Consider the following 114368-nt stretch of genomic DNA (forward strand, 5'->3'; position numbering starts at 1 on the left):
CGAGCTCGGCGACCGACACCGGCTCACTGGTGCGCGCCAGGATCGCGCGCTGCTCGGGCAGGAGGTTCTGCTCGCCCGACCCGTCGACCCGGCTCACCACGAAGGCGACCAGGTCGAAGGCCCCGACCGCCGGCTTGGCCCGGCCGCCCGTCACGGCGTACGGGCGCACCACCGGGCCGGCGTCCGAGTCCATCCAGTCGTGATCACCCGGTGGCATCGTCGGGGACGCCCGGTCGCGACGGCGCGGTGAGGTACTGCCCGACCCTGGTCACCAGCATCGCCATCTCGTAGGCGATCACGCCGATGTCCGAGTCGGCGGCGCTGAGCACCGCGAGGCAGGCGCCCTGCCCGGCGGCGGTGACGAACAGGAACGAGTTGTCCATCTCCACGATGGTCTGGCGGACCGAGCCGCCGTTGAACTGCCGCCCGGCGCTGCGGGCCAGGCTCTGGAAGCCGGACGCGACGGCCGAGAGGTGCTCGGCGTCGTCGCGCTCGAGCCCGCTGGACGCGCCCATGAGCAGCCCGTCGGCGGAGAGCACCACGGCGTGCTGCGCCGACTCGACCCGCTCGACGAGATCGTCGAGGAGCCAGTCGAGCTTGCCGGTGCGGCTCGTCGAGTGCGTCACCTATGCGTCCCTTTCCGGAGAATTCGTGTCGGCATCCCGATCGGGCTCGATCTGCCCGGCGTCGCGCCGCCCCTTGGTGAAGCCGGCCTGCAGCGAGGTCATCATCGCGCGGGTCTGCTCGGGTGAGCGCCCGCCGACCGCGGTGGTCGCGAACTCGGCCGCCGGGATGCCGTCGACGGTCCGCTCCTCCTCCGGCCGCTCCTTGAGCTGCGGGGCGATGCTGGCCTGGCGTCGGCGCCGGGGCAGCCCGTCATCGGTGAGCTCGAGGTCCTCGTGCCGCACCACTTCACGAGCCTGCTCCGGTACCGGCTGAGGTTTCTCGGCCGCCGCCACCACATATTCCACCGAGGAAGGACCGACCTCCTCGATCGTGGGGCGGATGGCGTCGGCGGGCTCGAGTTCCAGCACGGCCTCGGCGGCGGCCTGGCGCTCCTCGGCCGGCGTCGGCGCGGTCAGCTCGTGGGTCGCCCCGGAGATCAGGTGCGGCGGGATGAGCACGACCGCGGTGATGCCGCCGTAGGCCGACGAGCGCAGCGTGACCCGCACCCCGTGCCGCGCGGCCAGCAGCGCCACCACGAACAGGCCGAGCCGGGCCGAGTTGGCCGGGTCGAAGTCCGGCGGCTGGGCGAGGCGCAGGTTGGCCTCCTCGATCGCCTCCGGGGCCATGCCCAGGCCGCGGTCCTCGATCTCGACCGCGTACCCGTTCGGCACCAGCTGCCCGCTGATCTGCACGCGGGTGTGCGGCGGCGAGTACGCGGTGGCGTTCTCGATCACCTCGGCCAGCAGGTGGATGACGTCGGCCACGGCCCGCCCGACCAGCGCGGCCTCGGGCAGGGCCAGGAACCCGACCCGGGCGTAGTCCTCGACCTCGGAGACGGCGCCGCGGATCACGTCGACCATCGGCACCGGGTTGCGCCAGCCCCGGCCGGGCGCGGCGCCGGCCAGGATGACCAGGTCCTCGGCGTGGCGGCGCATGCGGGTGGCGAGGTGGTCGACCCGGAAGAGGTCCTCGAGCTCCTCCGGGTCGGTGCTGCGCCGCTCCATCCGGTCCAGCAGCCCGAGCTGGCGGTGCAGCAGGGTCTGGCTGCGCCGGGCGATGTTGAGGAAGACCTCGTTGAGCCCCTGCCGCAGCTGGGCCTCGTGCACCGCGGACTGCACGGCGGTGCGCTGCACGGCGCTGAAGGCGTTGCCCACCTTGCCGATCTCGTCCGCGCCGTACTCCAGCGGCGGCGCCGCGGCCACCACGTCGATCTTCTCGCCGTGCCGCAGCCGGGCGACGAGCGCGGGCAGCCGCACGTCGGCGAGGTCCTGGGCGTCCTGGCGCAGGCCGACGAGGCGCCGGATCAGCGAGCGGCCGATCCGGATCGACAGCAGGATGGAGATCACCACGGCGATGAGGCCGAGCACGCCGGCGCCGATGGTCCGCAGCACGATCGCGGTGCCGACCGGGCCCGCGTCGGCCACGATGACCTCGCCGAAGCGCAGGTCGAAGTCGCGCAGCTGGGCCACCAGCTTGTCGTACGCGTCGCGCCAGACGTTGATGTCGATCGGCAGCAGGCCGCCCGGGCGCGCGTCCGACATGATCTTGTTCTCGAGGTCCTGCACCTGCTTGTAGGAGGCGCTGGCCGCGATCGGGTCCCACAGCGCGCGGCCGCTGTCGGGCAGGCCGTACGTCGCGTCGGCGTACACGTTGCGCTTGGCCCCGATCACCGCGACCAGGTCCGAGCTCTCGTTCTTCTGGAACTTCCCGGCCGCCGCGACGCCGCTGACGATCGCGTCTTCGCGGGCCAGCTGCTCGCGGCCGCGGCTGGTCGCGATCACGATGAGCGCGTTGCGGGTGAGGTTGGCGTCGCTGATCCCGGGCAGCGAGTCGTACCAGTGGTAGACCGCGTCGATCGGCCGGTTGTAGACGTTCAGCGCCTCGGCCCGGTCGATCTGGCCGAGAGAAATGCCCGTCCGGCCGGCCGTGAGCGCGTCGAACTCCTTGATGATGTCGCGCAGCCGGCCGCGGGCCACCTCGGGGATCGCGTCCTGCAGGTCCCCGTCGGCGGCGCGGCGGCGGAAGTCGTCGAGCGCCTCGTCGACCTTCTTGCGCTGCTCGTTGAGCGCGGCGGTCTCGGGCTTGCCCTCCTGGCGGCCCGTCGCGAGGTACACCTGGGTCAGCTGCCGCTCGCGCTGCAGCTCCACGATCACGTTCTCGGAGGGCTTGCCGGACAGCGCGTAGTAGGTCTGGCTGTTGAACAGCTCGGCCGTGTCACCGGCGGTCAGCGAGGTGGCGAACACCCACATCACCACGAGCGACGCCAGGGGCGGCACCAGCAGCGTGATGATCTTCGCGCGGATCGACCAGGTACGGATTCTCCACGAAGAGCTCTTCATACGGTCGGTTCCTCGCTGGCTCGCGGGGCGATGGGAGGGATGGCGCCTCGGGCATGATACGGACAGGTGGGGCCGGAAGTCACCAGCGAGGTTGTCAGGGGCATATAGCGGTCTCGCCCCTTTTTCCGCCCTTCGCCCGGTGTACCCCGGACGTCCCGGGGCAGCCCGGCGCCATGCGACGTGGACGCTGGGTGGTGGCCGTCGGGGCCTGGGTGCTGTGTGCGGCCGGGCTGATCGCCCTGGCCTTCAACGCCGCCGCGGCGGGGCGGGCCGCCCTGCTGAAGGCGGCGAAACCGGCCCCGGGCGCGCCCAGCACGCCCTCGCCCTCCCCGTCGCCGGACGCGCCGCGGATCCTGCGCACGCCGGGCGGGAACGTCGTCGCCGGCTGTGACGGGACCCAGGTGCGGGTGCGCTACCTGAGCCCCGCCGCGGGCTTCCACATCGCGAGCGCGGACCGGGCGCCCGGGCCGCAGTCCCGGGTCGTCTTCAAGTCCGACGGCGGCAAGGAGGTCCGGGTGGTCGTGCGCTGCGCGGCCGACGGCCCCCACGCGGACGTGGAGTAACGGGTCGGGGAGGGCAGCGGCGCGCATCGACCGCAATTTATATCACTGGTCAGATCATATTTATATGACCGGTCGATGCACGTTTCTGTGACGGCGCGGCCGCCGCTCAGCCGACCCGCTGGATCACGCCGAACTGCTCGGGCACGACCGCGGTGCCGACGCCACGGATCGCCATCGAGGCGCAACGCTGCGCGACCCCCGCCGCCTCCGCGAGGTCGGCCCCGGCCAGCCGCCCGAGCACGAACCCGGCCAGGTAGGCCCCGCCCGCCCCGGCCGCGTGCGCGACGGGCGCCGGCGGCGCGGCGGTCGTGAGCGTCTCCCCGTCGAGGCTGAGCACGGCCGAGCCCTCGGCGTCCAGGGTGACCGCCACGACGGCCGCCCCGGTGCGCCGCAGCAGCTGGCCCCGGTCCCGGTCGCGGTCGAACTCCCCCGGCTGGTGCCCGAGCACCCGCGCGGCCTCGCCCCGGTTCGGGGTGACCAGGTCCGGGCCGGTGGGCGCCCACGGGGCCAGGTCGTGCGCGTCGATCGCGAACATGGGCAGGTCGAGGCGGCGGGCCGCGAGCAGCGCGCGGATCTGCGGGCCGAGCGTGCCGTTGCCGTGGTCGCAGACGACGACCGCGTCCGGGCGCGGCTCGGCGCTGAGCGTCTCGTCGAGCCGGCGCACCAGGGTCTCGGCCACCACCGGGCTGAGCGGGCCGGTGTCGCCGTCGTCGAAGCGGACCAGGACGTAGCCGTCGGCCACCACCCGCCGCTTGGTGACCGTGCGCCGCCCGACCGCGGTGACGAGCCGGTCGGCCACCCCGGCGTCCCACACGCACGTGCGCAGCCGCGCCCCCGCGTCGTCGTCCCCGACGGTGCCCACAAGGGTGGTCCGGGCCCCGAGGGCGGCGAAGTTGGCCGCGGTGTTGGCCGCGCCGCCGCACACCTCGCGGGTGTCCTCCAGGGCGACCACGGGCACGGGGGCCTCCCGGCTGAGCCGCACCGGGCGCCCGCACAGCCACCCGTCGAGCAGCGCGTCGCCGACGACGAGCACCGAGGCGTCCCGCCAGCCCTCGGCCAGCACGGCGAAATTGCCTGAACTTTCCATCGGCCGCCGGTACCCCGGCCGGGCCGGTTCATTCCCTGCGCCACGCCCGCCTCGCCTGCGACAATCGGGTCATCGAACGCGCAGACGTGGCGATCATTGGCGGGGGCGTCGCCGGCCTGGCCCTCGCCGCCGAGCTCGCCGAGCTGGATGGCCGGTTGACCGAACAGGCGGACCTGCCGCGCCCGCAGCTGCGGATCGTGCTGCTCGAGCGGGAGAACCAGTTCGCGTACCACTCGACGGGCCGCTCGATCGCCGCGCTGTCGGAGACGCTGGGCTCACCCGAGCAGCGCGCCCTCACCCGGGCCTCGCGCACCATCCTCGACGCGCTCGGGGCCGAGTCGGGCATCCCGCTGCTGCGGACCCGCCCGGTCGTCTGGGTCGCCGACGAGGACAACCTGGGCGCCCTCAACGCGCTGCTGACCGCGAGCCCGGCCCTGCGCGGGGTCGACCCGGCCGCCGCGCAGACCCTCTGCCCGGCCCTGCGCCCGGAGGCGACGGCGCGGGCGGCGGTGGAGCGCACCGCCCAGGACGTGGACGTGGAGGCGCTGCACCAGCAGTACCGCGACCGGGCCACGGCCGCCGGGGTCACGCTGCGCACCGCGATCGGCCTGGAGTCCGGCTCCTGGGACGACGCCCGCGGGGAGTGGACGCTCACCACCGACCGCGGCGAGCTCGTCGCCCACCGGGTCGTGAACGCCGCCGGGGCGTGGGCCGACGCGGTCGCCGCCCGCCTGGAGGTGGCGCCGGCCGGCCTGATCAACCTGCGCCGCACGGTCGCGATCGCCGCCGCGGAGGGCGTGGGCGCGGCCTGGCCGCTGGTCATCGACGTGGGCGGGCGCTTCTACTTCCGCCCGGAGCGCGGCGGGCTGCTGGTCTCCCCGGCCGACGAGACCCCGTCGCCGCCGACCGACGCGGTCGCCGCCCAGCAGGACATCAGCGTGGCGGTCGAGCGGGTGAACGCCGCGACGTCGCTGCGCCTCGACCGGGTCCGCACGAGCTGGGCCGGGCTGCGCACGTTCGCGCCCGACCGCAACCCGATCGTCGGGCCCGACCCGAAGCAGGTGGGCTTCTTCTGGTTCGCGGGGCTGGGCGGCACGGGCATCCAGACCGCCCCGGCGCTCGCCCGGCTGGCGGCGGCGCAGTTGTGCAGCCGGCCGTACGAGATCCCGGGCCTGAACCCCGACGCGCTGCTACCCCGCTAGGCGGCCGGCCTCCGGGGCCCGCGCCGCGGGGACGGCGGCGAGCGCGCCAGGCGTGCGCAGCAGGGCGCGGTCGGCGTCGTCCACGAAGGACAGGTCGGCCTCCACGTGCCGGGTGGCCGCCGAGAGCAGCAGCGCCACCACCGGGTCCTCCGCCTTGCGCCGCAGGCCGTCGAGGTTGCGCAGCTCCCGCATGAGGTAGGTGCGCTGCTGCGACAGCACCGTCTTGACCGTGCCCGCGTCGCCGGAACGGGCGGCCGCCGTCACCTTGAGGAAGAAGTCGTCGCGGAACCCGCCGCTGCGCGGGGAGGCCTCGGCCAGCCAGCGCCCGAGCTCGGCGCGGCCACCCTCCGTGATCTCGTACACCACGCGGTCCGGCTTCACCGCCTGCGCGTGCCGCTGCGAGACCACCATGCCGTCGCGGGAGAGCCGGTCCAGGATCTGGTACAGGTGGCCGATGTTGAGCGGGCCCCACTGCGGCCCGACCGCCGTCTCGAAGGCCCCCTTGAGCTCGTATCCGTAGCTCGGGCCGTGCGACAACAGCGACAGCACCGCGTGATGGATCGGCATGACCGCAGATCGTACCCCTTGCATTGTCACAATGCATTGCGACAGAGTAGGCGCGTGATCCCATTCATCTGGGCGCATCTACGGGGGCGCGCGGCGAGGTCGGTGGCACTCCTGCTGGGGGTCCTGGTGGCCACGACCGGCTTCACCGTGCTCACGGGCGCCACGGACACCGCGCGGCTGGAGGTCACCGGCGGCGTCGACCGCGCCGCCGGGGCGGCCGCCTACCAGGTGCTGATCCGGCCCAAGGGCACCCGCACCAAGCTGGAGGACGAGCGGCAGAAGGTGCGCCCGAACTCGCTCAGCGGGATCTACGGCGGGATCACCATGGACCAGGTCCGCCAGATCGCCGGCACCGAGGGCGTCGACGTGGCCGCGCCGATCGCGATGGTCGGCTACGCCAACCAGACCCGCGTCGCGTCGGTCGACGTCACCGCGCTGGTCGACCGCTCGCTGGACCGGCAGCTGATCCGCATCGACCCGACGTACCTGGCCGATCACGGGCTCAGCAGCGCCAAGGGCCGGGCGCAGTACGTCTACGTCACCAAGCACCCCCTCGTCTGGCCCAAGATCCTCGGCGCCAGCACGGCCCGCGTCGAGTTCAGCGACGGCTCGGTGCGCCGGGGCGGGGACCTGTGCGGCGACACGCTGCCGGTGCTCGAGGACGGCAAGCCGGTCTGCACCTGGCTGGACCAGACCGAGTCGGGCCTGATGAACGACCTGCAGGGCGTCGTCGTCACGCCCTACCAGCTCATGCCCGACGGCCGCTTCCAGCACGGCATGGAGGGCGAGAACGCCGACCAGGTCCTCACCGGGGACACCGCGACCGCCCCGATGAGCTGGCACATCCCGATGCTGCTGGCGGCGATCGACCCGGCGGCCGAGGCGCGGCTGGTCGGGCTGGACGGCGCGGTCACCGCCGGGCACTACCTCGGCCCGGCGGACCGGGTCGAGCGGAAGTACCCGCCGCTCAACGAGCCGTTCCTGCCGGTGCTGACGGTCGAGCAGCCGTACCCGGACAACGCCGTCAGCATCGGCCTGAGCCGGGTGTCGCTGAGCGCCCCGCCGCCCGGCGACACTCCCGACGCCGCCCTGGCCGCGCTCGAGACGATGACCGGCCCGAAGCTCGGGACCCGGTCGGTCCAGCCGCAGGCCCAGAAGCTCGGCGGCGGCCAGCTCCTCCAGCCGTTCATGCGGACCGGCGGGGTCGACTACACCGAGAATCCGGACGGCTCGCTCGCCGCCGTCCCGGTCGACAGCGACCCGGACGCCTGGCGCACGCCGAACTTCTTCGGCCTGCGCCTGCCGTGGCAGATCTACGACACCTCCTACCGCTCGATCGACCAGGGCAGCGCCCTCGGCAACACCGAGATCGTCGGGCTCTACGACCCGGGCAAGGTGCAGGCGTTCGACCCGCTGAGCAAGGTGCCGATGGAGACCTACCAGGCCCCCACGGCCACCGGCGGCGACCGGCGCACCCAGGACCTCCTCGGCGGCGGCGCGCTGCTGCCCAGCGGCAACCCGGCCGGCTACCTGGCCACCCCGCCGACCCTGCTGACCAGCCTGGACCTGCTCGATCAGCTCTACGAGACGCTCGGGCTCAGCACGGCGCGCGCCGATCCGGTCTCGGCGGTGCGCGTGCGCGTGGCCGGGGTGCACGGCTTCGACGACGCCGCGCGGGAGCGGGTCCGGGTGGTGGCCGAGCGGATCGCCGCCGCGACCGGGCTGGACGTCGACATCACGTACGGCTCCTCGCCCGAGCCGCAGGCCGTGGACGTCTCCGCGGGCCAGTTCGGCCGGCCGGCGCTGCGGCTGTCGGAGCTGTGGACCCGCAAGGGGGTGGCGGCGGCGATCGTGAGCGCCGTGGACCGCAAGAGCGTCGTGCTCTTCGTGTTGGTACTGGTGGTCTGCGCGCTCTTCCTCGCCAACGCCGTCGCCGCCGGGGTCCGCGACCGGCGCACCGAGCTCGCGACGCTCACCGCGCTCGGCTGGCCGGCCCGCCGGGTGTTCGCGGTCGTGCTCGGCGAGGTGGCGGCGATCGGGCTGGTCGCCGGGGCCGGCACGATGCTGCTCGCGGCCCCGCTGGGGTGGCTGCTGGACGTGCGCGTGCCGTGGGAGCGGGGGCTGCTGGCGGTACCGATGGCGCTGCTTCTGGCTCTTCTGGCCGGACTGGCCCCGGCGCTGTCGGCCGCGCGGGCGCGCCCCGCCAAGGGCCTGCGCCCGGTGGCACTGCGACCGCGCCGGGCCGGGCGTCCGCGCGGACCGATCGGGCTGGGCCTGCGCAACCTGCTGCGCGTGCCCGGGCGCACCCTGCTCGGGGCCTGCGCGCTGGCGATCGGCATCACCGCGGCCACGCTGCTCGGCGCGATCACCTTCGCCTTCCACGGCGCGATCGTCGGCACGCTGCTCGGCGACGCGGTGTCACTGCAGGTCCGCTCGGTCGACACGATCGCGGTGGCGGCCACGGTACTGCTGGGCGCCCTCGCCGTCGCCGACGTGCTCTACCTCAACATCCGCGACCGCTCGGCCGAGCTCGCGACGCTGCGCGCCACCGGCTGGACCGCGGGCGCGCTGGGCCGCCTGGTCGCGGCCGAGGGCTTCGGCATCGGCGTGCTCGGCGGCCTGCTCGGCGCCGGGGCCGGGCTCGGCGGCGCGGCCTGGCTCGTCGGCACGGTCACCACCGGGCTGATCTGGACCGCGGTGGCCGCCCTCGCCGCCGGCGCGCTGGTCGCCACGGTGGCCGCGATCGTCCCCGCGCTGCTGCTGCAGCGCCTGCCCACCGCCCGCCTGCTGGCCGAGGAGTGAACCGGATGCTGTCCATACAGGGTCTTTCGAAGCGGTTCCAGGACATCGTGGCCGCCGACGACCTGTCGCTGGAGGTCGCGGCCGGCAGCTTCACGGGCGTCACCGGGCCGAGCGGCTCCGGGAAGTCCACGCTGCTGCACCTGGTCGGCGCGATCGAGACGGCGGACGCGGGCACGATCACCGTCGACGGCGTGGAGGTGACCGGGCTGCGGCGGCGGCGCCTCAGCGAGTACCGGCGCGGCATCGGCTTTGTCTTTCAGCGCTATCACCTGCTGCCGGCGCTCAGTGCGCTCGACAACGTCATCGCCCCCGTCCTGCCGTTCAAGGTCGGGTTCGACAAGCGCGCCCGCGCGCGGGAGCTGCTCGACGCGGTCGGGCTGGCCGGGCGGGAGAAGGCGCTGCCGGCCCAGCTCTCCGGCGGGCAGCAGCAGCGGGTCGCCATCGCCCGGGCGCTGATCGGCGCGCCGAAGCTGCTGCTGGCCGACGAGCCGACCGGCAACCTCGACTCGGCCAACGGCGCGCAGATCCTCGACCTGCTGCTCGAACTGCGCGAGGAGCGCGGGATGACGGTGCTGCTGGCCACCCACGAGCAGCACATCGCGGCGCGCTGCGACCGGCTGATCCGCCTCGCCGACGGCCGGATCGAGGAGGACATCGACCTCACATCCGGCGAGCCGCCCGAGTCGACACTCGCTCGGGCTACGCAGCTGCGGCTTTAGCCGGGATTTGCCCCATTTCGCAGGTACGATCAGCGGTACGTGCTTGCGGGTTGGGGGTGGTATGCCGCAACTCGATACCGGCGTACTCACGCAGCCCGAACGACTCCGTGCCCTGCGCCGCGCACAGCTGCTCCTGAACTCCTCCTCGGCCCCGGTCGACGGCCTCGTCCGGCTCGCCGCCCGCTCCGTGGTGGCGCCCGTCGGCCTGCTCACGCTCGTCGACGGGGAGCGGATGCACGTGGTCGGCCGGCACGGCCTGCCGCCGGACCTCGAGCGCGTCCACTCCGAGCCCGCCACCAGCTCGTTCTGCCAGTTCGTGGTGGCCGAGAACGGCCCGCTGGTGGTCCGCGACGCGCGCGAGGACCCGGTGCTGCGGGAGCTCGGCGTCATGCACGGCCGGCACATCACGGCGTACCTCGGCCAGCCGGTCCACGACGCGGCCGGCCACACGCTCGGCGCGGTCTGCGTCACCGACTCCGTGCCGCGGCACTGGACCGACGACGACATCGCCGCGATCGCCGAGTGCGCCGGGCTCATCGAGGTCATGCTGGCCGCCGAGGCCTCCCGCGAGGACATCGCGATCGCCGCCGCCGAGACCGACGCCGTGCTGGAGACGGCCCTGGAGGCGTTCGTCGCGATCGAGCTCAACGGCGAGATCACGCGCTGGAACCGCGCGGCCGAGCGCACCTTCGGCTGGACCGCCGAGGAGGCCATCGGCCAGCCCGTGCACGAGCTGATCGTCCCCGAGCGGTTCCGGGCCGCGCACCGCGCCGGGCTCAGCCGGATGGCCCGCGGCGGCGTCCCGCGCGTGCTCGGCCAGCGCCTGCAGCTCTACGCCAACAACCGCGCCGGCGCGGAGTTCCCGATCGAGATCACGCTCAACGTGATCGACGGCCCACTCGGCCGGCACGCGCACGCGTTCATCTACGACATCAGCGAGCGGGTCACCGCCGAGCGGCAGCTGGCCCGCGAGCGGCACTTCCTCACCGCCCTGCTGGACAACCTCGACGTCGGCGTGGTCGCCAGCGACGAGCGCGGCCGGCTGATCCTGTTCAACCGCGCGATGCGGGAGATCACCGGGCACGACGCCGACGGCTCGACCCAGGAGGCCTGGACGTCGCTCCCGGCCACGCCCGGCGGGGAGGCGATCAGCGGCGAGGACATGCCGCTGACCCGCGCCTTCCGCGGCGAGCACATCCGCGAGGCCGAGCTGGTCATCCACCTGCCCGACCGGCCGCGCCGCTCGTTCACGGTCAACGCCCAGCCGATCCGCGACTCCGACGGCACCCGCCTGGGCGCGGTCGCGGCCCTGCACGAGGTCACCGAGCGCCGCCGGGCCCAGCGCCTCATCGAGTGCGAGCTGGCCGTGTCGCGCATTCTGGAGCAGTCCCCGACCATCGAGGACGCCGGCCCCGAGCTGCTGGAGACGGTGGCCCGCACGCTGCACTGGCCGCACGCCGAGCTGTGGCTCGTGGACAAGGTCGGCAACGTGCTGCGCAACGCGGCCATGTGGACCGAGCCCGGGTACGAGATCCCGCCCCCGGACCCGCTGGCCCCCGGCAAGGGCGTCTCCGGCGTGGCGTGGGAGTCCGGGCAGCCCACGTGGATCCCGGACATCTCGGCGAGCACGAGCCGGTTGAACGTGCCGTCGCTGGCCAAGCACGGCCTGCGGGTCGGCCTGGCCATCCCGATCCGCGACGGCCTCGGCGTCACCGGCACCCTGAGCTTCTTCGGCGACGCCGCGGAGCAGCCCGAGCAGTCGCTGATCGCCCTGCTGTCGGGCATCGCCGCGCACGTGGGCCAGTTCCTGGAGCGGCGGCGGGCCGAGGACCTGGCCAAGCAGCTGGCGCGGACCAAGGACGAGTTCATCGCCCTGGTCGGCCACGAGCTGCGCACGCCGTTGACGTCGATTTCGTCGTACACCGAACTGCTCCTGCACGACGACCAGGAGGACGAGGAGACGCGCGGCGAGTTCCTGGCCGTCATCGCCCGCAACGCCGAGAACCTGCGGGCCATCATCGACGACCTGCTCGACCTGGCCGGCCTGGAGAGCGGCTACGTGACCATGCTCGAGCGGCCGCTGGACTTCGCCGCCGTGGTGCGCGAGGTCGCGGAGGCCAACGCGCGCGCCGCCCAGGAGAAGGACCTGGACGTCTCGGTGGTCCTGCCCGACGGCGCCGCCCCGGTCTCCGGCGACCTCCCCCGCCTGCGCAAGGTCGTCGACCACCTGGTCACGAACGCGGTGAAGTTCACGCCGGCCGGCGGGAAGGTCGAGATCCGCCTGCACGGCGATGTGGCGGGCGTCACGCTGCGGGTCGTGGACACCGGCGTGGGCATCCCGGAGGAGGAGCGGTCGCGGCTGTTCGAGCGCTTCTTCCGCGGGTCCAACATCCGCAACCAGGGCGTGCCGGGAACGGGGCTGGGCCTGGCGATCAGCCGCACCGTGGTCGAGCGCCACGGCGGCACCATCACGGTCACCGACCACGGCGACAAGCCGGGCACCACGTTCGTCGTCCGGTTGCCCGCCTACTGCCCTTAAGGCTCGTCCCGCCCCTCGATCGTTTGCGCGTCCGCGGCGGTCGGGCAAGCTGGTTGCATGCGGTCTCGATGGATGTCGTTGCTGGTGGTGAGCGGGCTGGCACTCAGCGCCTGTTCGGAATCGGAATCCTCGTGGAAGAGCCCTGGCTCCGGTACTTCCGGTGCTCCGGCCCGGCCCGCCAAGAGCATCGCGATCGCGGCGCCCGCCAACGGCGCGACGGACGTCACGACCGCGCTCGACCTGGTCTTCGACGCTCCCGCCACGGCCGCGGTCTCCTTGACGGACGCCTCGGGGGCCGCTGTCACCGGTTCCGCCCTGCCTTCGGGCTCTTCGCCGGGCGTGCACTGGGTGCCGGACAAACAGCTCAAGTGGGGCACCGAGTACACGGCGACGGTGAAGTCGGACGACGCCACCGGCGAGGTGAAGTTCACCACGATGGCCAAGCCGTCCAGCCTGCAGCGGGTCACCAGCCAGGTCGGCGACGACCAGGTCGTGGGCGTCGGCATGCCGATGATCCTGAGCTTCGCCAACGAGATCCCGAAGGAGGCCAGGGCCGGCGTCGAGCGCCGCCTGTTCATGCAGGCGGACCCGCCCCAGGAGGGCTCCTGGAACTGGTTCAGCGCCAAGGAGGTGCACTACCGCCCGAAGGAGTACTGGCAGGCGGGCACCAAACTCAAGCTGCGCGCCGCGGTGGGCGGGGTCTCCCTGGGCGGCAAGTCGTACGCCGAGAGGGACCTCACCGTCGACGCGACCGTCGGCAAGCGGGTCATCATGGACGTCGACAACGCCACCAAGAAGATGACCATCACCGAGGACGGCGTCGTGCTCAAGACGATGCCGGTGAGCCTGGGCAAGCCGAGCAACCCCTCGGACAGCGGCAACTTCATCGTCATGGTGAAGAACGAGTGGGAGTGGTTCGACTCGTCCACCTACGGCGTGCCGGTCGACTCCCCGGACGGCTACCGCACGAAGGTCGAGTTCCCGCAGCGCATCACGTGGAGCGGCCAGTACATCCACGCCGCCCCCTGGTCGGTGGCGGACCAGGGCAGGCGCAACGTCTCCCACGGCTGCGTGAACATCTCCCTGGACCTCGCCAAGTGGCTCTACGGGGTCACCCACATCGGCGACCCGGTGATCGTGAAGGGCACCGAGGAGCGGGTGAAGTACGGCGACGGCTGGACGGACTGGGAACTCCCCTGGGAGCAGTACCGGAAGGGCAGCGCGCTGTACTCCGCGTGAGCCCCGTTTTGGCTGGCCGCGGTCGGACCTGGTAGCCTGATTCATCGCGCTAGGTGACGCGCCGTCGTGCCATGCGCTCTAGGAAACCGGAACCCCGAGCTTTAAGACGAGGCTGTCGCGTGGCGAACATCAAGTCCCAGATCAAGCGCAACCGGCAGAACGAGAAGCGCCGCCTGCGCAACAAGTCGGTCAAGTCGTCCCTCAAGACGGCCATCCGCAAGTTCCACGAGGCGACCGCCGCCGGTGACAACGACACCGCCGCCGCGCTGCTGCGTGACGCTTCCCGCAAGCTGGACAAGGCCGCCAGCAAGGGCGTGATCCACAAGAACCAGGCGGCCAACCGCAAGTCGGCCATCACCAAGAAGCTGGCCGGCATTAGCGCCGCCTGATATTTCGCAGTACCGCGAAAAGCGCCGCCCACCTGGTGGAGCGGCGCTTTCGCTGTGCTCTTTTGCGCTTCTTACGCCGCGGCGTCTCGGCGCTCGGCTCCCCGCGGACCCGGCGTTCTCGGCACTCCCGGCGCTCGGCTCCCCGCGGACCCGGCACTCCCAGCGCTCCCGGCACTCCCGGCGCTCGGCTCCCCGCGGACCCGGCGTTCTCGGCACTCCCGGCGCTCGGCTCCCCGCGGACCCGGCACTCCCAGCGCTCCCGGCACTCCCGGCGCTCGGCTCCCCGCGGACCCGGCGTTCTCGGCACTCCCGGCGCTCGGCTCCCCGCGGTCCCGCCGCTCCCAGCGCTCCCGGGCGCTCGGCTCCGGCGGTCCCAGCACTCCCGGCGCTCGGCGTTCCCGGCTCTCTGCCCACGAAAAAGTGGCCTTGGGCGCACGGCGGGCCGGAGCTCGCCGATCGTCCAAGGCCACATCTGCACCGGCACTCACATGCCGGATAAATCGGATTTCCCGGGTGCTGGCCGGCCCGGGTGACGAGCCGGCGGAGCAAAGTCTGATCAGGCGAAGCGCCCCTGGTTGACCCCGCCGGTACGCTGCCGGGCCAGCTCATCCTCCGAGCGCCACCCCCGGTCCGCATGCCGCCCGGTGGTGAAATGCCCCGACGTCACGTTGTCGGTGTCCTCGGACCGCCGCCGCCCGGGGGTCTGCTGCTGCCGCGCATGCCGGCCGGTGTGCTCACGGTTCAGCGGGCGGGTGTCGTGCTGCTCCTGGTCGTACCGCCGGTGCTCGCCCGCCCCATGCACCTCGCCGTAGCCGCCGTGGCCCGGGTTCCCGTAGCCGCCGCCCTGACTGAAGTCGCCGTTGTAGCCGGCGCCGCTCTGCCCAGATTCGCTGTAGCCGGCGCCGCTATGACCGACGCCGTTGTTGCCTGCACCGCTCGGGCTGGAGTCGCCATAGCCCGCACCGTCATAACCGGCGCCGCTCTGGCCGGATTCGCTGTAGGCAGCGCCCCCGTGGCCGGCGCCGCTCTGGCCGGCGTCGCCGTGGCTGGCCGATCCGTAGACGGTCCCATGCCCCGCGGCGTACGAGTCGTCATGCCCAGCCCGGTACGCCTCCCCCCGCGCAGCCAGGTCCCGCGCCGCCTCGGCCGCGGTCTCGCCGGTGTAGTCGGACACGTAGTCGGGCGCCCCGGGCTCCCATTCGCCGTACGAGCCCCAGGAGTTCCGCCGCCCGGCCGAGGACCACGCCGCCTGATCGGCGAACCCGGTCTCATCGTCCCAGTCGGCCGACCCCTGCTGCTGGTGATGCGCACCCCGGGAGGGCTGGTCCCCCCAGGCCGCGCGATCCCCCCAGGCCGTCTCGTCGCCCCAGTTGGCCTGCGCGTTCACGCCCGCCGCGCGCGGGTTCCAGGCTGCCTGGTCGCCCCAGCCGTTCGTCTCGCCGGACCACTCGGCCTGCGCCGGGTCGACCATCTCGCGCACCGGCTCGACCGCCTGCTCCGCCCAAGGGTCCTGAGCCGGGCGATCACTCCACACCGGCTGATCCTGAGCCGCGCGGTCACCCCACCCCGCCTGGTCCTGGGCCGCGCGATCACTCCACCCCGGCGCGCCCTGGGCCGACCGGTCCGTCCAACCCTGCTGATCCTGAGCCGCGCGGTCAGTCCAACCCGGCGCGCCCTGAGCCGACCCGTCCGTCCAACCCTGCTGCTCCTGAGCCGCACGGTCAGTCCAACCCGGCGCGCCCTGAGCCGACCCGTCCGTCCAACCCTGCTGATCCGAGGCCGGGCGATCGGTCCGGCCCGGCTGGTCCTGGCCCGAACGGTCACTCCAGCCCGACGGGTGCAGCGGCCGCGAACGCTGGAAGCCGTGCGAATCGGTGTCCGTCCACTCTTCCTCGATGGCGCCATGCCCGTGCTCCACGGCCGGCGGCGGGGGCGGGGCGTCCTCGGAGGCGGGCGAGATCCCGTACCCGGCGTCGACCACCTCCCGGTTCCCCTCGTCCACCGCATGCCGCGACCCGGCATCCTTGGCCGGCACCGAGATCTTGATGACCCCGACCTTCTTCCGCTGAGCCGGGGGCTCCACAGTCCGCGTACGCACCGTGCCCGTCGTCCCAGCCCCGTTCGAACCACTGCCGTTCGCCCCGGAGCCACCGCCGTTCGAGCCAGCACCGTTCGAGCCAGCACCGTTCGCACCGACGCCGTTCGAACCCGAGCCGCGCGAGCCGCCGCCGGTCGAGCCAGCACCCGCACCAGCACCGTTCGAACCAGCACCCGAACCGCCGCCGTTCAAGCCGGCGCCCGAGCCAGCGCCCGAACCGCCGCCCACACCGGCGCCGTTCGAGCCGCCACCCACACCGGCGCCGTTCGAGCCGGTGCCATGCGAGCCGGAGCCGTTCGACGAGCTGCCCGAGCCGTAGCCGTTCGAGCCGTTCGATGACCCGCCCGAGCCGTAGCTGCCCGAGCCGGAGCCGTTCGATGCGCTGTTCGAGCCGTAGCCCGTCGTGGAACCCGTTGAGCCGGAGCGCGTCCGAGCGGCGCCGCCGGCCCGGGCGATCTCGGCTCGATCGAGCGCGGTCGCGGTCCTCCGGGGTACCGAGGTGGTCTCGTCGGTGCGGTCATCCGAATCCACCCGAGTGGATGACGCTCGATCGGATGAAGCCCGGGCCAGCGCGCGGGCGCGCTTGGAGCCGCCGATGACCATGTCGTTGATCTTGACCATGATCGCCACCACCGCCGGCAGGACGGGCACCGCCCACCAGCTGACCAGTTCGGCCAGGGCCAGCAGGACCCCGGCGGCGATCATGCACTCGAACAGCAGGAAACTCACGAATCCGCCCACGTGCAGGTGCCGAAGCCGCAGCGCCCGCACGTAAAGCGGCGCCTGGTGCGCGAACCCGTTGTTCGTCATCGTCCTATTCCTCCACCGCGCGCAGCGACCACTGCGAACACCGCCCGCTCGAGCGCATAGCCGCGGTCGTCAGATCCACCCTTCACAGCGGCATTGCACTCAGCAGCCGCTCGCATGGCATCAACGAGCGCCTCGGCCGTCCAGCCACGGGCTTGGCGCTGTGCGCGTTCGACCTTCCACGGAGGCATTCCCAAACTACCGGCGAGTTGGTATGCGCCGCCCTTGCCGGCCGCGGCCACCCGGGCCACGGTCCGCACCCCGTCGGCGATGGCATCGGCGATCGGCACCGGGTCCACGCCGACGTGCAGCGCCCACCGCAGCGCCTCGAGCGCCCCGGCCGCGTCGCCGACCATGACGGCATCGGCGACGGTGAACCCGGACACCTCGGCCCGCCCCTTGTAGTACTGCGCGATCGTCTTCACGTCGATCCGCCCACCCGTGTCCGCCACGAGCTGCGAACAGGCCGCCACGATCTCGCGCAGGTCATTGCCCACCGCCGCCAGCAGCGCCTCGGCCGCGTCCTCCCCGACCTTGCCCCCCTGCCGCCGAATCTCGTTCCGCACGAAGTCGACCCGCTCACGGTGCTTACTGATCTTCGCCGCGGTCACCACATCGGCCCCGGCCGCCTTGAACCCGTCGGCCAGCGCCTTCCCCTTCGCCCCGCCGGCGTGGGTAACGACAAGCACGACATCGTCCTCGGGCGACTTGGCATAGGCGGTCAACGCCGCGGCCACGTCCTTCTTGGCGTCCTGCCCGTCGAGCACCACGATCACCCGCCGCCCCCCGAACAGCGAGGGGCTGAGCATCTCGGCCAGCTCGCCTACGACGAGCTCCCCGCCCGCCTTCTGCCGCACCTCGGTGTCGGACTCCTCAGCCCGAGCGGTGGCAACGGTCTCGGCAACGGCACGGGAGACGAGCAGCTCCTCGTCCCCGATCACCAGGCGAAGGCGCGGAAGGCTAGACACGCCAGCCATCGTGTCACGCGCCGACGCGCCCGACCGCGCCCGCGCCGCCGCCCCGCCGAAGTCCGTCACCTCACGCCCCGACCCGCCCGCGTCACACTCCGCCCCTCGCGAACGACCCCGCGCCGTCGCCACGGCAAAGTCCGTCGTGTGACGCCACGACCCGCCCGTGCCGCGGTCGCGGCGAGGCCCGTCGCGTCACACTCCGACCCGCGCAAACGCCCCCGCGCCGCGGCCACGGCGAGGCCCGTCACGACCGGCGGGCCGCGACGGCGAGGCCACCGGAAGCGTCCCGCACGACGGCGACATCCCCCAGCTGATCGGTACGCATCACCCGAGCCCCACCCCGCTCCAGCCGCGCCAGCAACACGGCACTGGGATGCCCATAGTCATTGCCAACCCCAACGCTGACCAGCGCAACCCGCGGCGCGACCTCGGCCAGGAACTCGTCCGACTGGTAAGCCGACCCGTGATGGGCGACCTTCAAAACGTCCGCCCGCAGGGCAAGCGGCAACAGGCTGAGCTGCTCCTCCGTCTCGGCGTCCCCAGTCAACAGCACCCGAATCCCGTTCGCGGTCACCGCCAGCACCAGCGAGTTGTTGTTAGGGTCCGAACGAGTCCCGGTCACCGGCCGCACCGGCCCCAGCACCTCGATCCGCACGTCCCCCACGGTCAGCGCGGACCCCGGCACCGCCGAGGCCGACGGCACCCCGCGCCCCAGCACCGCCGCCCGCGCCGCCGCCGGCTCGGCAAAGGCGGGCACGAGCATGCCGTCCACCTGGCGCCCCCGCAGCACCCCGTCCAGCCCACCCACGTGGTCGACGTGAAAGTGGCTGATGACGAGGAGCGGCACCCGGCGTACGCCCAGCCGCCGCAGGCACCCGTCCACCGGGTCCGGCTCCGGCCCCGCGTCGACGACCACCGCCGAGCCCGGCCCCGCGGAAACCGCGAGCGCGTCCCCCTGCCCCACGTCACAGGCCACCACCAGCCACCCCCGCGGCGGCCAGCCGGCGGCGAGGAAGCGCACCGGCACCGCCCCGAGCACCGCGGCCACGGCGGCCACGAGCACCCACCGGCGTACCACCGGCCACCGAAATCCCGCCAGCAGCGCCGCGACGAGCGCCCCGAGCAGCAGCCCACCCCCGGTCCCGCCGGGCCAGGGCAGCAGTCCGGCCGGCACGTCGGCCCCGTGATGGGCGACGAACACCAGCCAGCGGGCGGGCCACGACGCGATCCAGGCCGCGAATGCCGCGAGCGAGGGCAGCAGCGGCGACAGCACCGCCGACGTGAGCCCCAGAATCGTCGCCGGTGCCACGGCCGGCGCCGCCAGCAGGTTGGCCGGAATCGTCGTCAGGCTGACGCCGGCCGAGATGGCCGCGATCACGGGAGCGCAGGCCGCCTGAGCCGCCGCCGGTACCGCCACCGCCTCCGCCGCCACCCGAGGCCATCCGCGATCCTCGAGGGCCTGGGTCCACCGCGGCGCGATGAGTACCAACCCGCCGGTGGCGAGCACCGACAGCGCGAACCCGGCGTCCACGGCCAGCTCCGGATCGAGGACCACGAGCCCTAGCACTCCCGCCGCGAGCGCCGGCACCGCCGCCCGCGGCCGCCCCAGCGCGAGCGCGACGAGCGCCAGCCCGCCCATGGCCGCGGCGCGCAGCACGCTGGGCGAGGGCCGTACAAGCACCACGAACCCCGCCAGCGCCAGCACGCACACCACCGCCGCCATCCGCGGCCCGGCCCGGCACCACCGCACCATGGCGAGCACCAGCCCGACGACAATTGCGAGATTTGCCCCACTTACGGCGGTTAAGTGGGTAAGTCCTGTCGTCTTGAAGTCGTCCGCAAGGTCCGGATCGAGCCGGCTGGTGTCCCCGACGACCAGCCCCGGCAGCAGCCCACCGGGCTCGGCCGGCAGCCCCACGCAGGCCCGCTGCAGCCCGGCCCGCAGCGTCCCCGCCGCCCGCTGCACCCACGGCGCCGCCCCGACCGGCACCGGCCCGGCGCCGACGGAGAGCAGCGCCGCCCCCAGATCCCCACCGTCAGGCGGCGACAACCGAGCCGAGGCCTCGGCGTGCTGCCCAGGCAGCAGCCCGAGCCACCCCCGGTCGCCGGCCAGCACCAGCACCCGGGCGGAGAGCACGATCCGCTGCTCGCCGGTGTCGATCCAGTCGAGCCGAGCGGGCACGATCACGGTCGCGTCCCGCCCGACATGGGCCCGGCCGAGCCGCGGGTCATCGGTGATCACCAGCCCCACCCGCACCGTGGCGTGCCGCACGGCCAGCCCCCGCAACGGCTCAGCGTCCCGCTCCCCGACGCGCGCCGCCGTGGCCGCCGCGCCGCAGGCCACCCCGGCCGCCGCCGCGGCCACGATCCACCGCGCCCGCCCGAACCGCCACAGCACCGCCACCAGCAGCGCCCCACCGGCCAGGGCCCAGCCCGCCGCCGCGGGCAGGAACAACGCCCCGATCGCCGCGAACCAGCACCCCAGCGCCGCCCCCACCAGCCGCAGGTCGGCACTCACGCCGTCACCCGCCGACCGCCCCGCGCGAACGGCACCGCCCCAGCGGCCGACAACAGCCGCAAGGGCGTCGACCCGACCAGCCGCAGGTCGGCACTCACGCCGTCACCCGCCGACCGCCCCGCGCGAACGGCACCGCCCCAGCGGCCGACAACAGCCGCAAGGGCGTCGACCCCACCAGCCGCAGGTCGGCGGTCATACCGTGACCTTGTCCTTGAGCTGCGCGAACTTCGCGTCGCCGATCCCCTCGACCTGCCGCAGATCAGTGACGGCCCGAAACCCGCCATGCCCGTCGCGGAACTCCACGATCCGCTGCGCCAGCACCTCCCCGATCCCCGGCAGCTTCTGCAGGTCGGCGACGGAGGCCGTATTCAGGTTGATCAGCCCCGAGCCAGGAGCGCCCAAAGCAGGAGCGGCCCCGACCGGCGGCGGCACCCCGACGGCGATCATCTCCCCGTCGACCACCTTGCGCGCCAGGTTCAGCCCCGTGATGTCCGCCCCGGCCACGATCCCGCCCGCCGCGTCGATCGCGTCGGCCACCCGCGAGCCCGAAGGCAGCCGCACCAGCCCCGGCCGGTTCACCTTCCCGGTCACGGAAACGATCAAGACGGCGGGCGAGGCGGGCGCAGCGGCCACCGACGCGGCCGGCGAAGGCGCCGCCGTCACGTGCGGCCGCGAGAACCACACCAGCGCGGCCGACACCAGCACCACGACCCCGGCCACGACGAGCAGGACCCGCAGCCCCCGCCGCCCCGGATCCCAGGTCGGCCCCGGTCTTCGGCGCTGCTTGAAGGCCTCGTCCCAGGGATAGTCGTCGTCGGGAACGTCGGCTGGAAGTTCGGTCACGCGGTCCATGCCAGGGAGGCTAGGCCGATTCGAAACGGCCCGCGGACCCCCTGTGGATAACTCAGTCGACCCTGTGGATAACCACCGCGACCATGCCCGGCCCCACGTGGGCCCCGACGACTGCGCCGACCTCGGTCAGGTACGCCCCGCGCAGCCGCTCCCCGAACCGCTCCTTCACGGTCGTGAGCAGCGCGTCGGCTCGATCCGGGGCGGCCAGGTGATGCACGGCCACGTCCACGTCCGACTCCCCGGCCGACTCCACCGCGATGTCGACCAGCCGGGCCAGCGCGCGGCCGGCCGTGCGGACCTTCTCGCGCACCACGACGCCCTGCTCGGTGGTGTGCAGGATCGGCTTGACCGACAGCGCCGTGCCCAGCAGCGCGGCCGCGGCGCCGATCCGTCCGCCGCGGCGCAGGAACTCGAGGGTGTCGACATAGAACAGCGTCGTCGTACGCCCAACCGCCCCCTCCGCCGCCGCCCGCACCTCCGCCAGCGACGCCCCGGCCGCGGCGGCGTCGGCGGCGGCCAGGGCGGGGAAGCCGAGGCCCATCCCGGTCGACTGGGTGTCGATGACCTCGACCCGCCCGTCGAAGTCGGCGGCGGCCAGGGTCGCGGCGTCGTACGTGCCCGACAGCTGCGCCGACAGGTGCACCGACAGCACGGACTGGGCGCCCTCGTCGAGCAGCTTGCGGTACACCTGGGAGAAGGCCTCGGGCGAAGGCCGCGAGGTGGTGACCGAGACCCGGCGGGCGTTGAGCGCCTCGGCGACGGTCGCCGAGTCGATGTCGACGGTCTCCAGGCCCGGCACGCCGTTGACGACCACGGCGAGCGGCACCACGGTGAGCCCGCCCGCGGCGGTGGCGGGCAACGGCGGCAGATACGCGGTCGAGTCGGTGACCACGGCGACGGCAGGCTGCGGGCGGGTCATGACGGCACGGTAGCCGATCCCCGCGCCCCCAAGAAGGGAGACCGCACCGCAAGAAAAGAGCCCGCGCCCCAAAAAGGGAAACCGCACCGCAAGAACGGAGACCGCGCTGCAAGTAGAGAGACCGCGGCCCCCAAAAAACCGAAAGCGTCAGTTCTCAACCCGAGAGACGCGGAACGGCGTCCCCTGCTGACAGGTGCTCATCATGTCCGGCTCGGGCTTGCCGTACACGGTCACCGTGGACCCGCTCTTCAAGGCCGCCCGATCCCCGCCCAGCAGCAGATAGGTCTTGCTGTCGGTCGCGGAGAGCAGCACGCACCCCGGCTCCACGCCGTCCTTGACCGTCCCCCGGACGGACACCAGCGGCTGCTCCGACCCGAGCGAGAGCGACGGAGCAGCCGAAGGTGCGGAGCCGGTGGTGGGCACGACAGAAGGCGGCGGCGCCGTGACCGGCTCCGACGTCTCCCCACACCCGGCGAGCCCGGCAAACGCGAGCCCACCCACGACGATCAGCGCTACAAGCCTCATGACACCTTCGACGCTAGACCTCGCCAGGAGGTTCCAAAGCAAATCAGGGCACGTTGTGCGCGTCGAGCTGCCAGCCCCGGTGCGGGTCGCGACGCAGGTGGGTGCGGTGACAGTTGTGCATCGGCCCGAACCGCGGCGCGTACTCCATCGGCAGCCCCACCATCGCCACCGTCGCGAACCGCGCCGCGGCCCCGTGCGTGGCGGCCAGGACGACCCCGTCGGGCCCGGCCTTGTCGACCGCCTCATGCAGGGCCGCGAGCATCCGCTTGGCCACCGCGTCGATCTCCTCGACGCCGGCCTCGCCGACCTCGTCGCCGCGCCGCCAGCGCTCGAACGCCTCGGGCCAGCGCGCGATCGCCTCGGGGTGCATGAGCCCCTCCCACTCGCCGAAGCTGCGCTCGCGCAGCCGCGGGTCGAAGGTGGGCTCCATCCCGGTGATCGCGGTCAGGGCGGCGGCCGTGGTGGCGGCCCGCTGCAGGTCGCTGGAGATGAACACCGTCGGCTTCAGCGCGGCCACGCGGGGCGCGCTCTCGGCCGCCTGCTCAAGGCCGACCGGCGACAGCGGCGTGTCGGTCTGCCCCTGAATCCGGTGCGACCTGTTCCACTCCGTCTGCCCATGCCGCCACAGAACGACGAGCGTCATCGATCAGCCCACGGAGAGACGGTCCGCGGAAGGCCGGAGCAAGGGCGAATCATGCCGAAGCAGGAAGGTCGCGATCCACGAACTCGATCTGCGGGCAGTCCTTCCACAGCCGGTCGAGCGAGTAGAACTCGCGCTCCTCGGAGTGCTGCACATGCACCACGATGTCCACGTAGTCCAGCAGCACCCACCGCCCGCCGCGCTCGCCCTCGCGCCGCACCGGCTTCGCCTTCTCCGGCAGCTGCACCAGCCGCTCCTCGATCGCGTCCACGATCGACAGCACCTGGCGCTCGTTGGGCGCCGAGGCGAGCAGGAACGCGTCGGTGATGACCAGCTGGTCGGCCACGTCGAGGATGACGATGTCCTCGGCCTTCTTGTCGGCGGCCGCCTGCGCGGCGGTGAGCGCCAGCTCGCGGGCACGCTCAGTCGCGGGCACCGGGCTCCCTTCGTAAGACCACCCCGGTCACCTTCACCGGGCTCGTTCAAGCCTCTCACGCGGGTACGACATTTTGCTCCTCAGATACTGCCGACTTTTCGGTACAAACCACGCTTTGCGATGTACTGCACCACCCCGTCGGGGACCAGATACCAGACCGGCTTGCCCTCCTCGACCCGCCGGCGGCAGTCGGTGGAGGAGATCGCCATGGCCGGGACCTGCACCTTGCTCACCCGGTCGGCCGGGAGGTGCGAGGCGCTCAGCTCGAATCCGGGCCGGGTCACGCCCACGAAATGCGCCAGTTCGAACAGGTCGGGGGCGTCCTTCCAGGAGAGGATCTTGCCCAGCGCATCCGCACCGGTGATGAAGAACAACTCCGCGCCGGTACCGTAAGCAGCCCGCAAATCCCGCAACGTATCCACGGTGTACGTCGGCCCGCCCCGGTCGATGTCCACCCGGCTCACCGTGAAGCGCGGGTTGGAGGCGGTGGCGATGACGGTCATCAGGTACCGGTCCTCCGCCGGGCTGACCGCGACCTCGCTCTTCTGCCACGGCTCCCCGGTCGGGACGAAGACCACCTGGTCGAGCCCGAACCGGTCGGCCACCTCGCTGGCCGCCACGAGGTGCCCGTGGTGGATCGGATCGAAGGTGCCGCCCATGATGCCCACACGCATTTCCGCATCGTAATGATCGCGAGCGCGAACGGGGGACGTGCGAAGCATCACCGCGGCGGTTGGCGGTACGGTGACGCGCATGACGATGTCCCACCCGAAGGGCGATTTCGACAACTCGCGCGCCGTGTGGCGTTCGGCGCCCGGCGACAGCCACGGCAGCCGCGTCGAGGTGGCGTTCGTCGACGACCTCATCGGCCTGCGCAACGGCGCCGACCCGGACAGCCCGGTCCTCGTCTTCACCCAGGACGAATGGGACGCCTTCGTGGCGGGCGCCAAAGACGGCGAGTTCGACGTCTAAGAGCACCCGCCAAACAGGCCACGGCTAGAGCAGCGACCGCAGGGGCGCCAGCCGCTCCAGCCGCGGCGCGAGCGCGCGCACCCGCAGCATCAGCGAAACAGCCTCGAACACCGCGTCCTCGTCAACGCAAGAGGCGTCCACGCAAGAGGCGTCGACACAAGAAGCGTCGACACAAGAAGCGTCAGCACAAGAAGCGTCAACGCAAGAAGCCGAGCACGAGGCCCAGTCGTACACCGGCCGCGCCCACGACCCGAGCGGCACCAGCTCCGCCGCCCGCCCGCCGCGCTCCCCGATCGTGAACGCCGTCACCAGCGAGTCATCGGCGATCACGGCCGCGATGGCCAGCCCCGCCACATCCAGGTCCCGCACCCCGGACACCACCGCGTCGATCAGCGTCGGCGCCGGCCGGTCAAACGCCACCCAGCCGACCCACCCCCCGTCGCCCGGCGCCAAAACCGGGGAAACCGGCACCACAGGCACGCCACCACGCGACGGCAGCGCCTCCACGCACAGGTCCTGAGCCCGCCCGAACAGCGCATCCGCCGCCGCCTCGGTCAGCTCCCCGGCCACCAGCAGCCGGAACTGCCGCACCCGCATCACGGCCGCCGCCCGCACGCGCGGTGCCGGTGGGTGAACGCGTCGATCCGCCGCGCCACCCGCTCCGCCGCCGCCCCGGGCGGCACGCGCTCCGGAATGCCGAGCCACCCCCGGCACGCCGGGCACTCCAGCCGCAGCCAGCCCCCACCACTGCATTCGTCGTCTCGCACAGGTCCTCCCCCGCCGACGCCGTCCCGCCCCCATCCCCAAGGCAACACCACAAAACGCCGCTTGGGAGGGGCCAGCAACGACCGACCTGCGCTAGCCTGAGGACATGACGCGAAGCACGCGACAGAACAGCTGGCGCGCCCGCTAGGGGCGGCCAGTCTTCGCGTTCGCGACAACCCCCACATCACAGGGCCGCCCGGAATCCGGGTGGCCTTTTCGGTGTGCGCACACCGCCCGGGACCGGCGGCTCCCCCCATCCAGGAGGAAGAGTCCCATGTCCGACCGCCGCATCTCCGGTTTCAAGCCCACCGGCCCCCTGCAGCTCGGCAACTACGCGGGCGCCATCCGCCCGCTCGTGCTGGGCCAGGACCGGCCCACCGTCGCGTTCGTCGCCGATCTGCACGCCCTCACCGTCCCGCACGATCCCGAGCGCCTCCGCGCGCTGACGCTGCAGGTCGCCGGCCTCCTGCTCGCCTCGGGCCTCGACCCGCGGCGCACGATCCTCTACCGGCAGTCCGACCTCGCCGCGCACTACGAGCTGCATTACCTGCTGGAGTGCGCGGCGAGCTACGGCGAGGTGCACCGCATGATCCAGTTCAAAGAAAAGGGCGGCGGCAGCGGTACTCGACTGTCGCTGCTCACCTACCCCGTGCTCATGGCCGCGGACATCCTGTTGCACGACATCGCCGAGGTGCCCGTCGGCCGCGACCAACGGCAGCACGTCGAGCTGACCCGCGACCTGGCGCTGCGGTTCAACGAGCGGCACGGCCCGGTCTTCACGGTTCCGCGGGCCACCCACCCGGCGATCGCGGCCCGCCTCGGCGACCTGGCCGACCCGACGGCCAAGATGGGCAAGACCAACGCCGCCACCAACGGGGTGCTCTTCCTGCTCGACCCGCCGGACGTCCTCCGCCGCAAGATCATGCGGGCCGTCACCGACGCCGGCACCGAGGTCGCGTACGACCCCGAGCGCAAGCCCGGCGTCTCCAACCTGCTCGAACTGCTGGCCACCTGCACGAACGGGCGGCCCGAGCAGCTCGCGCCGGACTACCCGCGCTACGGCGCCCTGAAGACGGCCGTCGCCGACGCGGTGATCGCCCTGCTGGAACCCATCCAGCGCCGCTACCACGAACTCGGCACGGACGACATCGAACAAGCGCTCGCTCAGGGGGCGGAACAGGCCGCCGAACGAGCCGACGCCACCGTGCGGCGAGTGAAAGCCGCAATGGGGCTCACCAGCGGACGGCCCGCTCCTTCAAGTACCCCAGAGACGCCTCGGACGGCTCCAGCACGGCACTGAACCGCGACGGCCGATAGTCGATCTCCTCGACCAGCAGATCGGCCTCGACCAGCAGCGCCCACGGCACGTGGAACACCTTCTCGCCCGGCTCGGACACGCCCACCAGATCCACCACGGGCAGCAGCGCCGGCGTCCCCACGGTCCACAGGGCCGTCGTGAACGCCGAGCCGTCCGGCCGGGCGGCGAGGGTGGCCTCGACGAGGTACGGGTCGCCCAGCGTGCGCCGCTGGTGCTCGGCCACGTCGACCGCGAGCCGCCGCGCCGCCTTGGCCGCCGCCGGATACGCCGGATGCCCCCGATCGGGCAGGAACGGCACGACCCGGCCGTCGTCGTCGGTGGTGTAGGCCATCGGCGAGAGCGGCCGCGGCGTGCGCGCGTACTCGTCGGCCGCGAGGTCGTAGAGCTGCTCGACCAGCCGCGGCTCGTCCGCGCAGACGAGCAGCATCAGCGTGCTGGGCAGGAACGCCACCGCCCGGCCGCCGACCTGCTCGTCGAGCTCGGCGAGCCAGCCCTCCAGCAGGACCCAGGAGACCAGCTGCTCGCCGCCGTAGTCGGGCACGTGCAGTACCGATGGACCGAAAAAACCCGCCGAGGCCGGCAGTTCGGCGCGGGCGAGCGTGCGGTTGTGCGCCGCGGCGAAGATCGCCTCCGCGCTCACCCCCCAGCGCGCCGGGCTCTGGTTGTCCAGCGGCACGTCCCCGGCGAGCACGACCTCGTCGAGGTGCGGCAGGGCGGGGCGGCGCAGCGTGCGGGTCCCGCGGGCGGCGTGGCGCAGGGCGAGCCGCAGCTGCGGCAGCGCCTCGGCGAAGGTCTCGGGCTGCGCGGGCGGGGCGAGGCTGTGCGCGACGAACTCCCGCACGAACTGTTTCCGGTCGCCGGGACTGCGCTGGTACTGCGAGAACGCCTTCGACAGGAAGAGTGTGCTGTACGCGTCCTGGCCGCATTCGCACACGATGGCGAACTGGGTCGGGCGGAATTCGGCGTCGGTGAACCCGCGACGGCGCAGCTCGGCCAGCACCTGGTCGGCGAAGCGCTCCCGTGGTGAACGGGCCGGTCGGGTCAGCCGCTCGAGGATGCCCACCGACCGAACATTAGCCTCAGCCGAGCTCAGACGCGATGGGCTCGGTGGCAATCACGAGTTTTTCGTAGCACAGGCTGAGCGGGCTGTGTACGTACGGCCCATACGGCGGAATCGGTCGGTAACCGGCCGATTCGTACAATCGGATCGACTCCGGCTGCCGCGCGCCCGTTTCGAGTCGTATGAACAGGTAATGCGAGGCCGCCGCGAGGTCCTCGAGCGCCGCGAGCGTGCGCCGCGCGATGCCGTTGCCGCGGTACGCCGGGCGCACGTACATGCGCTTGACCTCGACCGTCTGGTCGTCGATGGGCTGGATCGCCCCGCACCCGGCCCCGATCCCGCCGAGCGTGGCGAGCACGAACTTGGCCCGCGGGTCGAGCGGGAAGCGGCGGGCCCGCGTGTCGCCGTAGCGGGTCGCGGCCTCGTCGGCGGAGAGCGTGACGAGCTCGGCGACGGCCGGGTCGGTGGCCGCCTTGCGCAGCACCACCACCTCGCCGGCGTCGTCGAAGCGCTTCTCGAAGCAGCGGCTGGCCTCGTACTTCACGTATCGCCCGAAGCGCGGGATGGGCCGGTAGCCGGCCCCCAGCACCAGCGAGATGGCCTCGGGCGCGGTCACGCCCGCCTCCAGCCGCAGCACCCGGTGGCCGCGGGAGGCGGCGAGGTCCTCGATCGCGGCGAGCATGCGCCGGCCGAGGCCGCGGTTGCGGTACGCCGGGCGCACGTACAGCCGGGTCACCTCGGCCACGTCCAGGTCCAGGGCGAGCAGCGCGCCGCAGGCCACGGCCTCGCCGCCGACGACCGCGACCAGGTAGCGGGCGGCCGGGTCGACCGCGTACACGTGGCCCTCCCGGCCACCGTCGCGCGTGCGCAGCTCGACCTGCTGGTCGACGACGAGCGCGCTCACCTCCGAGTCGCCCGATGGACGTTGCTCGATCAACATGGAACGACGGTACGCACCCTCGATTTCCCCGATGTTTCCCTGAACGGGCAAATCGCGTTGCGGCGCGCGTTAAAAATCGTCGTCGTCGAGCTCATCCGCGGGTGAAAGTTCCCGCTGCTCGTACGGCACGCGGCGGGCCGCCCGCAGGGCCTTGCGCTCGGCCGCGCCGATCCGCTTGTTGGCGTCCTCGAGGCGGTAGTCGGTGCCCCGGTTGCCGGGCACGAACTCCTCCTCGGCGAACTGGTTCGGCTGCCAGTCGAATTCACGGACGCCAATTCGAACCGGGTCGCCCGGCTCCGCGCCCGCCTTCTTGAGCGCGGACTCGACGCCGAGGCGGGCGAGGCGGTCGGCAAGGTACCCGACGGCCTCGTCGTTGTCGAAGTTGGTCTGGCGCACCCAGCGCTCGGGCGCGCCGCCGCTGACCACGAACACGCCCTCGGCGTCGCGGTCGATGGTGAAGCCGCTGTCGTCGACCGCGACCGGGCGCAGCACGATCCGGGTCCGCTCCGGCGGCGGCGCGGCCAGCCGGTGCTGCTTGACCAGCGCGGCCAGGGCGAACGTGAGCTCGCGCAGGTTCTCGTGGGTCACCGCGCTGACCAGGTGCACGGCGAAGCCGCGGGCCTCCAGCTCGGGCTGCATGATCTCGGCGAGGTCCCGCCCGTCGGGCACGTCGATCTTGTTGAGCACGACGAGCCGCGGCCGGTCCTCCAGGCCGCCGTACGCGGACAGCTCCGCCTCGATCGCGTCGATGTCCGACACCGGGTCGCGCTCGGTCTCCAGCGCCGCGCAGTCCACGACGTGGGCGAGCACCGCGGTGCGCTCGATGTGGCGCAGGAACTCCAGGCCGAGGCCCTTGCCGGTGGCCGCGCCGGGGATGAGCCCGGGCACGTCGGCGACGGTGAAGGTCTCCTCGCCGGCCTGCACGACGCCGAGGTTGGGCACCAGGGTGGTGAACGGGTAGTCGGCGATCTTGGGCCGGGCGGCGGAGATGGCGGCGATCAGCGACGACTTGCCGGCCGAGGGGAACCCGACCAGGCCCACGTCGGCCACGCTCTTGAGCTCCAGCACGACGTCGAGCTGCTCGCCCGGCTCGCCCAGCTCGGCGAAGCCCGGGGCCTTGCGCCGGGTGCTGGCCAGGGAGGCGTTGCCGCGCCCGCCCCGCCCGCCGCGGGCCAGCTCGAACTTGGTGCCGGAGCCCACGAGGTCGGCGAGCACCTCGCCGTCGACGGACTGCACGACGGTGCCGTCGGGAACCCGCAGCTCCAGGGTCTCGCCGTTCGCGCCGTCGCGGTCGTTGCCGGCTCCCCCGGCGCCGTTGCGGGCCTTCTGGTGCGGGTGGAAGTGGAAGTCGAGCAGGGTGTGCACGCCCGGGTCGACGATGAGCGTGACGCTGCCGCCGTGCCCGCCGTCGCCGCCGTCCGGGCCGCCGAACGGCTTGAACTTCTCCCGGTGGATGGACACGCAGCCGTGACCGCCATCGCCGGCCTTCACGTGCAGCACGGCGCGGTCAACGAACGAGGTCACCGCAGAACACCCTTCACTCAACGTCCCAGGAACGCAGCAACGGCGGGCGAGGGACCGTCATGCCCCTGCCCGCCGCGCGCGAAACTTCGAAAATCAGGCCTCGACCGGCGTGATGCTGATCGTCTTGCGGCCGCGCTTGGTGCCGAAGGTCACGTGACCCGGGGCGAGCGCGAAGAGCGTGTCGTCGCCGCCGCGGCCGACCAGGTCGCCCGGGTGGAACTTGGTGCCGCGCTGGCGGATGATGATCTCACCCGCGTTCACCAGCTGGCCACCGAACCGCTTCACGCCGAGCCGCTGGGCGGCGGAGTCGCGCCCGTTCCGCGAGCTGGACGCACCCTTTTTGTGTGCCATCGCGCTTGCCCTACTTCCCGGTGGAGATGCCGGTGACCTTCACCTGGGTCAGCGGCTGACGGTGACCCTGGCGCTTGTGGTAGCCGGTCTTGTTCTTGAACTTGTGGATCCGGATCTTCGGACCCTTGGTGTGCGCGACGACCTCAGCGGTCACCGCGGAACTGGCAAGCTTGGCCGCGTCGGTGATGAGATCCTCGCCGTCGACAAGCAGGACAGCGGAGAGCGTCAGCGCATCGCCCGGCTCGCCCGCGAGCTTCTCGACCTCGATCACATCGCCCTCGGCGACCTTGTACTGCTTGCCGCCGGTCTTGACGATCGCGTACATGGGACGCGGACTCCTGTCGTAGAGCTCTGGCGGGCTGGTCAAGCTGCGCGCCGTTCCAGGCACGCGAAAGACCCCGCGCACGAAAGTGCGCTTTGAAGAGAGTACGCCACCAGGGGCGTACTCCCCAAATCAGGGCCGGGTACGGCGGCGGACGCCACCCCGGCGAGTGCGGCGCCGGGCCCCGTTGCCGGCGCCCTCGTCCTCGTCGTCCTCGACGTTGTCGGGGTCGTCCTCGGAGGCGATCGGCGTGAAGTCGCCCTCCTCCTGGGACGCCTCGACGGCCGGCGACTCCTCGGCGGTCTCCTCCTCGGCGACCGCGGTGGCCCCGCGGCGGCCCCGGCGGCGGCTGCGCGGCGCGGGTGCGTCGGCCTCCTCCACCCCGGTGGTGACGCCCGGCCCGGTCGCGGCCGAGGCGACCTTGGCCACCGCGTGGCTGTGGCCGTTGCCGCCGCCCCCACCGCCGCCGCTGCGCTTCTCCGGGATCGGCTCGGTGTGGATGATCAGGCCGCGGCCCTTGCAGACCTCACAGGTCTCGCTGAAGGCCTCCAGCAGGCCCTGGCCGACCCGCTTGCGGGTCATCTGGACCAGGCCGAGCGAGGTGATCTCGGTGACCTGGTGCTTGGTCCGGTCCCGGCCCAGGCACTCGGTCAGCCGGCGCAGCACCAGCTCGCGGTTGGACTCCAGGACCATGTCGATGAAGTCGATGACGATGATGCCGCCGAGGTCGCGCAGCCGCAGCTGGTGGACGATCTCCTCGGCCGCCTCCAGGTTGTTGCGGGTGACCGTCTCCTCGAGGTTGCCCCCGGCGCCGGTGTACTTGCCGGTGTTCACGTCGATGACGGTCATCGCCTCGGTGCGGTCGATGACCAGGCTGCCGCCGGAGGGCAGGAACACCCGCCGGTCCAGCGCCTTGATCAGCTGCTCGTCGATGCGCAGGTCGGCGAAGACGTCGTTGGTGCCGGTGTAGCGGCGCACCCGGTCGACGAGGTCCGGCGAGACGTGCGACAGGTAGGGCTCGACCGACTCGTAGGCCTCGGTGCCCTGGATCACCAGCTCGCGGAAGTCCTCGTTGAACAGGTCGCGCACGACCCGCACGACCAGCTCGGGCTCCTCGTAGAGCAGGGCCGGCGCGCTGCTGCTGCCGGACTTCTCCTGGATGGCCTCCCACTGCGCCTGCAGCCGCTTGACGTCGCGCTCCAGGTCGTCCTCGGAGGCGCCCTCGGCCGCGGTGCGCACGATCACGCCGGCGCCGTCGGGCACCAGGTTCTTGAGCACGTCCCGCAGGCGCTTGCGCTCGATGTCGGACAGCTTGCGGCTGATGCCGGAGGCGTTGCCGTGCGGCACGTAGACCAGGTGCCGCCCGGACAGCGCGATGTGGCTGGTGAGGCGGGCGCCCTTGGTGCCGATCGGGTCCTTGGTGACCTGCACGAGCACCGAGTCGCCGGACTTGAGGGCCTGCTCGATGGTGCGCGTGCGGCCCTCGAGGCCGGTGGCGTCCCAGTTGACCTCGCCGGCGTAGAGCACGGCGTTGCGGCCCCGGCCGATGTCGACGAACGCGGCCTCCATGCTGGGCAGCACGTTCTGGACGCGGCCGAGGTAGACGTTGCCGACCATCGAGCTCGACGAGGCCCGGGTCACGTAGTGCTCGACGAGCACCTTGTCCTCGAGCACGGCGATCTGGGTCCGGTCGTTCTTCTGCCGGATGACCATGCTGCGGTCCACGGCCTCGCGGCGGGCCAGGAACTCCGACTCGCTCAGGATCGGCGGGCGGGTCCGGCGCTGCTCGCGGCCGTCCCGGCGGCGCTGGCGCTTGGCCTCCAGCCGGGTCGAGCCGGAGACGCCCTGCACCTCGTCGCGGGCGGCCGAGCGCGGCTCGCGGATCTTCACGACCACGTGCGGGTCGTCGGCGGCCTCGGTGTCGGCCGCGCCCTTGCGCCGGCGGCGGCGCCGGCGGCGGGTCAGGCCCTCGCCGTCCTCGTCGCCCTCGTCCTCGGCGGACGCCTCCTCCGCCTCGTCGGCGGCGGCCTCCTCGCCCTCGGCGGTCTCGTCGCCCTCGTCCTCGTCGCCCAGCCCGCCCCGGCCGCGTCCGCGACCGCGCCGGCCCCGGCGGCGCCGGCGGCGGCCGCTGCCCTCGAAGCCGTCCTCGTCCTCGTCCTCGTCGGCCTCGGTGTCGGCCTCGTCGGTCTCGACGGCGGACTCCACCGCCTCGACCGGCGCCTCGGCGACGACCTCCTCGGCCGCGGCCCGGCCCCGGCGGCGCCGGCGGCTGCGGCCGACCGGCTCCTCCTCGGCGAGCTCCTCGTCCTCGGCGCGCTCCACCCGCTCGACCCGCTCGGCGCGGGCCGGCGGTGCCTGCTCGCTGGGCGGCATGAACAGCAGCTGCACGGCGGGGGCGGCCCGGCGGCCCCGGCGGGCCGGCGGCTCGTCCTCCACGACCAGGGGCTCGAGCTCCTCGGGCGTGTCGGAGTCCTGCTCGGCCTCCTCGGCCGCGATCTCGTCGCCGAGCGGCTCCTCCTCCTCGGGGAGCTCCTCGGCGACCGGCAGCGGCTCGGGCTCGGGTTCCGGCTCGGGCACGACCTTGGCCCGGGAGCGCCGGGTCCGGGTCGCCTTCACCGGCGCGGGCGGTTCCTCCAGCGGAAGGGCCTGCTGCCCAGACTCGCCGGATTCGCCCGTTTCGTCGGGTTCGGCGACCTTGCGTCGCCGTCGGGTGGTCCGCGGCGCGGGCTCCTCCTCGGCGGAGGCGGGGGGTGCCGTCTCCTCCGGGGCCGGAGCCTCAGCGGCGGCCTTGGTGGCCCGGCGGCGCGTGCGCCGCACGGGTGCGGTGGTCTCTTCGTCGCTGGCTGCGGCAGCAGCCACCGGCTCCTCGCCGGTGGTCTCGCCGCCGGCCGACTCGTTGTCGAACATGCGGACGTTCTCCAGTTCTGGTGCTCCCGGGCGCGTAGAACGCAGCCACACAGGCACACCCATATATGTTGTGCCGGCGGAGGTATCCGCGACGCGGACGATCCGCCGAAAGTCTGCCAACCTCGCGCCCTGGCGACCGGCATCCCGCCACCTGGCGGTACACCCGTCGACTACGGCGACGAAGTCCCGACGACTGCCGCCGGCCGATCCGCGTCGCCAGACAGGGCGAGCGGATCGACGAGCTCACCCTGCTCGGTCAGCACTCCCTGAGCCAGTCGGGTCGCACGGGGCGGAACCGGCGGCTCCAGGTCGGCCACAACGCGCAGACCGGACAGCACATCGTCGGGTCGAACGGTCGGGGTCACCTGCCGCACGACAAGGTCGAGTATCGCACACGGTATGTCGGTGACCTCGGAAGGTACGTCACTGACCGCAGTATCCGACAGAATTTCAAGATCGGAAGCCTCGAGCCGGACCACCGCGGCACGCGTGTCGAAGGTGCGCCGGCCCTGCTTGGTGAGGCGCTCGACGAGCACTTCGGGCGCGTCGAGGAAGGCCCGGACGGCGACGGCGGCGTCGTGCCCGGAGATGCCCGGAAGCTCGACACGCCAGCTCGACGCGTCGATCCGGTCGGCGAGGCTGCCCCCGCCGGTGAGCGGCGACTCGACCGCCTCCAGCACGTCGAGGCCGGGCGAGAGGGCCCCGTCGAGGGCCCGGCGCAGGTCGGCCGGGTCCACCACGGCCCGCAGGCCGATCTCGAGGTACTCGGCCTCGCTGGCCACCCCCGTCGGCGCGGCGGAGGCGTAGGAGACCTTGGGGTGCGGGGTGAAGCCCTGGGAGTACGCGATGGGGACGTTCGCCCGCAGCAGCGCCCGCTCGAACGCCCGGGCGAAGTCGCGGTGCGAGGTGAAGCGCAACGGGCCCCGCTTGGCGTAGCGGAGCCTGATCCGCTGCACCACGGGGTCCTGGTTGCCCTCCGGCTGCCGCTTAGGCATGCGGCACCCGCAGGCCCGGCACCGGCGTGAGCGGAAGCAGCTTTCGGCCGGTGGGGCCGATCTGGATCTCGGTGTCCTGGCTGGGGCACACGCCGCAGTCGAAGCACGGCGTCCAGCGGCAGTCGTCCTGCTCGTAGCCGGTCAGGGCGTCCTGCCAGTCCTGCCAGAGCCAGTCCTTGTCCAGCCCGGAGTCGAGGTGGTCCCAGGGCAGCACCTCGACCTGCTCGCGCTCCCGGGTGGTGTACCAGGCCAGGTCCACGCCGTAGGCCGGCAGCACCTCGGCCGCCGCCTCGACCCAGCGCTGGAACGAGAAGTGCTCCGACCAGCCGTCGAAGCGCCCGCCGTTCTCCCACACCCGGCGGATGACCGCCCCGACCCGCCGGTCGCCCCGGCTGAGCAGCCCCTCGACCTGCGAGGGCTCCCCGTCGTGGTACCGGTAGCCGATCGCCTTGCCCAGCGAGCGGTCCGAGTTGATGGCGTCCTTGAGCGCCTTGAGCCGCCGGTCGATGACCTCTGGCTCCTCCATCGGCGCCCACTGGAACGGCGTGTGCGGCTTGGGCACGAAGCCGCCGATCGAGACCGTGCAGCGGATGTCCCGCGAGCCGGTCGCCTGGCGCCCGCTGCGGATCACCTCGTGCGCGAGCTTGGCGATCTGCAGCACGTCGTCGTCGGTCTCGGTGGGCAGACCGCACATGAAGTACAGCTTCACCTGCCGCCACCCGTTCGTGTACGCGGTGACGACGGTGCGGATCAGGTCCTCCTCGGTGACCATCTTGTTGATCACCTGGCGGATGCGCTCGGAGCCGCCCTCGGGAGCGAAGGTGAGGCCCGTGCGCCGCCCGTTGCGGGAGAGCTCCTGGGCGAGCGTCACGTTGAACGCGTCCACGCGCGTGGAGGGCAGCGACAGCGACACGTTGGTGCCCTCGTACTGCTGGGCGAGGCCCGAGCACATGTCGCCGATCTCGGAGTGGTCGGCGGAGGAGAGCGAGAGCAGCCCGACCTCGTGGAAGCCGGAGAACTCCAGCCCCTCCTTGACCATCTGCCCCACGGTCGTGATGCTGCGCTCGCGCACGGGGCGGGTGATCATGCCGGCCTGGCAGAAGCGGCACCCGCGCGTGCAGCCGCGGAAGATCTCCACCGCATAGCGCTCGTGCACCGTCTCGGCCAGCGGGACCAGGGGCTTCTTCGGGTACGGCCACGCGTCGAGGTCCATCGTGGTGCGCTTGTGCACCCGGAAGGGCACGTCGGCGCGGTTGGGCACGACCCGCTGGATGCGCCCGTCGGGCAGGTAGTCCACGTCGTAGAAGCGCGGCACGTAGACCGACTCGGTGCGGGCCAGCCGCAGCAGCAGCTCGTCGCGGCCGCCCGGCTCGCCCTCGGCCTTCCACGCGCGGACGATGCCGGTGATCTCGAGGACCGCCTCCTCGCCGTCGCCGAGCACGGCGGCGTCGATGAAGTCGGCGATCGGCTCCGGGTTGAAGGCCGCGTGGCCGCCCGCGATCACGATCGGGTGCCGGCCGTCCCGCTCGCGCGCGTCGAGCGGGATGCCGGCCAGGTCGAGCATGGTGAGCAGGTTCGTGTAGCCCAGCTCGGTCGAGAACGACACGCCGAACAGGTCGAAGGCCGTGACCGGGCGGTGCGCGTCCACGGTGAACTGCGGCACGCCCTCGGAGCGCATGAGCTTCTCCAGGTCGGGCCAGACCGCGTAGGTGCGCTCGGCGAGCACGTCGGGCTGCTCGTTGAGCACCTCGTAGAGGATCTGCACGCCCTGGTTGGGCAGGCCGACCTCGTAGGCGTCCGGGTAGGACAGCACCCAGCGCACGGTGACCGCGTCCCAGTCCTTCACGACCGCGCCCAGCTCACCGCCGACGTACTGGATCGGCTTGCTGATCTGAGGCAGCAGTCGTTCGAGTTGGGGGAAGACGCTCGTCACACTCACGGAATACCAGAGTACCTACCCCGGGACCTGTTCTCCTCGCTGCCGCCGGTGCGGGGCCCGTCCGCGGGGCTGGCGGGGCGCCGGAGTGCCCGGGTGAGGGTCGGGAATGCGCAGCGTAACGGGGGTGCCGGCCTTCACCGAGACGTGCTCGTCGTGGTGGCGCAGGGCGATCTCGCCCTGATCCACGGTGTACGTGGCCTGCTTGTGGTCGATCGCCACCCGCAGGACGTCGCCGTGGATGGTCACCGCGAACTTGAGCTTGTCGATCCGGGACGGCAGCCGGGGCATGAACGTGAGCTCGCCGCCGTAGTCGCGCATGCCGCCGAAGCCCGCCACGATGGCCAGCCAGGTGCCGGCCAGCGAGGCCATGTGCAGCCCGTCGCCCGCGTTGCGCTGCAGGTCGTACAGGTCGACGAAGGCCGCCTCGCCCAGGTAGTCGTAGGCCAGCTCGGTGTGCCCGACCTCGGCCGCCATGACCGCCTGGGTGCACGCCGACAGCGAGGAGTCACGGACCGTGCGCTCGTCGTAGTAGTGGAAGTTGCGGGCCTTCTCCTCGGCCGTGAACGCGTCGCCGCGCCAGTGCATGGCCAGCACGAGGTCGGCCTGCTTGACCACCTGGCGGCGGTACAGGTCGAAGTACGGGTAGTGCAGCAGCAGCGGGTAGTGGTCCGGCGGCGTGTTGGCGAAGTCCCACTCCTGGTGCAGGGTGAAGTTCGCCGACTGCTGGTGCACGCCGAGCTCGCGGTCGTAGGGCAGGTGCACCCGCGCGGCCGCGTCCCGCCACGAGGACACCTCCTCGTCGTCGACCCCGAACTCGCGGGCCTTCTCCGGGTGCCGCTCCGCCGCGTCGGCCGCGTGGCGCAGGTTGTGCTGCGCCATCAGGTTCGTGTAGATGTTGTCGTCCGCGATCGCGGAGTACTCGTCCGGGCCGGTCACCCCGTCGATGTGGAACACGCCGTGGCGGTCGTGGTGGCCCAACGAGCGCCACAGCCGGGCGGTCTCGACGAGCAGCTCGAGCCCGGCCTCCTCCTCGAACTTGAGGTCGCCGGTCGCCTGCACGTAGCGCACGACCGCGGCCGCGATGTCGGCGTTGACGTGGAAGCCCGCGGTGCCGGCCGGCCAGTACGCCGAGCACTCCTGCCCGCGGATGGTGCGCCAGGGGAAGGTGGCGCCCTTGAGGCCCAGCTGGCGGGCGCGCTCCCGGGCCAGGTCCAGCGTGTCGTGCCGCCACCGCAGCCCGTCCCGCGCGACCTGCGGGTGGGTGTAGGTCAGCACCGGCAGCACGAAGCTCTCGGTGTCCCAGAAGACGTGGCCGTCGTACCCGCGGCCGGTGAGCCCCTTGGCCGCGATCGGGCGGGCCTCGGCGCGGGCGCCGGCCTGCATGAGGTGGAACAGCGCGAACCGGACGGCCTGCTGGATCTCGGCGTCGCCGTCGATCTCCACGTCGGCCTGGGCCCAGAACTGGTCCAGGTAGGTCCGCTGGGCCTTCACGAGGCCGTCCCAGCCGCCGAGCTTGGCCCCGGCCACGGCGCCGTGCACCTGGTCGCGGATGGCCTGGCGGGAGCGCTGGCTGGACCAGCCGTACGCGAGGTACTTCACGATCCGCAGCCGCTGGCCGGGCTGCAGCTCGCAGGCGAACGTGGTGCGCGCCCAGTCGTCGGTGGAGTCGGTGTGCGTGCGCACCGGCACGGGCGCCTCGACCTCGTGGTCCATCTCGGCCCCGAGGCGCAGGTGGCTCGCGTTGGTGCGGTGCAGCAGCTGGGCGTCGAGGTCGCGGGCGTAGTGCCCCTCCCCGACCAGCGCGTGGCCGAGGGCGGCGGCGACCCGCGGGTCCTTGCTCGGGGTGGGCACGTCCTCGTTGGCCACCAGCTCGGACTGCACGATGACCCGGGCCGGCTGGTCGACCGGCTCGACCTCGTAGAGGAAGGCGGCCACCGAGCGCTGCTCCAGCGAGACCAGCCGGACCGTGCGGACCTTGATCCGCTGGGCGGCCGGCGAGACCCACTCGACGTCCCGCAGCAGGGTGCCGGCCCGCAGGTCGAGCACCCGCTCGTGGGAGACCAGGTTGCCGTAGCGCACGTCGAACGGCTCGTCGTCGACCAGCAGCCGGAAGACCTTGCCGTTGGTCACGTTGAGGATCGTCTGGCCCTCCTCCGGGAAGCCGTACCCGGCCTCGGCGTAGGGCAGCGGACGCTCCTCGAAGAAGGAGTTCAGGTAGGTGCCGGGCAGGCCGAACGGCTCGCCCTCGTCCAGGTTGCCGCGCAGGCCGATGTGCCCGTTGGCCAGCGAGAACAGCGACTCGGTCTGGGCCAGCGTGTCGACGTCCATACTGGTTTCGCGCAGCGCCCAAGGCTCAACGGGGAAGACGCTCATGCCTGCTCCTCGAGAAGCTCTCCGATGTCCTGTACCACCTTGTCGGCGCCGGAGCGCGCCAGGTCGCCGGCGTGCTTGCCGCCGACCCGGTCGACCCCCACGACGTAGAAGCCCCCGGCGTGACCCGCGGTCACCCCGGCCAGCGCGTCCTCGAACACGACCGCGTTCGCCGGCTCCACGCCCAGCTCGCGCGCGGCCTCCAGGAACGTGTCCGGGGCCGGCTTGCCCTTCAGCCCGCGCTCGCGGATGGTCACCCCGTCGACCCGGGCCTCGAGGTACTTGTCCAGGCCGGTCGTGGTGATCACCTGCAGCGTGTTGGCGCTGGAGGAGACCACGGCACAGCGCAGCCCGGCCGCCCGCGCCTTCTGCAGGTACGTCACGGAGGTCGGGTACGGCTCCAGCTTGCCCTCGTCCAGCAGCTTCAGCACCTGGACGTTCTTGCGGTTGCCCAGCCCCCAGACCGTCTCGGCCCCGGGCGGATCGTCGGGAGTGCCCTCCGGCAGCGAGATGCCCCGGGAGGCCAGGAAGTCGCGGACGCCCGCCTCGCGGGGCTTGCCGTCGACGTAGTCGTTGTAGTCGTGGACCGGGTCGAACTCCCGCTGGCCCCTGGCCTTGAGGAATTCGTTGAACATCGCGGTCCAGGCCTTGTTGTGGATGACCGCCGTCGGGGTCAGCACACCATCGAGATCGAACAGGCACGCGGTGACGTGATCCGGTAGACCCAGCACTCGTTCGACGTTATCCCCGATCAGCGAACTCTGCGCGGCGTGCGCGGGATCGCTAGCCTTCCAGTTGTGACACATCCGCCGCCGGACGAGTCGCCGACCGAGCGGCAGCCGGCCTCACCCACGTGGGTCGGTTCCGCATCGGTACCGTCGGACGGCTCCCGCCGGCGCCGCCAGTGGGAGGACACCCTCGACCTCCCGGCCCAGCCCGAGACCCGGCAGATGCCCCGGACCAGGGAGTTGCCGGCCGCTCCCCCGCAGCCGCCGCCCCCTCCGCCGCCGCCCTCTCCGCCGCGGCGCAAGGAGAAGCCGCCCCGGATTCAGTACGTCCCGGTCGTGCCGCCGGGCTACGGTCCCCTCCCGCCGGGCTACCGGCCGGGCCCGTTCCCGCCTCCCCCGCAGTACCGGCGGCGGCGCCGCAAGTGGCCCTGGGTGATGCTGTTCCTGCTGGTACTGTGCGCCGGCTGCTGCGGCGGCTCCTACGCCTGGGCGCGGCCGTGGTGGGTGCAGTACCCGGCCTCGGTGCACGTCGACGCGGGCGTGGCCGGCCTGACCAGGCTCACGGACGCGAGCAGCAAGAAGTCCGCGGAGCAGCTGCAGACCGCGCTGACCTCGGACCACCTCGACGAGTCCGGCTTCACCGTGGCGTACCAGGACAACGCCGACGGCAAGGCCAAGATCCTGGTGTTCGGCGCGACCCGCTTCATCACCCACCCGGCCCGGGACCTCGACGCCAGCCTGGGCAAGCTCGGCACCAAGATCCCGGTGCAGAACGTCCGGGAGGTCGAGCCGGGGATGCTCGGCGGCGAGCAGCGCTGCGCCGCCTCCCGCCTGGACGGCCGCTCCGCCACCGTCTGCGGCTGGGCCGACCACGGCGTGATCGCGATCGCGGTCTTCGCCGGCAAGACCGTCGACGAGGCCTCCCGCTCGATGCAGGCCATCCGCGCGGCGATCGTGAACCGCGACTGACGCGAAGACGACTCCGGGGAGATCAGGTGCTGGGAACACCCGATCTCCCCGGAGCCGTGTTGGTGGAGGAAGGACCTAGGGCAGTGTCGCCAGGTGCGGCTTCACCGTCTTCGCGAAACCGTTGCCGTTCTTCACGTCCCAGTTGATCGACCAGGTCATCGCCCCGCGGATGCCGGGATACGTGTGCGGCGGCTTGAAACTTCCGCAGTTGGTACCGACGGCAAGGCAGTCCAGCGCCTGGTTCACCAGCGCCGGGGCGACGACGCCGCCGCCGGCCGCGCCCGGTCCGGCGGGCAGGCCCAGGGCCACCTGGTCGGGGCGCAGGCCGCCCTCCAGCTGGATGCAGGCCAGGGCGGTCATGAAGTTGACCGTGCCCTGCGAGTACGCCTGCATCTGGTCGCAGCCGAGCATGCTGCCGGAGTTGTAGTACTGGGTGTAGACGACCGTGAGGATGTCCTTGATCGACAGCGCCAGGGCGAAGTAGCTGCTGCCCGTGGACTGCATGTCGATCGTCTGCGGGGCCATCGTGATGATGAGGCCCGCGCCGGCCTTGGCCCGCAGCGAGCGCAGCGCCTGCGCCATGTACGTCGGGTTCAGGCCGTTCTCGAGGTCGATGTCGATGCCGTCGAAGCCGTACTGCTGCATCAGCGCGTAGGCCGTGTTGGCGAAGTTGGTCGCGGAGGTCGAGTCGCCCACGCTGACCCGCCCGGTCTCGCCGCCGACGGAGAGGATGACCTTCTTGCCCCGCGAGTGCAGGGTCGCGATGTCGGCCTTCTGGTCGGCGTCGGAGTAGCCGCCGAGCGCGCCGGACAGCCCGGAGTCGGCCGCGTACGTCAGCGAGCCCGGCGCGGAACCGGCCTCCGCGAACGCCACGTCGATCAGGTCGTACTCGCTCGGCACGTCGCGCAGCCGCAGGGGCGTGGCCGGGTTGACGAAGTTCTGCCAGTACCCGGTGAGGAAGTGCTTGGGCAGCGAGCCGGTGGGGTTCGACGGAGAAGTCGACGGGGAGGCCGACGGCGACTTCGAGGCCGAGGGCGACGCCGACGGGGACTTGGACGGCGAGGCCGAGGCCGACGGCGACTTCGACGGCGTGGTGGGTTCGAGGGTGGTCGGGAGGCCGCCCGGGCCGTTGATCGAGAAGTCGTCGGCGGTGTACGCGGGCTGGCCGTACCAGCCGTGCACGAACACGGTCGCCTTGGTCTGCCCGGCGGCGGTGGTGAACGGCACGGACAGCTGCTGGTAGCCGCTGGTGCCGGGGGTCCAGGTGCTGGCGTCGACGCCGCCGGTCACGCCGATGAAGACGTAGGAGCCGTTGACCCACCCCGTGAGGGTGTACTTCGTGTTCGGCTGGACCGTCACGACCTGCGAGCACTGGGCGGTGGTGCTGCCGGGCGTACCGGCGAGCTTGTAGGTGCCGGAGTGGGCGGAGCCGGCCGTCACGGACGCGGACTCGCAGGTCCAGGCGGACGCGCTGCCGGTCTCGAATCCGGGGTTGGTGATCAGCTCGGCGGCGGAAGCGGGCAGTGCGATCAGGACCCCGGCCAGGGTCATGACCGCCGCGCCGGCCCCCGCGAGCAGGGTGACATGGCGTCTACGCATGGGCGCTCTCCAGAGGGGGTGAACGTCGATGGGCGTCGACGTGTCACTCCACGTTCCATGGCCCGGAATTTAATGTCAAGGTTTCTTTACTATTTGATAAGGCTCCCCGAAAAACCCGGTTACGCGGCGCGCTATCCTCGGGGTACAGGCATCGACCCGGCCATCACCGGCGAGCCTCCGGAAGAACAGTCACCCTGGTGGCCTACTAGACCCGGACGGGTACCGGCCCGTGACAGCCGGCCAACGAGCGGCCGCCGAACGCAAGATCCGGTGGCAAGCGGGGTGGTACCGCGGACCCTAGGGTTCGTCCCCGCGTGGATTCGACACTTCGACCACGCGAGAGAGAGCGACCACCGATGGCCTACCCGATGCACCGCACGGGCACCGGCGTCCCCGCGAGCCCGAACCTCCCCGAAGTCGAGCGCGAGGTCCTGGACTACTGGTCCGGCGACGCGACGTTCGAGGCCTCGGTGGACCAGCGCGACGCCGGCGCCGACGGCTCGAACGAGTTCGTGTTCTACGACGGGCCCCCGTTCGCCAACGGCCTGCCCCACTACGGGCACCTGCTGACGGGCTACGCGAAGGACGTCGTCCCGCGGTACAAGACGATGAAGGGCTTCCGGGTCGAGCGCCGCTTCGGCTGGGACTGCCACGGCATGCCCGCCGAGGTCGAGGCCGAGAAGCAGCTGGGCATCACCACCAAGGCCGAGATCCTCCAGCTCGGCGTGGACAAGTTCAACGCGGCCACCAAGGAGTCGGTGCTGCGCTACACCAGCGAGTGGGAGCGCTACGTCACCCGCCAGGCCCGCTGGGTCGACTTCGCCAACGACTACAAGACCCTGGACCTGCCCTACATGGAGAGCGTCATGTGGGCCTTCAAGACCCTGCACGACAAGGGTCTGGTGTACGAGGGGTTCCGCGTCCTCGCCTACTGCTGGCGCTGCGAGACGCCGCTGTCCAACACCGAGCTGCGGATGGACGAGGACGTCTACCGCGACCGGCAGGACCCGGCGCTGACGGTCGCGTTCCGGCTGGAGACCGGCGAGCGGATCCTGGTCTGGACCACCACGCCGTGGACCCTGCCGTCCAACCTGGCCATCGCGGTCGGCCCGGACATCGACTACGCGCTGTTCGAGGAGGACGGCGATCGGTTCATCCTGGCCGAGTCCCGCGTCGGCGCCTACGAGAAGGAGCTGGCCGGGGCCACCCGGGTCGGCTCGCTGCGCGGGTCCGAGCTGGTCGGCCGGCGGTACACCCCCCTCTTCGGCTTTCTGGCGGACACCCCGAACGCCTTCCAGGTGATCGGGGCCGACTTCGTCACCACCGAGGACGGCACCGGCGTGGTGCACATGGCGCCCGCGTTCGGCGAGGACGACCAGAACGCGTGCGCCTCGGTGGGCATCCCGACCGTGGTCACCGTCGACGAGCACACCCGGTTCACCTCGCTGGTCCCCGACTACCAGGGGCTGCAGGTCTTCGAGGCGAACAAGCCGGTGATCCGCGACCTCAAGGCGGCCGGCGCCGTCGTGCGCCACGACAGCTACACCCACTCGTACCCGCACTGCTGGCGCTGTGACACGCCCCTGGTGTACAAGGCCGTCTCCTCGTGGTTCGTGCAGGTGACCGCCTTCCGCGACCGGATGGTGGAGCTCGGCCAGCAGATCACCTGGACTCCCGAGCACATCAAGGAGGGCTCGTTCGGCAAGTGGCTCGCCAACGCGCGCGACTGGTCGATCAGCCGGAACCGGTTCTGGGGCTCGCCGATCCCGGTGTGGAAGTCGGACGATCCGCAGTACCCCCGCGTGGATGTCTATGGCTCCTTGGACGAGCTCGAGCGGGACTTCGGCGTCCGCCCGGCGGACCTGCACCGCCCCGAGATCGACAACCTGACCCGGCCGAACCCGGACGACCCGACCGGGCAGTCGGTCATGCGCCGCGTGCCCGAGGTGCTGGACTGCTGGTTCGAGTCCGGCTCGATGCCGTTCGCGCAGGTGCACTACCCGTTCGAGAACGCGGACTGGTTCGAGCACCACTACCCGGGCGACTTCATCGTGGAGTACATCGGCCAGACCCGCGGCTGGTTCTACACCATGCACGTGCTGGCCACGGCGCTGTTCGACCGGCCCGCGTTCAACAACTGCGTGTCCCACGGCATCCTGCTCGGCGAGGACGGCCGCAAGATGTCCAAGAGCCTGCGCAACTACCCGGACGTCTACCGGGTGTTCGACGAGTACGGCTCCGACGCCATGCGCTGGTTCCTGGTCTCCTCGCCGGTCCTGCGCGGCGGGGACATGCCGGTCACCGAGGTCGGCATCCGCGACTCGGTCCGGCACGTGCTGCTGCCGCTGTGGAACGTGTACTACTTCTTCTCCCTCTACGCCAACGCCGAGGGGTACACCGCGCGGCGCCGCACCGACAGCGCCGACCTGCTGGACCGCTACGTGCTGGCCAAGACCGGCGAGCTGGTGGCCACGGTCGGGCGGCAGCTGGACGCGTACGACATCTCGGGCGCGTGCGGCACCGTGCGGGCCTACCTCGACGCGCTGACCAACTGGTACGTGCGCCGGTCCCGGGACCGCTTCTGGTCCGGCGACCACGACGCGTTCGACACGCTGTTCACCGTGCTCACGACGCTCGCGCAGGTGGTCGCCCCGCTCGCGCCCCTCACGGCGGAGGAGATCTTCCGCGGGCTGACGGGGGATCGTTCGGTACACCTGACGGACTGGCCCGGCGCGGCGGACTTCCCGGCCGACCACAAGCTCGTGGCCGACATGGACGCCGTGCGCGAGGTCTGCTCGGCCGCGCTGTCGCTGCGCAAGGCCCGGGGACTGCGGGTGCGGCTGCCGCTGTCGCTGCTCACGGTGGCCACGCCGGACGCGGAGGCGCTGCGCCCGTTCGCCGCGCTGGTCGCCGACGAGGTCAACGTGAAGCGGGTGGAGTTCACCGGCGACGTGGCGGCGCACTGCACGCCGGTGCTGACCCTGGTGCCGCGGGTGCTCGGCCCGCGCCTCGGCGGTCAGGTCCAGCAGGTGATCAAGGCGGTCAAGGGCGGCGACTGGAGCCAGGCCGGGGGCGTCGTGACGGCCGGCGGGGTGCAGTTGCAGGACGGCGAGTACGACCTCAAGCTCGTGGCCGCGGACCCGACGCAGTCGGCGCCGCTGCCTGGCGGCGAGGGCGTGGTCGTGCTCGACAGCACGGTGACGCCGGAGCTGGCGGCCGAGGGCGTGGCGCGGGACCTGGTGCGGGTCATCCAGCAGGCCCGCCGCGACGCCGACCTGGACGTGTCGGACCGGATCGTGGTCGTCGTCGACGGCCCGGACGCGGTCGCGGACGCCCTCGCGGTGCACGGCGAGTTCGTGGCCGGCGAGACGCTGGCCAACTCGGTCGAGCTGGGCACCCTGGTCGACGGCTTCGCCGGCGAGGTCGGCGAGGGCCTCGGGGTCAAGGTGACGGTCACGCCCGTCGGTCGTGCTCGCCCGGAGGCATGACCACGACCATCGTGAGCACCGCCTCCACCGCGCCGCTGTTGCGGTACCGGTGGGGGCGGTCGGCCGGGAAGTCGATGGTCTCCCGGGTGGCGACCGGATAGTCCGTCTCGCCGACCTGCACGGTGATCGAGCCGGCGTCGACGTGGATGATCTCCCGGGTGCGGGGCGCGTGATCGCCGGAGTCGTGCTCCTCCCCCGGCGCCATCCGCCACTCCCACACCTCGACGAACGCGGGGTCGTTGACGCCGCGCAGCAGCCGCCCGGTGCCGCCGCCCGGCCCGCGCCACAGCACCGGCGGCTCGTCGGCCCCGACGACCCGCACCACCACCTCGGGCTCGGCCTCCAGCAGCAGCCCGACGTTCACCCCGAACGACTCGGCGATCCGGCAGAGGGTGCCGATGCTCGGGTTGGTGCGGGCGCCCTCGATCTGCACGAGCATGCCCTTGCTCACACCCGAGCGGCTGGCCAGCTCGTCCAGCGACCAGCGCCGGCCCTGGCGAAGGCCCTTCACCTGCCGCGCGATGGCCACCTGGGCGTCCCGCTCCCGGTCGGTCAAAATATTTTCCTTCACGGTCATTATTGTGGTACGACTGAGGTATGTTCGCCATCGCCGATGAGGTGCTCGACCTGTGTCGTTCCGTGGGCCACGAGGCTACCGTGCTCGCGGTCCTCGCCGACGGGCTCCGCAACGGCCCCGGCGACCCCGCCCTGCTGCACGACGCGATCGCGGCGGCGGGCGATCTCGGCGCGCCGCATCCACACCTCGAGGCCTGGCGCGACGTGTACCGCGCATTCGGCGCCAAGCCCCAGCGCACGCCCAACTCCGCCGAGGCCCTCCGCAAGCGCGCGGCCAAGGGCGACGTGCCCTCGGTCAACCGGATCGTCGACGCCTACAACGCCGTGAGCATCCGCTTCGCCGTGCCGATCGGCGGCGAGGACCGGTTGCGGCTCGCCGGCACCGAGCGCCTGGTCCGCGCCGCCGGCGACGAGCCGTTCGACACCACGAAGGAGGGCGTCGCGGTCACCGAGTCGCCGGAGCCCGGCGAGGTCGTCTGGCGCGACGACGTGGCCGTGACCTGCCGCCGCTGGAACTGGCGCCAGGGCCGGCGCACCGCGCTCACCGACGCCACCACCTCGGCCGTGTTCCTGCTGGAGGGGCTCGACGTCGACCTGGAGCCGGCCGCTGCCGCGCTGATCGCGCTGCTCGACGCCGACGCCGCCACCGTCGAGCGGCTCGCATGATCGGCATCGTGCTGGCCGCGCTGTCCGGCCTGATCTGGGGCGTCGGCGACTTCTCCGGCGGCAAGGCCAGCCAGCGCGCCGACTCCCTGCTGGTCGTGGTCGTCTCCAAGGCGGCCAGCGCCCCGCTGCTCGCGGTCTACCTGCTCCTGGTGCCGGGCGCCCTCACGGTGCGGTCGATCGGCTGGGGCGCGGCCGGCGGCGCGCTCGGCGCGTTCGGCATGATCGTCTTCTACCGCGCGCTGGCTTCCGGGGCGATGGCAATCGTCGCCCCGATCAGCGCGGTGACCACGGCGCTGGTCCCGGTCACGTTCGGACTGGCCTCCGGCGAGCGCCCGGGCGCGGTGGCGCTGACCGGGGCGGCGTGCGCGATCGCGGCGATCGGCCTGGTGAGCGCGGCCGGCGGCACGGGCGGCCCGGTCACCGCCAGGCTCGTCGGGCTGGCGCTGCTGTCCGGCGTCGCGTTCGGCCTGTTCTTCACCGTGCTCGCGCACGCCGGCGACGGGGCCGGCCTGTGGCCCATCGCGAGCGCCCAGGTCGCGGCGATCGCGATCGGCGCACCGCTCGCCTGGGCACGGCTGCGGAAGGGAGCCGCCCGGCCGACCGGCTCCGCGCGCCTCTGGATGGTCGGGGCGGGCCTGCTGGACATGAGCGCCAACGCGCTCTACCTGCTCGCGGTGGCCCGCGGCGATCTGAGCATCATCGCGCCCGTCTCGTCGCTCTATCCGGTCTCGACGGTCCTGCTGGCGATGCTCGTCGACCGCGAGCGCCTGCGCCCTGTACAACTCGCCGGCCTCGGCCTGGCCGCCACCGCACTCGTCCTCGTGGCGTCCTGACGCCCGGCGCGTGGCGTTGCCCACCTTGTGGGCCGCCCCGCAGACCCGGGCCGACGCTGCCGTTAGAGTGTGCGGCAGCGTTGAGTTGAGCCTGGTGGAGGGCATTTGTCCGCGCTCTATGCGGTCGGCAAGATGACGATCGCCCCGACCGTCCGGCTCCTCTGGCGCCCGAAAATCATCGGCGTGGACAACGTGCCGAAGACCGGCCCCGTCATCCTCGCCAGCAACCACCAGTCGGTCCTCGACTCGGTGATGATGGGCGCCATCGCCCCGCGCAACGTCTACTTCCTCGCCAAGGACCAGTACTTCCGCGGCCCCGGCCTCAAGGGCGCGGCGCTGCGCAACATCATGTACGGCCTGAACCAGATCCCGGTCGACCGCTCCGGCGGCCGCGCCAGCCTCCTGGCCCTGGACGCCGCACTGCCGGTGCTGCGAGCCGGCCACGTCCTCGGCATCTTCCCGGAGGGCACCCGCTCGACGGACGGCCGCCTGTACCGCGGCCGCCCCGGCGTGGCCAAGCTCGCCCTGGACGCCCCGGCCCCGATCATCCCGGTCGGCCTGATGGGCTTCGACCAGGTCCTGCCGGTCGGCGCCTCGCTGCCCAAACTCGGCCCGAAGGTCGAGGTCCGCATCGGCGAGCCGCTGGACCTGAGCCAGTGGCAGGGCGGCGGCGAGGTCGACAGCCGCGCCCTGCGCGAGGTCACCCTGAAGCTGATGAACGCGATCCAGCAGCTGACCGGCCAGGAGTACGTGGGCCGCTACGCCCCGAAACGCCCCGACCAGATCGCCGAGACCACCCCGGACGAGTAACCCGGCCTTTCGGGTGGTTTCAGAGGGCGAACTCGGGGAACCAGAGCGCGATCTCGCGCTTCGCGCTGTCCGGGGAGTCCGAGGCGTGCACGAGGTTCTCACGGTTGGACAGGGACAGGTCGCCGCGGATGCTGCCCGGGGCGGCCTTGCGGCCGTCGGTCGCGCCGATCAGGTTGCGGACCACGGTGATGGCCTCGTCGCCGGCGACGATCAGCGCCACCAGGTTGCCGCTGGTCATGAAGTCGCGCAGCGGCGGGTAGAACGGACGGTCCACGTGCTCGGCGTAGTGCTGGTCGGCCAGGGCCACGTCCATCGTGCGCAGCGTCATCGCGTCGATGGTCAGACCCTTGCGCTCCAGGCGCCCGAGAACCTCGCCCACCAGGCCGCGGCGGACGGCGTCGGGCTTGATGAGTACGAGCGTGCGCTCAGACACGAGAATCCTCCATCTTTCACCGGTACTGCCCGAAGCCTACCGAGCGTCACCGCCACGGGGCGCTCAGGGTGCCGGAGACTTCCGTTTCGGTAATGATCAGGCATAGCCTGGTGTCAGTCGTCTGGGGAGGTCGACTTGCCGTCCAGCAACCGCACGTCATCGAACGACAGCCGGACCCTGCTCATCCTGGCGCTGCTGGCGATCGGTGGGTTCCTGGCCTTCTGTGGCGTGGGTGCGTCGAATCCGCTCGTGGTCGCCCTCGGCGTGATTCTGGCTGCCGTCGGCCCGGTCATGATCATGGTGGCCAACAACCGCAACAAGATCCGCCTGTACGTCCACGGGACCGCCCTCGTCGAGGAGATCACGGCCCGCCCGACCGCCGAGGGCCGCACGGCCCGCGCGCGGTTGAAGCTGACCATCACCGCGACGGGCATCAACGGCGTCTCGGTGACCGGCACCGACCCGGCGGTTCCGGTCGACAAGTGGCCCGAGCGCGGCGCGATCCTGCCGGTCCAGGTCCTCAAGGGCACCCCGCGCAAGTTCACCGTCCTGTGGGACCGGGTCGACACCCACCAGCAGGTCGTCATGGCCGAGCAGCGCCGCGGCGAGCCGGAGGACGACTTCAGCGACCTCAACGCGGCCATGAACGCCGACGGGGCGTACGACCCGGACGACGACTACCGCCGCCCGGCCTCCTTCGCCAACGTCCCGCCGGACAACACCCCGACCCTGACCGACCTCCCCCCGGTCGAGGCCGAGATCGACGAGCCGGTCGGCGCGCGGGTGGCCACGGTCGCCCCGCCGGCCGAGCAGATCCCGGACGCGGCCCGCCGCTCGGGCCTGCGCGGGCTGATGGGCTTCCCGCCGCGCCAGGCGGCCAAGCCCCGGCACGCGGCCGCCCCGAACGGCCCGACGCACCGCCCGGCCGAGCCCTTGGGCGCCACCGCCACGGCCACCACGTTCACCGAGACCACCGCCCAGCCCGCCCCGCCGCCCGCCGGGGAGCCGCCGGCGGCCGAGGAGGTCGTCGCCGAGTCCCGCGCGGAGGCGCTCGCCGAGACGCACGCCGAGACGCACGCGGAGACGCACGCGGAGGCGGCGGCGGAGACGGCGGACGCGACCGGCACGGACGCGCCGCCGGCTTCCCGGCCGACCGTCATCGGCGAGGAGGACGAGCCGATCATCATGCGGCTGCGCTCGACCCCGCGCCAGCACCGCCGGCCGAGCCCGCACCCGCGCACGGGGGTCCGCCCCCGCCCCAACCGCACCCGCCCGACGCCGCCGGAGCCCCCCGCGCTCCCGCCGGCCGAGGATGCCGCGGCGACCGAAGACCCGGCCCTGGTCGAGGAGGTCGCGGCGACCGAGGTCGAGCCGATCGCCGCCGAGGAGGACCCGCACGCCCCGGTCCGGCCCGAGTCGTTCTCCCCGGAGGACGCGGAGGACGCCCAGGACGAGCCGATCGCCACCAGCCGGGCCGAGGTGCTGGCCAACATGGAGGCGCCGGAGCCGTACACGATCCCGGAGGCCGGCTCCCGCACCCCCGCCCTGGCGCTGGACCCCGAGGCCGGCGGCGAGATCGAGTGGTGGGAGGGGGCCGACGAGCCGCGCCCGCCCGCCGCGTACTACCCGGACCGCGAGACCGAGACCCCGCCGACCCGCGGCATCTACGTGCCCGCCCCGGTGATCGACGGCGAGCTCGCGCCCGAGGAGGACGACGACGCCACGATCGAGGGCGAGCTGGCGGACGGCGAAGAAGCAGAGCCGGCGGCCGAGGCCGAGGAGCCCGAGGAGCCCGAGACCGAGCCGACCAACGGCAACGGCGCCACGGCGGCCCACCCCGAGAACGGGCGGCCGCCGTTCGGCCGCTCGGCCTGGTCGGCCAACGGGCGCGGCCCGGTGCCGGTCGGCGCCGGCCTCTACAGCGCCCCGCCCGTCTTCCGCGCGCCGGCCGAGACCGGGGACCCGGACGAGGACGAGGAGCCGGTGGCGCCGGACCCGTACGCGACCGAGCACTACCTGCCGCCGGACGAGCACGGCGATGACGACGAGGGCGAGGACGCCGACGCGCTCGAGGAGCAGCCGCTCAGCGAGGGCGCCGTGGCCGAGTTCCTGGCCGCCGGGCCGCGCCGGCAGCCCGCCACGCCGCTCGACGGCGTGCACGGGGTCAGCATCACGCTCATCGTCTCGGACCTGCAGCGCTCCCGCCGCTTCTACCGCGACACCCTGGGCCTGACCGAGCTCGACAGCGGCGAGACGAGCGCCGTGCTGGAGACCGGCACCGCGCGGGTCGTGCTGCGCCGGGTCGCCGACATGCCGCCGGTCGACCGGCGCGTGGTGCACCTGAACCTCGACGTGCCCGACGTGTACGAGGCGTACGAGCGCCTCCGCGAGCAGGGCGTCGACTTCGTGCACCGCCCCCGGGTCGTCCCGCAGGGCGAGCAGCTCGAGCTGTGCTCGGCGACGTTCCGCGACCCGGACGGCCACGCCATCGCCCTGACCCGATGGGAGTTACGGCGCTAGATACAGCCGGGCCAGCTCAGCGGCCGTCTCGCGCATGACGTCGCGCAGTTCGGGCGGCTCCAGCACCTCGAGGTCGGCGCCGAAGCGGCCGAAGTCGGCGCGCGCGTGCTCGATCGACTCGATCGGGACGGTGACCCGCACCCAGCCGTCCCCGTCCGGCGTGGACGTCTCGCGCAGCGCCCGGCCCGCGACCGGCCCGAGCAGGAACCACAGGCGCACGGCGCGCGGCGCGAGCCGTACCACCGCGGATCCTCCCGAGTAGAGCGTGGACTCGAGGCGCTCCGAGAACTCCAGCCAGTACCGCCGCAGCTCGAAGTCGGCCGGGCGCTCGAACGGCTCGTCCAGCGGCGCGATCGCGTCGATGCGGGAGATCCGGTAGGCGTTGGTGCGGGTGTTGCCGGCCGCGACCACATACCAGGCGGTGCCCTTGAGCACGAGGCCGTACGGGGCGATCGTGCGCTCGACCGAGGCGCCGTCCCACTTGCGGTACCAAATCTGGATCTTGCGTTGTTCGAAGACCGCGACGGCGACGGCGTCGAGGTGGGGAGGGGCCTCCGGGTCGCGGAACCACCCGGGCGCGTCGACGTGCACGCGTTCCTGAATGCGCCCGGCGATCGTGCGCTGCTCGGCGGGGAGGGAGGCGAGCAGCTTGAGCCGCGCCGCGTCCAGCGTGGGGCCGAGCCCGAAGTCGCCGGCCGTCGCCCCGCTCCCGGCCAGGAACAGCGCGGCGGCCTCGTCGGTCGTGAGGCCCGTCAGACTGGTCTTGTACCCGTCCAGCAGCGCGAACCCGCCCGCCGGCCCGCGATCGGCGTAGACCGGCACGCCCGACGCGGACAGGGCCTCGATGTCGCGGTACACCGTGCGCACCGACACCTCGAGCTCGTCGGCGATCTGCTGCGCGGTCAGCCGGCCCCGGGTCTGCAACAGCAGCAGCGTCGAGAGCAGCCGACCGGCGCGCATCAGTCGGGCTTGTTCGCGTAGACGGATCGGCGCACGTAGAGCGCGTACAGCCAGGCCGGCCCGAACACGATCCCGAGCGCGAGCAGCGACCAGTGCAGGAACCCGCCGGCCAGCAGCGCGACCTGCACGACCAGCCCGGCGATCCAGGCCCAGGAGTGCTTGAGCAGCCCGCACAGCAGGAAGCACACGACCGCCAGCCCGGCACAGACCCAGATGGCGGCCGTGTTGTCGCCGTGGCCGAGCTTGGCCAGCGGCAGCAGGGCCAGCAGCAGTACCACGCCCTCGACGACCAGCCCCGCCGCCCCGACGCCGCGCACCGCACCGCTCGGGTTCTTCAGACCCGCGGGGGCGCTCATCGCTTCAGCAACCCGCGGGCGTCGGCGACGGTCACGACCGAGCCGGTGATGAGGATGCCGATGGTGCCGGGGACCGCGTTGTCGCTCTCGGCGAGGGTGACGGCGGCGTCGATCGCATCGGGAAAGTTCGGTACCACATGCACCCGATCGCCCCCGTAGAGTTCCTCGGCGATCTGGGCGAGCTGCACCAGCGGCATCGCACGGGGCGAGCTGTTGCGGGTCACCACGATGCTCTCCGTGATCGGCTCCAGCAGCTCGAGCATGCCCTCGACGTCCTTGTCGGCCAGCGCGGCAACGACCGCGACGAGCCCGCTGAACGCGAACTCCTCGGTCAGCGCGCGGACCGTGGCCTGCATGCCGGCCGCGTTGTGGGCCGCGTCGAGCAGGATCGGCGGCGAGTTGCGCACCCGCTCCAGCCGCCCGGGCGAGGTGGCCCCGGCGAAGCCGTCGCGGACCGCCTCGGCGTTGAGCGCGCGCTCGTTGCCCGCGCCCAGGAACGCCTCGACCGCCGCGAGCGCGATGGCCGCGTTCTGCGCCTGATGCTCGCCGTGCAAGGGCAGGAAGATTCCCTCGTACACCCCGGAGAGCCCCTGCAGCGTCAGCACCTGCCCGCCGACGGCGAGGTCGCGATTGACCACGCCGAACTCGCGCCCCTCGCGGGCCACGGTCGCCCCGACCTCGGCGCAGCGCTCCAGGATCGGGCGCATCGCCTCCTCGGGCTGCAGCGCGCAGATCAGCGTCGAGCCCTTGTGCACGATCCCGGCCTTGGCCCAGGCGATCTCCTCGATCGTGTCGCCCAGCCACTCGGTGTGGTCCAGCCCGATCGGCGTGATCACCGTGGTCTGCGCCTGCAGCACGTTGGTCGAGTCGTCCGCGCCACCCAGGCCGACCTCGACCACGGCCACGTCGACCGGCGCGTCGGCGAACGCGGCGAACGCCATCGCGGTGGTCATGTCGAAGTACGTGAGGGGTGCGTCGTTGGTCGCGTCGAGGTACTCGGCCAGCGGCTGGACCTCCTCGTACACCTCGACGAACTTCTCCTCGCTGATCGGCTCGCCCTCGATGCTGATCCGCTCGGTGATGCTCTGCAGGTGCGGGCTCGTGTACCGCCCGGTCCGCAGCCCGTGCGCCCGCAGCAAGGAGTCGATCATGCGCGCCGTCGAGGTCTTGCCGTTGGTACCGGTCAGATGGATCGCCGGGTACGCCCGCTGGGGGCTGCCGAGCGAGTCGAGCAGCCCCTCGATGCGCGACAGGTCGAACACCATGCGGGTGAACCCGCGGGCGTTGAGCTCCTGGTCGACCTCGTGGAAGCTCGGGCTCACAGCGCGGCCAGTTGCTGATCGATGCGGGCCAGGTCGGCCTCGGCCCTGTCCAGCCGCTCCTTGATCTTGGCCACCACCGCCTCCGGCGCCTTGTCGGTGAAGGCCGGGTTGCCGAGCTTGGCCCGGCACTGCGCGGCCTCCTTCTCGGCCGCGGTCTTGTCCTTGGTCAGCCGGGCCCGCTCGGCGGCGACGTCGATCGCGCCGCGGGTGTCCAGCTCCACGGTCACCCCGACGCCGACGGCCAGCCGGGCCGAGGCGGCGAAGTCCTCCGTGGCGGTGTCCAGCCGGGCCAGCGACCGGATCAGCCCCTCGTGCGGCTTGAGGCCGGCCGGCTCGAGCCCGTCGAGCCGGGCCACCACCCGCTGGGCCGGCTTCAGCCCCTGGTCGGCGCGGAACCGGCGGACCTCGGTGACCACCTGCTGCAGGTTCTCCACCTCGCGCTCGGCGGCGTCGTCGACGAGCTCCTTGTCCGCGGTCGGCCACTCGGCCCGCATCACGGTCGGGCCGCCGGTGAGCGTCGTCCACAGCTCCTCGGTCACGAACGGCATGATCGGGTGCAGCAGCCGCTGGAGGTTCTCCAGCACGTGCCCGAGCACCCGGCGGGTGCGGGCCTTGGCCGCCTCGTCGTCGCCGCCGAGCACCGGCTTGGTCAGCTCGAGGTACCAGTCGCAGACGTCGTCCCACGCGAAGTGGAACAGCGTGTCGCACACCTTGGCCAGCTCGAACGCCTCGAACTCCTGATCCACCTCGTCGATCACGTGCTGGAGGCGGGACAGGATCCAGCGGTCGACGGTGCTGAGCTCCTCGGTCGGCAGCTCGCCCTCGACGGTGGCGCCGTTGCTCAGCCCGTACCGCGTGGCGTTCCACAGCTTGTTGGCGAAGTTGCGGGCGCCCTGCACCCACTCCTCGCTGACCGGCACGTCGGCGCCCGGGTTGGCCCCGCGCAGCAGCGTGAACCGGGTGGCGTCGGCCCCGAACCGCTCGATCCAGTCCAGCGGGTCCACGACGTTGCCGAAGGACTTGGACATCTTCTTGCCGTACTGGTCCCGCACCATCCCGTGCAGCATGACGACGTCGAAGGGCTGCTTGCCGTCCATCGCGTAGAGCCCGAACATCATCATCCGGGCAACCCAGAAGAACAGGATGTCGTACCCCGTGACGAGCACGCTGGTCGGATAGAACTTGGCCAGGTCCGGGGTCTCGTCGGGCCAGCCGAGCGTCGAGAACGGCCACAGCGCCGAGCTGAACCAGGTGTCCAGCACGTCGGCGTCCTGGGTCCAGCCGTCGCCGGTCGGCGCCGTGTCGTCCGGGCCCACGCACACGACCTCGCCGTTCGGGCCGTACCAGACCGGGATCCGGTGGCCCCACCACAGCTGCCGCGAGATGCACCAGTCGTGCATGTTGTCGACCCAGCCGAAGTACCGCTTGGTCAGCTCCGGCGGCTCGACCCGCACCCGCCCGTCGCGCACCGCGTCGCCGGCCGCCTTGGCCAGGGGCTCGGTCCGCACGAACCACTGCAGCGACAGCCGCGGCTCGACGGTGGTGCCACAGCGCGAGCAGTGCCCGACGGCGTGCACGTAGGGCCGCTTCTCGGCGGTGATCCGGCCCTCCGCGCGCAGCGCCGCCACGACCGCGGGGCGCGCCTCGAACCGGTCCAGGCCCAGGAACGGCCCGTGCACCGTGATCACGCCGTGCTCGTCCATGATGGTGAGGCTCGGCAGGTCGTGGCGCTGGCCGATCTCGAAGTCGTTCGGGTCGTGGGCCGGGGTGACCTTGACCGCGCCGGTGCCGAACGCCGGGTCGACGTGGGTGTCGGCCACGATCGGAATCCGGCGCCCGGTCAGCGGCAGCTCGACCTCGGTGCCGATCAGGTGCTGGTACCGCTCGTCGTCCGGGTGCACCGCCACCGCGGTGTCACCGAGCATCGTCTCGGCCCGGGTGGTCGCCACGACGATCGCGTTCTCGCCGTCGCCGTAGCGGATCGAGACGAGCTCGCCCTCGTCGTCGGAGTGCTCGACCTCGATGTCGCTCAGGGCCGTCAGGCACCGCGGGCACCAGTTGATGATCCGCTCGGCCCGGTAGATGAGCCCGTCGTCGAACAGCCGCTTGAAGATCGTGATGACGGCCCGGGACAGCCCCTCGTCCATGGTGAAGCGCTCGCGGCTCCAGTCCACCGAGTCGCCGAGGCGGGTCATCTGCCCCAGGATCTTGCCGCCGGACTCGTGCTTCCACTGCCACACGCGCTCGACGAACGCCTCGCGGCCCAGGTCGTGGCGGGACTTGCCGTCCCCGGCCAGCTGGCGCTCGACGACGTTCTGCGTGGCGATGCCGGCGTGGTCCATGCCGGGCAGCCACAGCGTCTCGTACCCCTGCATGCGCTTGCGCCGCGACAGCGCGTCCTGGACCGAGTGGTCGAGGGCGTGGCCGATGTGCAGCGAGCCGGTGACGTTCGGCGGGGGCAACACGATCGAGAACGGCGGCTTGTCGCTGGTCGCGTCCGCCGTGAACAGACCGTCGGCTACCCATTGCTCGTACCGCCGCTGCTCGACCTCGCCGGGAGCGTACTGAGCCGAGAGCGCCGGGGTTGCCTGCCCCGCGCGTGGAGTATCCGTCACACGCAAAGTCTAGAACTGTCGCGCGGGGGGTCTACGCTCGCCATTGCCCCTACACTCAGGAGACTGATCGACGGTGACCTACCCGCCGCAGAACCCGGATGACGAGCCGCGTTCCGAGCCGTTCCGGCCTATGTCGTACGACCTCGCTCCGGAGTACGGCACCACGCCCCCTGCGCCGCAGCCCGGTCCTCCTGGGCCCCCTCCTGCTGGTTATCCGGCGCAGCCTTATGGGCAACAGCCCACGCCGCCTTATGGCCAACCGACCCCTGCTTACGGGCAGCCCGTGTCGGCGCAGCCTTTTGGGCAGCCGCCCGTGTCGGCGCAGCCGTATGGGCAGCCGCCCGTTTCGGCGCAGCCTTTTGGGCAGCCCGCGTACCAGCAGCCCGGGCCCGCCTATCAGGCTCCGCCGCCCGGATATCCCCAGGTCGCTCCCGGTTTTCCGGCGCCTCCCCAGAAGAAGGGCAAGGGGCTGAAGATCACGCTGAGCGTGATCGGCGGCGTGTTCCTGGTCTGCGCGGTGATCGCCTGCGTGGCCTTCTACCCGATCTACCGCGACGCCGGCGCGCACGTGTCCGCCCCGCCGACGCTGCCCGGTGGCCTGTCGAAGCAGGACAGCCCGGAGGCCGACGAGCTCAAGTCGAGCATGGAGAGCGACCTGCGGGGCACGATCGAGAGCATCGACGAGATCGCGACCGGGGTGTACTCCGACGAGAAGGACGACGACATCACCCACGTGGTCGTCCTGGTCGCCGCGACCGGAACGTTCTTCTCCCCGGGCTCCGAGGTCGACGCGGCCTTCAAGGGCTTCGGCAGCAGCAGCGGCGCGACGACGGTCAGCGCGCCCTCCGAGTACCCGGCAGGCAAGCTCGGCGGGACGGCGAAGTGCGGCAGCAGCGAGTACGACGCCGGCGGCACCAGCGTCAAGATGAGCATGTGCGCCTGGGCCGACCACGGCAGCGTGGGCCTGGTGCTGTTCATGGGCCAGGACCTGAGCTACGCCTCGGGGCACTTCGTGGACATCCGTGAGGCCGTGCAGACCCGCTGATCCGGTTCTCGACGTTGTTCGCAGGGGCGCCCGTGGCGCCCCTGCGGTCGTTTCCGGGCCGGGTTGCTACAGTTCGCCGATGGTCGACCCCGACGGCGGACCCGCCGGCCTGTACTACGAAGACGACGACGATGACACCGGCGAGACTCCGGCGAGCCGCGTCCCCCTGAAGCGCGTGGCCATCATCTCCGGCTCGGTCGCGGCCGCGGCGCTGCTCGTCTCTGGCATTTTCTACGGCCCGACGGTCTTCCGGGTCCTGGGCCAGAGCGACACCGAGATCAAGTCCCCGGAGCAGGTGGGTGCCTTCGCCCTGGACAAGAGCGACGGCGCTCAGCAGACCAGCGAGTACATCCGGGACGCGATCGCCTCGAAGGTCAACCTCGACGACAGCGTGGGGCTGATCTACCGGGACGGGAAGACCGACGCCATCCTGGTGGCCGGCACCGCCCGCATCTGGAAGCCGGAAGACACCCTGAAGACCGCCTTCGACATGGTGGCCGACGACGCCGGCGGCGTGCGCGACACCAAGGACGTCGACGCCGGCTCCCTGGGCGGCACGATGCGCTGCGGCACCACGAAGGTCGACGACTCGGACCTGACGGTGTGCGGCTGGGCCGACAACGGCTCCCTGGGCGTGGCCCTGTTCTCCAACCGCGGCGTGCCCGAGTCCGCGAAGTCGATGGTCGAGCTGCGCAACGCGGTCGAGCACCGCAACTGATCTCGTGTGTTTCGCCGGCCCGCGTTCTTCGCGGGCCTTCTTCTTTGCACGCAAAAATGCCTCAGGGGCCCACCGAAATCGGTGAGCCCCTGAGGGAAATTTACGGCGTCCTACTCTCCCACACTCTCTCGGGTGCAGTACCATCGGCGCTGGAGGGCTTAGCTTCCGGGTTCGGAATGGGACCGGGCGTTTCCCCTCCGCTATGGCCGCCGTAACACTATGAACCTGTCAACTCCGCACACCCGACCGCCGTCACCGGCGTGGGGTGCGTTCTGGTGTTGGTTCAGAATCACACAGTGGATGCAAGCAAGCTTCAAAGCCTGAATTGTAGGTCAAGTCCTCGGCCTATTAGTACCGGTCAGCTCAAACCTGTTACCAGGCTTCCACTTCCGGCCTATCAACCCAGTGGTCTCGCTGGGGGCCTTAACCCTCAAGGGGTGGGATACCTCATCTCGAAGCGAGCTTCCCGCTTAGATGCTTTCAGCGGTTATCCCTTCCGAACGTAGCCAACCAGCCGTGCTCTTGGCAGAACAACTGGCACACCAGAGGTTCGTCCGTCCCGGTCCTCTCGTACTAGGGACAGCCCTTCTCAAGTATCCTACGCGCGCGGCGGATAGGGACCGAACTGTCTCACGACGTTCTAAACCCAGCTCGCGTACCGCTTTAATGGGCGAACAGCCCAACCCTTGGGACCTACTCCAGCCCCAGGATGCGACGAGCCGACATCGAGGTGCCAAACCATCCCGTCGATATGGACTCTTGGGGAAGATCAGCCTGTTATCCCCGGGGTACCTTTTATCCGTTGAGCGACACCGCTTCCACCTGCCAGTGCCGGATCACTAGTCCCGACTTTCGTCCCTGCTCGACCTGTCAGTCTCACAGTCAAGCCCCCTTGTGCACTTGCACTCAACACCTGATTGCCAACCAGGCTGAGGGAACCTTTGGGCGCCTCCGTTACATTTTAGGAGGCAACCGCCCCAGTTAAACTACCCACCAGACACTGTCCCTGAACCGGCTCACGGCCCAAGGTTAGATACCCAAATCCAACAGAGTGGTATTTCAAGCTTGCCTCCACGACCACTGGCGTGACCGCTTCACCGGCTCCCACCTATCCTACACAATCGAATTCGAGTACCAATGTCAAGCTATAGTGAAGGTCCCGGGGTCTTTCCGTCCTGCCGCGCGTAACGAGCATCTTTACTCGTAGTGCAATTTCGCCGGGCCTGTGGTTGAGACAGTGGGGAAGTCGTTACGCCATTCGTGCAGGTCGGAACTTACCCGACAAGGAATTTCGCTACCTTAGGATGGTTATAGTTACCACCGCCGTTTACTGGCGCTTAAGTTCTCCGCTTCGCCCCGAAGGACTAACAGGTCCCCTTAACGTTCCAGCACCGGGCAGGCGTCAGTCCATATACGTCGTCTTACGACTTAGCATGGACCTGTGTTTTTAGTAAACAGTCGCTTCCCCCTGGTCTCTGCGGCCACCAACCGCTCCACCAGCACGTGGTCTCACCATCGGTGGCCCCCCTTCTCCCGAAGTTACGGGGGCAATTTGCCGAGTTCCTTAACCACAGTTCGCCCGATCGCCTCGGTATTCTCTACCTGACCACCTGTGTCGGTTTGGGGTACGGGCCGCTCGAAACTCGCTAGAGGCTTTTCTCGGCAGCATGGGATCACTGACTTCACCTGAACGGCTCCGCTTCACGTCTCACCCCTATGTGCTGCGGATTTGCCTACAGCACGGGCTACACGCTTGCCCCGGCACAACCACCGGCCGGGTCCAGCTACCCTCCTGCGTCACCCCATCGCTTGCCTACTACCACCCGAGTTCCCAAACGCCGGCCATCCCCCCGAAAGGTTCAGACCATTGTGAGGTTAGTACAAGCAGGTTCAGCATGGACGCTTCTACGCGGGTACGGGAATATCAACCCGTTGTCCATCGACTACGCCTCTCGGCCTCGCCTTAGGCCCCGACTCACCCAGGGCGGATTAGCCTGGCCCTGGAACCCTTGGTCATCCGGCGGCAGGGTTTCTCACCCTGCTTTCGCTACTCATGCCTGCATTCTCACTCGCGTCACCTCCACGGCTGGATCACTCCGCCGCTTCACCGGTGACACGACGCTCCCCTACCCATCCACGCACCTGGACCACGAAGGCCTGGTACACACGTGAATGCCACAGCTTCGGCGGTGTGCTTGAGCCCCGCTACATTGTCGGCGCGGAACCACTTGACCAGTGAGCTATTACGCACTCTTTCAAGGGTGGCTGCTTCTAAGCCAACCTCCTGGTTGTCTATGCGACCCCACATCCTTTACCACTTAGCACACGCTTAGGGGCCTTAGCTGGTGATCTGGGCTGTTTCCCTCTCGACTACGAAGCTTATCCCCCGCAGTCTCACTGCCACGCTCTCACTTACCGGCATTCGGAGTTTGGTTGACTTCAGTAAGCTTGTAGGCCCCCTAGGCCATCCAGTGCTCTACCTCCGGCAAGAAACACGTGACGCTGCACCTAAATGCATTTCGGGGAGAACCAGCTATCACGGAGTTTGATTGGCCTTTCACCCCTAACCACAGATCATCCCCCAACTTTTCAACGTTGGTGGGTTCGGCCCTCCACGCGGTCTTACCCGCGCTTCAGCCTGCCCATGGCTAGATCACTCCGCTTCGGGTCTAGGACACGCGACTGAACGCCCTGTTCAGACTCGCTTTCGCTACGGCTCCCCCACACGGGTTAACCTCGCCACGTATCACTAACTCGCAGGCTCATTCTTCAAAAGGCACGCCGTCACCCCTGTACAAGTACAGGACGCTCCGACGGATTGTAGGCGCACGGTTTCAGGTACTATTTCACTCCCCTCCCGGGGTACTTTTCACCTTTCCCTCACGGTACTAGTCCGCTATCGGTCACCAGGGAGTATTTAGGCTTACCAGGTGGTCCTGGCAGATTCACGGCAGATTACAGGAGTCCGCCGCTACTCGGGAACACATCAACACAGACCATCAGCTTTCACCTACCGGACTCTCACCGTCTACGGTGCCGCTTTCCAGCGAACTTCGACTAACCAATGGTTTTCTGACTGTGCGTCCAGCCGGCAGACCAGACAAGACACGCCCCACAACCCCAAACATGCAACCCCTGCCGGGTATCACACATGCTCGGTTTAGCCTCATCCGCTTTCGCTCGCCACTACTCACGGAATCACTGTTGTTTTCTCTTCCTGCGGGTACTGAGATGTTTCACTTCCCCGCGTTCCCTCTACCTGCCCTATGTGTTCAGGCAGGAGTGACACCACATGACTGGTGCCGGGTTCCCCCATTCGGACACCCTGGGATCACAGCTCGGTTGACAGCTCCCCCAGGCCTATCGCGGCCTCCCACGTCCTTCATCGGCTCCTGGTGCCAAGGCATCCACCGTACGCCCTCAGCAACTTGACCACAAAGCAATAAAGATGCTCGCATCCACTGTGCAATTCTCAACCAACACCAAACCTGCACCGCTTTGTCAGCCGCAACCTCGACAGAAATCACTGCCTGGTTTTGCGCGCCGGCGCAGATCCACGTCCGAAACCCTCAACACAACCGCGTTGATTGTTTCAGGACCCAACAGGGTGCCTATACGCCGTCCCGAACCGCATCATCGGTGTTCCACTCCCCTCACGGGGTTGTACTAGCCGGCGACCGTTGTCGCGGGAAAGCTTCGCCAGTGTCTCCGCCTGTGAGCACCCCACCACCACATTCGGGTAGTGCGGGCTCCTTGCCACCTTTCGGTGGAAGGTGCTCCTTAGAAAGGAGGTGATCCAGCCGCACCTTCCGGTACGGCTACCTTGTTACGACTTCGTCCCAATCGCCAGCCCCACCTTCGACGGCTCCCTCCACAAGGGTTGGGCCACCGGCTTCGGGTGTTGCCGACTTTCGTGACGTGACGGGCGGTGTGTACAAGGCCCGGGAACGTATTCACCGCAGCGTTGCTGATCTGCGATTACTAGCGACTCCGACTTCACGGGGTCGAGTTGCAGACCCCGATCCGAACTGAGACCGGCTTTTTGGGATTCGCTCCACCTTACGGTATCGCAGCCCTTTGTACCGGCCATTGTAGCATGCGTGAAGCCCTGGACATAAGGGGCATGATGACTTGACGTCATCCCCACCTTCCTCCGAGTTGACCCCGGCAGTCTTCGATGAGTCCCCGGCCGAACCGCTGGCAACATCGAACAAGGGTTGCGCTCGTTGCGGGACTTAACCCAACATCTCACGACACGAGCTGACGACAGCCATGCACCACCTGTGAACGCCCCCGAAGGACACCGTGTCTCCACGGCTTTAGCGCACATGTCAAACCCAGGTAAGGTTCTTCGCGTTGCATCGAATTAATCCGCATGCTCCGCCGCTTGTGCGGGCCCCCGTCAATTCCTTTGAGTTTTAGCCTTGCGGCCGTACTCCCCAGGCGGGGCGCTTAATGCGTTAGCTGCGGCACAGAGAACCGGAGAGGCCCCCCACACCTAGCGCCCAACGTTTACAGCGTGGACTACCAGGGTATCTAATCCTGTTCGCTCCCCACGCTTTCGCTCCTCAGCGTCAGTATCGGCCCAGAGACCCGCCTTCGCCACCGGTGTTCCTCCTGATATCTGCGCATTTCACCGCTACACCAGGAATTCCAGTCTCCCCTACCGAACTCAAGCCTGCCCGTATCAGCTGCAAGCCCACAGTTGAGCTGCGGGTTTTCACAGCTGACGCAACAAGCCGCCTACGAGCTCTTTACGCCCAATAAATCCGGACAACGCTCGCGCCCTACGTCTTACCGCGGCTGCTGGCACGTAGTTGGCCGGCGCTTCTTCTCCAGGTACCGTCACTTGCGCTTCGTCCCTGTCGAAAGAGGTTTACAACCCGAAGGCCTTCATCCCTCACGCGGCGTCGCTGCATCAGGCTTCCGCCCATTGTGCAATATTCCCCACTGCTGCCTCCCGTAGGAGTCTGGGCCGTGTCTCAGTCCCAGTGTGGCCGGTCGCCCTCTCAGGCCGGCTACCCGTCGTCGCCTTGGTAGGCCATCACCCCACCAACAAGCTGATAGGCCGCGAGCCCATCCCAGGCCGAAAAACTTTCCACACCAGATGATGCCACCTGGAATGAATATTCGGTATTAGCCCCCGTTTCCGAGGGTTATCCCAAAGCCTAGGGCAGGTTACTCACGTGTTACTCACCCGTTCGCCGCTCGAGTACCCCGAAGGGCCTTTCCGCTCGACTTGCATGTGTTAAGCACGCCGCCAGCGTTCGTCCTGAGCCAGGATCAAACTCTCCAACAAAATCTGCGTTGGTGAATCAATCACCCGGCAACAAACAAATGTTGTCACCAAAGGAATCCCAGACACGCTGCACACTCCCGAAGAAGCGCGCCCGTGCCACGGGGTAAATTTCAATTGGCACTGGCTTAACAAGCACCCTGTTGAGTTCTCAAACAACCAACACACACCGTCGTGACCCGCGATCACTCGCTTGCCTCGTCCGGGGCAACTTCTCTACTTTACCAGGTCGCTCGCCGTTGTCAAGTTCGTTGTCCGAACTTAATTCCTTTGAGCGGTTTTCCCGAGCATAGCAAGGCCACCGTTTCCGGTGATCTTGTTTCGGGAGATCCAGTAACACCGACCGGCACTTGGGAGCTTGTCGCTCGCTTGGCCCGCCCGGCTCGTTACCGGCCTGTCTATCTTACCTGCCCGATCCGTTCTGTCAAGTCCGCGTTTTCCGCTTGTTGACCTTCCGGACCGTAACTCCCGCACAGTTCATCCGCGCCGTTTTCGGCGCCAGATCTGCTCGGGAGTTCGGTAGGCCGGCCAGCTCTTGCAAGCTCGCCCGGTTCCCTACCGGCTGGAGTACCTTACCCGGCCGGCTTCGCGTTCGCAAATCGCTTCCCGCACCGCCCTGGTGGTACCAATCCGACGAACCGGGCGTTTCCGCCCATCCCCTCGGACTTGGAGAACCTTACGGACCTTGTGCCGCCCGAGTCAAATCGGCCCCTCGAAAGCGCGGAAACCCCTGCACAGCAAGGGTTTCCGGAGACGTCGCCCCGCCGTCGCGGCCGCTCCCCCCGCCGTCGCGGCCGCTCCCCGCCGAGCATGAGCGGGCCGAGCACGAACGGGCCGAGCACGAACGGGCCGAGCACGAACGGGCCGAGCACGAACGGGCCGAGCACGAACGGGCCGAGCGACGGTCGACGTCAACGCGCAACCGCGAGGCGGCGACGCGCAACCGCGAGGCGTCGACGCGCAACCGCGGGGCGGGGTCAGAGCCGGCGGTTGGCCAGACTCGGCACCGTCTCCCGGATCTCCGCGAGCCGCTCGAGGTCGAGCTCCGCGAACGTCACCCCGACGACATCCGGCGCCTGGGCGACGACCGTCCCCCACGGATCCACGACCATGCTGCGCCCGAAGCACGTCCGGTCGGGATCATGGTTGCCGATCTGCCCGGCGGCGAGCACGTAACACTGGTTCTCGATGGCTCGCGCCCGGAGCAGAACCTCCCAATGGTCCCGTCCCGTGTGCAGCATGAACGCCGCCGGCACCACGAGGACGTTTGCGCCGTCGATCGCCAGCATGCGGTACAACTCGGGAAAACGCAGGTCGTAGCAGATCGACAGACCTAGTCGGAGCTGCTCGACATCGACGATGCTCGTCGACTCACCCGGTGCGACGGTCGCCGACTCCTGGTATGAGACGCGCCCGGGGATCTCCACGTCATAGAGGTGGATCTTTCGATAGCTGCCGGCAAGCGCGCCGGATCGATCGAAGACCAACGACGTGTTGAAGGTGTGCGAAGCGTCGGGTCCGGTCTCGTGGAACGACCCCGCGTGCACCCACATCCCGAGCTCGCGCGCGGCGTCGGCGAAGAACGCCGCGAACTCCCCGTCGACCGGCTCGGGCGCGGGTGCCGAACGCGCGCGCCCGAGGTAGTCCACGTACTCGGGGAGGATCGCCAGATCCGCTCCCCCGTCGGATGCCCGCTGCAGGAGCGAACGGGCCGCCTTGAGGTTCTCAGCCCGGTCGTCGCGGGCATTGAGCTGACATACCGCTACGCGCATAGGCGCCAGGCTACGCCGACTTCTCCTCGCGGTCCGCGCGTCGCCGGCCGACCCGGTGGGCGGCCAGATCGCGCGGCACGATCGTCGGAATGACCTTCTCGAGGACCACCTCGCGGGTGATCAGTACCCGCGCGATGTTGGGGTTGCTCGGCACCTCGTACATCACGGAGAGCAGGACCTCCTCCATGATGGCCCGCAGTCCGCGGGCGCCGGTGCCGCGCAGGATGGCCTGGTCGGCGATCGACTCCAGGGCCTCGGGCGCGAACTCCAGCTCCACCCCGTCGAGCTCGAACAGCCGCTGGTACTGCCGCACGAGCGCGTTGCGCGGCTCGGTGAGGATCTTGACCAGGGCGTCGCGGTCGAGGCTCTTGACGCTCGTGATGACCGGCAGCCGGCCGATGAACTCGGGGATCAGGCCGAACTTGAGCATGTCCTCGGGCATCACGTCGCCGAACGCGTCGTCCGCGGTCCGGTCGGTGATCGAGCGCAGGTTGGCCCCGAAGCCGGTGCCGCCCTTGCCGACCCGCTGCTGCACGATCCGGTCGAGGCCGGCGAACGCGCCACCGCAGATGAACAGCACGTTGGACGTGTCGATCTGGATGAACTCCTGGTGCGGGTGCTTGCGTCCGCCCTGCGGCGGGACGTTGGCGACCGTACCCTCGATGATCTTCAGCAGCGCCTGCTGGACACCCTCGCCGGAGACGTCGCGCGTGATCGACGGGTTCTCCGACTTACGGGCGATCTTGTCGACCTCGTCGATGTACACGATGCCGGTCTCGGCGCGGCGAATGTCGTAGTCCGCGGCCTGGATGAGCTTGAGGAGGATGTTCTCGACGTCCTCGCCCACGTAGCCGGCCTCGGTCAGCGCCGTGGCGTCGGCGATCGCGAACGGGACGTTGAGCATCCGCGCGAGCGTCTGGGCCAAGTGCGTCTTGCCGCATCCGGTGGGGCCGATGAGGAGGATGTTCGACTTCGCGAGCTCGACCCCGTCGCCGCCCGAGCCGCCGCCCGACTCCGCCTGCACCCGCTTGTAGTGGTTGTACACCGCAACCGCGAGCGCCTTCTTGGCCTGGTCCTGCCCGACGACGTACTGGTCGAGGAAGGCGCAGATCTCCATGGGCTTGGGCAACTCGTCGAACTTGACGTCACCCGACTCCGCGAGCTCTTCCTCGATGATCTCGTTGCAGAGATCGATGCACTCGTCGCAGATGTAAACGCCAGGGCCGGCGATCAGCTTCTTCACCTGCTTCTGCGACTTGCCGCAGAAGGAGCACTTCAGTAGGTCGCCGCCGTCGCCGATCCGTGCCACCTACGATCTCCCTGCCTTCGGCCGGACCCTACGTCCGGATCGCATCTGCTCGCTGCGGGGGCCAGTTGCGCCCGCGCTGGCTACTGCCTCGACGTTACCTGGTGGTGGCCCGTATTCCGACCCCCTACGCGGGGGTGTCTTTTTGGCCGCCCTCATGACGACACTCGCCTGACACTCCATCGGCCCGCCCAACCTCCAGGTTAGGGCGGGCCGATGCGGTCGTGGGTAGCGGGCGCCGATCAGTTGCCCGAGGCCACCAGGCTGGACTTCTTGCGGCTGACCAGCACGTTGTCGACCAGGCCGTACTCCTTGGCCTCGTCCGCCGTGAGGATCTTGTCGCGGTCGATGTCCTTGCGGACCTTCTCGACCGGCTGACCGGTGTGCCGCGACACCATGTCCTCGAGCTGGGTCCGCATGCGCATGATCTCGCGGGCCTGGATCTCGATGTCCGAGCCCTGCCCGTAGCCGCCCTCGGTGGCCGGCTGGTGGATGATGATGCGCGAGTTGGGCAGCGCGAGGCGCTTGCCCGGGGTGCCGGCCGCCAGCAGTACCGCGGCGGCGCTCGCGGCCTGGCCCAGGCACACCGTGAGGATGTCGGGCCGGACGTAGAGCATGGTGTCGTAGATCGCCGTCATGGCGGTGAACGAGCCGCCGGGCGAGTTGATGTACAGCGTGATGTCCCGGTCCGGCTCGGTGCTCTCCAGCGTCAGCAGCTGCGCCATCACGTCGTTGGCCGACGCGTCGTCGATCTGCACGCCGAGGAAGATGATCCGGTCCTCGAACAGCTTGTTGTACGGGTTGGTCTCTTTGATGCCGTACGACGTGCGCTCGACGTACGACGGCAGGATGTAGCGGTTGTGCACCTCGCGCAGCGCCGGAGGCAGGCTCAGATCGGTCATGGCTTCGCTCCTCAGGCCAGGGTTCCGGCGCCTTCCGGAGCCTGCTGGGCCCCGGTGATCACCTTGTCGATGAAGCCGTAGTCTCGCGCCTCTTCGGCGGTGAACCAGCGGTCACGGTCGGAGTCGGACTCGATCTGCTCGAGCGACTGACCGGTGTGGAACGACACGCGCTCCTGGAACATGCGCTTCGTGTACAGCATCTGCTCGGCCTGAATGGCGATGTCGGAGGCCGTGCCCCCGATGCCACCGGACGGCTGGTGCATCATGATCCGCGCGTGGGGCAGCGCCATGCGCTTGCCGGGCGCCCCCGCACACAGCAGGAGCTGGCCCATCGAGGCGGCCATGCCCATCGCCACGGTCGCCACGTCGTTGGTGACGAACTGCATGATGTCGTAGATCGCCATGCCCGAGTAGACGGAACCACCGGGCGAGTTGATGTACAGCCAGATGTCGCGCTCGTCGTCCTCGGCCGCGAGGAGGAGCATCTGCGCGCAGATCCGGTTGGCGACCTGGTCGTTGACCTCGCTACCCAGGAAGATGATGCGTTCCTTGAGCAGCCGGTTGAACACCGAGTCGTCGAGCGTCAGGCTCGTGTCCGCGCCCCGACCGCGCCCGTGGGGCGCGGGACTGACTGGCGACGCTGGAATATGCAGGTCGGTCATGGCAGCCCTTCGCAAGAGTCTTGTACTTGCCGACCCTAACCGGTGCGAGAGGCATCAGCTTCCCGTGCTCACCGCATTTCGCTATGAGCGCACCGTGGTGAAGGCCGGGGCTTTTGCCCCGGCCTACAACGTTAGTGGTCGTGGCCCTCGTGGTCGCCGTGATCGTGACCCTCGTGGTCGTCAACCGCACCGCGCAGGTCGTCGAGGCTGAGCTCGGCGCCCTCGCTGTCCACGATCTTCACCCGCTCGAGCACGACCCCGAGGGCCTTGCCGCGGCGCACGTCGCCGAAGACCGCACCGGCCACGCCGGCCTGGACCAGCTGGTCGTAGTACTGCTGGGGGCCCATCCCGGCCCGCTGCGCCCGGTGCACGATCTCGTGCCCGAACTCGTCGTCGCTGACCTGGATGTCCTCGGCGTCGGCCAGGGTGTCGAGCACCAGCTGCACCTTCACGCCCTCGACGGCCGCCTCGTTGAGCTCGGCGTCCATCTCCTCCTCGGTCTTGCCCTCGGTCTGCAGGTAGTCGTCGAACGAGGCGCCGATCCGCTGCAGCTGGTCGTTCATCGACTCCTTGCGCGACTCGACCTCGTCCTTCACCACACCCTCGGGCGCGGGGACGTCGGTCGCGTCGATGACCGCCTTGAGCGCGAGGTCACGCGCGGAGTACAGCTGCTCCATCCGCTTCACCCGGGTGAGCCGGTTGCGCAGGTCGTCCTTGAGCTCGTCCAGCGTGTCGAACTCGCTCGCGAGCTGCGCGAACTCGTCGTCCACCTCGGGCAGCTGCTTGTCCTTGACCGACTTCACGGTCACCGACACCTCGGCGTCGCGCCCCTCGAACTCCCCACCCACCAGCTGGGTCGTGAAGTCCGTCGAGTCGCCGGCGCCCATGCCCACGAGCACGTCGTCGAGGCCGGGGACGAGCTGGCCGCTGCCGACCTCGTGCGACACGTTGGTCGCGCTCCCGCCCGGCACCTCCTCGCCGTCCACCTTGGCCACGAGGTCGATCTGCACGTAGTCGCCGACCAGCGCGGTCCGCTCAACCGTCTTCAGCGTCGCGAACCGGTCGCGCAGCCCCTTGAGCTGCTCGTCCACGTCATCCTCGGACACCGTGAGCGCGTCCACGGTCACCGTGATCCCGTTCATGTCCGGCAGCGTGATCTCCGGCCGCACGTCGACCTCGGCCGTGAACTTCAACGGCTGCCCGTCGGCGAACTCGGTGATCTCCACCTCGGGCCGCCCGAGCGTCTTGACCTCGTGCTCGCGCACCGCCGCCAGAATCTGCGTCGGGATGACCTCCTGCACGGCCTCGTTCAGCACCGCCCCGCGCCCCACCCGCTGGTCGATGACCTGGGTCGGCACCTTGCCCCGCCGGAACCCGGGGATGTTGACCTGCGAGCCGATCTCGCGATACGCCTTCTTGAGACTCGGCTCGAGCTCGGCGAACGGCACCTCGATTTCGAGCCGCACGCGAGTCGGGCTCAGGGTCTCGACGGTGCTCTTCACAGAACTTTCTCCCTCGTTACTACGGCTTGTCGGACTGGTGGCTGCGCTTGGTCGTTCCTGGTCGGGGTGGCGGGATTTGAACCCACGGCCCCTCGCTCCCAAAGCGAGTGCGCTACCAAACTGCGCTACACCCCGGTGGTGTGCGTCGGCAAGTGTATGCGCTCGACCGGAGACCGCGCCGCTCGGTATGCCGGTGTCGCACACCGTGGACCCCCCGCTGCTGACCGGCCGCGCACGGATTAGGTACGCTGGGCCCCACGCGTGCGGGCGTAGCTCAATGGCAGAGCTTCAGTCTTCCAAACTGACGGTGGGAGTTCGATTCTCCTCGCCCGCTCTCTTCTGGCCTTTCCTGGGGGAGCAAGCTCCACCCAGACCCCCTCAAAACCGGCGCGGGCGCTGCGGCACCGCAGAGTTTTCCGTGTCTCTTGTACCCCACGTGCCCGCGTCGACACCTGCCCGAGGACCGATCGCCGTTGAAGCGCCCACCAGGCGCCTTCAATCAGGCCCCTCCTGAAGCGGCCGACCGCCGACTTGTCTTCACCAAGTGCAGAGTTGCAGCGCATTGATCCGGCGGTGTGTTCACTAATCACGCCGCTGTCAGGCAACCGACGCAAAGCCCGCTTCGTACGTACGTTCGAAAGCGGCCGGGCAGCCAACTCCCTGCCGACTCGGGTGGTTGCGCTCAGCCTCCGGCGGGTCTCCGACGGGGCCTCCGGCTCCGGGAGGTCGCTCCGCTCCCGCACCGTTGCTTAGCGCGAGCCCAGGCAACCGGCCCCGCCCCCTTCGATACGGGAGATCCGCTGGGCTCATAGGGACCCTTGCCACCACTCGGAATCACCCAATCCGGCGCACGAGCACCGGTCCATATCGGCTACTTGCTGGCAGGTAGAACGATCCAGTGGGACTTAAGGATGTTGTCGTCGGCGCCGTCGCTGGCGCCGTCGTGGGGTGGCCCGGCCTTTACTTTCAGGCTCGCATCGCCCGCAACACTGAGCGTAAGAAGCGATCCGCTGAGGCAGTGACCAAGATGTTGACGTGCGCCCGCGAGGCAGAGGACTACGTCGAGGGGGTCTTCCGGGTTGAGCGCCGAGACCTGGCCGGCGAGGAGTTCAATCAACTTCAGCAGATGGCCAGGTCAATCGAGGTTCCTGGGATGCTAGTACCCGACCGACGGTTTCATCGGACGACTGCCCGCTCAACCAGGCTGCTCAGCCGGATCGGCGAAGCCCACCTCGGCGGCGCGACCGCACCAACGGCAGGCCGCATAGCCCTCACCGTGATCCGACACATCACGGCATGCTGCGAGGCCTACCTGCGGGAAGATCGAATTCCACGAGAACCCGAAGAGTTTGCGCAGTTCGAAGCAGCCGTAGCCTCCTTTTACGACGAAATCGAAAGATCCGCAACCTTGGGCCTCGCTCCGGACCCACCAGGCCATCACGGTTCTGACGATCTTCATCCGTCCGGCTGATTTCCAGCCGAACAGTCGCTGATGTCGGGCGTTCGTCACACGACCGAGCGGGCTCGGCACACGGGGCATTACGGACGGCAGGCGCCACTCGCGCTCGGCCTGCTGGCGGCACAAGCGCAGGCGTCGGCCGATGCGGCGGTTCGTTCAGGTTGGGGCCGCATCCAAGATCAAACGTGCCAGATTCCGTACCAGTAGCCCATTCCGCTCGGGGGCACGAGGGGGCAAGAGCGGGCGCTGAGAACCGGGACTGCCCCAAACTGACGGTGGGAGTTCGATTTTCCTCGCCCGCTCTCTTCTAGCCCTTCCTGGGGGAGCTTCGCTCCACCCAGACACCCTCAAACCGGCACGGGATGCTGCGGCACCGCAGAGTTTTCCGTGTCCCTTGCACCCCCGTGCCTACGCCGACACTTGCCCGCAGACCGATCGCCTCGAAGTGCCCCACCAGGCGGCCCCATCGATCAACCCGCGCCACGGCGGCCGGCGCGCTACTTGTCTGCCTCAGTGCCAAATTGCCCATGCGCTGGTCACGGCAGGTTCAAGGTCCACGGTCAGCGTCGCGCCTTCCGGCGGGCACCCGTCCGCTTCACCGAAGATCTGCAGAGCGGTCATGGATTCCGCACCGGGCTGCGGGGTGCCCAGGGTGGCGGACGTAGGCGATGTCACGAGATGGCGTGGGTAGCACCTCCCCGCTCTGCGATCGCCTCGAAAAGCTCACGACGTGCGCCCATCGATCAGTCCCGCCGCAGCGGCCGGCGGTCGACTTGTGTGTAGCAAGCTCCAAGTTGCCGTTCCCCCTGGTTGGCCTGCGCGTTCACGGGCCGCGGCGACGCCCGCGGTAACCTCGTCCACTTCTCTGGTCGTATACGTCGCGTATAAGATTTGCCGGTGGGCTACATATGGCTCCCGCAGCTATTGGCGATCCTCACCGACCTCGAACCGCATGAGGTCATGCAGGGGCTACAGCACCATCGGCGCTGGCCGCAGCCCATGCGCGACCCGCACGGCATGCTCTTCCTGAACATTCGCACGCGCACCAAGGCGGGGGCGCGCGATCGTCGTCACCGTTCGCCTGATGGGTGGACTCGACGCGCAGATCGTCGCGGCCCGGGCGATGACGCCTGCCGAGACCGCCCACCTCGAGCAATGGGAGCAAGACCATGAACGATGACGTCGACCTGCAGCGGCTCGCCGAGGCCGAGTACGACATCCAGAGATTCGCGGCCGGCGAGGTTGAGCTGGCGCCCGTCGAGGATCCGGACGAGGCCGCGCACGCCATGGCACAGTTGCCTCCCGCTGACGCGCCGCATGTGGTGATCCGGCCGCTGCGGATGCCGTTCGAGGTCGATGCCACGATCCGTGAGCTGGCCGCGCAGCGGGGGATCTCCATCTCGGCCATGTACCGCGACCTGATCACATCCGGGCTCGCCGCGACCACCGAGGCCGCACCCGACCCGATCGCCGAGTTGCGCAGCATCCAGGCCGCGGCGCAACGGGCCCTCGACCGGCTCGCCGGCGAACGACGGCGCGACGCGGCCTGACGGAGACGCAGCCCGAAGGAGACGCGACGCCGCCCGAGAGAAACGGCGGCGTCGAAGTCGTGGCCCGATTGCGCTATTTCTCATCACGGCGCCCGTCGCTGTGCGGGCGCCAGGAGCCGGCCGAGGAAAGGAATGAGACCAGCTGGAGAAAGGAAGGTAGCCGGCCGAATAAAGGGCCGGAGAAGCAACCGCTCATTGCGGGGGACTTGGCGGGAACGATGGATTGGTCACATGCGTTCCGCGGGATTCCTTCGGCTTTGCGCGACAACTCAGCGTTCAGGGCCGACAGGAAAGAGGAGAGCGGTAGAACGGCGTATCAGGGAGGTTCAGATGTCGTAGGTCTCGGAGAGTTCGGGTGCTTCGCGGGAGAGGACTGCGTTCACTGCTAGGAACGGTATTCCGCCCGCGTCGTGGACGGTCAGGAGGGCCACGGCCACGCTTCTTCGTTTTGTCAGGGACAGGGCTTCGGCCTCGTTCAAAGTCAGCAGGCGGGCGCCCCAGCGTTCGGTGACGTGGTGGGCTCTTCGGCCGTACACGGACTCCAGCTCGTCCAGCAGGTAGCGCTCGCGGGTCAGGCAGTAGGGGGTGAAAGCCGTGGTCAGGGCCAGTGGCGTGTTGTTGAGCAGGGACAGGCGGTAGCGGGCACCGTAGATGTGGGTGCCCGGCGGGACGCGCAGGATCGCGGCCATTTGCGGTGGGGCGGCCAGGTCGCGGCTGCCGAGGTATTCAGCGTGGCGGTCGGCCTGGAGGAGGTATTGGATTCGGCGGGGCAGCGTTGACAGCGTGCGGGCTGGGCGGCCCAGGATCAGGCGGCCTTTGCCCTGCATCCCTTTCACCCAGCCCTGGCTGCGCAATTGTCGCAAGGCGCGGACGACCGTCGAGCGGGAGGTGCCGAATTCGGCGGTCAGCTCGGCCTCGCTGGGCAGGAGCGTGCCGACCGGCAATATGCCGCGGTCGATGCGGTCCTGCAGCGTGCTCATGATCAGGGTGTACTTCGGCTCCACGGCAGGCTCCACGGCAGTCGCTGTCCCCTTCGAAGAAGGTGAACATGGCCTGCGAGCCGAAGACACTTTACGACTAACGCCACCGAATAGGAAAGGCACCCAGCTTGGATTCGTGTGATTCCTTGTGGCCAACTGGCTTTGAGCAGCGGACTTCCACGTCGCCGGTGGCGGTGGTCGTGGTCTTGGTGGCGGGGCAGGTGGGCTCGTTCATGAGGGCTGAGCCTAATCGAACACCAGTGCGAAAGCGTCGTGAATCATGGAACTGACCTGGGAAAACGTCCGGATCATGCCCGGGAATCCGGAATTTGAGCGGCGCGGGCGTTGAGGTAGCGGCGCTGGGGCAGGGTGCCGGCGAGCGTGGCCGCCTTCAGGTAGGAGTCGCGGGCGGCCGCGGGACGGCCCGACATCTCCAGGAGGTGGGCGCGTACGGCGTGCAGGCGGTGGTCCGGCTCCAGCACCGTCAGGTCGTCCAGCAGCGCCAGGCCCTCCAGCGGGCCCCGGGCCATGGCCACCGCGACCGCGTGGTTCAGCGCGACCATCGGGCCGGGAGCACGCGTCATGAGCAGCTCGTACAACGCCACGATCTGGGGCCAGTCAGTCGAAGACGCCGAAACAGCCTCGTCGTGGAGGGCGGCGATCGCAGCCTGGAGCTGGTACATCCCCGGCACGCCACGGGGCAGGGTCGCGGTGATCAGCTCGACGCCCTCGGCGATCTGGGCCGCGTTCCACCTGGTGCGGTCCTGCTCGGCCATGGGGACCAACGAGCCGTCGGGAGCGGTCCGGGCCTCGCGGCGGGCGTCCGTCAGGAGCATCAGGGCGAGCAGGCCGGCCGTCTCCAGGTCGTCGGGCAGCAGGCGGTGGGCGAGCCGGGTCAGGCGGATCGCCTCGCCGGCCAGATCGGGGCGGTGGAGCAGCTCGCCGCGGGTGGCCGCGTAGCCCTCGTTGAAGATCAGATAGAGCACGTGCAGTACAACCGCCAACCGCTCTTGGCGATCGGGCGGAGGGGGCAGCGCGAAGGGCAGGCCGCTGGCCTTGATCCGCTGCTTGGCGCGCGTGATGCGCCTGGTCATGGTCGCCTCGGGGACCAGGAACGCGCGCGCCACCTCGGCGGTGCTCAGGCCGCCGACCGCCCGCAGGGTGAGGGCCACCTGGGCGTCGGGCGCGAGCGCGGGGTGGCAGCACATGAACAGCAGCACCAGGGAGTCGTCGGTCTGGGCGATCTCCGGGGGTACCTCGTACGCCAGGCGGAACACCGTCTCCTCCCGCCGGCGCCGGGCCTGGTCGGCGCGGAGCAGGTCGGTGAGCCGGCGCGCGGCCACCGCGATGAGCCAGGCGCGCGGGTCGGCGGGCGGGTCGTCCGGCCACTGGCGGGCCGCGGCGAGCAGGGCCTCCTGCACGGCGTCCTCGGCCGTGTCGAAGTGCCCGTAGCGGCGGACCAGAGCGCCGAGGACCTGCGGCGCAAGCGAGCGCAGCAGGTCCTCCAAAGCGACAGCCATCAGAGGGACGACAAGACAAAAGCCATCAGAAGCCGAGATCCGCCGACGAGTCGACGATCGGGCGCACGTCGGCGAACGCGCTCGCCTGCACCTCCGGCGGGGCCGGGCACTCGGCGAGCTTCTGGGCGATCTGGGTGGCGCGGTCGAAGCTGTCGCACTCGACGATCCAGTAGCCGGCGAGCACCTCCTGCGTCTCCGCGTACGGGCCGTCGGTGACCAGTGCGGGCAGGCCGCTGATCCGCCGGGTGTGCACGGGCGCGTCCAGGGCGCGGGTCTCGACGAGCTCGCCGGACTCTTCCAGCTCGCTGTTGAGCTTGGCCATGAACTCGCCCATGGCGGCGAAGTGCTCCGGCGTCCACGGCGTCTCGCCGGGGTTGCCCGCCATGGCGTCGTAGTCGCGCTGGGAGGCGTAGCTGAGGATCATGTACTTCACGGTCGGCCCCTTCGGTTCGGGTGTTCTCGTGGGGTACGTCGGAGCCGCCGCCGCCATCCGGACAGGTCAGCCCAGGAATTGCACAACAGCCTCGGCGAACTCGGCGGGTGCGGTGCTGTGGATGCGGTGCCCCACCGGGATCGTGCGCAGTTCGGCGTCCGGGATCGCCGCGGCCACGGCGGCCAGGCGCGCGGGCGGGATGTGGGATTTCGGGCCTCCCGACAGTACCAACGAAGGCGCCTGAATCTTTTCCAAGCCGTCCCACCAGGACGGATTCGGCTCGCGGAGGTCGTGGATGGCCGACATGAGCGCGGCGCGGTCGAACGTGCGCCGGGACATGCCGCCGGTCAGCGCGAACAGGGTGAGCTTGGCGCGCGAGAAGCCGCCCGCCCGGACGCCGTCACGGGGCGGGGCCGGCGGGTCCTCGAGCACCAGGCGCGCGACACGGTCCGGATGCCGCTGCGCGACCGTCGCCGCCGTGAAGGCGCCGAGGCTGTGCCCGACGAGCACCGGCGCGTCGAGGGCGAGTTCGTCGAGGAGTTCGAGCACGTCATCCGCATGATCCATGAGGGTGTACTCCGCACAGCGCGGACTTTCCCCATGCCCGCGCAGGTCCGGGGCGATCACCCGCCACCCGGCGAGCTCGCGGCTGAACGCGTCCCAGGTCCCGCGCCCGCTGCCGCCGCCGTGCAGCAGGACGATCGGCGGGCCGTCGCCGCCGGTGTCGGTGCGGGCGAGCCTCATGCGCCCAGCTGGTCGGCCATGTCGTGCTTGACGCTGAGCAGCTCCCACATGGCGATCGGGCGGCGGCGCATCGAGTCGAGGTCGCGGCCGTCCTTGGAGAACAGCGGCGGCACGGTGTCGATGCCGGCGTCGAGCGGGCAGGAGGCCACCTCGTCGCGCCAGCCGGGCCAGCGCCAGCTCAGGTAGAACTGGTCGGCCGCGCCGGCGAGCATCGCGTACAGCCAGTCGGTGTACCCGAGGGTGAGATCCTCCCAGCGCAGGGTGTCGGGGGCGAAGTAGTGGATCGTGGGCCGCCCGTCGGACTCGCCCTGCCGCCACACGAACTCGCCGCCGAGGATGTCCTGGGCCACGACCAGGCCGGCCGCCTCGAACCGCTCGTTGACCTCGTGGATGTCGGCCAGGCGGCGGCGCGGGTGGCCGGAGCCGAGCACGCGCAGCCAGCCGCCGTCGACGATCAGGCCGCCGGTGCCGTACACCAGGGCACCGAGCCAGGACGTGGTGGCCACCTGCAGCCGGTGCAGGCACGCGGCCGCCCGGTCGGGGTCGGCGGGCAGCAGCTCGACCGCGTAGGGAGAGCCGGAGACCGCGGCCTCGATCTCGGCCCAGGCGGACCGGTCGTCGGAGATCAGCTCCGCCAGCGAGCGCACCTGGCAACTGTACGGCCGGATACCGGGCGGACACGAACGGCGGAAATGGCCGCTGAATGATTGTCATTCACGTTTCTCGGACTGTTGAGCGGCGGATACTGAGAGTCACTATGTCGAACATGACTCGTCGCTGGTTGATCACAGGTTGCTCCACCGGCCTGGGGCGCGCACTCGCCGAGGCGGTCGCCGCCTCCGGACAGCAGGTGCTGGCCACGGCACGGAACCCGGAAACGCTCGCGGACCTCCGGGATCGCTATCCCAGTACGCTCGCCACCTGCGTCCTCGACGTACGCGACCCCGACGACTGCCACAACGCCGTCCACGCGGCGCTGGCCCGCTACGGCGGGGTGGACGTCCTGGTGAACAACGCGGGCACCGGCCACTTCGGCGCCGTCGAGGAGGTCACGGACGCCGAACTGGAGGCCCAGCTGGCCGTGAACCTCGTCGCGCCGTGGCGGCTCACCCGCATGGTGCTGCCGCTGATGCGCGCCCAGGGCTTCGGGGACATCGTGATGGTCTCCTCGACCGCGGGGCGGGTGGCGATGCCGGGCCTCGGCGCGTACGCGGTCGGGAAGTTCGCGCTCGAGGGCCTCGTCGAGACCCTCGCGCTCGAACTGGCCGGGACCGGGGTCCACGTGACCGCGGTCGAGCCCGGCATGTTCGCCACCGACTGGGGCAACTCGCTGTCGGAGTCGGCCGAGCACGTGCCGGCGTACTCGGGCGTCATCGAACCCGTGCGCGCGGGCGTGCGGGCGCTCAAGTCGCTGCCGATCTCGAGCCCGCCGGAGGCGTTCGCGGCCGCGGTCGTGCGGATGGTCGCCGCCGAGGACCGGCCGGTGCGCATGCCGATCGGCGAGGACTCCTGGCGGATGCTGCTGGACGGGGCCCAGCGGGACTACACCGCCCTGCTCAACGCCCGGCCGCTGCCCGCCCAAGCGGTGTCGGTGTAGCCGTCAGCCGCTCCGACTCGGACCACAGGCGGGCGCGCACGGCCGTGTCCAGCGCCCGCTTGTACACCTTCGTCTTTCGCGCCGGGCCTACCAGCCCCCAGCGCGGGCCGTAGTAGCCGCCCGCGACCGCGTCGGGACTGGTGGCCGCGTACAGCAGCGGCTCCGCGCCCTGCTCGACGCCCTGGCTCGGGGTGATCCGGAACGAGATCCGCATGGCCAGGTTCGCCCTGCCGCCGCCCGCGTTCGGGCCGGCGGTCATCAGGTTCGTCCGGGTGTACCCCGGGTGCGCGCCGGCGGACAGCAGCGGCCAGCCGCGCGTGGCCGCGAGGTCGGCCAGGTGCAGGGTGAGCATGAGGTCGGCGAGCTTCGACTGCGCGTACGCCGCGACCGGCCGGTAGCCGCGCTCCGACTGCAGGTCGTCGAGGTTGATCCGGCCCTGCGCCGCGGTCCCGCTGCTCATCGTGGCCACCCGGGGCGCGGGCGCGGCCAGCAGCTGCGGCAGGAGGCGCACCGTCAGCGCGAACGGGCCGAGGTAGTTGCTGGCCAGCTGCAGCTCGTAGCCGTCCGCGCTGGTCATGCGGGTCGGCAGCATCATCACGCCGGCGTTGTTGAGCAGCAGGTCGAGCGGGCCGTCCAGCGCTTCGGCGAACGCCGCGACCGAGGACAGGTCGGCCAGGTCGAGCCGCCGCACCTCGACCTCGGCGTGCGGATGGGCCGCGCGGATCTCGGCGGCGGCGTGCTCACCCTTGCCCGGGGTCCGCACCGCGAGGATCACCCGCGCGCCGGCGCCGGCGAGACGCTTGGCGGCCTCTTTGCCCGTGCCGCTGTTGGCGCCGGTCACGACCGCGAGCTTGCCCGTCTGATCAGGAACTTCATACATGACTCAAGGTTTATCAGACCGGCGGTCTCTTAACAAGAGACCTGAGGTCTGTAAGCTCACAGGCATGGCATTCCAGCGCGCCCGCAGCGACGAACAGCGCGGCGAGCGGCGGCGGCAGATTTTGGACACCGCGGCCGCGATGCTGACCGAGATGCCGGTCGCGAAGCTCAGCCTCAACGAGCTGAGCCGGCGGGTGGGCCTGGCCAAGTCCAACGTCCTGCGGTACTTCGAGTCGCGCGAGGCGGTCCTGCTCGAACTGCTCGACGTGGAGGCCCGCGCGTGGCTGGACCACCTCGACGAGGTCCTGGTCACCGGCGAGGGCGAGGCCCTGGTCACCGGCGAGGGCACCGTCCGGGAGCGGGGGGACCGCCTGGCCGCGGTGCTGGCCGCCTCGCTGGCCGCCCGGCCGGTGCTGTGCGACCTGACCAGCGCGCACGCGGGGGTGCTGGAGCACAACGTGTCGGCCGAGGTGGCGCTGGAGCACAAGCGGGCCACGGCGCGGATCTACGCGACCCAGGCCGACCTGATCCTGCGGGCGCTGCCCGAGCTCGGGACCGCCGACGCCTACCGCCTGGCCGCCACGGCGACGCTCATCACGGCCGCGGCCTGGCCCTACGCGCAGCCGCCGCCGGCGCTGCTGGCCGCGTACGCCGCCGACCCGGACGTGGCCGCGATGCGGATGGACTTCACCGACCTGCTGCGCGACACGCTGCAGGTCACCATCTCGGGGCTACTCGCCCGCCACGACTAGCTTGTCGCGGAGCGCGGCCAGCTCGTCGGGGGTCAGGCCGTACGAGAGCGCCCACCCCTCCATGTCGCCCCAGCGCTCCCCCACCACGTCGAGCATCTTGGTCATCAGCGCGGCCTCGGGCTCCCAGGCCGGCAGCTCCACCGGCCGCGGCGGCAGGCCCAGCCGGTGCACGACCACGGCCACCCGCTCGTGGATGGTCGGCATCGCGGCCGCCGTCGCCGCGTAGTCGGCGGCGATCACGTCGGCCGGCACGCCCAGCAGGCCCAGCACCACGGCGGCCAGCACGCCCGTGCGGTCGCAGCCGGCCTCGCAGTGGAACACGGCCGGCAGCGTGCCCTCGCAGGAGAGCAGCCGCACGGTGCCGGCCAGCACCGGGCCCTTCTCGGTGAGCATCGCCACGTAGTGCCCGACCAGGTCCTCGGCCCCGCTGACGTCGGCGATCGGGGCCGGGTAGTACTCGACCGAGGCCCGGCCGAGCGGACCCCGGCCGAGCTGGGACACCTCGTACTCGCCGCGCAGGTCGATCACGGTGGACAGGCCGAGGTCGCGGACCAGGCGGTCGGCGTCGGCGTCGGTCGCGTAGGCGAGGGAGTCGCTGCGGAACAGCACGCCGGGGCGCACGGTGCCGCCGTCCGCGGGCAGCCCGCCGAGGTCCCGGAAGTTGACCAGGCCCTCCAGCGGGCGGGACGAGGGCCTGCGGCGGCGCCAGAACCTCACCCGATGGCGTCCTTCACCCAGTGGTACGCATCGAGCACCCAGCCGACCTCGCGCAGGTACGCGATGCCGGCCGCGGCCAGGAACAGCCCGGTGATCGCGTGCGCGCCCCGGGCCGAGCGGCGCACCCGGCCCATCCGCTGCTCCAGCACGAGCCGGCCGATGAGCCGCGCCAGCGCGAACACGCCGACGGCCACCCCGAGCACGACCAGGAACGCGATGAACGGGCCGTTGAGGCTGCCCTCGCTGTCCAGGGCCCACAGACCCCAGCAGATGAACGCGATGATGGCGCCCGTTCCGGTGTACTCCCAGCCGATCTTCAACTGGCGGGCGCGGTCGCCGCGCGGTGGGGAGTACCGCGGCAGACGCTCTTCAGGCTCGAAATCCATCATGCCGGTCGGCTCCGGCGCGACCCGCGGGACGACCTTCGCGCGGCCCCGCATCTGCGGCACACCCTCAGCGTTCACAGCGACACCTCCGTTGGAGACCGGAGCACCCGAGACGGGGGGTGCGGACACCGGCTGCACCGGCACCGGTGCACCGTTCACTGTGCCGCCGGTGCGCAACGCCACCAGTTCGCGCTCCAGGCTCTCGATGCGTTGATAAGCCTCTGTTTCGGTACCGCTGATCGACGGCCGCGCCCGCCCGACCACCCGTCCCGACTCCGCCGCGTCCGCCTCGACCCAGTCGCAGCCCACGTCCGGCAGGTCGGTCCGGCGCACCAGCATGGCCAGGTGCTGCAGCCACGACTGCAGGTCGCGGGTCAGCGGCCGGTCGGCGGGCCGGTCGGCCAGCGGCAGGTGCAGGTGATCGCGCAGCGACGGGTACTGCTCCAGCAGCGGATGCCGCCGCAGCACGCTCCACGGCGGCGGCGAGGCGTCGGGCCCCGCGGCCGGCTGCTCGCGCCCGTCGACGCGCGGGTAGGCGCCGGTGACCATGAAGTACGCCACCGCGCCGAAGCCGTGCACGTCGTACGCCGGCCCGACGTACTTGACCCCGCCGAACGCCTCGGGCCCGCCCGACTCCGGCGTGTACGCGATCTGGGTGATCTCCTCCTCGCGGAAGTAGCGCGCCCCGGTGAAGTCGATCAGGCGCACCTCCCCGGTGGCGAGCACCATCACGTTCGACGGCTTCACATCCATGTGCAGCACCGGCGTCGCGGCGCTCTCCTGCGGGTTGTGGAGGTTTTGCAGTACCACGGCCAAGGTCTTCAGCGCCGAGACGGCATTGAGCCGGCGGGCACCCGGCGCCACCCCGGCGCGCTGGGCCACGTATTCGCGGAGGTTCACCCCGTGGAGGTAGTCGTAGACCTGGTACGGCACGGCGTCCCCCGGCGCCGTCCGCTCGCCGGGCCGGTGTGGCGGCGGCCCGTAGAACCCGTCGGCGCGCCGGCAGATCCCCGGCACCCCGCGGTTGTTGAGATCCATGAGTGCCGCGTCACCCTTGTCCCACGAGCGCAGCTCGTCGGCGATCGGGCGCTGCGGGTCGACGCGGAAGACCTTCACCGTCATCGGCGCCGAGGTCACTCCGCCGCAGACGCGCACGGCACGGTAGACGTCCGCCTGCCCGCCGGAGCCCAGGTGGGCCACCAGGCGGTACCGCTGGAACGTCTCGGGCAAAGGGCTCGCCGGACCGCAGACAAGGTCCAGCAACGCACCCTGCGTCATCGTGTCGCTCCCCCCAGCATTCGTCTTGCCGCCCCCCATCGGTTTCGAGAGTAACGAGCGTGCAAATCGGTCGCGCCGACCGGAGGTCACGAGGTAGACACAACCGATGAGCGACTATGTCCTGCGCACCGCGACGGACGGCGATCTGGAACAGGTGGCCCGCCTCAGGCGAGAGGCGTTCGCCGACCCCGGCGAATTCAACCCCGAAGGCACGTACCGCACGATTTTCGAGCCCGCCCGCACGCACCTCATCGAGCAGGACGGCCACGTGGTGGGCGTCACCGGCGCCTTCACCCGCGACCTCGCCATCCCGGGCGCGGTCATCCCCGCCGCCCATGTGACGGGCGTCTCGGTCTCCCCGGTCCACACCCGCAAGGGCCTGCTGACCCGCCTCATGCACGCCCAGCTCACCGACGCCCCCGAGGCCCTGGCCGTGCTCTGGGCGTCGGAGGGCCGCATCTACCCGAGATTCGGCTACGGCCTGGCCGCGCAGAACGTCACCATGCGCGCCGACCGCCGCGACCTGCGCATCACGGCCCCGCCCGCCCCCGGCACCCTGCGCGGCGGCATACCGTCCGAGCTCATCAAAGAGCTGTCCGAGGTGTACTCCCGGGTGCTCCCGCTCAAGCCCGGCTGGTCCAGCCGCGACGAGGCGTGGTGGAAGCACCTGACCGCCGACCCGGAAGCTCGCCGCGAGGGCGGCACCAAGGCCCGAGCCGTCCTCTTCGAGAACCCGGACGGCGTGGTGGACGGCTACGCGCGCTACCGCATCCGCCCGAACTGGGACGACAACGGCCCGAAGCAGGAGGTCAACGTCATCGAGGTGGTGGCGGCGACCCCGGCGGCGTACGCCGAGCTCTACCGCTTCCTCCTGCGCATCGACCTGTCGCGGTCGCTCGTGCAGGGCCTGACCAGCGCCGACGACCCGCTGTTCCACCTGGTCGACGAGCCGCGCCAGCTGGGCGCCAAGGCGGGCGACGGCCTGTGGGCCCGCATCACGGACGTGCCGCGCGCGCTGACGGCCCGCAAGTACGCCGCCCCGATCGACGTGGTCTTCGAGCTCACCGACGCGCTCCGCCCCGGCAACGCCGGCCGCTGGCGCCTGCGAGCCGGCGCGGGCGGCGCCCTGGTCACCTGCCAGCGCGCCGACGGCGACCCGGACTTCGAGCTGGGCATCTCGGAGCTGAGCGCCGTCTACCTGGGCGGCACCAGGCTCGGCGCCCTGCACCTGGCCGGCCGCGTCCAGGAACACCGCCCCGGCGCCGTGGCCGCGACGAGCACCGCCTTCAGCTGGCCGATCGCGCCGTACTCGATCGAAATCTTCTGATTCATTCGACGATGGGGCCGCAGGCGGTAGTGTCGGCGCATGGGTGGGATCCAGCGCCGCCGGCGCCGCATGCGGCAACATCAACCGGTGCCCCAGACGCCGCCGGCCAACACCCCGCCGACCGCTACCCCGCCGGCCGCCACCCTGCCGTCTCCGCCCGTCGTGGAGCCCGCCGTGGAGCCCGTCGTGGAGGAGGCGCCGCCGCCTCCGCCCCCTCCGGTTGTTGTCGCGCCGAAGGCGGAACCCGCACGCCCGTCGCCGCACCATTTGGCGGAACTGTCGGGCACGTTCGCGATGACGGCCGCCGTGCATGACCCGGACCCGGTCGAGCCCACCTCACCGGCCCCCGCGTCGTCCGCTTCCGCCGCTTCTGCCTCGTCGCCCTCCTTGCCCGACGACGATCACCACCACGACGACCATCACCATCATCACCACCACCATCACCACGACGAGGTGACGTCGGAACGCGGCCTGCGCGGCCTCGTCGGCGGCGGCTCGTCCCAGGTGAGCGTCTCGGCGGCCATGCGCGCCCGCGACGCGGCCCGCCCCACGGACGACGACCTGGCCGCGGCCGAACGCGACCTGCAGATCATCCGCCGCGGCTGGGTCCCCCGCGAGGAACTGACCCGCCCGGGCCGCCGCTCCCCCACGAGCTGATCGCGTCTATTTCGCGGCTCGACAACAGCGTCTACCGATGAAAGAACGCAAGACCGGCCGGTAGATGAAGACAAAGATGTGTCGAGCAAGTTCCGCATTCGGCAGTTCGTCCCACTGCTCTGACGTGATGACGCATGTCAGGATGTGTCGAGACGTGCCGCCCTCGAAAGGAGGCCGGAATGGTTGATCCGTTCACCACGCCGCTCCTGACCCCCGAGGAGACGGCCCGCCACCTGCAACTTCCCGTCACCACGTTGCGGGGGTGGACCAAGGAAAAGGCCGCAGGTGCGCCGCTCGTGCACACCATTGCCGGACGCACCCGGGGTCATCCGAACGTGCCGTTCGTGGCCGTGATCGAGGCCTACGTCCTTCGCTCGCTGCGCGAACTCCGGCTGAGCACGCACAAGATTCGTGCTGCCGCCGAAGAGGTGCGCCGCTCCTTTGCCACGCCATATGGCCTCGCCACCCGGCGGATCGCCACCGACGGCATCGACGTGTTCATGGACTACATCGAGGCCGACGAGCTCGCACGCGTCGGCGATGGCCAACGACCCATCCGCGCGACCATCGAGAACTACCTGAAGTACATCGTCTGGGACGAAGCCGAAGAGTTCCCCAGTCGCCTCAAGCTGCGCCAATACCCGGACATCGCGCCGGTCATCATCGACCCGAGATTCGGTTGGGGAGCCCCCGTCCTTGAACGAACCAAAGTGCCCGTCGACGCCGTGGTCGGCCTGTGGCGCGCTGGTGAGCCGATTGCTCTCATCGCGGACGAGTACGAGCTGACCACCGATGAGGTCGACGCGATCACCAGAGCCGCCTGAGTTCTTCATCGACCGTTGCCTGGGCAAGAAGGCGCCGCAACTGCTCACTGGGTGGGGCTGGTCGGTGCACCTCATCGCCGATCACTACCCGAACGATGCCCAGGAGATTCCCGACGAACAGTGGATCGAGGAGGGGCTCCGCCGAGGCTGGCCGCTGCTGACCCAGGACGATCGGATCACTCGGCAGCCGGCCGCACTGGAGCTGCTGATGCAGTACGACGGCTTGGTCTTCTGTCTCGACAGTGGTCAGCTCACGTTCGCAGACAAGGCCAACCGGTTCCACGCCTGCCAGGCGACGATGTACCAGCTGGTTCGGCGGCCGAAGCCCGGCTTCTTCCACGTCACGGCGATCGGGCTGGACCGGCGGTGGCCCCGTCACGGAAGGCGATAGACCACCCATCCGACGCATCCGGGCGCGACGAGCAACCCGTCCTCGGTGCCGTCGCGCCCGGTGCGGCGACTGGGTTAGGGCAGCGGCGGCAGGACGCGGGTGTTGTCGTACTCCAGCACCTGGGCGATCCGCCGGGCGTGGCGTTCGTTGCCCGAGAACTTGGTCGACAGGAACGTGGTCACCAGGGTCGTGGCCTCGTCCAGGGTGTGCTGGCGGGCCCCAACGGCAACCACGTTCGCGTCGTTGTGTTCGCGGGCCAGTTGGGCCGTCTCCACGTTCCAGGCCAGAGCGGCCCGAACCCCGGGAACCTTGTTCGCCGCGATCTGCTCCCCGTTGCCGGAGCCGCCGATCACCACGCCCAGGCTGTCCGGGTCGGCGACCACCCGGGCCCCCGTGTGGAAACAGAAGACCGGGTAGTCGTCGTCGGGGTCGTACGAAGCCGGTCCGACGTCCACGACCTCGTAGCCCTGCAGGCCCAGGGCGCTGACCAGGTGCACTTTCAGTTCGTAGCCGGCGTGGTCCGAACCAAGGTAGACGCGCATACCCGGCAGTCTTTCAGAGCCGGATCAGCCCCAGGCAGGAACCCGCCAGCAACCCACCACCCAGCAGGACAAGGCCGAACACCCACCCCGCGGTCGCGCCCGTCTTGAGCCGCAGGAGTCTCCGGCGGTCCCAGACGAGCGCGGCGGCGGCGAAGGCGCCGATGCCGAACGCGGCGATCATCGCCGCGATGAAGATCTGCATCTGCATGTACACACCCCAGGCCCGAAGTACAGCGGCCTAGTGTGTATCACGATCGGGTGACTAGAACGAATCGAGCTGCGCCACCACGAGGCCGGCGCGGGCCTTCGGGGTGAACCAGGTGCTCTTGCGCGGCATCTTCTGGCGGGCCAGGTTGACCGCCACGAAGTCGTCGACGGTGACCGGGGCGATGAGCACGGCCAGCTCGGCGCGGCCGGCGTCGACCTCGGCGCGCAGCCACTCGGCCGGGTAGTCGCCGCCGACGTAGGTGATGCGCTTGTCGCCGGGCTCCAGGCCCAGGGTGTCGGCGAACAGCCGGCGCTCCACGAGGGCGTGGTCCAGGTTGTCGACCACGCCGGAGCCCTCGACCGGCGCCAGGGCGACCGACCAGGAACCCGAGCGGGTGTAGAGGTGCACCCGGCCGCCGGTGGCCGGCACCTCGGCCGGGCCGTCCAGGGGCTGGAGGTCGAGGCCCTCGAAGAACGGAAGTTCCGAGACCAGTCTGTTGTACGGCTGGATCGCCACCGATTCCGGCGTCGTCACCACGGCGAGGAAGCGCTCGTAGCCGGCGGTCTGGGCGGCGAGACTGCGATGGTTGCCGTCGGCCACCACCAGTTCGCCGCCGCCCGCGAGGGCCAGGAGGCGGTCGCGGGTGGTGCCGGCGCCCACCGCCCAGATCTCGTGGGTACGCCCGGACGGGTCGGTGTCGGTCACCGCGGGCAGCCCGGCGTCGGACACCGCCTGGGCCAGCGCGGCGTGCAGGGCCTCGCCGTGCGCCGTCTGCAGCAGCAGGACGGGCGACAGCAGGTGCCCGATGGCCTCGGCCAGGGCCACCCGCTCGCGGACCTTCTCGATGAAGACGTCCTCGTTGCGGATGACCGCGCCCGGCTCGTCGGCGCTGGTCGAGATCTGGTCGGTGGCGACCATGCACCACAGGCCGTAGGCGCGGGCGCCGTCCGGGGCGGTGATCCGGTACAGCACCACGACGTCGTCGGCGGGTGCGTAGTGGCCGTCGTCCTTCGCCGCGCGCAGCCGCTCCACGGCGGCGGGCAGGCAGTCGAGGAACGGGCGGCCGACACTCTCGGGGGCCCGGTGCGGCATCTCCACCGCGAGGGCGCTGCTGGGATTGGCGGCGATGATCGCGGTGATCTCCGCGTCGTCGGCGAACTCGTCGTAGTTCTGCGCGCCGGTCCCTCCGGTGGAGAGCCAGGCGTGGGCGATCGGGTACGCAACCGTCATACGCAAGACGCTATAGGTCAGGAAATACGGGCCACGGCACGGGGGTTTGCCCGTCCCGCAGTGCGGCGGCGCGCGCCGCGGACGATCGCGCCGCCGGCGCACACGACGACGGGCGGCGCGAGGAGCGCGCTCACGTCGTCGGGGAGCTCGGGCAGCTCGTCCTTCCAGGTCGAGTCCTGGACGGTCCAGCGGGTGTCAGACATGATCTCGGCTTTCTCCAGAATGTGTCGTCGCAGGATGCAACGGCACTCATCCGTGCGGGTGACGCACCAGCGGTGCGATTCCAGAGAACAACACGGATTCGGCAGAACAATGGTTCAGTCGCCGACCTGGCACGAACAATGGACCGTTAGGAGAAGGCGGGAGTCGTCCTTGTCAGCATTTTGACGATCCGAAGGGCCATCCCGCGCGGCTGACGGCTGCGCAGCTCCACCATGTCGGCCAGGGCGTGAATGATCTTCAGGCCGCGGCCGCTCTCCGCGTCCGGCGGGACGTCGCCGGCCATCTCGGCCGCCGCGTTCTCCAGCCCGACGCCGTCATCCACGACGTCGATGATGCACCGGTCCTCGTGGATGGTGACGGTCACCTCGTAGTCGGCTCCCGTCTCGGCGTGCTGCACCGCGTTGGCGCACGCCTCGCCGACCGCCAGCCCGATGTCGTCGCGGCAGTCCTTGGTCACCGAGAAGACCGCAAGGGCCGCGTCGAGGACCCGGCGGGTCAGCGGCACCGTCGTGCGGTCGCGCGGTAGGGAGAGCGAAAGCCGGACTTCCATCCCCACGGTGGGCTCCCTTCACGCGAATTGGTTGCACCGTAAGGGTGCCCCGCGCGCGAAGGGAGGAAACTTACAGCCAGTACGCAGGAAGGCTAGACAGCGGTGCCGACGGGCTCGGGCGCGGTCTGCGCCTTGACGCGGCGGGTCACGACGCGCTCGGCCACGAAGGACAGGAAGGGCACGGTTCCGGCCAGCAGCACCAGGACCGTGAAGCCGACCTTCCAGCGCGCGCGGCGGGCCAGGTCGGCCGCGAGCACCAGGTAGACCATGTACAGGAAGCCGTGCGCCGGGCCCACCAGCGCGACGATCGTCTCGTCGTCGGCGGTGTACTTGATCACGGTACCGACGGTGAGCACGATCAGCAGCACGCCGACGATCCAGGCGATGACCCGGTAGCGCGTGAGGGCAGGGTTGAGTTTCATGTCGTCATCCTGGGAAGTCGCTCGGGCGGCGGTCGGGATTGGCGGACAGCCAGGCCAGCATCCGGTTGTACTGCGCGAGCTGCGGATCCTCGTCGTCCGGCGGGGACGAGGGCACGGGCGCCGGCCGGGGCGCCATCGGGCGCAGCGGCGGCGGCCCGGGACGCGGCGCGCGGGTGCCGCGGGCGTCCCGGATCGCCCGGCCCCACAGGAACACCACGAAGATCGCGAAGAGCGGCCACTGGACGGTGTACGCCCAGCTGAGCATGTTGCCCGCGGTGGCCCGCTGGTACTGCCAGACGCACGCGGCCACGCACACGGCGACCCCGACGAGTGTCAGGACATGCCCGAGCACCCATCGGGGTGAGAAAAACTGCCGCACAAGTAGGCAGGCTACTCAGTCGAAGACCGGGCCGACGTCGCGGGTGCGCTTGATCTCGTAGAAGCCGGGCGTGCCGGCGACCAGGAGGGTGCCGTCCCACAGGCGGCCGGCGGCCTCGCCCTTCGGGCGCGGGGTGACGACCGGGCCGAAGAACGCGATGAGGTTGCCGTCCGGGCCGGGGACGTGGATCACCGGCGTGCCGACGTCCATGCCGACCGGGTTCATGCCGGCGAAGTGGCTCTCGCGCAGCTGGTCGTCGTACTCGGCCGAGTCGGCGAAGTCGGCCAGGTCGGCCGGGAGCCCGGCCTCGGCCAGCGCCGCGCGGTACAGCTCCGGCCCGAGCTCCTGCTGCTCGTGGTGGATCCGGTTGCCCAGGGCGGTGTAAAGCGGACGAAGTACGTCATTTCCGAACTTCTGCTCGGCCGCGATCGCCACCCGGACCGGGCCCCAACCCTTTGCCAGACCCTCCTTGTATTTCTCCGGCAGGTCGTCGCGGCCCTCGTTGAGGATCGAGAGGCTCATCACGTGGAAGCGGACGTCGACCGGGCGGACCTGCTCCACCTCCAGCAACCAGCGGGACGTGATCCAGGCCCACGGGCAGCGCGGGTCGAACCACATATCGGCGATGACGCGGTCTTCGGTCACGGCGGTGACCACCTCTCTAGTGAAAGAGTCGGGAACCCGATGCGATCCTTACGCAACCCTCGTGTGAGGTACCACTTCGGGCACGAGTGACCTGAGCCACTCCCCCAGTCTCCTCCGCGAGCATGGAACACTCGGGGTGACGCCGTCGACGGGGACGGCCACAGCGAAACGACAGGAGACGAGACGTGGCCGGTGTACGCAACCTACGCCAGGTCGAAGCGGTCGAGCGGGCCCGCCTGCTCGAGGTGACGGCGTATGACATCAGCCTCGATCTGACCGACGGCGCCGGGAATCCGGGCGAGGGCACGTTCCGGTCGACCAGCGAGGTCCGGTTCACCTGCCGGGAGCCGGGCGCCGGGACGTTCATCGAGGTGGCCGCGGCGGCCCTGCACGGCGCCACGCTGAACGGCGAGCCCGTCGACACGAGCGGCTGGTCCACCGAGCGCGGCCTGGGGCTCACCGGCCTGCGCGCCGACAACGTCCTCGTCGTCGACGCCGAGTTCCCGTACTCCGCGACCGGCCAGGGCCTGCACCGCAGCGTCGACCCCGTCGACAAGGAGGTGTACCTCTACAGCCAGTTCGAGACGGCCGACGCCCAGCGCGCCTTCGCCTGCTTCGACCAGCCGGACCTCAAGGCGGCGTTCACCTTCCGCGTCACGGCGCCCAAGCACTGGAAGGTCATCTCCAACATGCCGGCGGCGAGCCAGGACGGGCTCGTGCGGGTCTTCCAGACCACGCCGCGGATGAGCACCTACATCACCGCCGTGTGCGCCGGGCCCTACCACGAGGTCCGCGACAGCCACGACGGCATCGACCTGGGCGTCTTCTGCCGGCAGTCGATGAAGCAGTACCTCGACGCCGACGACATCAACCTCGTGACCAAGCAGGGCTTCGACTTCTTCCACGAGGAGTTCGGCATCCGGTACCCGCTGCCGAAGTACGACCAGGTGTACTCGCCCGAGTTCAACGCGGGCGCGATGGAGAACTTCGGCTGCGTCGTGCACGCCGAGCAGCACTACATCTTCCGCTCGCCGGTCACCGACTTCGAGTACGAGCAGCGCGCCAACACGATCCTGCACGAGCTCGCCCACATGTGGTTCGGCGACCTCGTGACCATGCGCTGGTGGGACGACCTGTGGCTGAACGAGTCGTTCGCCGAGTGGGCCAGCCACTGGTGCAACACGCACGCGACCCGGTTCACCGACGCGTGGACGACGTTCCTGTCGGTCCGCAAGAACTGGGGCTACCGGCAGGACCAGCTCTCCTCGACGCACCCGGTGTACACCGAGATGCCCGACGTCGAGGCGGTCGAGGTCAACTTCGACGGCATCACGTACGCCAAGGGCGCCAGCGTCATCAAGCAGCTCGTCGCGTACGTGGGGATCGACGCCTTCCGCAGCGGCCTGCGCTCCTACTTCGCCCAGCACCAGTGGGGCAACGCGACCTTCGACGACCTGCTGACCGCGCTCGAGTCGGCCAGCGGCAAGGAGCTGCGCAAGTTCGCCGCCCAGTGGCTGGAGACGGCCCAGGTCAACACGCTGCGCCCGGAGCTCACGGTGGCCGCCGACGGCACCTACGAGCGCGTGGTGGTGCGCCAGGAAGCCCCGGCCGCCTACCCGACGCTGCGCACGCACCGGATCGGCATCGGCCTGTACGACCTCGTGGACGGCGCCCTGGTGCGCCGCGAGCTGGTCGAGGCCGACGTGGACGGCGAGCAGACCGAGATCGCCGCGCTGGCCGGGACCCGCGCGGCCGACGTGCTGCTGCTCAACGACGACGACCTGACGTACGCCAAGCTGCGCCTCGACCCCGAGTCGATGGCGGTCGTGGTCGACCACATCGACGGCCTGGACAACTCCCTGGCTCGCGCACTGGTCTGGTCCGCCTCGTGGGACATGGTCCGCGACGCCGAGCTGGCCGCGCGCGACTACGTGCGGCTGGTCGCCACCGGCCTGGCCGCCGAGCGGGACATCAACCTGGTCACCGCGACGATCCGGCAGGCCCAGTCGGCGCTGGTCTTCTACGCCGACCCGGCCTGGGCGCCGCAGGGCTGGGCCCAGATCGCCGACGCCGCCCGCAACGCGCTGCGCTCGGCCGAGCCGGGCAGCGGCTTCCAGCTGGCCTGGGCCCGCTCGTTCGCGGCCGCCGCCCGCACCGGGGCCGACCTCGCGGTGCTGGCCGGCTGGCTGCGCGGCGAGGACGTGCCGCCCGGCCTGACCATCCAGGCCGACCTGCGCTGGGGCATCCTGCACTCGCTGATCGCCGGCGGCGCGGCCGACCCGGCGCAGATCGAGGACGAGCTGGACCGCGACCGCACGGCCAGCGGCGAGCGCCAGGCCGCCCTCGCCCGGGCCCTGGTGCCGACCGCGGAGTCGAAGGCGGAGACCTGGCGCCGGCTCACCGAGGACCACGCGCTGCCCAACTGGCTGCAGCGCTCGCTGCTGCAGGGCTTCCAGCACTCGGCCCAGCAGGAGCTGACCGCGCCCTACGTGCCGGCCTACTTCGACGCGCTGCTGCCGGTGTGGTCCAACCGCGACAGCGAGCCGGCGGCCGAGTTCGTCGAGATGGCGTACCCGGCCTACCAGGTCAGCGACGAGACCGTGGCGCGCACCGAGGCCTGGCTGGCCACCCCGGACACGCCGGCGCCGCTGCGCCGTCTGGTGGGCGAGGGCCGCGACGGCATCGTGCGGGCCCTCAAGGCACGGGCGAAGGACGCGTCGGCCTCATAGTCCGTACACACGAAAACGCCGCGCTCCCCGTCGGAGCGCGGCGTTTCTCGTCAACGTCAGTGCCGGCCCGCGTGGTCGGCCAGCTGGGCCAGGCCGGAGACCAGACCGCCGGCCAGGTCGCCCCCGCCGAACGCGGCCGCCATCGACAGCGCGGCGAGCTTCGCCGCCCGGTCGGGCAGGCGGCGGCGGGCCTCGCCCCCGGTCACGATCTCCAGCACCCGCTGGTTCGGCGACAGGGCGATCAGCACCGAGTTGGGCGGGTCGGCGAGCTGGTCGTGCAGCTTCTCCGAGTAGGCCCGGGCCGGCTCCTCGAGGTCGCCGACGTAGATGCTGAAGGTCAGCCCGGTCGACGTGTCGGCCAGGCGCAGCGCCTCGTCGAGGCGGAGCAGCTGGCGCGTGGTGAACGGGCCGTTGAGGACTTCGGGCCGGCCGGTCAGGCCGGCCGGGCTACCACCGGTCACTTGCGCCTCCGATGACTTGCGGCTGCGTGCGCTCGCCGGACCACTCGGTGGTCGCGGAGGCGTCGTTGCCCGCGGGCAGAGCGGCCCGCCGCGCACCGGTGAGCTCGCGGGCGTGCGCCGCCTCGGCCAGCTGCTCGGGCGCGGAGAGGAACCAGACCGGCGTGAACTCGAACGGCCGTCCGGGCCGGTAACGCCGGCTACGGCGGGAACCCCCCGCGTAGACGGCGCCCGCGATGAGCAGGATGACCGCAAGCGGGATCCCGGCGAAAATCAGCGTCGTCTCGATGATGGACAAGCTCAACGCCCCCAGGCGTCGAAGGGACTAAAAGACCGGCTTCACGTTAGCGGGCGGCAATGACCAGCCGGTTGCCGGGGGCCTACCGTCACTGACATGGACACCACGCGCCAGTATGCCCAATCCCTCGACGCACAGGACTCGATCGGACATTTCCGGGCGCGTTTCTACATTCCGGACGAACAGCTGGTCTATTTCGACGGCAACTCCCTCGGCCGGCTGCCGCTCGCCACCCGCGAGCGCCTGCGCGAGGCCGTCGACCGCGAATGGGGCCACGAGCTGATCCGCGGCTGGGACAGCTGGATCGACCTCGCCCGTTCCGTCGGCGACGTGCTGGCTTCGTCGGTACTGCACGTGCCCCCCGGCGAGGTGATCCTGTCCGACTCCACCAGCGTGAACGCGTACAAACTGGCCGCCGCGGCGCTCGATGCCCGGCCCGGCCGCGGCGTCATCGTCACCGACGACGACAACTTCCCCACCGACCGGTACGTCCTCGAGGGCCTCGCCAAGGCCCGCGGCCTGGAGCTGCGGGTGATCGAGACCGACGTCGACGCCGGCGTGGACCCGGACCGGGTGGCCGCGGCGCTGGACGACGACGTGGCGCTGGTCTGCCTGTCCCACGTGGCGTACCGCTCGGGCGCGATCGCCGACATGGTGGCGATCACCACTGCGGCGCACCGCGTGGGGGCCCTCACACTGTGGGATCTCTGCCACTCGGCGGGCGCGGTGCGGGTGCCGCTGCGCGAGTCGGGCGCGGACCTGGCCGTGGGGTGCACGTACAAGTACCTCAACGGCGGCCCGGGCGCGCCCGCGTTCCTCTACGTGCGCGAGGACCTGCAGGCCGAGCTGCGCCAGCCGATCTGGGGCTGGTTCGGGCGCAAGGACCAGTTCGCGATGGGCGCCGGCTACGAGCCGGCCGGCTCGATCGACCGCTTCCTGGTCGGCACGCCGCCGGTCCTGGGCGGGTACGCGGCCCTGGAGGGCGCCCGGATCACGGCCGAGGCCGGCCTGGACGCGCTCGCGGCGAAGGGTGCGGCGCTGACCGACTACGCGATCGATCTCGCCGCGGCGTGGCTCGGCGACCGGCTCACCCTGGCCGGCCCCGCGCAGGCCGAGCGGCGCGGCAGCCACGTGACGTTCCGCGCGCCCGAGGCCTGGCAGATCTGCCAGGCGCTCAAGGCCGCGGGCGTGATCCCGGACTTCCGCACGCCGGAGCGGCTGCGGATCGGGCTGGCCCCGCTGTACACCCGCTTCGCCGACGTCCACGAGGGCATGACGAGGCTGCGCGAGATCGTCGACTCGGGCTCCTACGCCTCCTTCGAGGCGTCGCTGTCCCGGGTCACCTGATCTAGGCGGCGGCCTGGACCTCGTCGGCCGGCAGGTCCAGCCAGTCGGCCCAGCGTGGGTCGGGCGTGCGGTGGCCGAGGACGCGCCAGGCCACACCCTTGGGCGCAATGGGGGTGGCATGCAAACGCCAGCCGAGTTCGGCTGGCGTTTTGTCACCTTTGGTGTGGTTGCAGCGGGCGCAGGCGGCTACGACGTTCTCCCAGGCGTGCCGCCCACCGCGACTGCGTGGCATCACGTGGTCGATGGTCTCGGCGGGTCCGCGGCAGTAGGCGCAGCGCCATCCGTCGCGCGCGAATATTCCGCGGCGGGAGAGGCCTATGTGCGTGCGGTACGGGACCCGCACGTAGCGGGTGAGCCGGACCACCGAGGGCACCGGCAACTCGTTCATCGCACTGTGGAGAATTCCGTCCCCGTCGGCGACACACACGGCCTTCGACGTCAGGACGAGGATGGTGGCACGTCTGACAGACACGACACACAGGGGCTCGTAGGTGGCGTTCAGCACCAGCGCACCCGATACTCGTGCGGGTCGTATGTCAGGCATCGCGCCGTCCCCCTAGTACGTGAAGGAAGTCTCCCTGGTAATGGCCATGTGACGTCTGCTTACGGGCCCACCGGTGGTGGTCCGTGGGCTAATCGTCCCTGATAGATCCTCGGATTGCACGTACTATTTGCGGCCGGTGGGTGAACCTTCCCCCGTGACCCCCCGTTCTTTGGGCGGACTTACCCCGGTTCGCCCCGGTTTGCTGCGAGGAGCCCAGTGATCAGCCCCATCGCGATGCCCCTGGAGACGCCGGCGCCCGGCAGCTCGCCGAGCTGCGCGGCTGCCGACAAGTCGGGCCTCTGCGACTTCGTCTGGGACACCTTCAACAGCAAGTGGCTGGCCGAGAGCAGCTACTGGGTGCTGGTCAAGCCGCTGACGATCCTCATGATCATCATCATCGCGCTGATCATCCGGGCGATCATCCATCGGGCTGTGGACCGGCTCATCCGGCACACGGTCGCCGACAACGAGGCCGGCGGGTCGGTCCTGCGCCCGCTGCGCAAGCGGCTGCCCACCCTGACCGCCCCCTCGGAGCGGCGCAACCAGCGCGCCCGGGCGCTCGGCTCGGTGCTGCGCAGCATCGTCTCGGCCGTGGTGTTCTCGATCGCCGCCATGCTCGTGCTGGGCGAGATCGGCATCGACCTCGCGCCGCTGCTGGCCAGCGCCGGCATCGCGGGCCTGGCCATCGGCTTCGGCGCCCAGAACCTGGTCAAGGACTTCATCGCCGGCCTGTTCATGCTGCTGGAGGACCAGTACGGGGTCGGCGACGTGGTCGACGTGGGCGAGACCAGCGGCACCGTCGAGGCGGTCGGCCTGCGCATCACCACGATCCGGGACGCGGCCGGCGTGGTCTGGTACGTGCGCAACGGCGAAATCGTCCGGGTCGGCAACAAGAGCCAGGGCTGGGCCGTGGTCAACATCGACGTGCCGGTCGGGTTCGTCTCCGTCGACCAGGCCACCGCGGTGCTGCAGGCCACGGCCGAGGAGTTCGCGGCCGACCCCGACTTCGCCGACGACTTCATGGACCCGCCCAAGGTGCTCGGCGTGGAGCAGCTGACCGCCGACGGCGCCGTGCTGCGGACCACCGTCAAGACGTCGAACGAGGCCCAGTGGCGCATCGGCCGCGAGCTGCGCCGGCGCCTGATGGAGTCGCTGGAGCGGGCCGGCATCGCCGCTCAGCTGACCGCGGCGCGGATGTACATCCGGCCGGCCAACGGCGACGGCGAGCCGGGCCAGAGCGGCCCCGCCTGAGTCCGGTACCGACGCGGGCTCTTCATCGAAGGCCGCCATTGTGCCGGTTGGCACGTCGCAAGGTCGCCGGTCGCCACCCAGCCGTTGTGGCCATATCGCCAGTAGCGCACCGAAAGGTGCTATTTGTCCAATCTCGCGGGCATCTGTGATCAACCCGGAGGGTAGGGTCGCGCGTCGGGTGGTCAGTCGGTTATCGTCCGTTCGTTCAGGTGCATCGCTGCACAGTGTCCCGGTCCGCCGCCGTTGACCCCTCTCGGGCGGATTGACCGGTTCGGCCGCGCCCGCGAACGTTCCACGCCGCTGTCGCGACCAAAGGGGAAGGGGGCTCTGCCGGTGTCGAAACCCGACGAGTCCGCCAACCGCCCCGCCACGATCCGGGAAACGCTCGCCAACCGCGAGTACGCGGCGCTGTTCACGGCCCAGGCGCAGTCGAGCCTGGGCGACAACGTGGCCCGGGCGGCGGTGGTCGCGCTGGTGTACCGCCAGACCAACTCCCCGATCCTCTCCGCCGCCGCGTTCGCCGTGAGCTACCTGCCCTGGCTCGGGTTCGGGGCGCTGCTGGCGGCGTGGGCGGAGCGGCACCCGTACCGGCGGACCATGATCGGTTGCGATCTCCTCCGGGCCACCATCATGCTGGTGCTGGCCGCCTTTCCGGGCCTGCCGACCGCGCTGATCATCCTGCTGCTGTTCGGCAACGCGCTGCTGAGCCCGCCGTTCGACGCCTCCCGCTCGGCGCTCATGCCGCAGCTGTTGCAGGGCGAGCAGTACGTCACCGCGATCACGCTCAACCGCACGACCGGCCAGGTCTCGCTGATCGCCGGCTACGCCCTCGGCGCGCTGCTGGCCTCCATCAACGGCTCCGTGGCGCTGCTGATCAACGGGCTCACGTTCATCGTCTCGGCCGCCCTGATCGCGCTGGTGATCAAGGAGCGGCAACCCGTCCTGAAGGCCGAGGAGCACACCGGCCTGCTGCGCGAGGCGGCCGACGGCTACCGGGTCGTGTTCAGCTCCCCCGTCATGCGGGCCATCGCGCTGGTCGTGTTCTGCGGCGTCTGCTTCGGCGTGGTCCCCGAGGGCCTGGCCGCGGCCTGGGCGGCCCACCTCGCCGGGCACTCCGACACGTTCGGCTTCGGCGTGATCATCACCGCCGCCGCGGCGGGCTTCGTGCTCGGCAGCGCCCTGGTCACCTGGCTGCTGCGACCCCAGCGGCGGGTCGCGCTGATCCGCCCGATGGCGATCGTCACACCCCTTGCGCTCGTACCGGCCCTGCTCGACCCGAGCCTGCCGGTGATCGTGGTCATGACGCTGCTCGCCGGCGCCTCGCTCGCGATCACGCTCCCGGCCGGGAACGGGCTGTTCGTGCAGGTGCTGCCGCCGGCGTACCGGGCCCGGGCCTTCGGGGTCATGCAGAGCGGCGTGCACCTGCTGCAGGGCGGGGCGATCCTGTTCACCGGCTGGCTCGCCACCTACTTCCCGCTGCCCGAGGTCGTCGGGTACTTCGGCATCGCCGGCCTGGGCGCCACCGTGCTGATCATCGCCGCGTGGCCCGCGAAGGCGACGATCGCCGACGCCATCGCGGCCAACAAGGTCCGGGTCGCGGCCGCGCAGTACACCGCCGACCACACCGGCATCGACGACCTCGGCGAGGTCACCATCGACCTGGCCCGGGTGCCCGTGCCGCCGCGCCGCCGCCGGCCCTCCCCCGGCCCGTCGGCCCGCCGCGAGCCGCTGATGCCCGACCCGGCCGAGCGCACCGTCGACCTCACCGAGCGCACGGCGGAGCTCGGGGGCCTCCCGCCCGCACCGCCGTCGCAGCCCGCGCGGCATAGTTGATGGCGTGAGCTCCCCGAACCCCGCATCCCCGAACTTCTACGAGCTCGTCGGCGGCGAGCCGACCTTCCGCAAGCTCGTCGACGAGTTCTACGCCGGCGTGGCCGAGGACCCGATCCTGCGCCCGCTGTACCCCGAGGAGGACCTCGGACCGGCGAACGAGCGCTTCCGGCTGTTCCTGATCCAGTACTGGGGCGGCCCGAGCACGTACTCCGAGAACCGCGGCCACCCGCGCCTGCGGATGCGCCACGCGCCGTTCCGGATCGCCTCCGCCGAGCGGGACGCCTGGCTGCGCCAGATGCGCCGGGCGGTCGACGCGATCGAGCTCGCACCCGAGCATGAGGCGGTGCTCTGGGACTATCTGGAGCGCGCGGCCCACTTCATGGTCAACGCCGACGACCCGGATGAATCGGACAGTCAGACCATTCCGGTGCTTTAGCGCCGTTTGCGTTTCCTTTCGCCACGTTTCGAGTTGTCTGGCTATGTGCCGCCGTCTCCGGCGGCACGGTCTGGCCCCGCCGGGGCATCACGAAACGACCGAGGAGACGCCTGCATGCGCCGACGCCTGATCGCCGCTGCCGCCACAGCAATGGCCGCTTTCGCGGTCGCCATCCCCGCCGCGCACGCCGCGCTCAACCAGCCCGCCGCAGTGTCGACGAACCCCGCCGACTTCACCCCGAACGTGACCGACGGCGAGGTCCGGGCGTTCGCGGTGGTCGGCGACACGGTGGTGGTGGGCGGCGACTTCGACACCGTCACGGACGCCCAGCGCAAGGTGCGCTACAACCGCAAGAACCTGTTCGCGTACCGTGCGACGACCGGCGAGATCCTCCCGTTCGCCCCGCAGCCGGACGCGCCGGTCTTCACGCTGGCGACCGGCCCGAACAACACCGTGTACGCGGGCGGGCAGTTCAAGCGCATCGCCGGGGGTGAGCAGCGGGGCCTGGCCCAGCTCAACCTCGCCGACGGCAGCCGCGTGCCGGCCTTCACCGCGGCCATCAACTGGGGCGACAGCCGCAGCGTCATCGCGCAGGGGCCGTGGTTGTACGTGGCCGGCTCCTTCAGCGCCATCGGCTCGACCCAGCGGATCGGCCTGGCCCGGCTCAACGCCGCGACCGGCGCCGTGGACCCCGCCTTCGACCTGAAGCTGGCCGCGCCGCACCTGACCCGCGTGAAGCTCGAGGACCTGGCCCTGACCCCGGACGGGACGCGGCTGGCCGTCGTCGGCGCCGTAGAGCAGGCCGCCGGCCAGTGGCGGGCCCAGGTCGTGATGGTCGACATGCCGGCCGGCGGGGCCGTGAAGCTCGCCGACTGGTACACCGACGCCTACGCCCACGAGTGCCGGGCCGGCTTCGAGACGTACCTGCGCGGCGTCGACTTCGACCCGACGGGCACCTACGCCACGATCGTGGCCACCGGCCGCAAGTGGGGCGAGAACCTGATGTGCGACACGGCGGCCCGCTTCGACCTGCGCGGGACGGGGCTGCACAAGCCGCTGTGGGTGAACCACACGGGCGGCGACTCGCTGTACTCCGTCGCGGACACCGGCTCGGCCGTCTACGTCGGCGGGCACCAGCGCTGGATGGACAACCCGCAGGGCCGGGAGACGGCGGGGCCGGGCGCGGTGTCGCGGCCGGGGATCGCGGCCATCGACCCGAAGACGGGCAAGGCGACCGCGTGGAACCCGCAGCGCAACCCGCGGGGCGTGGGCGCCCGGGCGCTGCTGGCCACGCCGCAGGGGCTGCTTGTGGGCTCGGACACCGAACGGATCGGCGGGGAGTACCACGGGCGCCTGGCTCTGATGCCTGTCGCCTGAACGGCTTTCCCCTTTGGGCTTACGAGAACGGCCCCCGTCCTTGGACGGGGGCCGTTCTTCATGTGGGGTGACTGATGGGATTTGAACCCACGACACCCGGGACCACAACCCGGTGCTCTGCCAACTGAGCTACAGCCACCATGAACTCGCCCGCTAATAGTAGGGCATGCGGGACGGGATCCGTCGACAGGGTTATGACGCGTTCGTGTCGCCTTCCCGGCTGAGCTCGGCGGCGATCGACTTGGCCGTCTCGACGTCCGGGCCGGGCAGCGGCACGAAGAGCGTGCGGCGGTAGTACTCCAGCTCACGGATGCTTTCGCGGATGTCCGCGAGGGCGCGGTGGGCGAGGCCCTTCGGGGGCTGGCCGAAGTACACGCGCGGGTACCAGCGCCGGCAGAGCTCCTTGATGGAGGAGACGTCGATCATCCGGTAGTGCAGGTGGTGGTCGAGGCGCGGCATGTCGCGAGCCAGGAAGCCGCGGTCCGTCGCGATCGAGTTGCCGCACAGCGGGGCGGTGCGCGGGTCCCGCACGTGCTCGGTGATGTACCCCATGATGAGGTCCTCCGCCTCGGCCACCGTGACGGCGGAGGCGCGTACGGCCTCGGTGAGACCCGAGCGCCCGTGCATGTCGCGCACGACCTCGAGCATCCCGTCCAGTGCGGCGTCGTCGGCGTGGATCACCACGTCGACGCCTTCGCCGAGCACGTTGAGATCCGGGTCGGTCACCAGCGCCGCCACTTCGATCAGCGCGTCCTTACCCAGATCGAGGCCCGTCATCTCACAGTCGATCCAGACCAAAAGATCACCCACACCCGACAGCCTAGTGTTCATTTGGCTGACTTCTCGCTCCTCGGTGCAGGCAACCACCCATACTGCGCCATGTCGTTACCAAAGCCGGCCTTCAATGTGGCGTGGATCACCACCCGGCGGCGGCTCAACGCGCGGCGGTTTTGGCGGTCTGGTCGGTTTCGTCCGTCTCGTCGGCCACCCCGACCGGCGCCCACGTGAACTGGATGTCGATCGCGGGCATGGCGGGCAGCGGGGGCAGGTCGATGTCGAGCTCGATGTCCTTGGGCGCGGGGCGGTCGAGCTCGCACTCGGCCATCGCCCGCTTCTCGGCCGCGTTGCCTGCCTCGGCCGCGTTGCCCGCCTCCGTCTGGGGCTCGCTCTCGGCCTTGGCCTCGTTTTCGGCGTCCGCGGCCGCCAGGACGTCGGCGAGGGTGGCCATGATGCGGGCCTTCTCGACCTTCGGCTCGTCGACCACCTGCTCGGCCTGCTCTTCGGCCTTTGCTTCCGCCTTTTCTGCCGTCGTTGCGGCCGCCGGCTCTTCCGCCGGCTCCTCCTCGCGGGACTCCGAGGTGGGCTGGACCGGAATCGGCAGCGGCTCGGCGGGCACGTCCTCGGCCGGCGCTTCGTCGGTGGACTCGGTCGCGGTGCCGGCCGCCTGCAGCGCCGGCCGGGCCGGGGGCCAGGCCAGCGTGATCAGGGCGAGGAAGAACAGCGCGCCGCCGAGCATGAGCAGGCCGCCGGTGGTCGGGCCGAGCCACGCCGGAGCCAGGCGGGCGGTGATGTCGGCTTCGATCCCGTCGGTACCGTCGGCGCGCATCACCACCAGCGACAGGTGCTTGCCCCGCAGGGCCGAGGGCGACCAGGTCAGCTCGCTGCGGCCGTCGCGCTGGACGCTGCGGGCGGTCCAGAACTTCTCGCCCGCCGGTCCTTCGCCCTTGTCGGCGAGGCGCGGGTTGGCCGGCTCCTGGGCGCCCGGGTCCCGAACGGCGGGATCCTGGGCGGCGGGGTCCTGCGCCGCGGCGGCCGGGTCTTGCGGGGCCGCGGCTGGGTCCTGCGGAGCCGCCGCCGGGTCCTGCGCCGCGGCCGGCGGCGCCGGGTTGGCCCGGCCGGTACGGTTCGCGGCCGTCGTGCCCAGCTCCACCGGCAGCGGGCCGCGGGCCAGCCGCACGTGGGTCAGGTTGGCGTACGACCGCTCGCCCAGGTACCGCTTGACCTCTGCCTCCGGGGCGAGCCCGATGAAGAGCGGGCCGCCGGAGCCGACCGCCGACAGGCTGAGCGTGGTCTGCCCACCCCGCGCGAACGGCGCATCGGCCCGCAGGAGCGCGTCGACGTCGGGCACGACCACCGCGGTACCGTCCGTGCGGACCGGTTCCAGCCGTGCCCTGAACGTGTCGTCGGCGGCCCGGTGCTCCATGGCCAACAGGAGTCCGCCACCGGCGAGAGCCAGCGGCACCGCGATGAGCAGCAGCAGCGCGCCGACACCCGCCCGAACCAGACGCACGACCATGGCAGCGGCCCCTCTTCCCCCGGCGTTACTGCCCCGACATTACCGGCAATTCGGACTATTTCTTCCCAAATCGCCGGTAACGCCGCTCTTTACTTCACGGGTACCTGCACCGTCACCGTTGTCTGGTTGAGGTCGTCGACGCGGGCCGTGAACTTGAACTCCCAGGTGCCCGGGGACACGAGCGAGACCTGCCCGACGGCGTGGTCGTCGCTGACCGCGAGGGTCGGCACGGTCAGCGGCTCGATCCCCTTGGCGGGCAGGGCGGCCGTCGCCTTCCACTCCACGACGGTCTGCGGGCCGGAGCCGTCGGCCTTCACGGCGTACAAGTGGATGGAGTTCTGCCCCACCGTCGCCGGCGAGATGTCGACCTGCAGCTTGAGCAGGCTCGTGGCGACCACGGTGTCGAACGGCCCGGGCGGGGTGTCGCTCTCGCCGCTGCGCGCGGGGCTGGTCTGCACGAGGACCGAGGTCAGCGCCAGCACGATCACGGCGATGGCGACCTCGACGATGACCGCGGTGCGCAGCCGCTTGCGGTCGCGCTGCTCGATCTGCGGCGCCGCCACGTCCACGGCCGACGCGTGCCGGCCCTCGACCTCGCCGCGCCGCCGGAGCTCGACCACGTCGGCGCCGTCCCGCACGTGCAGCTCGCCGCCGTCGCGGTTCCGGCCGGCGTTCCGGGAACCCTGGCGGGCGTGGATGCTGCTGACGTTGGCGTGTACGCGCTCGGCGTGCCGCTCCTCCCGCCCGTCGGCGTCCTCCGCTTCGTCGTCTTCCTCGTCGTCTTCCTCGCCGTCGGGGTCGTCCGCGTCTTCACCGTCATCGGCGTCGTCGCGGTCCTCGGTGGCGTCGTGCTCCTCGGAATCCTCGTAGGTCCAGTCGGCCTCGTCTTCGTCCTCGAAGGCCGCTTCTTCGAAGCCCGCTCCCTCGCGGGCCACTCCCTTGCGGGCCGCTTCGCGATCTGCGAGCTCTCCCTTGCGGGCCGCTTCGCCGCGGGCCGCTTCGCCGCGGGCCGCTTCGCCGCGGGCCGCTTCGCCGCGGGCCGCTTCGCCGCGGGCCGCTTCGCGATCTGTGAGCTCTCCCTTGCCGGACATTTCCGACATGTCGCCGACGCCCTGACCAACCGGGGTGAAGCGGCGGTTGGTGAGGCGGCGCGAGTACGCCGCGACCGCGATCACGACGGCGAGGAGCGCGACCTTGGCGATGACGATCTGGCCGTACGTCGTGCCGGTGAGCGCGTCCAGCGTCCCGATCTCCACCAGGGCCTGCGCCGTGCCCGCGAGCACCAGGACCGTGATCGCGAACAGGGCCCAGCCGGACCAGACCGGCACGATCGCGGTCAGCTCGCGGGTGTTGGCCCGGCGCAGCAGGAAGCCGAACAGCATCACCAGGCCGCCCAGCCAGACCGACATGGCCGCGAGGTGGGCGGCGTCGGCGACCACGGTGAGCGTCGGCACCGGCGAGGCGCTCGGGTGCCCGGAGATCGGCCAGGTCGCGAGGCCGACGACGCCCAGGATGACCAGCATCGTCTGGTCGAACTTGCCCGCGCGGCCGGCGATGACCGGCCGGAGGAGGATCGCGGTGGCGAGCACCACGCCCAGCCGGACCAGGTGCGCGGCCCCGAACGGGGTGCCCAGGACCTCCCGGGTGGCGGCGCCGGTGACGTCGAAGAGGGTCGTGCCGGCGGTGTAGGGGATTTCGACGTACAACTCGAGGATCGTGCTGACCGCGAGCAGTCCGGCACCGGCCATGGCCACGCGGCCCGGATCGCGGGTGGAGAGCCGGCGCGGCCAGAGCGCGAACAGGATCAGCGCCGGGCCGACCAGCAGCACCAGGCCGGCGAAGCCCAGGAACCGGGCCACCGACATGGCGGCCTTGACGATCCCGTCGGTCTGCACGGAGGAGCCGGCGTCGTCGGCGTTCGGCGTGTTGGAGACCTCGCCGAAGGAGAAGCTGTAGCCGCCGCTGACCGGGTGGCTGTCGGCCGAGATGACCCGGTAGCTGACCAGGTACGTGCCCCTCGGCCCGCCGGACTTGAGCGGGATCACGAGTTCCTGGTCGCGCACCGCCGGCTTGCCGGTGTCCGCCCGGCTCCCGTCCGGCGCGATGACCTTGATCTTGTCGGCGACCAGGCGTACCTGCTCGCTGAAGGTGAGCGTCACCTCACCGGGCAGGTCCTGGAGCACCGTGCCGGCGACCGGCGCGGTCTGTTCGAGTTCCGCGTGCGCGCTGGCGGGCGCGGCGGGCAGCACGAGGATGGCCAAGGCGCCGAGGAGCATCGCCAGGGGTACGGACCATCTGCGGTTGGTCATGACGTCATGATTTCGCGCCGGTCATTCTGAGGTGGTCGCGGGTGGCCCCCGAAAAGTTCCCGGTGACTTTCGGTAGCTGCGCCATGGACGTCCCGCTATGGGTCCCCGTTTCTGTCGTACCCCCGCGATAGAGTCTCGCCATGACGACGACACGCTTGGAGCCGGGTGACACCGCCCCCGAGTTCACGTTACAGACGGACCGGGACGAGACTCTGTCGCTCGCCGACCTGCGCGGACGCAAGGTCGTCCTGTACGCCTACCCGGCCGCGATGACCCCGGGCTGCACCAAGCAGGCCTGCGACTTCCGGGACAACCTGGCGTCGCTGAAGTCCGCCGGCTACGAGGTCGTGGGCATCTCCCCCGACTCCCCGGCGAAGCTGGCGCAGTTCCGCGAGCGGGACGCGATCACGTTCCCGCTTGTCTCCGACCCGGACCGGGCCGTGCTGCGGTCCTACGGCGCCTACGGGGAGAAGCAGAACTACGGGCGCACGGTGCTCGGGGTGATCCGGTCGACCTTCGTGATCGACGAGAAGGGGCAGATCGAGCGGGCCATGTACAACGTGCGGGCCACCGGGCATGTGGCCAAGCTGCGCAAGGATCTTGGGCTGGATTGAGAGGCGAAGGCAGGGCCGGGGGGCCGGGGGGCCGGGGGGGGAAGGGTTACAGAGCTCACTTCTTGGCTGAGGTTTGGTTGGGGTTGCGGTTGTCAAAACCCCTTCCGCCCGACGGTCGTTGGCACGCCGCGGCTGGCTCTGGGGCAAGATCGGGGCGAAAACACACTGGTAATCCGGCCGAAACGGTTGCTGCCTAGGCTCCGTGCATGGCGGACATCTTCGATGAATACTCGATGTCCGGGGCCATGTTCGAAGCTTGGGACGAGATGTTCGAACGCCCCGGTCAGCCGCGGTCGCCCTATCGGTCGCTGTTCGCCGCGCTCCAGCCACTGGCCCCGGCCGACCTGCGGTTCCGGGCCGATCAGCTGGCTCGCGTGTTCACGGATCGCGGGGTCACGTTCGCGTACGCGGGCGAGGAGCGGCCCTTCCCGCTCGACCTGATCCCGCGCATCCTCGACGCCGCCGAGTGGGATCTGGTCACCGCCGCGGTGCAGCAGCGGGTCAAGGCGCTCGAGGCGTTCCTGGCCGACATCTACGGGGCCGGGCGGGTCTTCGCCGACGGGGTCGTGCCGCGCAAGCTGATCACGACCAGCGCGCACTTCCACCGCCAGGCCTACGGCATCGAGCCGCCCAACGGGGTCCGCGTCCACATCAGCGGGGTCGACCTCGTGCGGGACGAGGCCGGGCGGTTCCGGGTGCTCGAGGACAACCTGCGGATTCCCAGCGGCGTGTCGTACGTCATCGAGAACCGGCGAGCGCTGACGCACACCATGCCCGCGCTGTTCGCCGACGCCCGGGTGCGGCCCGTCGACGACTATCCGGCCCGGCTGCTCGCCGCGCTGCGGGCGGCCGCTCCCGAGGGCGTCGAGGACCCGACCGTCGTCGTGCTCACGCCCGGCGTGTACAACGCGGCCTACTTCGAGCACGCGCTGCTCGCCCGGCTCATGGGCGTCGAGCTCGTCGAGGGGCGCGACCTCGTCTGCAGCGGCAACCGGGTCCGGATGCGCACCACGCAGGGCGAGCGGCCGGTGCACGTGGTGTACCGGCGGGTGGACGACGACTTCATCGACCCGCTGCACTTCCGGCCCGACTCGGTGATCGGCTGCCCGGGGATCGTGAACGCGGCCCGCGCCGGGCAGGTGACCCTCGCCAACGCGATCGGCAACGGGGTGGCCGACGACAAGCTGCTCTACACGTACGTGCCCGACCTGATCCGGTACTACCTGGCGGAGGAGCCGCTGATCGACAACGTGGAGACGTACCGGCTGGACGAGCGCGACCCCGAAATCCTGCACGACGTGCTCGACCGGCTCGACCAGCTGGTGCTCAAGCCGGTCGACGGGGCCGGGGGCAAGGGCATCGTGATCGGGCCGCAGGCCTCCGCCGAGACGCTCGCCACGCTGCGGCAGGCCGTCGCCAAGGACCCGCGGGGCTGGATCGCCCAGCGGCCGGTCGCCCTGTCGACGTCGCCGACGCTGCTCGGGGACCGGGTCGCCCCCCGGCACATCGACCTGCGGCCGTTCGCGGTCAACGACGGCAACGAGATCTGGCTGCTGCCGGGCGGGCTGACCCGGGTCGCGCTGCCCGAGGGGGCGCTGGTGGTCAACTCCAGCCAGGGCGGCGGCTCCAAGGACACCTGGGTGCTCGCCCACCCCGGCGACCCGGCGCCCGCCCCGCGGCCCCGGATCGCGGCCGAGCCCCGCGACGCCGGGTCGAGCCCGCGCGACACCGGGCCGGCGGCCGCGCAACTGGCCGGACAGCAGCAGTAGGGAGGGGGACGCATGCTCAGCCGCATCGCGGAATCGCTGTTCTGGATCGGCCGGTACATCGAACGTGCCGACGACACCGCCCGCATCCTCGACGCCTTCCTCGGCCGTCTCCTCGAGGACCCCTGGGCCGACGAGGACGGGGCCTGCCGCACGCTGATGTCGATCCTCGGCGCGCCGGCCCCGCAGGACCGCCGGCTCACCACCGGCGACGTGCTCGAACTGCTCGCCTTCGACGCGGAGGATCCCAGCGCGATCTCCGGCGCGATCGTGGCGGCGCGGGACAACGCACGTGGGGTACGAGAGACGATTTCCAGCGAAATGTGGGAATGCCTCAACGTCACCTGGCACACCCTGGCATCCCGCCGGGTCGCGGCCGAGCGCCTCGGGCCGACCGTGTTCCTGAGCTATGTCCGCGAGCGGGCGGCCGTGCTCAACGGCCTCGCCGAGTCGACCATGAGCCGCGACGACGGCTGGCGGTTCCTGGTGCTGGGCCGCAGCCTGGAGCGGGTCGACATGACCGCCCGGCTGCTGTCGATCCAGACCAACACGCCCGACGAGGTGACCGGCTGGCGCACGGTGCTGCGCTCGTGCGGCGCCGACGAGGCATTCCTGCGCACCCACGGCGGCACGTTCGACCCGCAGCGGGTCACCGAGTTCCTGCTCCTGGACCGCCTGTTTCCCCGGTCCGCGCTGCATGCCCTCGGTACCGCCGAGCAGTGCCTGGTCGACCTCGCCCCCACCACCGAGCGGGCCGGCGTGACCGACGCCGCGCGCCGGCCGATCGGGCAGATCCGCACGCGGCTGGAGTACGCCGACACGACCACGCTGCTCGCCGAGCTCCCCCAGCACCTGCGCGCGCTGCAGCAGACCTGCGCGACGGCGAGCGCGGCCATCACCGCCCGGTACTTTCCGCAGTCCACGCCCGTCACGTGGGGCACAGTCGCTTGGGGTGGCTCATGAACTGGCGCCTGAAGATCCGGCACGTCACGGGGTACAAATACGCCGGTACCGTGTCCGCTTCTTACAACGAGGCCCGCCTCACGCCGCTGACGCTGCCCTGGCAGACCACGCTCTTCAGCCAGGTCGAGGTCACGCCCGGCGCGGCCACCTACCGCTACCACGACTACTGGGCGACCCAGGTGACCGCGTTCGACCTGCACCGCCCGCACCAGCAGCTCCGCGTCGTGTCGAGCAGCCTGGTCGAGGTCACCCCGCCGCCGACGCCGTCCCTGTCGCTGGACTGGGCCGCGCTCGGTACCAGCGCCGTCCTCGACGCCCAGGCCGAGTTCCTCGCCTGCTCCCGGCTGACCTCGGTGAGCGCCGCCCTGGCCGAGGACGCCTGGAGCGCCGTCGGTGCCGCCGCACCCGCCCGGTTCGCCGAGGCCGTCTGCCACTGGGTGCGGGACGCGGTCGCCTACGTCCCCGGCTCGACCGGCGTGCAGACCAGCGCCCAGGAGGCGTGGGACCTGCGCAAGGGCGTCTGCCAGGACATCGCGCACCTGACCGTGGGCCTGTTGCGGGCGCGCGGGATTCCGGCGCGGTACGTGTCCGGGTACCTGCACCCCAAGGTCGAGGCCGAGGTCGGCGAGACGGTCGCCGGGCAGAGCCACGCCTGGGTCGAGTGGTGGGCCGGCGAGTGGACCGGCTTCGATCCCACCAACGGCGTGCCGGTCGGCCCGCGGCACGTCGTGGTCGCCCGCGGCCGCGACTACGACGACGTCCCGCCGCTGCGTGGCGTGTACCACGGCGCCCCGAGCAAGCACCTGGGCGTCACGGTGGAGATCACCCGGCTGGCCTGAGTATTGTGTCTCTCTGTTACGCGGGGCCGTAGCCCAATGGCAGAGGCACACGGTTTAGGTCCGTGCCAGTGTGAGTTCGACTCTCACCGGCCCCACGCTCTTTTATCGGTTCGGCAAGGTGTTTTCCGCCTCGTACACTCGTCCGCATTATGACGAAGCTGAATCAGATCATCGCGGTCGAGAAGGGCGTCAAGTCCCGCTCGTTCCAGGACCTCACCGAGGCGCACCACGTCCTGCAGAAGCCGGCGCTGCTGGCGGGCATCTCCCGCACGTACCGGCCGAAGGACGAGGAAGGCGAGCAGCTCCCGCCCGAGTCGACGCGCGTGCAGGTCAAGGCCGAGGAGGTCCTCCGCCAGACCGGGACCATCCTGACCCGCCTCTTCGACGTCACCGCGACCAAGGACTGGACGAACTGCGTGGCCCGCGCGGACGTCTCCGTCGACGGCGAGGTCCTGCTCCGCGAGGTCCCGGTGTCGTACCTGCTCTTCCTCGAGAAGCAGCTGGCCGACCTCCTCACCTTCGTGCGCAAGCTCCCGATCCTCGACGCCGCCGAGACCTGGGTCTACGACGCATCCGCCGACACCTATGCGACCGAGCCGACCCAGACCACGCGCACCAAGAAGATCCCGCGCAACCACGTCAAGGCCGAGGCCACGGAGAAGCACCCGGCCCAGGTCGAGGTCTACTACGAGGACGTCGTCATCGGCTACTGGAAGACCGTCAAGTTCTCCGGCGCCCTCCCCGCCAAGCGCGTCAACGAACTCGTCGAGCGCGTCGAAAAGCTGCAGGCCGCCGTGAAGTTCGCCCGCGAAGAGGCCAACGGCGTCGAGGTCGTCCAGCAGGAGACCGGCGAGAAGGTGTTCCGCTTCCTCTTCGGCTCCTGATGGTGTACTTCCAGTGAGCGCCCCATCGCCGCCCGCTAATGCGCTTTCGTGGGGCGGGGGGTTGGTCTTAGGATTGGAGGCGCGCAAGGAGCGCAGACTGATCCTGAGGCTCAGTTTGACAGGTGCGCGCGGTGTCAACGTGGAGGTTCGATTCCTTCCGCCGCCACGAACCATGGCGGTGTAGCCCAATGGCAGAGGCGGCCGCGGGAACCGAAACACAAACTCAACTTCTCGCTCCAGTCTGAGCATCCGCCGCCGAACGCCGGATCAACCGAACGGGACGCCAGTCGTCGAGGTTGCGGGTTCAACTCCCGCTCGGTCCTCTCCACGGGCCGATAGCTCAATCGAAGAGCGCGACGTCATAACCTGATCCACGTTCTTCAAACGTCGCCGGTGTGCGCAATTGGGCGGCAAGCCGAAGCCCGGTGGATGGATACTCCGCCGGGCTTCACCAATTCCCCGCCGGCCCTCTGTCACCGCGGGCACTTCCTCAGCCCGGATCTCTTGCGGCGGACTCTGGAGAGCCCCATCCTCCGGGCCGCCCTGGCACCTCCGCGCGGCACCCTGCCGCCGCGGGCACTTCCTCAGTCCGGATCTCTTGCGGCGGACCCTGGCACCTCCCCACCCGCACTCTGCCACCGCGGGTACCTCCTCAGCCCGGATCTCACGCGGCCGCCGGCTCCACCCACGCGGCCGTCCCCACCGCGTCTCTCCCAATGCGGTTCCCTTTTTGGTCCCTCACACCATCTCGGGCGGCGCTCCACACTCCTTGATCGCATCGGCGAGCGCTGTCAGCGACCGCACCACCGCATTGCGCCCCTCCCCGCCGTGCAACACCTTCCGAGGTTCGCGAATCCTCTCCACCCCGATCGCGTGCGCCCCGGCCCGCTGCGTCGCCGACATCGCCGAGAACGTCGCGCACACCACTGCCGTGTCCTGAGCCCGCACGCCGATCGCCTCGAACACCGGCGCCAACGTCCGAACCGTGGGGTTCCGCACCGCAAACCCCCGCCCCAACGCCGGCCCGACCAGGCTCCGCAGCCCCAGCCGATGCAGGTACCGCCCAACCGCCGACTCACTGTGCGGCGCATACACGGCCACCGACCGCCCGGTAGCCCGGCACGCCTCAAGCAAGTCGGCCGTACCGCTCGTCACCGGCACCCAGTCCGCCGCATCCACCTCCGCGTCGTGGATCAACTGCTCGGCCCTGCGCCCGACTTCCTCGGACACCTCATACGCCTCGGCCAGCATCTCGAACGGGTTGTCACTGGTACCCACCAGAATCGAACCCCGATGCCCGTTCTCCAGCAGCATCTCCCCCACCTGCCGCGCCACCACCTCCGGCTCAGGCAGCAGGTTCCCCAACACACTGAACGTCACCACAACGTGATGCGTGCGCTGAAGAATCTCGGCAAGATGGGGCCGCACCCGCACGGGCGTCACGGCTTGATCATGTCCCGCCTACCGCCTCCCGGGACGCGTTATGCCACTTTCGCCCCGCCGCCCGGCGTGCTCTCGCCGCTACTGTCCGAATCCCATCCGATCACCCCTCCACCAGCCGTTTCCCGCCCCTCTCCAGCCGCGCCCAACAACTCCCGTCGCACCCGAACTTCCCCGCGCCCAGGTTCCGTCTTGGCAACCGCCGCACCTTCGCCCTGGCCACAGCCGCCGCACCGGCGCCCTGGCCAAACCGCGACCGCCGCTGACAGCCGACCGCCTCCTACACCACCAGCGCGGCCGTGACCGCTGACCGCTGGCGGCTCCAACGCCTTAGCGCGAGCTAACAGCCGACTGCCCCCAACACCACGAGCGCGGACGTGACAGCCGACCGCCTCCTACACCACCAGCGCGGCCGTGACCGCTGACCGCTGGCGGCTCCAACGCCTTAGCGCGAGCTAACAGCCGACTGCCCCCAACACCACGAGCGCGGACGTGACAGCCGACCGCCTCCTACACCACCGACGCGGCCGTGACCGCTGACCGCTGACCGCTGGCAGCTCCAACACCATCAGCGCGAGCTAACAGCCGACCACCCCCAACACCACCAGCGCGGACGTGACAGCCGACCGCCTCCTACACCACCGACGCGGCCGTGACCGCTGACCGCTGACCGCTGGCAGCTCCAACACCATCAGCGCGAGCTAACAGCCGACCACCCCCAACACCACCAGCGCGGACGTGACAGCCGACCGCCTCCTACACCACCAGCGCGGACGTGACCGCTGGCAGCTGGCAGCTCCAACACCATCAGCGCGAGCTAACAGCCGACCGCCCCCAACACCACCAGCGCGGACGTGACAGCCGACCGCCTCCTACACCACCAGCGCGGACGTGATCGCTGACGGCTGACGGCTCCAACACCATCAGCGCGATATGACCGCTGACCGGTAACGCCTCACGACTCAGGCTCGAAGGGTCAGGCTCACGGCTCGGTGCTCACGACCGAAGCCCAACCGCGACGATCGGCAAGGCACCGCCGACACGCACTCTCCCGTCTCCCGCGAACCCGATGCAACGCCGCCGGCACGGCACACAAGGCCCGGCTCGGACGCAACCTTCACCCGTGCACCGCGTGAGGCACGTCGCCAGTGCCGCCCCGTCAGGTCAGTTCAACTCCGACGGTGATCTCACCGGCCACGAGTCGTGGCCAAGGCACCGTATTCGGTCAGGATCAAATCATTGCCCTTCCTCCCTTAGAGATAAAAGCTTGTCGCTCTTCGCTTTTCGACTCCCGCTCGGTGGGACTGCCGCCCGTTGGACGCGCCCGCCACCCGACGCGTGCCCGGTAGGACTGCCGCCTGCCAGGCGCGGCACGGCGGAGCCACGGATCCGTCCGTAACTGCTCAGAAGTGTGCCGTCCAAGCGGGCGATGATCTTTTGACCACCCACGGCCGCCCCGGTGCGCCGCGGGTTTGCAGTCATGCGCAGCAAGCCGCGCAGCGGCGCAGCCCACCAGAACCCAACGCGCCCTCAGCGCAGCGTGATCTCGTCGCCGACAGCGATTTTGCCGCGCGCGTCCGGGATGAGATTGACGCCGAACAGCAGCCCTTCGGGGAACCGCCGGCGCTTGCCCAGCACCGACAGCGGCTGCCGCCCCTTCTCCTGCGTCTCCTGGTCGATCGTGGTCAGCACGCACCGCGAGCAGGCCTTCGGCACCCGGAAGACCACGTCGCCGATGACGATGCGCCGCCCGATCCAGCCGTCCTCCGCCCAGGCGGGCGCACCGGCGACGACCACGTTGGGGCGGAAGCGGGTCATCGGGACCGGCTCCGCGCCCTCCTCGGCAAGCCAGTCGTTGACCGCGCTCAGCGAGGCCTCGTTGGTCAGCAGCAGCGGGAAGCCGTCCGCGAAGCTGACCGTGTCGCCCGGCGTCGCATAGTCCGGTTCGACCGCCCGCCGCGTCGGATCGTCGAGGTAGAACAGGCGCGCCGGCCGTTCGATCACCTCCGACAGCCAGCGGTTCGCGGCGTCCCCCGCGGACGTCGCGGCGATCCACTGGAAGAAGTGCTTGATGTCGGTCGTCTCCGCCGAGGGGAACGGCACCTCGATCGGCGTCGCCCCGGCGGCCTCGAGCACGAGCCCCTGGTCGGTGTACCGCGGCCGGACCCGTCCCATCGCGGGCCAGTCCCGCTGCGTGATCAGCTTGGCGGCCTCGTCGACGACCATCCACCGGCGGTCGCCCGCCAGCCCCCACGGTTCGACTTCCGCGTTGTCTGCTTCGACGCGATAGCAGCTCTTGATCGGGTAGGTCGCCAGGTAGCTCAGCCGCACGATCCGAGAGTCGCATGTCGCACCCCCTTTCCGCCATCGTCCGGCCACCATTCTGAATGACTCCATGCACTTGACGCAACCCTGAAAGCCGACTTACAGTCCCTCCATGACCCAAAACCCGCGCCAGCGGATACTCGACCTCTTCGACGGACAGCGACTGACGCCCGTCCAGCGCCGCATCGCGCGCATCCTGGTCGAGCACGCCGGGCGGGCCGGTTACCTGTCCAGCGGCGACCTGGCGACCCTCGCGGGCGTCAGCCAGCCCTCGGTGACCAGGTTCGCGATGGCGCTGGGATTCGAGGGCTACCCGGCGCTGCGGGACCAGCTCCGGGTCACGATCGACGGCTACCGCCACAGCCCGTCCACAATGGACGACCCCGACGAGTCCGCCCCGGTCAGCGAGTTCGAGCAGGCGCTGGGCGACGAGATCGGCAACCTGCAGCGGCTCGCCGACACGCTGAAGGATCCCGCGCCGCTGGCGGAGGCGGGCCGGTTGCTGATGTCGAGCCGCCCGCTGCCGGTCCTCGGCCTCCGAGCGGCCG

At 70.7% G+C, this 114368-nt stretch carries 99 protein-coding genes, 4 tRNA genes and 3 rRNA genes (2 of these 106 only partly in view); 38 read left to right on the top strand and 68 right to left on the bottom strand.

Going from position 1 to position 114368, the window contains the following annotated elements; translation table 11 throughout:
• The 3 genes in view from ACQPZ4_RS45630 to ACQPZ4_RS45640 are tightly spaced (at most 10 nt apart) and all read right to left on the bottom strand, a layout consistent with a single transcriptional unit that may run on beyond the window.
• Positions 1 to 193, bottom strand: the 5' portion of a protein-coding gene (locus ACQPZ4_RS45630) for a DUF742 domain-containing protein (RefSeq protein WP_433051258.1). It extends 167 nt beyond the left edge of the window; the window shows 193 of its 360 coding nt (coding positions 1-193); its start codon is at positions 191 to 193; the stop codon falls past the left edge of the window.
• Between the two features lie 10 nt (positions 194 to 203).
• Complete coding sequence (locus tag ACQPZ4_RS45635) at positions 204 to 626, bottom strand: roadblock/LC7 domain-containing protein (RefSeq protein WP_433051261.1); 423 nt, start codon at positions 624 to 626, stop codon at positions 204 to 206.
• Complete coding sequence (locus ACQPZ4_RS45640; protein WP_433051264.1) at positions 627 to 3005, bottom strand: sensor histidine kinase; 2379 nt, start codon at positions 3003 to 3005, stop codon at positions 627 to 629.
• Positions 3006 to 3178: 173 nt separating this feature from the next.
• On the opposite strand from ACQPZ4_RS45640, the gene ACQPZ4_RS45645 reads away from it, so the two are divergent.
• Entirely contained in the window at positions 3179 to 3568 is a 390-nt protein-coding gene (locus ACQPZ4_RS45645) for a hypothetical protein (RefSeq protein ID WP_433051267.1), read from the top strand.
• 106 nt (positions 3569 to 3674) lie between these two features.
• Here the strand turns inward: ACQPZ4_RS45645 and ACQPZ4_RS45650 are convergent, their stop codons facing one another.
• Positions 3675 to 4655 carry a bifunctional heptose 7-phosphate kinase/heptose 1-phosphate adenyltransferase gene (locus tag ACQPZ4_RS45650; RefSeq protein WP_433051270.1) on the bottom strand — a complete coding sequence of 327 codons (981 nt, stop codon included), beginning with the start codon at positions 4653 to 4655 and terminating at the stop codon, positions 3675 to 3677.
• A gap of 86 nt (positions 4656 to 4741) precedes the next feature.
• Here ACQPZ4_RS45650 and ACQPZ4_RS45655 point away from each other — a divergent pair, with 86 nt between their 5' ends.
• Positions 4742 to 5857, top strand: a complete 1116-nt coding sequence (locus tag ACQPZ4_RS45655; RefSeq protein WP_433051273.1) for an NAD(P)/FAD-dependent oxidoreductase — start codon at positions 4742 to 4744, stop codon at positions 5855 to 5857.
• On the opposite strand, the gene ACQPZ4_RS45660 is transcribed toward ACQPZ4_RS45655, so the two are convergent.
• Positions 5846 to 6424, bottom strand: coding sequence for a PadR family transcriptional regulator (locus ACQPZ4_RS45660; RefSeq protein WP_433051276.1), 579 nt, complete (start codon positions 6422 to 6424; stop codon positions 5846 to 5848). The genes ACQPZ4_RS45655 and ACQPZ4_RS45660 overlap by 12 nt on opposite strands.
• Positions 6425 to 6526: 102 nt before the next feature.
• Here ACQPZ4_RS45660 and ACQPZ4_RS45665 point away from each other — a divergent pair, with 102 nt between their 5' ends.
• From ACQPZ4_RS45665 to rpsT, 5 genes are all read left to right on the top strand, one after another.
• A complete protein-coding gene (locus ACQPZ4_RS45665; protein WP_433051279.1) occupies positions 6527 to 9226 on the top strand; it encodes an FtsX-like permease family protein in 2700 nt (899 codons plus the stop codon).
• A 5-nt stretch (positions 9227 to 9231) separates the two neighbouring features.
• Entirely contained in the window at positions 9232 to 9945 is a 714-nt protein-coding gene (locus ACQPZ4_RS45670; RefSeq protein WP_433051282.1) for an ABC transporter ATP-binding protein, read from the top strand.
• 61 nt (positions 9946 to 10006) lie between these two features.
• Positions 10007 to 12484, top strand: a complete 2478-nt coding sequence (locus tag ACQPZ4_RS45675) for a PAS domain S-box protein (protein ID WP_433051285.1) — start codon at positions 10007 to 10009, stop codon at positions 12482 to 12484.
• Positions 12485 to 12541: 57 nt separating this feature from the next.
• Entirely contained in the window at positions 12542 to 13723 is a 1182-nt protein-coding gene (locus tag ACQPZ4_RS45680) for an Ig-like domain-containing protein (RefSeq protein WP_433051288.1), read from the top strand.
• 119 nt (positions 13724 to 13842) lie between these two features.
• A complete protein-coding gene (gene rpsT / locus ACQPZ4_RS45685) occupies positions 13843 to 14112 on the top strand; it encodes a 30S ribosomal protein S20 (RefSeq protein WP_433051291.1) in 270 nt (89 codons plus the stop codon).
• Positions 14113 to 14668: 556 nt separating this feature from the next.
• Here the strand turns inward: rpsT and ACQPZ4_RS45690 are convergent.
• The 9 genes from ACQPZ4_RS45690 to nadD all read right to left on the bottom strand — a co-directional run bounded on the left by ACQPZ4_RS45690 (position 14669) and on the right by nadD (position 24537).
• Positions 14669 to 17020 carry a hypothetical protein gene (locus tag ACQPZ4_RS45690; RefSeq protein ID WP_433051294.1) on the bottom strand — a complete coding sequence of 784 codons (2352 nt, stop codon included), beginning with the start codon at positions 17018 to 17020 and terminating at the stop codon, positions 14669 to 14671.
• Positions 17017 to 17994 (bottom strand): DNA polymerase III subunit delta, encoded by a 978-nt coding sequence (gene holA / locus ACQPZ4_RS45695; protein WP_433066974.1) that lies wholly within the window; start codon positions 17992 to 17994, stop codon positions 17017 to 17019. Before holA ends, ACQPZ4_RS45690 begins: the two co-directional genes overlap by 4 nt.
• Before the next feature lie 238 nt (positions 17995 to 18232).
• Positions 18233 to 20506, bottom strand: a complete 2274-nt coding sequence (locus tag ACQPZ4_RS45700) for a ComEC/Rec2 family competence protein (protein ID WP_433051297.1) — start codon at positions 20504 to 20506, stop codon at positions 18233 to 18235.
• 192 nt (positions 20507 to 20698) lie between these two features.
• Complete coding sequence (locus ACQPZ4_RS45705; protein WP_433051300.1) at positions 20699 to 21358, bottom strand: helix-hairpin-helix domain-containing protein; 660 nt, start codon at positions 21356 to 21358, stop codon at positions 20699 to 20701.
• A 52-nt stretch (positions 21359 to 21410) separates the two neighbouring features.
• Positions 21411 to 22277, bottom strand: coding sequence for a DegV family protein (locus ACQPZ4_RS45710; protein ID WP_433051303.1), 867 nt, complete (start codon positions 22275 to 22277; stop codon positions 21411 to 21413).
• Between the two features lie 147 nt (positions 22278 to 22424).
• Positions 22425 to 22802, bottom strand: coding sequence for a hypothetical protein (locus ACQPZ4_RS45715; RefSeq protein WP_433051306.1), 378 nt, complete (start codon positions 22800 to 22802; stop codon positions 22425 to 22427).
• Positions 22803 to 22845: 43 nt separating this feature from the next.
• Positions 22846 to 23445, bottom strand: coding sequence for a histidine phosphatase family protein (locus ACQPZ4_RS45720; RefSeq protein WP_433051309.1), 600 nt, complete (start codon positions 23443 to 23445; stop codon positions 22846 to 22848).
• Between the two features lie 49 nt (positions 23446 to 23494).
• Positions 23495 to 23878 carry a ribosome silencing factor gene (gene rsfS / locus ACQPZ4_RS45725; RefSeq protein ID WP_433051312.1) on the bottom strand — a complete coding sequence of 128 codons (384 nt, stop codon included), beginning with the start codon at positions 23876 to 23878 and terminating at the stop codon, positions 23495 to 23497.
• Positions 23879 to 23958: 80 nt separating this feature from the next.
• Positions 23959 to 24537, bottom strand: a complete 579-nt coding sequence (nadD, locus tag ACQPZ4_RS45730; protein ID WP_433066977.1) for a nicotinate-nucleotide adenylyltransferase — start codon at positions 24535 to 24537, stop codon at positions 23959 to 23961.
• A 100-nt stretch (positions 24538 to 24637) separates the two neighbouring features.
• Between nadD and ACQPZ4_RS45735 the strand changes: the two genes are divergently transcribed.
• Positions 24638 to 24850: a DUF397 domain-containing protein gene (locus tag ACQPZ4_RS45735; protein WP_433066979.1), complete on the top strand. Its 213-nt coding sequence runs from the start codon at positions 24638 to 24640 to the stop codon at positions 24848 to 24850.
• 24 nt (positions 24851 to 24874) lie between these two features.
• On the opposite strand, the gene ACQPZ4_RS45740 is transcribed toward ACQPZ4_RS45735, so the two are convergent.
• The gene (locus ACQPZ4_RS45740) at positions 24875 to 25450 is read right to left on the bottom strand and encodes a hypothetical protein (RefSeq protein ID WP_433051315.1); all 576 of its coding nucleotides are present in this window, start codon (positions 25448 to 25450) and stop codon (positions 24875 to 24877) included.
• Entirely contained in the window at positions 25447 to 25617 is a 171-nt protein-coding gene (locus tag ACQPZ4_RS45745) for a hypothetical protein (protein WP_433051318.1), read from the bottom strand. Before ACQPZ4_RS45745 ends, ACQPZ4_RS45740 begins: the two co-directional genes overlap by 4 nt.
• 272 nt (positions 25618 to 25889) lie before the next feature.
• Between ACQPZ4_RS45745 and trpS the strand changes: the two genes are divergently transcribed.
• Positions 25890 to 26915 carry a tryptophan--tRNA ligase gene (trpS, locus tag ACQPZ4_RS45750; protein WP_433051321.1) on the top strand — a complete coding sequence of 342 codons (1026 nt, stop codon included), beginning with the start codon at positions 25890 to 25892 and terminating at the stop codon, positions 26913 to 26915.
• On the opposite strand, the gene ACQPZ4_RS45755 is transcribed toward trpS, so the two are convergent.
• The 10 genes from ACQPZ4_RS45755 to ACQPZ4_RS45800 form a co-directional block, all read right to left on the bottom strand.
• The gene (locus ACQPZ4_RS45755; RefSeq protein WP_433051324.1) at positions 26848 to 27996 is read right to left on the bottom strand and encodes a hypothetical protein; all 1149 of its coding nucleotides are present in this window, start codon (positions 27994 to 27996) and stop codon (positions 26848 to 26850) included. The genes trpS and ACQPZ4_RS45755 overlap by 68 nt on opposite strands.
• Before the next feature lie 16 nt (positions 27997 to 28012).
• Entirely contained in the window at positions 28013 to 28933 is a 921-nt protein-coding gene (locus ACQPZ4_RS45760; protein WP_433051327.1) for a GNAT family N-acetyltransferase, read from the bottom strand.
• 69 nt (positions 28934 to 29002) lie between these two features.
• Entirely contained in the window at positions 29003 to 30457 is a 1455-nt protein-coding gene (gene obgE, locus ACQPZ4_RS45765) for a GTPase ObgE (RefSeq protein WP_433051330.1), read from the bottom strand.
• 93 nt (positions 30458 to 30550) lie between these two features.
• Positions 30551 to 30808, bottom strand: coding sequence for a 50S ribosomal protein L27 (rpmA, locus tag ACQPZ4_RS45770; RefSeq protein WP_433051333.1), 258 nt, complete (start codon positions 30806 to 30808; stop codon positions 30551 to 30553).
• Positions 30809 to 30818: 10 nt separating this feature from the next.
• Positions 30819 to 31133 (bottom strand): 50S ribosomal protein L21, encoded by a 315-nt coding sequence (gene rplU / locus ACQPZ4_RS45775; protein ID WP_433051336.1) that lies wholly within the window; start codon positions 31131 to 31133, stop codon positions 30819 to 30821.
• 129 nt (positions 31134 to 31262) lie between these two features.
• The gene (locus tag ACQPZ4_RS45780) at positions 31263 to 34037 is read right to left on the bottom strand and encodes an Rne/Rng family ribonuclease (protein ID WP_433051339.1); all 2775 of its coding nucleotides are present in this window, start codon (positions 34035 to 34037) and stop codon (positions 31263 to 31265) included.
• Positions 34038 to 34207: 170 nt separating this feature from the next.
• Positions 34208 to 34954, bottom strand: a complete 747-nt coding sequence (locus ACQPZ4_RS45785) for a TIGR03936 family radical SAM-associated protein (RefSeq protein ID WP_433066982.1) — start codon at positions 34952 to 34954, stop codon at positions 34208 to 34210.
• Positions 34955 to 35024: 70 nt separating this feature from the next.
• Positions 35025 to 36971, bottom strand: coding sequence for a TIGR03960 family B12-binding radical SAM protein (locus tag ACQPZ4_RS45790; protein WP_433051342.1), 1947 nt, complete (start codon positions 36969 to 36971; stop codon positions 35025 to 35027).
• A 15-nt stretch (positions 36972 to 36986) separates the two neighbouring features.
• Positions 36987 to 39344, bottom strand: coding sequence for a glycoside hydrolase family 65 protein (locus ACQPZ4_RS45795; RefSeq protein ID WP_433051345.1), 2358 nt, complete (start codon positions 39342 to 39344; stop codon positions 36987 to 36989).
• Positions 39341 to 40072, bottom strand: coding sequence for a beta-phosphoglucomutase family hydrolase (locus ACQPZ4_RS45800; protein ID WP_433051348.1), 732 nt, complete (start codon positions 40070 to 40072; stop codon positions 39341 to 39343). The genes ACQPZ4_RS45795 and ACQPZ4_RS45800 overlap by 4 nt, the downstream gene beginning before the upstream one ends.
• A 66-nt stretch (positions 40073 to 40138) precedes the next feature.
• Here ACQPZ4_RS45800 and ACQPZ4_RS45805 point away from each other — a divergent pair, with 66 nt between their 5' ends.
• Entirely contained in the window at positions 40139 to 41038 is a 900-nt protein-coding gene (locus tag ACQPZ4_RS45805) for a hypothetical protein (protein ID WP_433051351.1), read from the top strand.
• A gap of 75 nt (positions 41039 to 41113) precedes the next feature.
• On the opposite strand, the gene ACQPZ4_RS45810 is transcribed toward ACQPZ4_RS45805, so the two are convergent.
• Positions 41114 to 42637 carry a chitinase gene (locus ACQPZ4_RS45810; protein ID WP_433051354.1) on the bottom strand — a complete coding sequence of 508 codons (1524 nt, stop codon included), beginning with the start codon at positions 42635 to 42637 and terminating at the stop codon, positions 41114 to 41116.
• A gap of 356 nt (positions 42638 to 42993) precedes the next feature.
• On the opposite strand from ACQPZ4_RS45810, the gene ileS reads away from it, so the two are divergent.
• Positions 42994 to 46125, top strand: coding sequence for an isoleucine--tRNA ligase (gene ileS, locus ACQPZ4_RS45815; protein WP_433051357.1), 3132 nt, complete (start codon positions 42994 to 42996; stop codon positions 46123 to 46125).
• Here ileS and ACQPZ4_RS45820 read toward each other — a convergent pair.
• Positions 46091 to 46696 carry a helix-turn-helix domain-containing protein gene (locus ACQPZ4_RS45820; protein ID WP_433051360.1) on the bottom strand — a complete coding sequence of 202 codons (606 nt, stop codon included), beginning with the start codon at positions 46694 to 46696 and terminating at the stop codon, positions 46091 to 46093. The genes ileS and ACQPZ4_RS45820 overlap by 35 nt on opposite strands.
• Positions 46697 to 46722: 26 nt before the next feature.
• Between ACQPZ4_RS45820 and ACQPZ4_RS45825 the strand changes: the two genes are divergently transcribed.
• The 3 genes from ACQPZ4_RS45825 to ACQPZ4_RS45835 all read left to right on the top strand — a co-directional run bounded on the left by ACQPZ4_RS45825 (position 46723) and on the right by ACQPZ4_RS45835 (position 49010).
• Positions 46723 to 47367, top strand: a complete 645-nt coding sequence (locus ACQPZ4_RS45825; RefSeq protein ID WP_433051363.1) for a B3/B4 domain-containing protein — start codon at positions 46723 to 46725, stop codon at positions 47365 to 47367.
• Complete coding sequence (locus ACQPZ4_RS45830; RefSeq protein WP_433051366.1) at positions 47364 to 48200, top strand: EamA family transporter; 837 nt, start codon at positions 47364 to 47366, stop codon at positions 48198 to 48200. Before ACQPZ4_RS45825 ends, ACQPZ4_RS45830 begins: the two co-directional genes overlap by 4 nt.
• A gap of 105 nt (positions 48201 to 48305) precedes the next feature.
• Positions 48306 to 49010 (top strand): lysophospholipid acyltransferase family protein, encoded by a 705-nt coding sequence (locus ACQPZ4_RS45835; protein WP_433051369.1) that lies wholly within the window; start codon positions 48306 to 48308, stop codon positions 49008 to 49010.
• Positions 49011 to 49029: 19 nt separating this feature from the next.
• On the opposite strand, the gene ndk is transcribed toward ACQPZ4_RS45835, so the two are convergent.
• Entirely contained in the window at positions 49030 to 49443 is a 414-nt protein-coding gene (gene ndk / locus ACQPZ4_RS45840; RefSeq protein ID WP_433051371.1) for a nucleoside-diphosphate kinase, read from the bottom strand.
• A 135-nt stretch (positions 49444 to 49578) separates the two neighbouring features.
• Between ndk and ACQPZ4_RS45845 the strand changes: the two genes are divergently transcribed.
• Positions 49579 to 51963: a VOC family protein gene (locus tag ACQPZ4_RS45845; protein WP_433051374.1), complete on the top strand. Its 2385-nt coding sequence runs from the start codon at positions 49579 to 49581 to the stop codon at positions 51961 to 51963.
• Here the strand turns inward: ACQPZ4_RS45845 and ACQPZ4_RS45850 are convergent.
• Genes ACQPZ4_RS45850 through ACQPZ4_RS45865 form a run of 4 tightly spaced genes read right to left on the bottom strand, consistent with a single transcriptional unit; the run spans position 51952 to position 57216 of the window.
• The gene (locus ACQPZ4_RS45850) at positions 51952 to 52923 is read right to left on the bottom strand and encodes a helix-turn-helix transcriptional regulator (protein WP_433051377.1); all 972 of its coding nucleotides are present in this window, start codon (positions 52921 to 52923) and stop codon (positions 51952 to 51954) included. The two genes, ACQPZ4_RS45845 and ACQPZ4_RS45850, sit on opposite strands and share 12 nt — an antisense overlap.
• The gene (locus ACQPZ4_RS45855; RefSeq protein WP_433051380.1) at positions 52923 to 53279 is read right to left on the bottom strand and encodes a DUF4233 domain-containing protein; all 357 of its coding nucleotides are present in this window, start codon (positions 53277 to 53279) and stop codon (positions 52923 to 52925) included. The genes ACQPZ4_RS45850 and ACQPZ4_RS45855 overlap by 1 nt, the downstream gene beginning before the upstream one ends.
• Positions 53276 to 54544, bottom strand: a complete 1269-nt coding sequence (locus ACQPZ4_RS45860; protein ID WP_433066985.1) for a bifunctional folylpolyglutamate synthase/dihydrofolate synthase — start codon at positions 54542 to 54544, stop codon at positions 53276 to 53278. The genes ACQPZ4_RS45855 and ACQPZ4_RS45860 overlap by 4 nt, the downstream gene beginning before the upstream one ends.
• 53 nt (positions 54545 to 54597) lie before the next feature.
• Positions 54598 to 57216: a valine--tRNA ligase gene (locus tag ACQPZ4_RS45865; protein WP_433051383.1), complete on the bottom strand. Its 2619-nt coding sequence runs from the start codon at positions 57214 to 57216 to the stop codon at positions 54598 to 54600.
• A gap of 313 nt (positions 57217 to 57529) precedes the next feature.
• Between ACQPZ4_RS45865 and ACQPZ4_RS45870 the strand changes: the two genes are divergently transcribed.
• Entirely contained in the window at positions 57530 to 58261 is a 732-nt protein-coding gene (locus tag ACQPZ4_RS45870) for a hypothetical protein (RefSeq protein WP_433051386.1), read from the top strand.
• 79 nt (positions 58262 to 58340) lie between these two features.
• Positions 58341 to 58979, top strand: a complete 639-nt coding sequence (locus ACQPZ4_RS45875; protein WP_433051388.1) for a hypothetical protein — start codon at positions 58341 to 58343, stop codon at positions 58977 to 58979.
• Between the two features lie 97 nt (positions 58980 to 59076).
• On the opposite strand, the gene rrf is transcribed toward ACQPZ4_RS45875, so the two are convergent.
• From rrf to ACQPZ4_RS45920, 9 genes are all read right to left on the bottom strand, one after another.
• Positions 59077 to 59193, bottom strand: a 5S ribosomal RNA gene (rrf, locus tag ACQPZ4_RS45880).
• Between the two features lie 114 nt (positions 59194 to 59307).
• Positions 59308 to 62413, bottom strand: a 23S ribosomal RNA gene (locus ACQPZ4_RS45885).
• A gap of 350 nt (positions 62414 to 62763) precedes the next feature.
• Positions 62764 to 64278: ribosomal RNA gene (locus tag ACQPZ4_RS45890) — 16S ribosomal RNA — on the bottom strand.
• The 16S, 23S and 5S rRNA genes sit together here, the layout of an rRNA operon.
• A 974-nt stretch (positions 64279 to 65252) precedes the next feature.
• Positions 65253 to 66047 (bottom strand): carbon-nitrogen hydrolase family protein, encoded by a 795-nt coding sequence (locus ACQPZ4_RS45895; RefSeq protein ID WP_433051391.1) that lies wholly within the window; start codon positions 66045 to 66047, stop codon positions 65253 to 65255.
• Positions 66048 to 66057: 10 nt separating this feature from the next.
• Positions 66058 to 67356 carry an ATP-dependent Clp protease ATP-binding subunit ClpX gene (clpX, locus tag ACQPZ4_RS45900; protein WP_433051394.1) on the bottom strand — a complete coding sequence of 433 codons (1299 nt, stop codon included), beginning with the start codon at positions 67354 to 67356 and terminating at the stop codon, positions 66058 to 66060.
• A 239-nt stretch (positions 67357 to 67595) separates the two neighbouring features.
• Positions 67596 to 68255 (bottom strand): ATP-dependent Clp protease proteolytic subunit, encoded by a 660-nt coding sequence (locus tag ACQPZ4_RS45905; RefSeq protein ID WP_433051397.1) that lies wholly within the window; start codon positions 68253 to 68255, stop codon positions 67596 to 67598.
• Between the two features lie 11 nt (positions 68256 to 68266).
• A complete protein-coding gene (locus ACQPZ4_RS45910; RefSeq protein ID WP_360378043.1) occupies positions 68267 to 68917 on the bottom strand; it encodes an ATP-dependent Clp protease proteolytic subunit in 651 nt (216 codons plus the stop codon).
• Positions 68918 to 69048: 131 nt separating this feature from the next.
• Positions 69049 to 70419 carry a trigger factor gene (gene tig / locus ACQPZ4_RS45915; RefSeq protein WP_433051400.1) on the bottom strand — a complete coding sequence of 457 codons (1371 nt, stop codon included), beginning with the start codon at positions 70417 to 70419 and terminating at the stop codon, positions 69049 to 69051.
• 58 nt (positions 70420 to 70477) lie between these two features.
• Positions 70478 to 70554, bottom strand: a tRNA-Pro gene (locus ACQPZ4_RS45920).
• A gap of 128 nt (positions 70555 to 70682) precedes the next feature.
• On the opposite strand from ACQPZ4_RS45920, the gene ACQPZ4_RS45925 reads away from it, so the two are divergent.
• Positions 70683 to 70753: transfer RNA gene (locus ACQPZ4_RS45925), tRNA-Gly, on the top strand.
• An 861-nt stretch (positions 70754 to 71614) separates the two neighbouring features.
• Here the strand turns inward: ACQPZ4_RS45925 and ACQPZ4_RS45930 are convergent.
• Positions 71615 to 71950 (bottom strand): hypothetical protein, encoded by a 336-nt coding sequence (locus tag ACQPZ4_RS45930; RefSeq protein ID WP_433051403.1) that lies wholly within the window; start codon positions 71948 to 71950, stop codon positions 71615 to 71617.
• Positions 71951 to 73047: 1097 nt separating this feature from the next.
• Here ACQPZ4_RS45930 and ACQPZ4_RS45935 point away from each other — a divergent pair.
• The gene (locus tag ACQPZ4_RS45935; RefSeq protein ID WP_433051406.1) at positions 73048 to 73428 is read left to right on the top strand and encodes a hypothetical protein; all 381 of its coding nucleotides are present in this window, start codon (positions 73048 to 73050) and stop codon (positions 73426 to 73428) included.
• 326 nt (positions 73429 to 73754) lie between these two features.
• Here the strand turns inward: ACQPZ4_RS45935 and ACQPZ4_RS45940 are convergent, their stop codons facing one another.
• The 5 genes from ACQPZ4_RS45940 to ACQPZ4_RS45960 all read right to left on the bottom strand — a co-directional run bounded on the left by ACQPZ4_RS45940 (position 73755) and on the right by ACQPZ4_RS45960 (position 77752).
• The gene (locus ACQPZ4_RS45940) at positions 73755 to 74432 is read right to left on the bottom strand and encodes a GntR family transcriptional regulator (protein WP_433051409.1); all 678 of its coding nucleotides are present in this window, start codon (positions 74430 to 74432) and stop codon (positions 73755 to 73757) included.
• 284 nt (positions 74433 to 74716) lie between these two features.
• Entirely contained in the window at positions 74717 to 75928 is a 1212-nt protein-coding gene (locus ACQPZ4_RS45945) for an RNA polymerase sigma factor (protein ID WP_433051412.1), read from the bottom strand.
• A 25-nt stretch (positions 75929 to 75953) separates the two neighbouring features.
• Complete coding sequence (locus ACQPZ4_RS45950; RefSeq protein WP_433066987.1) at positions 75954 to 76352, bottom strand: YciI family protein; 399 nt, start codon at positions 76350 to 76352, stop codon at positions 75954 to 75956.
• Positions 76353 to 76427: 75 nt separating this feature from the next.
• Positions 76428 to 77105 carry an alpha/beta fold hydrolase gene (locus ACQPZ4_RS45955; RefSeq protein ID WP_433051415.1) on the bottom strand — a complete coding sequence of 226 codons (678 nt, stop codon included), beginning with the start codon at positions 77103 to 77105 and terminating at the stop codon, positions 76428 to 76430.
• A complete protein-coding gene (locus tag ACQPZ4_RS45960) occupies positions 77102 to 77752 on the bottom strand; it encodes a DUF2625 family protein (RefSeq protein ID WP_433051418.1) in 651 nt (216 codons plus the stop codon). Before ACQPZ4_RS45960 ends, ACQPZ4_RS45955 begins: the two co-directional genes overlap by 4 nt.
• A 119-nt stretch (positions 77753 to 77871) precedes the next feature.
• Between ACQPZ4_RS45960 and ACQPZ4_RS45965 the strand changes: the two genes are divergently transcribed.
• Positions 77872 to 78702: an SDR family oxidoreductase gene (locus ACQPZ4_RS45965; protein ID WP_433051421.1), complete on the top strand. Its 831-nt coding sequence runs from the start codon at positions 77872 to 77874 to the stop codon at positions 78700 to 78702.
• Here the strand turns inward: ACQPZ4_RS45965 and ACQPZ4_RS45970 are convergent.
• A complete protein-coding gene (locus ACQPZ4_RS45970) occupies positions 78662 to 79582 on the bottom strand; it encodes an SDR family oxidoreductase (RefSeq protein ID WP_433051424.1) in 921 nt (306 codons plus the stop codon). The two genes, ACQPZ4_RS45965 and ACQPZ4_RS45970, sit on opposite strands and share 41 nt — an antisense overlap.
• Before the next feature lie 64 nt (positions 79583 to 79646).
• On the opposite strand from ACQPZ4_RS45970, the gene ACQPZ4_RS45975 reads away from it, so the two are divergent.
• Positions 79647 to 80333 (top strand): TetR family transcriptional regulator, encoded by a 687-nt coding sequence (locus ACQPZ4_RS45975; RefSeq protein WP_433051427.1) that lies wholly within the window; start codon positions 79647 to 79649, stop codon positions 80331 to 80333.
• Here the strand turns inward: ACQPZ4_RS45975 and ACQPZ4_RS45980 are convergent.
• Both ACQPZ4_RS45980 and ACQPZ4_RS45985 read right to left on the bottom strand, forming a co-directional pair.
• Positions 80313 to 81050: a tyrosine-protein phosphatase gene (locus tag ACQPZ4_RS45980; protein WP_433051430.1), complete on the bottom strand. Its 738-nt coding sequence runs from the start codon at positions 81048 to 81050 to the stop codon at positions 80313 to 80315. The genes ACQPZ4_RS45975 and ACQPZ4_RS45980 overlap by 21 nt on opposite strands.
• Entirely contained in the window at positions 81047 to 82714 is a 1668-nt protein-coding gene (locus ACQPZ4_RS45985; RefSeq protein WP_433051433.1) for a serine/threonine protein kinase, read from the bottom strand. Before ACQPZ4_RS45985 ends, ACQPZ4_RS45980 begins: the two co-directional genes overlap by 4 nt.
• 106 nt (positions 82715 to 82820) lie before the next feature.
• Between ACQPZ4_RS45985 and ACQPZ4_RS45990 the strand changes: the two genes are divergently transcribed.
• The 4 genes from ACQPZ4_RS45990 (at position 82821) to ACQPZ4_RS46005 (ending at position 85913) form a co-directional block, all read left to right on the top strand.
• Positions 82821 to 84041, top strand: coding sequence for a GNAT family N-acetyltransferase (locus tag ACQPZ4_RS45990; protein WP_433051436.1), 1221 nt, complete (start codon positions 82821 to 82823; stop codon positions 84039 to 84041).
• A 294-nt stretch (positions 84042 to 84335) separates the two neighbouring features.
• Positions 84336 to 84698 (top strand): hypothetical protein, encoded by a 363-nt coding sequence (locus ACQPZ4_RS45995; RefSeq protein WP_433066990.1) that lies wholly within the window; start codon positions 84336 to 84338, stop codon positions 84696 to 84698.
• Positions 84699 to 84877: 179 nt separating this feature from the next.
• Positions 84878 to 85522, top strand: coding sequence for a DUF433 domain-containing protein (locus tag ACQPZ4_RS46000; protein WP_433051439.1), 645 nt, complete (start codon positions 84878 to 84880; stop codon positions 85520 to 85522).
• Positions 85491 to 85913 carry a hypothetical protein gene (locus tag ACQPZ4_RS46005; protein ID WP_433051442.1) on the top strand — a complete coding sequence of 141 codons (423 nt, stop codon included), beginning with the start codon at positions 85491 to 85493 and terminating at the stop codon, positions 85911 to 85913. The genes ACQPZ4_RS46000 and ACQPZ4_RS46005 overlap by 32 nt, the downstream gene beginning before the upstream one ends.
• Before the next feature lie 74 nt (positions 85914 to 85987).
• Here the strand turns inward: ACQPZ4_RS46005 and ACQPZ4_RS46010 are convergent, their stop codons facing one another.
• The 8 genes from ACQPZ4_RS46010 to ACQPZ4_RS46045 form a co-directional block, all read right to left on the bottom strand.
• Positions 85988 to 86455, bottom strand: a complete 468-nt coding sequence (locus tag ACQPZ4_RS46010; RefSeq protein WP_433051445.1) for a ribose-5-phosphate isomerase — start codon at positions 86453 to 86455, stop codon at positions 85988 to 85990.
• A 13-nt stretch (positions 86456 to 86468) separates the two neighbouring features.
• Positions 86469 to 86663 (bottom strand): hypothetical protein, encoded by a 195-nt coding sequence (locus tag ACQPZ4_RS46015; RefSeq protein WP_433051448.1) that lies wholly within the window; start codon positions 86661 to 86663, stop codon positions 86469 to 86471.
• Positions 86664 to 86717: 54 nt separating this feature from the next.
• Positions 86718 to 87893: a DUF1015 family protein gene (locus tag ACQPZ4_RS46020; RefSeq protein WP_433051451.1), complete on the bottom strand. Its 1176-nt coding sequence runs from the start codon at positions 87891 to 87893 to the stop codon at positions 86718 to 86720.
• A gap of 17 nt (positions 87894 to 87910) precedes the next feature.
• The gene (locus ACQPZ4_RS46025; RefSeq protein ID WP_433051454.1) at positions 87911 to 88096 is read right to left on the bottom strand and encodes a hypothetical protein; all 186 of its coding nucleotides are present in this window, start codon (positions 88094 to 88096) and stop codon (positions 87911 to 87913) included.
• A 146-nt stretch (positions 88097 to 88242) separates the two neighbouring features.
• Positions 88243 to 88665, bottom strand: coding sequence for an ATP-binding protein (locus ACQPZ4_RS46030; protein WP_433066993.1), 423 nt, complete (start codon positions 88663 to 88665; stop codon positions 88243 to 88245).
• Between the two features lie 92 nt (positions 88666 to 88757).
• Positions 88758 to 89087: a DUF3817 domain-containing protein gene (locus ACQPZ4_RS46035; protein ID WP_433051457.1), complete on the bottom strand. Its 330-nt coding sequence runs from the start codon at positions 89085 to 89087 to the stop codon at positions 88758 to 88760.
• 4 nt (positions 89088 to 89091) lie between these two features.
• Positions 89092 to 89466 (bottom strand): hypothetical protein, encoded by a 375-nt coding sequence (locus ACQPZ4_RS46040; RefSeq protein ID WP_433051460.1) that lies wholly within the window; start codon positions 89464 to 89466, stop codon positions 89092 to 89094.
• Positions 89467 to 89481: 15 nt separating this feature from the next.
• Positions 89482 to 90084 carry a mycothiol-dependent nitroreductase Rv2466c family protein gene (locus ACQPZ4_RS46045; protein WP_433066996.1) on the bottom strand — a complete coding sequence of 201 codons (603 nt, stop codon included), beginning with the start codon at positions 90082 to 90084 and terminating at the stop codon, positions 89482 to 89484.
• Between the two features lie 212 nt (positions 90085 to 90296).
• On the opposite strand from ACQPZ4_RS46045, the gene pepN reads away from it, so the two are divergent.
• Complete coding sequence (pepN, locus tag ACQPZ4_RS46050; protein WP_433051463.1) at positions 90297 to 92840, top strand: aminopeptidase N; 2544 nt, start codon at positions 90297 to 90299, stop codon at positions 92838 to 92840.
• Positions 92841 to 92896: 56 nt separating this feature from the next.
• Here pepN and ACQPZ4_RS46055 read toward each other — a convergent pair whose 3' ends face one another.
• Together ACQPZ4_RS46055 and ctaJ are read right to left on the bottom strand one after the other, a co-directional pair.
• Positions 92897 to 93301, bottom strand: a complete 405-nt coding sequence (locus ACQPZ4_RS46055) for a DUF5130 family protein (RefSeq protein WP_433051466.1) — start codon at positions 93299 to 93301, stop codon at positions 92897 to 92899.
• Positions 93288 to 93596, bottom strand: coding sequence for an aa3-type cytochrome oxidase subunit CtaJ (gene ctaJ / locus ACQPZ4_RS46060; RefSeq protein ID WP_433051469.1), 309 nt, complete (start codon positions 93594 to 93596; stop codon positions 93288 to 93290). Before ctaJ ends, ACQPZ4_RS46055 begins: the two co-directional genes overlap by 14 nt.
• Positions 93597 to 93692: 96 nt before the next feature.
• Between ctaJ and kynU the strand changes: the two genes are divergently transcribed.
• Positions 93693 to 94943: a kynureninase gene (gene kynU / locus ACQPZ4_RS46065; RefSeq protein WP_433051472.1), complete on the top strand. Its 1251-nt coding sequence runs from the start codon at positions 93693 to 93695 to the stop codon at positions 94941 to 94943.
• A 1-nt stretch (position 94944) separates the two neighbouring features.
• Here kynU and ACQPZ4_RS46070 read toward each other — a convergent pair whose 3' ends face one another.
• Entirely contained in the window at positions 94945 to 95487 is a 543-nt protein-coding gene (locus tag ACQPZ4_RS46070; RefSeq protein WP_433051475.1) for an HNH endonuclease, read from the bottom strand.
• Between the two features lie 216 nt (positions 95488 to 95703).
• Between ACQPZ4_RS46070 and ACQPZ4_RS46075 the strand changes: the two genes are divergently transcribed.
• The 4 genes from ACQPZ4_RS46075 to ACQPZ4_RS46090 all read left to right on the top strand — a co-directional run bounded on the left by ACQPZ4_RS46075 (position 95704) and on the right by ACQPZ4_RS46090 (position 100384).
• Positions 95704 to 96738 carry a mechanosensitive ion channel family protein gene (locus ACQPZ4_RS46075; RefSeq protein ID WP_433051478.1) on the top strand — a complete coding sequence of 345 codons (1035 nt, stop codon included), beginning with the start codon at positions 95704 to 95706 and terminating at the stop codon, positions 96736 to 96738.
• Between the two features lie 333 nt (positions 96739 to 97071).
• Complete coding sequence (locus ACQPZ4_RS46080) at positions 97072 to 98571, top strand: MFS transporter (RefSeq protein ID WP_433051480.1); 1500 nt, start codon at positions 97072 to 97074, stop codon at positions 98569 to 98571.
• Positions 98572 to 98575: 4 nt separating this feature from the next.
• Positions 98576 to 99007 (top strand): globin, encoded by a 432-nt coding sequence (locus tag ACQPZ4_RS46085; protein WP_433051483.1) that lies wholly within the window; start codon positions 98576 to 98578, stop codon positions 99005 to 99007.
• Between the two features lie 114 nt (positions 99008 to 99121).
• The gene (locus tag ACQPZ4_RS46090; RefSeq protein ID WP_433051486.1) at positions 99122 to 100384 is read left to right on the top strand and encodes a delta-60 repeat domain-containing protein; all 1263 of its coding nucleotides are present in this window, start codon (positions 99122 to 99124) and stop codon (positions 100382 to 100384) included.
• 63 nt (positions 100385 to 100447) lie between these two features.
• Here the strand turns inward: ACQPZ4_RS46090 and ACQPZ4_RS46095 are convergent.
• The 4 genes from ACQPZ4_RS46095 to ACQPZ4_RS46110 all read right to left on the bottom strand — a co-directional run bounded on the left by ACQPZ4_RS46095 (position 100448) and on the right by ACQPZ4_RS46110 (position 104989).
• A tRNA-His gene (locus ACQPZ4_RS46095) sits at positions 100448 to 100523 on the bottom strand.
• A gap of 53 nt (positions 100524 to 100576) precedes the next feature.
• Positions 100577 to 101215, bottom strand: coding sequence for an oligoribonuclease (gene orn / locus ACQPZ4_RS46100; protein WP_433051489.1), 639 nt, complete (start codon positions 101213 to 101215; stop codon positions 100577 to 100579).
• 103 nt (positions 101216 to 101318) lie between these two features.
• Positions 101319 to 102680, bottom strand: a complete 1362-nt coding sequence (locus ACQPZ4_RS46105) for a hypothetical protein (protein WP_433051492.1) — start codon at positions 102678 to 102680, stop codon at positions 101319 to 101321.
• Between the two features lie 89 nt (positions 102681 to 102769).
• Complete coding sequence (locus ACQPZ4_RS46110) at positions 102770 to 104989, bottom strand: copper resistance CopC/CopD family protein (RefSeq protein ID WP_433051495.1); 2220 nt, start codon at positions 104987 to 104989, stop codon at positions 102770 to 102772.
• A 140-nt stretch (positions 104990 to 105129) separates the two neighbouring features.
• Here ACQPZ4_RS46110 and bcp point away from each other — a divergent pair, with 140 nt between their 5' ends.
• The 6 genes from bcp (at position 105130) to ACQPZ4_RS46140 (ending at position 110055) form a co-directional block, all read left to right on the top strand.
• On the top strand, positions 105130 to 105603 hold the full coding sequence (gene bcp, locus ACQPZ4_RS46115) for a thioredoxin-dependent thiol peroxidase (protein WP_433051498.1): 474 nt from the start codon (positions 105130 to 105132) through the stop codon (positions 105601 to 105603).
• A gap of 206 nt (positions 105604 to 105809) precedes the next feature.
• Positions 105810 to 107372 carry a circularly permuted type 2 ATP-grasp protein gene (locus tag ACQPZ4_RS46120; RefSeq protein ID WP_433051501.1) on the top strand — a complete coding sequence of 521 codons (1563 nt, stop codon included), beginning with the start codon at positions 105810 to 105812 and terminating at the stop codon, positions 107370 to 107372.
• 12 nt (positions 107373 to 107384) lie between these two features.
• Complete coding sequence (locus tag ACQPZ4_RS46125) at positions 107385 to 108332, top strand: alpha-E domain-containing protein (RefSeq protein ID WP_433051504.1); 948 nt, start codon at positions 107385 to 107387, stop codon at positions 108330 to 108332.
• The gene (locus ACQPZ4_RS46130) at positions 108329 to 109171 is read left to right on the top strand and encodes a transglutaminase family protein (protein WP_433051507.1); all 843 of its coding nucleotides are present in this window, start codon (positions 108329 to 108331) and stop codon (positions 109169 to 109171) included. The genes ACQPZ4_RS46125 and ACQPZ4_RS46130 overlap by 4 nt, the downstream gene beginning before the upstream one ends.
• A gap of 22 nt (positions 109172 to 109193) precedes the next feature.
• Positions 109194 to 109266: transfer RNA gene (locus tag ACQPZ4_RS46135), tRNA-Leu, on the top strand.
• Between the two features lie 54 nt (positions 109267 to 109320).
• Positions 109321 to 110055, top strand: coding sequence for a hypothetical protein (locus tag ACQPZ4_RS46140; RefSeq protein ID WP_433051510.1), 735 nt, complete (start codon positions 109321 to 109323; stop codon positions 110053 to 110055).
• Between the two features lie 738 nt (positions 110056 to 110793).
• Here ACQPZ4_RS46140 and ACQPZ4_RS46145 read toward each other — a convergent pair.
• Complete coding sequence (locus ACQPZ4_RS46145) at positions 110794 to 111498, bottom strand: hypothetical protein (RefSeq protein ID WP_433051513.1); 705 nt, start codon at positions 111496 to 111498, stop codon at positions 110794 to 110796.
• 1527 nt (positions 111499 to 113025) lie between these two features.
• The gene (locus tag ACQPZ4_RS46150; RefSeq protein ID WP_433051516.1) at positions 113026 to 113826 is read right to left on the bottom strand and encodes an MOSC domain-containing protein; all 801 of its coding nucleotides are present in this window, start codon (positions 113824 to 113826) and stop codon (positions 113026 to 113028) included.
• 106 nt (positions 113827 to 113932) lie between these two features.
• Between ACQPZ4_RS46150 and ACQPZ4_RS46155 the strand changes: the two genes are divergently transcribed.
• Positions 113933 to 114368, top strand: partial view of a MurR/RpiR family transcriptional regulator gene (locus ACQPZ4_RS46155; protein ID WP_433051519.1) — the 5' portion only. 428 nt of this gene lie beyond the right edge of the window; 436 of the gene's 864 nt are visible here — the first part of the coding sequence; it begins with the start codon at positions 113933 to 113935; its stop codon lies beyond the right edge, outside the window.

The sequence above is a fragment of the Dactylosporangium sp. CS-033363 genome (assembly GCF_050942475.1).
GTDB lineage: Bacteria > Actinomycetota > Actinomycetes > Mycobacteriales > Micromonosporaceae > Dactylosporangium.

Excerpts from the sequence above, each read along its gene's own strand:
- ACQPZ4_RS45950 (WP_433066987.1), bottom strand. The coding sequence starts at position 76,352 with ATGATCCTCAGCTACGCCTCCCAGCGCGACTACGACGCCATGGCGGGC.
- ACQPZ4_RS45860 (WP_433066985.1), bottom strand. The coding sequence starts at position 54,544 with ATGGTGTTCGACCTGTCGCGCATCGAGGGGCTGCTCGACTCGCTCGGC.
- kynU (WP_433051472.1), top strand. The coding sequence starts at position 93,693 with ATGGACACCACGCGCCAGTATGCCCAATCCCTCGACGCACAGGACTCG.
- ACQPZ4_RS45735 (WP_433066979.1), top strand. The coding sequence starts at position 24,638 with ATGTCCCACCCGAAGGGCGATTTCGACAACTCGCGCGCCGTGTGGCGT.
- ACQPZ4_RS46105 (WP_433051492.1), bottom strand. The coding sequence starts at position 102,680 with ATGGTCGTGCGTCTGGTTCGGGCGGGTGTCGGCGCGCTGCTGCTGCTC.
- ACQPZ4_RS45945 (WP_433051412.1), bottom strand. The coding sequence starts at position 75,928 with ATGGCTGTCGCTTTGGAGGACCTGCTGCGCTCGCTTGCGCCGCAGGTC.
- ACQPZ4_RS46020 (WP_433051451.1), bottom strand. The coding sequence starts at position 87,893 with ATGACGGTTGCGTACCCGATCGCCCACGCCTGGCTCTCCACCGGAGGG.
- ACQPZ4_RS46140 (WP_433051510.1), top strand. The coding sequence starts at position 109,321 with ATGACGAAGCTGAATCAGATCATCGCGGTCGAGAAGGGCGTCAAGTCC.
- ACQPZ4_RS45675 (WP_433051285.1), top strand. The coding sequence starts at position 10,007 with ATGCCGCAACTCGATACCGGCGTACTCACGCAGCCCGAACGACTCCGT.
- ACQPZ4_RS46005 (WP_433051442.1), top strand. The coding sequence starts at position 85,491 with ATGAGGTCGACGCGATCACCAGAGCCGCCTGAGTTCTTCATCGACCGT.
- ACQPZ4_RS45645 (WP_433051267.1), top strand. The coding sequence starts at position 3,179 with ATGCGACGTGGACGCTGGGTGGTGGCCGTCGGGGCCTGGGTGCTGTGT.
- ACQPZ4_RS45670 (WP_433051282.1), top strand. The coding sequence starts at position 9,232 with ATGCTGTCCATACAGGGTCTTTCGAAGCGGTTCCAGGACATCGTGGCC.
- ACQPZ4_RS45830 (WP_433051366.1), top strand. The coding sequence starts at position 47,364 with ATGATCGGCATCGTGCTGGCCGCGCTGTCCGGCCTGATCTGGGGCGTC.
- ACQPZ4_RS46090 (WP_433051486.1), top strand. The coding sequence starts at position 99,122 with ATGCGCCGACGCCTGATCGCCGCTGCCGCCACAGCAATGGCCGCTTTC.
- ACQPZ4_RS45895 (WP_433051391.1), bottom strand. The coding sequence starts at position 66,047 with ATGCGCGTAGCGGTATGTCAGCTCAATGCCCGCGACGACCGGGCTGAG.
- ACQPZ4_RS45795 (WP_433051345.1), bottom strand. The coding sequence starts at position 39,344 with ATGAGCGTCTTCCCCGTTGAGCCTTGGGCGCTGCGCGAAACCAGTATG.
- ACQPZ4_RS45690 (WP_433051294.1), bottom strand. The coding sequence starts at position 17,020 with ATGACGAACAACGGGTTCGCGCACCAGGCGCCGCTTTACGTGCGGGCG.
- ACQPZ4_RS46125 (WP_433051504.1), top strand. The coding sequence starts at position 107,385 with ATGCTCAGCCGCATCGCGGAATCGCTGTTCTGGATCGGCCGGTACATC.
- ACQPZ4_RS45640 (WP_433051264.1), bottom strand. The coding sequence starts at position 3,005 with ATGAAGAGCTCTTCGTGGAGAATCCGTACCTGGTCGATCCGCGCGAAG.
- ileS (WP_433051357.1), top strand. The coding sequence starts at position 42,994 with ATGGCCTACCCGATGCACCGCACGGGCACCGGCGTCCCCGCGAGCCCG.
- orn (WP_433051489.1), bottom strand. The coding sequence starts at position 101,215 with ATGAACACTAGGCTGTCGGGTGTGGGTGATCTTTTGGTCTGGATCGAC.
- ACQPZ4_RS45780 (WP_433051339.1), bottom strand. The coding sequence starts at position 34,037 with ATGTTCGACAACGAGTCGGCCGGCGGCGAGACCACCGGCGAGGAGCCG.
- ACQPZ4_RS45985 (WP_433051433.1), bottom strand. The coding sequence starts at position 82,714 with ATGACGCAGGGTGCGTTGCTGGACCTTGTCTGCGGTCCGGCGAGCCCT.
- rpmA (WP_433051333.1), bottom strand. The coding sequence starts at position 30,808 with ATGGCACACAAAAAGGGTGCGTCCAGCTCGCGGAACGGGCGCGACTCC.
- ACQPZ4_RS45715 (WP_433051306.1), bottom strand. The coding sequence starts at position 22,802 with ATGAGGCTTGTAGCGCTGATCGTCGTGGGTGGGCTCGCGTTTGCCGGG.
- nadD (WP_433066977.1), bottom strand. The coding sequence starts at position 24,537 with ATGGGCGGCACCTTCGATCCGATCCACCACGGGCACCTCGTGGCGGCC.
- ACQPZ4_RS46025 (WP_433051454.1), bottom strand. The coding sequence starts at position 88,096 with ATGTCTGACACCCGCTGGACCGTCCAGGACTCGACCTGGAAGGACGAG.
- ACQPZ4_RS46010 (WP_433051445.1), bottom strand. The coding sequence starts at position 86,455 with ATGCGCGTCTACCTTGGTTCGGACCACGCCGGCTACGAACTGAAAGTG.
- ACQPZ4_RS45875 (WP_433051388.1), top strand. The coding sequence starts at position 58,341 with ATGGTCGACCCCGACGGCGGACCCGCCGGCCTGTACTACGAAGACGAC.
- ACQPZ4_RS45905 (WP_433051397.1), bottom strand. The coding sequence starts at position 68,255 with ATGACCGATCTGAGCCTGCCTCCGGCGCTGCGCGAGGTGCACAACCGC.
- ACQPZ4_RS45965 (WP_433051421.1), top strand. The coding sequence starts at position 77,872 with ATGACTCGTCGCTGGTTGATCACAGGTTGCTCCACCGGCCTGGGGCGC.
- ACQPZ4_RS46035 (WP_433051457.1), bottom strand. The coding sequence starts at position 89,087 with ATGAAACTCAACCCTGCCCTCACGCGCTACCGGGTCATCGCCTGGATC.
- ACQPZ4_RS45720 (WP_433051309.1), bottom strand. The coding sequence starts at position 23,445 with ATGACGCTCGTCGTTCTGTGGCGGCATGGGCAGACGGAGTGGAACAGG.
- ACQPZ4_RS46130 (WP_433051507.1), top strand. The coding sequence starts at position 108,329 with ATGAACTGGCGCCTGAAGATCCGGCACGTCACGGGGTACAAATACGCC.
- ACQPZ4_RS46070 (WP_433051475.1), bottom strand. The coding sequence starts at position 95,487 with ATGCCTGACATACGACCCGCACGAGTATCGGGTGCGCTGGTGCTGAAC.
- ACQPZ4_RS45660 (WP_433051276.1), bottom strand. The coding sequence starts at position 6,424 with ATGCCGATCCATCACGCGGTGCTGTCGCTGTTGTCGCACGGCCCGAGC.
- ACQPZ4_RS45825 (WP_433051363.1), top strand. The coding sequence starts at position 46,723 with ATGTTCGCCATCGCCGATGAGGTGCTCGACCTGTGTCGTTCCGTGGGC.
- ACQPZ4_RS45760 (WP_433051327.1), bottom strand. The coding sequence starts at position 28,933 with ATGTTGATCGAGCAACGTCCATCGGGCGACTCGGAGGTGAGCGCGCTC.
- rplU (WP_433051336.1), bottom strand. The coding sequence starts at position 31,133 with ATGTACGCGATCGTCAAGACCGGCGGCAAGCAGTACAAGGTCGCCGAG.
- ACQPZ4_RS45910 (WP_360378043.1), bottom strand. The coding sequence starts at position 68,917 with ATGACCGACCTGCATATTCCAGCGTCGCCAGTCAGTCCCGCGCCCCAC.
- ACQPZ4_RS45970 (WP_433051424.1), bottom strand. The coding sequence starts at position 79,582 with ATGTATGAAGTTCCTGATCAGACGGGCAAGCTCGCGGTCGTGACCGGC.
- ACQPZ4_RS45995 (WP_433066990.1), top strand. The coding sequence starts at position 84,336 with ATGACGGCCGCCGTGCATGACCCGGACCCGGTCGAGCCCACCTCACCG.
- ACQPZ4_RS45955 (WP_433051415.1), bottom strand. The coding sequence starts at position 77,105 with ATGAGGCTCGCCCGCACCGACACCGGCGGCGACGGCCCGCCGATCGTC.
- ACQPZ4_RS45990 (WP_433051436.1), top strand. The coding sequence starts at position 82,821 with ATGAGCGACTATGTCCTGCGCACCGCGACGGACGGCGATCTGGAACAG.
- holA (WP_433066974.1), bottom strand. The coding sequence starts at position 17,994 with ATGGCTGGCGTGTCTAGCCTTCCGCGCCTTCGCCTGGTGATCGGGGAC.
- ACQPZ4_RS45705 (WP_433051300.1), bottom strand. The coding sequence starts at position 21,358 with ATGGACCGCGTGACCGAACTTCCAGCCGACGTTCCCGACGACGACTAT.
- ACQPZ4_RS46045 (WP_433066996.1), bottom strand. The coding sequence starts at position 90,084 with ATGTGGTTCGACCCGCGCTGCCCGTGGGCCTGGATCACGTCCCGCTGG.
- ACQPZ4_RS45810 (WP_433051354.1), bottom strand. The coding sequence starts at position 42,637 with ATGCGTAGACGCCATGTCACCCTGCTCGCGGGGGCCGGCGCGGCGGTC.
- ACQPZ4_RS46110 (WP_433051495.1), bottom strand. The coding sequence starts at position 104,989 with ATGACCAACCGCAGATGGTCCGTACCCCTGGCGATGCTCCTCGGCGCC.
- ACQPZ4_RS45710 (WP_433051303.1), bottom strand. The coding sequence starts at position 22,277 with ATGACCCGCCCGCAGCCTGCCGTCGCCGTGGTCACCGACTCGACCGCG.
- bcp (WP_433051498.1), top strand. The coding sequence starts at position 105,130 with ATGACGACGACACGCTTGGAGCCGGGTGACACCGCCCCCGAGTTCACG.
- ACQPZ4_RS45855 (WP_433051380.1), bottom strand. The coding sequence starts at position 53,279 with ATGAGCGCCCCCGCGGGTCTGAAGAACCCGAGCGGTGCGGTGCGCGGC.
- ACQPZ4_RS46015 (WP_433051448.1), bottom strand. The coding sequence starts at position 86,663 with ATGCAGATGCAGATCTTCATCGCGGCGATGATCGCCGCGTTCGGCATC.
- ACQPZ4_RS46030 (WP_433066993.1), bottom strand. The coding sequence starts at position 88,665 with ATGGAAGTCCGGCTTTCGCTCTCCCTACCGCGCGACCGCACGACGGTG.
- trpS (WP_433051321.1), top strand. The coding sequence starts at position 25,890 with ATGTCCGACCGCCGCATCTCCGGTTTCAAGCCCACCGGCCCCCTGCAG.
- ACQPZ4_RS46000 (WP_433051439.1), top strand. The coding sequence starts at position 84,878 with ATGGTTGATCCGTTCACCACGCCGCTCCTGACCCCCGAGGAGACGGCC.
- ACQPZ4_RS45935 (WP_433051406.1), top strand. The coding sequence starts at position 73,048 with ATGAACGATGACGTCGACCTGCAGCGGCTCGCCGAGGCCGAGTACGAC.
- ACQPZ4_RS46120 (WP_433051501.1), top strand. The coding sequence starts at position 105,810 with ATGGCGGACATCTTCGATGAATACTCGATGTCCGGGGCCATGTTCGAA.
- ACQPZ4_RS45680 (WP_433051288.1), top strand. The coding sequence starts at position 12,542 with ATGCGGTCTCGATGGATGTCGTTGCTGGTGGTGAGCGGGCTGGCACTC.
- ACQPZ4_RS45850 (WP_433051377.1), bottom strand. The coding sequence starts at position 52,923 with ATGCGCGCCGGTCGGCTGCTCTCGACGCTGCTGCTGTTGCAGACCCGG.
- ACQPZ4_RS45975 (WP_433051427.1), top strand. The coding sequence starts at position 79,647 with ATGGCATTCCAGCGCGCCCGCAGCGACGAACAGCGCGGCGAGCGGCGG.
- ACQPZ4_RS45650 (WP_433051270.1), bottom strand. The coding sequence starts at position 4,655 with ATGGAAAGTTCAGGCAATTTCGCCGTGCTGGCCGAGGGCTGGCGGGAC.